We start from the raw sequence: 107,457 nt of genomic DNA, 5'->3' as shown, positions 1-107,457 counted from the left end.
TAGTAATTTTCATTACCTTAGACTCTTAGCTTTGCGACCTATCCTTTCGAACAGTGTGCCCATTTATTTTTTCTTTTTGAGACAATAAAAAATCTGGTTGCCTCTTCGATTTTCATACATACAACTATGTGTAAAAATCCAAACTGCAACCAGACTATCATAGTAATTTTCATTACCTTAGACTCTTAGCTTTGCGACCTATCCTTTCGAATAGTGTGCCCATTTATTTTTTCTTTTTAAGACAATAAAAAATCCGGTTGCCTCTTCGATTTTCATACATACAACTATGTGTGAAAATCCAAACTGCAACCAGACTATCATAGTAATTTTCATTACTTTAGACTCTTAGCTTTGCGACCTATCCTTTCGAATAGTGTGCCAAAAATAGGTATTTATTTATCGTGTTTTGAATATACCATTAAAACCCAAAAAAGAAAATAGTTTTTTTAGAAAAAAACAATTAATTTTTATAGTCTAAATTTTTTACTGGAAAATCCATAATAAAAACTAAAAAAAACATTTTGATCTTAGAAATACATCATACATTCTTTATCGATAAAATGAGATTTTTACTATCCACAAATAGCAAGATAAAATAGAAAAACATCACTTATTTGGAAGTGATGTTTTTTCTATTTAATGCAGTGGTAACATAACCTCAACCGTCGTTCCAACCCCAACTTCACTTTCAAAACTCATTTTACCGTTGTGGTCTTTAATAATTTTTTCTGTAACTACTAAACCTAGACCAGTTCCTGTTTCTTTCGTTGTATAAAAGGCTTCATTTAACTTTGGAATTTTATCTTTCGGAATGCCGCATCCCTCATCTTTCACTTGAATGATGATTCCATCTTTTACAGTAACTTTAATCGTAATTGTTCCGCCAACTGACATTGCTTCAATTGCATTTTTAATTAAATTAAAAAAGACCTGTTTTAATCGTTTTTCATCACATGTAATTGATGGTAAGTCTTTACTGTAAATACCTTGTATGTAGACTCCTTGTTTTAAAGCAGGCTTTTCCATAACTCGAATAACATAAGAGATAATTTCTTGTATGTTATGAGTTTCTGATTCTAGTGATTTAGATTTCTCAAATCCACTAAGTTCTGTAGCAATTATATGAATCCGATCTACTTCTTGTTTCATAATATCACTATAAATTTTATCCTCTGGATGCTTGTCTGCTTGTTTATTCACAAGTTTTTTTAAGTTTGCTAAAGGTCTTCTAATCTTATAACCAATAACCGTTGCCATCTTTCCAACAGCTGCTAGTTTTTCTGTCTGTTTTATTTCTTTGTCCATCATCTCAAGCGTCCGAACATAAGACTGAACCCTCAAAAATATAATCCAACATATGATAGTAAATACGCTATATAATGCCATTGGGATTAAAACGAGAGAAGATTGAATAATGATTCCTGTAAGAGCATACTTTCCGACAAGTATCGCTGGAATTAACCAGAAATATCTTTTATTCACAAAGATTGGTGCAAACAAAATAAAAAATCCTTCTACTATATTTCCACCGTCAAATTCTGCATCGCTACCATAATAAATCATAATGTTATGGATAAAATCTAATACATTATAGCCAATTAGAATAATATACTTTACCGCAAAAGCATTCTTCCATTTCATAAAGTATATCCCAACGCAAAACAATACCACCATCAAAAAGTAAAGCCATAAACCTAAACCATCTTCAAACTCACCTACACCTTCTTGCTCTCCACCGATTAACGGTACGATAAATTCATAAGCAAGATCATATACAAAAAATATAATGAAAAATAAACTTAAAAATGCTTTCAGCGCCTTTATTTCTTCGTTTTTAAATATATAGCCTTTATTCATATGGTAACTCCTAGCTTTTCTTCCACTTGGATTTCAGTATTTCCACACTTCTTTGGGAGAATGATGTCTATTCTCGTTCCAGTATCTCTTTCACTTGAAATATGCAGCTCACCAAGGTGCTCGGCGACAATTCGATTCGCTACCGTAAGTCCCAGACCAATTTTATCTTGTTTCGTTGTATAAAAGGCCTCTGTAACACGAATTAAGTTTTCTTGCTTAATACCATGACCATTATCAATCACGCTGATCATTACATACTCTTTCCCTTTATTTTCTAATCTTACATGTAATATGCCATCTTGTTCCATTGCCTCTAAAGCATTTTTTATCGTATATAAAAAGACTCCTCTTATTTTTCGTTCATCACATTCAACTTCTATTATTTTTTCTTCCACATTAGAAATAAACTGTACGTTTAATTCATTCATTTTTTCGCGAAGACTTGTTATTACTTGTAATACAATTTTTCCTACATCATGTTTCTTATAAATAGAAGGTTTGCATGTAGCAACTTCCATTAACTCACTTATCATATTATTCATATTTTCTATTTCAAAAATCATACGTTTATAAATAGGATCCTCTTCATGCTTCTCTCGTTGTAATTGCGTAAATCCTTTTAATGAAGCGAGTGGATTTTTAATTTCATGTCCAACCGTCGCTGCCATTTTTCCGATTACTGCTAATTTCTGTGATTCGCTAGCAATCGCAATACTTTCCTTTACAGCTGAAAGATATTGTAAAAATCGGTTTAAAATGATATACGCCGCAATTAGCATAAGTGTATACATAATAAGATACATAAATGCTTTTACTTCCTCTAATACAAATAAATAAATTAAATATTTTCCTACAATAGAAGAAAGTAAAATCACATAAAATTTTTTATTTAAAAATATGGGTACAAAGAAAATGAGAATAATTTCTATTATATTTGTCGCATCAAACGCCGCCTTATTATAAAAAATATATGAAAGTATATTAGCGATTTCTATCCCTATGTATGCAAATATCCATGCATATTTAACAAGGTTTGCCTTCTCTTTTTTCATTAAATATATATTCACGCACAGTATCGCTACTCCGCAAATAACTTGCCATACTATGTTGTATCCCTTATCCATTATTGATTTATCGTCTAATACGATTGCATAGAAAATTTGATATACAATAACAATGGCATATAACACCCATAAAAGGATTTTTGCATTCTTTTCTTCTTCTTTATATGATAGAAAACTTTCTTTCACTTCAACACCCCTTCAAAATAATATCTCGAAGAATACCATTTATTATAATAAATGATTTTCATAGACAAACAAAGATAAATCGAACATTTGAGGAAAATCATCCCAACGACGCAACATCTTCATGCTATATACAAGCATAAAAAACACAAAAAATAATACGTATATTATGGGAGGTGTTTTTTATGGACGGCAAAAAAAATAAAAAGACAGAACAACTCCAATCTTTCACGCGTGAAAATGAAGGAAAGGAGATGACAACAAATACAGGTGTTAAAATTTCAAATGATGAAAACTCTTTAACTGCCAGTGATCGTGGCCCTACCCTTCTAGAAGATTTCCTTATGCGAGAAAAACTTTCTCACTTTGACCGTGAACGAATTCCAGAACGAGTCGTTCACGCACGAGGATACGGAGCACATGGCATTTTTGAGTTATATGAATCTTTAGAAGAGCTAACAATGGCCCACTTTCTACAAGACCCTTCAAAAAAAACACCGCTTTTTATTCGTTTCTCTGAAGTAGCTGGATCAAAAGGAGCAAATGAAACGAATCGAGATGTAAGAGGATTCGCCGTTAAATTTTATACAGAAGAAGGAAATTTTGATTTAGTAGGAAATAATATTCCCATTTTCTTTATTCAAGATGGCATTAAATTTCCTGATCTTATTCACGCCCTTAAACCAGAGCCACATAATGAAATTCCACAGGGTCAAACAGCACATGATACTTTTTGGGACTTCATCGCCAACAATCAAGAATCAGCTGCAATGATGATGTGGATTATGTCCGATCGTGCAATTCCAAGAAGCTTTCGAATGATGCAAGGATTTGGCGTTCATACATTTCGTCTAGTTAATAAAAATGGAAAGTCACGATTCGTGAAATTCCACTGGAAGCCAAAGCTTGGCGTTCATTCGTTAATTTGGGATGAAGCACAAAAACTAGGTGGTGCTGACCCAGATTACCATCGCCGTGATTTGTGGGAAAATATTAATGCTGGAAACTATCCTGAGTACGAACTTGGCATTCAAATTTTAGAAGAAGAGGACGAATTTAAATACGACTTCGATATATTAGATGCAACGAAAATTTGGCCTGAAGAAGATTTTCCCGTTAAAATCATTGGGAAAATGACCTTAAATCGCAATGTAGATAATGTATTTGCTGAAACTGAACAAGTGGCACTACACCCTGGAAGTATCGTCCGTGGTATTGACTTTACCAATGACCCTCTCTTACAAGGTAGACTCTTTTCTTATACAGACACACAATTAGCACGCGTTGGTACAAATTATCAAGAACTACCGATTAACCGTCCAATATGCCCATTTCATAACAACCAAAGAGATGGTGCGTCTAAATATATAATCGACAAAGGAAAAGTTGCCTACCATAACAATTCCTTAGCAAAGAATTCTCCTTATACTGTACCTGGAACAAAGGGGGGATTCGTTACATATCCTTCTACTGTATCTGGTCATAAAACAAGGGAAACTACTGCTAGCTTCAAAGACCACTTCTCTCAAGCTCGTTTATTTTGGAATAGTATGAGTCACTTCGAAAAAATCCATATTATGCAGGCTTTCTCCTTTGAATTAGGAAAAGTCAAAAGTAAATCTGTCCGCCAACAAGTCGTGGATATGATTGGACATATTAGTACAGAATTGGCTACTTTAGTTGCAGAAGCTCTCGGAGCAAAAGTCCCAAATGTGCAAGAATCCAACGTTACAAAATCATCTCCAGCACTAAGTATGGCAAATACAACCTTTAGTCCTAATACATTACGAGTAGGTGTCATTGTTGCAAAGGGATATGATGGACCAAGCGCACAATATATAATAAATCAGTTCAAACAAGTAGGTCTTCAACCAGTGATCGTTTCCGAACGATTAGGCATAGTGCAGGGAACGCCAAATGGACAGTGGGAAGTAAATGATACTTTCTTAACAGGCTCACCACTCCTTTATGATGGATTACTTCTTATTGGCGGAAAGATGGATGATCATTTTCTTAACAAAGCAAGTTCATTTGTCGTAGAATCATATAATCACTTTAAGCCGATTGGCTCCTTCCAAAACGGCTCTTCTATTATTCAATCTTTAAATATCGAAGGAAAGCCTGGTGTTTTAATAGAACAAGACCCTACGCGACTAGCAAATGAATTTATTAAAGCTATGACAAAACAACGCTTTTGGGATAGAGCATATTCATAAAATAGGGGGAAATTTATGTTTGTTACTGTCGAGAAAGATGTGCATATTTTTGTGCAAGACGTTAATCCTGGTCCAGGTAGTAAGACTGTTTTCTTCGTTCACGGATGGCCTTTAAATCATCAAATGTATCAATATCAACTCAATGTTTTACCAGAGCATGGCTTTCGCTGTATCGCCATGGATATACGAGGGAATGGACAATCTGATAAGCCATGGACTGGTTACACGTATGATCGATTAGCCGATGATATCGCAATTGTTCTAGAAGCACTCCAAGTAGAGAACGCTACATTAGTCGGTTTCTCAGTTGGTGGTGCTCTTTCTATTCGCTATATGTCTCGCTATAATGGGCGCCGCATTTCTAAGCTCGCATTAATTGACGCTGTCTCTCCCTCTTTCGTTAAAAATCAAGAGTCCCCTTACGGTGTACCGAAAGAACAAGCAGATGCTCTCATTAATCAAATGTATGCTAATTTACCAAAATTTTTAAATGATGTATCTTTATCCTTTTTCAATAGAAACTTAGGAGCTGCAACCCTTGAATGGTTTTCTTATCTCGGTATGCAGTCCGCTTCTTATGCCCTTATCAAAATTTTACAAGCAGCTGCAAATGAAGATGTAACGAAAGATTTAAATAAAATTAACGTCCCAACAAAAATCTTCCACGGCGTTCACGACCAACTAATTCCTTACAAAAGTGCTGAACTTACGCAACAACGAATTAAAAATTCTCAGTTACATGCTCTTACAAATAGTGGTCATGGTTCACCAATCGATCAAGCGGATGAATTAAATAAAGAACTGATAAAATTTTTACAGACATAACAACTGCAATACAAGAACGAAAGTTAATATAATCGTTTTTATAAAACATAAAATTCACACATTTCTCACAAACACACAAATAAAACGATTATATTTTCATATATACTAAATGTACAAGTAATACTCCCTAAACCCAGCTTGTCTGGTTACCCCGTTAAATACTATGAAAAAAGAACTTGTATCGTTATACAAGTTCTTTTTGTTTCTTTTATTTAAAGAGGATATCTTTACTATATTGATTTCCAACGAGTAAATCATATTGAAGCATTTTATATTGCTCTAACATTTCTTTTTGTTTCTTTGTTAAATCATTGATTACTTCTCCATTTTTATCAACTTTTAATTCATCTCTAAGCACTGGTATTTCCTTGTAAAGTTCCGATAAAAATTGATAAAATAAGGATTTATTTAATCCTGCATAATCAAAAATAAGATTAGAAAAATGAATTGGGCTTACTAAACCTAAATTATCATTTGGCATATCAAAGTTTGCATACATTAATAACGGAGTTTGCGCCATCGCTAAACGTTCGCTCGGTGTTTTTTCATTCGTTATATACCCATTTTCTTTATAAAAAGATTTATTTGTTCCTAATGATGGAAGATGATCTCCAAAGAATACTAATAATGTAGGTCTATCTAACTTATCTAGTTGCTCTATTAAATATTGAAGAGCCTCATCTGAACGTCTTAATCCCTCTGTATACGTCTCTAATTCTCCCTTTGATTCTTCATTTTCTAGACCGGTAATTTCTATTAGGTTTTCACCAAATCGGCCCTCTGTAAATGGAAAATGATTTTGCATCGTAACTGCATGAATAAATGTAGGTTGTTTTTGTTTCTCTAACTCAGCAATTATCTCTTTACTCATCGCTAAATCACTAATATAATCTCCATCAATATCCACATTTTTCATCGTGTCATCTGCATTAAACTTATCAAACCCTAACACCTTATATACATCGTCACGTTTAAAGAATGTGCGACCAAATGAATGAATTGCACTTGTGTAATAACCTTCTTTCTTCAACGCCGTAGGGATTGATGGAATTTCTTTCTTATTTGTAATGACCTGCTGATATGGTATAGAACCTGGCTTTAACAAACTCATCGAATAACTCGTTAATGCCTCAAATTCAACGTTCGCCGTATTTCCCCCAAATGTAGGAGAAATAGTTTGTCCACCAGGAAAGTTTTCTATATAATGATGTAAATTTGGTACAGGATCTTCACTAAAAGAAAGGTTAGTTACTTTCGTCGGATCCCAAAACGATTCACTCATTACAAAAATAATATTCGGTTTCTCTTTTTTCTTTTCATTCCCTATATTTCCACTATATTGTTTTTTTATATCGTTTGCTATTTGAAGCATATTTTCTTTAGAATAATTTTTTGGTTTTTCCATAACTGTTGTATCTAAATTGCTAATAAACCCTAGTACAAAACCATTTGAAGCATAGTTCTCATTTTGATTCCACAAAACAAAATCTACACCTGATTTTTGAAATACTTTATTCATAAATGTATTCGCAAAATTACCGTACGCATATAAAACAAAAATAGATCCTACTACTAATAAGGCTCTAATTCCTAGATGAATCTTTACATTTTGAATATAGCTTCTCATATATATCCCTGCAACAATACAAGCTACGATACTTAAGATAATGACAAAAATATAGCTCCAGCTAAAATAGTCCATCACCATCGGTATAACAGATTGCATATGCGTAATTTGTGTGAAATCAGAAGGATATAACGGATCGCCTCTGAAAATAAGCTTTAAATAATTCACAATACCTAAAATGACTAACGTACAGCTCGTTAAAACCATACTTAGAAAAACCTTACCTATTAAATTATATACAAGAATATATATTGCATAAATTACTACAAAACTTAATATAAACTGCATATTATAAAAGTAAATCCAATTCATTGCCTCTATGAAAATCATATTAACTTGCATGACAATATAAAATAACGCTACTGTATGAGCTAGTAAAAGTAATATAAAATGCACTCGCAGGGATGCTCTAAGTATAGACATCTCTTTTTTATTGAAATGCGTAATATAAAACGTTATGCCCCATATGAAAATCATCATAACACTTAAAACAAGCTTTTGATTTAAATGATCTTTCATCATATCTAAATTAAAAACCTTTAAAATCATAAACAGCATAGTTATTACTAATAAAGTCACCATACTACTTATAATGCTAGAAATTAATATATTTCTTTTTGGAAGATGAAAAAGTGTAGAACCATACTTCAATTCATTCCCTCGTTTCTATGTCTTAATTTCCCTCGCATCGAAAGAACTATTTCTATTAAAATAACATATATTACATATTTCGTCTGCATACTTGTTTCTATCATAAATGTATTGTCTTAATATTCCCTTAATCAACAGTTAAATTGTGGCATACAAATTACTCATTCTTGAAAAACTTAATTTCAGCATTCCACTTTATGATACAATAACTATTTTTTAGAAGTCCTGCTATTAAAGATTTAACATGAAAATACGAAAGAATTAATAAAAAGGCGTTGCACGTTTTTAACAACTATTACTATAACGAAAAGAACCTGCCACAAGACAGGTTCTTTTCGTTATTTTATGATAAAAGAGAAAATGATTAGTATGTGTATTATATAAAGGGAAGCAGCCATATTTTCCATACGATACATACGAGTACTATAATTACAAAATCAAAAAAATCTAATCTCGGACCTTTTTTCATATTCATATGTAGCCACATATGAAACCACTTTATTTTTGTATATTTATGGATGTTTTTCTTTGCAAATCGGTAAATAAGCATTTGCATGATAAAAAATCCGGCCACAAAAATAAATAATAAGATGAGAAATCCAATCACAAAATTCCTCCTATTTTTGTAGCGTTTTTTCTACTATCCGATTTTTCAACACCCACTCTTCAAACTGGGCACTTCCAAATTCCCAGCTAAGATCGCGAGCATGTACAGAAAAAACGTAATGACCAGCATATTCGTCCATAAATCTCCCTAACTCTACATCGTCTTTCTGAATACCGTATACTCCAAAATTAAAATACACATCCCATACGTCTTCATTCTTTCTCTTATAAGCAATCGATTCCATATCACATTCTGTCCCGAAATAATCAAGATGTAAATGTACGCTATCATCGTATTCGTACTCCATTTTATCACCCCTTATATTTGTACTTCTTTACCACCAAAAAAATTCCTGCTATCTACACTCACATATGGGCGATTACCTACATATCATGCTTGTAGAGTGACTTCTAGGAGGTGTTATATAGTGAAAAAATTAATCGCGATTTTTTGCATCATGTTACTAGCTGTTTTTACTTTTGCTGCTTGTAGTAGTAAAAAAGAAGGTACGAAAGAACAAACTCAAAACATTCGCGTCGGCGAAGTTACCCATTCTCTCTTCTATGCCCCATTATATGTTGGGATTGAAAAAGGATTTTTTAAAGATGAAGGACTAAATATTGACCTACAAACAACAGCTGGTGGCGATAAAACGATGACCGCCCTATTATCTGGCGGAATTGATATTGCTCTCGTCGGTTCTGAAACGTCTATTTACGTTCATCAACAAGGAGCGAAAGACCCTGTCATTAACTTTGCACAGCTTACACAAACAGATGGGACATTTTTAGTTTCACGTAAAAAACTAGACTCTTTTAATTGGAATGACGTAAAAGGTGTTACATTTTTAGGACAGCGTAAAGGCGGCATGCCGCAAATGGTTGGAGAATACGTTTTAAAGAAAAATGGCATTGACCCTCATAAAGATACAAACTTAATTCAAAATATCGAGTTTGCTAATATTGCAAATGCCTTCGCATCTGGTACTGGAGAGTTTGTACAGCTCTTTGAACCGACTGCAAGTATACTTGAGAAAGAAGGTAAAGGTTATATCGTCGCTTCATTCGGAAATGAATCTGGTACTGTTCCTTATACAACGTTCATGGCAAAAGAAAGTTTCTTAAAGAAAGATAAAGCTGCAGCTGAAAAGTTCACACGTGCTCTCTATAAAGCACAGCAATGGGTTGATACACATAGTCCAGAAGAAATTGCTGATGCCGTTTCTCCGCTATTTAAAGACACTTCAAAAGACATAACAGTAAAAGTAATTGAGCGGTACAAAAAGCAACATTCTTATGCGACAAATCCACTATTAGATGCAGAAGAATGGAAACAGCTCCAAACTATTATGAAAGACGCTGGTGAATTACAAAAAGAAGTCCCACATGAAGCGCTCGTCAATACAAAAATTGCCGAAAGCGTTATTAAGAAATAGAGGCGAAGTGTATGAGTTTTTTGCAAATACGTAACGTTTCTCACTGTTTTTTTGCAAAAGAGAATGCCAAACTTATTCTCGAAGATATGAGCTTACAAGTGGAAGAAGGCGAATTTATTTCTATACTCGGTCCAAGTGGTTGCGGTAAAACAACGCTCCTCTCAATCATTGCTGGATTACTTGATCCAATTGACGGTATCGTCTTTTTAGATGGTGAACCGATTACAACGAAAACATCATCTATGGGATATATGTTGCAACAAGATTACTTATTCCCTTGGAAAACGATTGAAGAAAATATTATGCTTGGACTTCATATTCGAAAGATTTATGATGAGCAGATGAAAGAACATACTTTAAATCTTTTAAAACAAGTCGGTCTTCATGGTGTAGAAGAACAATATCCTCGTGAACTATCCGGCGGTATGCGTCAACGTGCCGCTCTCGTTCGAACATTAGCGACTGATCCGAAAATTTTATTACTAGATGAACCATTCTCCGCACTCGATTATCAAACGAAATTAAAACTAGAAGAACTCGTTTTCGACTTACTAAATAAATATAAGAAAACATCACTACTTGTTACTCATGATATTGAAGAAGCGATCGCGATGAGTGATCGTATTTATTTACTGCAAGCGAATCCCGGAAAAATCGCAAAAACCTTTATCGTCCCGGAAAGTATCCGTTCTTTATCACCGTTAGAAGCACGCCATCACTACGATTTCCCAGCCCTCTTTCAAGATATATGGAAGGAGCTGGAACGACTTGGATAATATAAAACAACTACATGAACAATTTCGAAAGAACGAACGCAGACGCGCTTGGATTGCTCGCTCGCTACAACTTTTACTACTTATTCTTTTCTTTGCACTATGGGAAATAGCTAGTAAAAAAGAATGGATTGATCCTTTACTCTTTAGCTCTCCTTCGAGTATTTGGGATCTCTTCTTAACGAAATGGATCGACGGTTCACTTTGGGCCCACATATGGACGACATTACTGGAAACAGGAGTAGGCTTCATTCTCGGAACAGTACTTGGTGCTATTATTGCCACGTTCCTTTGGTGGATGCCACTTCTAGCCCGCGTACTTGATCCTTATCTCGTCGTCCTAAATGCAATGCCAAAAGTTGCACTCGGTCCAATCATCATCGTTATTTTCGGTCCAAACATTTCATCTTCTATCGCAATGGGAGTAATCATTTCCATCATCATTACCATTCTCGTTATTTACAGTGCATTTCAAGAAGTCGATTCTAACTATATAAAAGTGATGGACACATTTGGTGCAAATAAATGGCAATGTTATAAGCAAGTCGTTCTCCCTGCATCCTTTCCAGCAATTATCTCAACGTTAAAAGTAAACGTTGGTTTATCCTGGGTCGGTGTTATTTTCGGAGAACTTCTCGTTTCCAAACAAGGACTTGGCTACTTAATTAGCTACGGATTCCAAGTCTTTAACTTCACACTCGTCTTACTTAGCGTACTACTCACATGTGTTCTTGCAACTCTTATGTATGTATTTGTTGAGGCATTTGAAAAAATTCTAATTGGAAAAAGAAAAAGAAGCTGACTCAAAACAGTACGCTATAGTCAGCTTCTTTCTTTTACCTTTTATCACACATTTTCGTTTCATTTGTAATGTTTCCATCCGCAACCGTAACTGTATGGAAACAGTCTTTCACACGTACTGTAACGACATTATCTTTTCGATCTATCACATGATAATCATTAAACTTTTCATTCAAAGCACTACGAATTTGCTCCCCTTCAAAAATCGGAAAACCGTGAGACATTACCCAAATGAGACCAGCAACAGCAAGAATCGTTTTCATACGTTTCATTACCTCCTCGAGAGTAAACTTATAGTCCCTACAACACGCGCATTATAATTGTGTCTAAATTGTGACATTTTTATACTAATTCTATTTTATACCTCCAGTTCCTTCTTCTTTTAAAGAAAAATACAGAATTTTCAATTTTATCAACATAAAAAAACGCAAAGAATTAAAAATTCTTCACGCTTTACTTTAACGAAACTATATCGAACACATAACTTACATTAGTCTCCACTTTGTTGTTCTATCGTTTTCGAAACATCATATAATCCTGACAGCACTTCCGCTCTCATTTTTACAAGCTCAGGGAACTGATAGAAGAAAGCAATTTTCTTATATTTTAACTCTGTTCCTTCTTTCACTTTTTTTGAATCTTGTAAAATGAACGCTGTAAATGTATCTGCGATATCTTCTGCTACATTTGTCGTTCCATACTGTGAGACAAACTCATCTTGCTTTTCTTTAAAAAACTCAATTTGAGTTTCTTCACTTTCTTCTACTTTCTTTTCTGTCCACTCTTGCTCAATAGGCTTCCAGAAAGAGTTATAAAATTGATTAATATAAGATTTTCCCTTCGCACATCCCTCTTGTAAGAAAAGATTTCCACATTTATTTCGGTACGTTGAAATATCTTTATCTTCTTCAAAAGCCTTTACATAGTTTTCATCTACTGGTATTTGCTTATGCCCGAGCGTCAACACGTGAGCCGTCTCATGAATTAATGTTTTCATCACTTCATCGATATTTACCGCAGAATCAAGCGTATCTAGGCTAAGAGTCCAGTCTTTCGGATTCTCCATACTCGGCATAACATGGGCAACAACACCGTCATAACCATCTGTTATTAAATCAAATTCTGTTATATTCCCACGATATTTAGCTGGAATGAGTGTACGATACATATCCCATAAGTCTTCATGATACCCTCTATCTTGACGTTGTTGTAGCACCTCTTCTTTCGCTTCTTTATCTTCAGCGAATACTTTATTTAAACGTTTCCGTTCTATTTTTTCAAAATAAGGATCTACAATTTCATCACCATCGATATAATAAGAAGCTAAAAAGAAATAACTTTCATCATCATCCTCATCATCTTTTTTCTGCTCTGCCTCTTTCATATCCGCACTTTCATGCTCTTCTATTTCATAATCTTCTACTGCTTCAAGCTCAGATAATCCATCTATTTTTTCATATACTTTTTGAAGTTTCTTATCTCCTATTTCCACACATTCTTCGTCTGTTTTACACACTTCTTTTTCTTTCACACTCTTCATAGAACTTTCGCATCCTGCTAGTAAGCCGATTGCAACGATAACCCCTACTAACTTGCCATACAGTCTCTTCATACAGTCCTCCATCAATACATTCTACAAAAATATAATAATCATTTTTTAACGAATATGCGATAATTAATTATAAAAACTGCAAGGAGGCTTCTCATGATTCGTGCAATCTTATTCGACTTAGATGGAACACTATTAGATCGGCGCCAATCTTTAGAACAATTTATTTGTGAGCAATATAATCGCTTCTCCTCACATTTGATGAGTATAGAGAAATCAGAGTATTGTTCTCGATTTCTTGAACTCGATAATAATGGCTATACGTGGAAGGATAAAGTATATGCTACTCTCCTTTCCGAATACAACATTACTACTTTAACGCAAGAGCAACTGCTACACGACTATATTACAAACTTCCAACATCATTGTATTCCTTTCAAAAACACGCATGAACTACTTCAACAGTTAAAACAGCGAAACATTAAAATTGGTATTATCACAAATGGTTTTACTGAATTTCAGATGAGCAACCTTCGAGCACTACATATACATACGTATACAAACACCATTCTCGTTTCAGAAGCTGAAGGAATTAAAAAACCTCACCCTGAAATTTTCGAACGTGCTTTGCAAAGACTAGATGTTAAGGCAGAAGAATGTCTTTATGTTGGAGATCATCCAGAAAACGATGTGCTTGGTTCTGAACAAGTAGGAATTCTTGGTGTTTGGAAAAAAGATTCGTTTTGGGGTGATTTTAAGCATTCACGTATCGTAGATGATTTGTTGGAGGTGCTTTCGTTTTTAGAGGTGGAGATAAAAACACAATAATAGTAATTAAATTATATCAATAATTTTCACAATATATTGATTCACCGACAAAAAATAATAAGAGGAAGCAGTTGTTCAAAAACGCCTCCCCTTCCTTTATTATTCATATACTGTAAACTGCGGTTTACTCGGATGATCTTTTACTAGCGCATCATCTGGAAACTTTGAAACTTTTTGATATAAGGCAATGTCACCGATACAACCTGCTGTTAGTAGAATTCCTAAAAATGAGAGTGGCTCCAGATTCATAGCTACTCCCAATACAATTGGCAAAATTCCAGTTGGTAAAAACGGAAGCATTAACACTTTCTTCATTTGCTTTACTGTAACCGCCTGTTTAGAATGAGCATATGCAACACCTAATTTCCAATTAACGCCCCATTTTAGTTCACTCCATGGAACACCTCCGATATAGCGAAAGCCAATTAAATGTATTGCCTCATGAATACAAACGAGAACAATCATTGCGATAATAAAAAGAAACACAGTTGGTAACGTAATTTCAACTTGAACCCCGCCTGAAAGAAGTGCATGTAAAAAACTAATTCCAAATGCCAAAACAAATATTATAAGAAATGCATAGACATTTAATTTAACCATAGACACAGTAACAGTCGTTTCTTTTCTTTTATCCATCTTCCCCCTCCTAAAATGTAAATATATCTTTACAAAATTGTATAATATACCCAAAATAATGTAAAGATATATTTACATTTATTCTTACATACAAAAAAAGAAACCGGCTACTTTACTTCGTAAAACAGCCGATTTCTTCTATATGTTTCATCGTACGCGCTAATACGTCATCGCGCATTATAAAGCTAAATTTTCTATTCGTTTTAATGTTGTCAGGAATGTCTTTTAATAAAACAGACCCTTTCGTTTCTTCGTAATGCGTATGTTCTTCTACCGCACTAATTGTTGCAAAATAAATGTTTTTAATGATTATTTTGTCTTTTCCAGATACTTTGTATTGTCCTAAGTAAGTTAAATCAGAAACTATGCCGCCGGTTTCTTCATGAACCTCTCGAACTGCCGCTTCTTCCGGTGTTTCCCCTATTTCTACTTTACCACCTGGAAATTCAAGACCGCGACGTAAATGATGTGTTAATAACCATTGATCCCCGTACCGGCATACAACCCAAACATGCTTTGGCTCAGGAGAAAATGGATAACGTTCAAACGATAATTGTACAGTGTTGTGGTAATAATCTTTAAATTTGTACATGCCATTACTCCCCTATTGATGGTTACAAGTTTTTCCTACCACAAATTGTAGCATATTCTCGCTTTTCTGCATAATATTATCCAATTACAATCCATTGATTATTCCCATTTGCGCGACTAATTCTTTCGTCTCATGATTTCCTAAATCGTAAATCATTTTATATGCTTTTTGTAGTTGTTCATCATATCGGTCATTATTTGAATCGTGATGATACTCAACAAATGGAACGTGGGAGCGTACAAATGACCCTAAATCTTCTACATATGCTTGATCAAAGTGCTCTCTTAATTCCGTAATTTCCTCATCATTTGCGGAAATCTCAAAATTATACGTATCCGCCGTCTTCACTTGTGAAATTTGACCATTTCCTATTGATATATAATATGTTTTTTTCGTCTCCATGTAACACCCTTCTTTCATCCTTTTATTTTCTATTGTTTTCATCAATTACAAAATTATGTAAAATAAAGAAAAGGAGGGATTTTATGTTCAAAATATTAATTATCGGTATTATCATCGTCCTAATCATCCTCGTACTCTCCATCATGACAATTAATAAAGGCTATGCTTATAAACATTCCGTCGATAAACTAGAAGACAATCCTTATACAAAAAAGAATAAGGAGAATTCCTAATATGCTTCGTATACTTCGCATCATAGTAGCACTCACTGTGATCGTTATGTCGGCAATTGGATTATATACAGGTCAAAATAATTTTTTACCTCTTTCACAATTTCTATTAGGGGCTTTAATGTTTCTCATCGCATTTGAACAAATAAAGAAAAAGGAGGCAGCAACTGGATTTATTTGTATTATTGCCGGTGCTTTCATTTGGATTGTTCTCATCATTAGTTATATCAAATAAAAGGAGGTACATGCATGCTAAAAGGAGTACGGATTACTTTATCACTTATTGCTTTATCTATAGCAATCTATGGATTTTTTACTAGTAATAGAGAAATAATGCCGTATATGTTTATCTCTTTAGGAGTTATGGCCCTCACCATAAGTTTAGAGGAAATATTAAAACAGCAAACAGGAGGTAGTGTGCTCGCTCTACTAGCAGGAGCCGCTGCTTTATTTATTGGTTTCACAGAAATATTCCGATAAATGGTCTAAAGGAGGCTATACAATGCTAACTCTAACTATATTACGGAGTTTTTTAGCATTTCTCATGCTTCTCTTGCTCATTCTAAGCACTTATATCCATGTTACCGATAATTTTTCACTTCTCCCATACGTACAATTTATTCTCAGTTGTTTCTTTATTCTTCTAGGAATTAATGAATTGAAATCCGGACGAAAATCAATGAGTATCCCGTATTTTTTCGTTTCCAGTCTCATATTCTTCTTTTTAATATCAAACTACTTTCGCTATATGTAGAATGAAATTTTGGCCAATTTAGCATTTATAATTATTTTCTCTCAGTAACTATTTCTTTCTACTTAAGGGGGATTCCATGTTAAAAAACATTCAAATTATAATCGCCACTATCGCTCTTTCTCTCGCCCTATTTAGCTTCTTTGCAAACTTCACTATTCTTTTACCTTACGTGTTTATCCTTTTAAGTATTATGTGTATCCTTTTTGGAATCGATGAAATAAAGAAGCAGCAAAAAATGAAAGCATTTGTTTATTTTCTCTGTTCTGCCTTTGTTTTATATGTTGGAGTATGTAATATATTTTCATAAAAAAGAAGAGTATGGTTGCTCTTAGCACAATAAAAAAACTGCCCTTTCACAGGCAGTTTTTCTTCTTATCCAAACACTTTCTCAAGTTCATCTTTATCTTGGCTTAACCAGAAGTTCATTAAGCGTTGTGCTCCTTCTAAGTCGTGAAGCTTCGCTTGACCACACTGTGTTTCATTTGCAGCTGGAATTTCTGTAATTTGAACCGCATCTTTTAATGTTAATTCTAATAAATCAATGATTTCTCGTACTGTCGGTGTTCCGCTTACTACAAGATAATATCCTGTTTGGCAGCCCATCGGTGAAATATCGATAATATCAAAATGCGGATAACGATCAATATATTTACGTAAATTAAATGCTAATAAATGTTCTAACGTATGAATAACATCTGGTTTCATTGCTTGTTTATTCGGTTGGCAAAAACGAATATCAAATTTATTTACAATACCGTCACTACCTACATTGTGAACTCCGCAATGTCTTACATAAGGTGCCTTTACAATCGTATGATCTAATTCAAAGCTTTCTACTGATGGCATACAACATCTCTCCCGCTTTTAATTTAATTCCGTTATATCCAATATGATATAACGGAAATGCACATTAGTAAAGTATTATGTACCGTCGTGCTATAATACTTTAAGACTATGCTGAAAAGGAGACCATTATGAAACAGATTTTTATTGGGATTATACGCTTTTATCAAAAGTTCATTTCTCCGATGACACCACCAACTTGCCGCTTTTATCCGACTTGTTCTCATTACGGATTAGAGGCGTTTCAAAAACATGGTGCACTCAAAGGTTTTTGGCTTACTTGTAAGCGTATATTAAAATGTCACCCTTTCCACCCGGGAGGATTTGATCCTGTCCCAGATAAAAAGGATGACAAAGTAAATTCTTAATTGTCGTAACCATTCACAACTAAATCTAATTTTCCTGTATCAGGATCTATAACAAGACCGTGAACAGGTACTTCTTCTGGAAGTAATGGATGGTTGCGAAGTATCGATACGCTATGTTCTACACTTTCTTCTACACTAGAGAACCCTTGTAGGAATCTTTCTAAATCGATTCCAGAATAACGGAGTGTATCTAATTTCTCATTTGTTATACCCCGCTCTTTCATCTTCTCAATTGTACTGCTTGCTTGAATTTTTGCCATACCGCAATCGTGGTGACCAACTAAACAAACTTCATCAGCACCAAGTTCATATACAGCAACTAAAATACTACGCATAATACTTCCGAATGGATGTGAGATAACAGCTCCTGCTACTTTAATAATTTTCACATCACCGTTACGCATATTCATTGCTTTTGGTAATAATTCAACAAGACGAGTATCCATACAAGAGATAATTACCATTTTTTTATTCGGGAATTTTCCCGTTTCATACTCTTCGTATCTTTTCTCTTCAACAAATTTTTCATTGTATTGTAAAATCTCTTCTAATGACTTCATAGTAAAAAAACCTCTTTTCTCTCATTTACATTACTTATATAGTGTACCAAAATATGAAAAACTCAAAAAGGATATCGCTTTATAGTAAAAATAAGATATTTTCAGATAATCGACATAATTCTTTCAAAATATACACACAGCTTTGTAACAAGTCTCACATACTTTAAACGTATTTTCACTATAAACTGATTGTAGATAATGTAAAAAAGGAGTGAATATTTATTATGTCCGACGTTCTGTTACTGAGTCGTTTTCAATTTGCAATTACTATTTTTTATCACTTTTTATTTGTACCTTTGACAATCGGACTTGTCATTTTAGTAGCATGTATGGAAACTCAATACGCCCGCACATTGAATCCAACATACCGTAAAATGGCAAATTTCTGGGGTAAATTATTTACAATTAACTTCGTAATGGGGATTATAACTGGGATTACGATGGAATTCCAATTTGGAACGAACTGGTCTGAGTACTCCAAATATATGGGAGACATTTTCGGATCACCTCTCGCAATCGAAGCACTCGTTGCCTTCTTCTTAGAATCTACTTTCATGGGAATATGGTTATTCGGTAAAGACAAAATTTCACCAAAGTTCCGTGCCTTCTGTATGTGGATGGTTGCACTTGGAACAAACATTTCCGCACTTTGGATTATTACAGCAAACGGATTTATGCAAAACCCTGTTGGCTACGTAGTACGTAATGGCCGCGCTGAATTAAATGATTTCTGGGCACTCGTTACAAATCCATATGCTTGGAATATGTTCTTCCATACTGTCATTGGTTGTTATATCGTAGGTGCTTTCTTCGTTATGGCAATTAGTGCCTATCACTTATTACGTAAAAATGAAGTGGAATTCTTCAAAAAATCATTTAAGTTTGGTTTAATGTTAGGCTTATTCGCCGCAACAATTACACCGTTTATGGGACATCAATCTGGTGTATCAGCAGCTAAATATCAACCAGCAAAAGGAGCTGCGATGGAAGCAGTTTGGGAAACTGGAAAAGGACAAGGCTTCTCAATTGTTCAAATTCCTGATGTAAAAAATGAGAAAAACTTTGAATTCCTTACGATTCCAAAACTAGGAAGCTTCTTCTATACAAACTCATTTGATGGCGAAATCGTTGGCTTAAAAGACATTCCAAAAGATGAACGTCCAAATGTTAACCTCGTGTATTATAGCTTCCGCTTAATGGTTGCACTTGGTATGTTCTTTATGGCATTAACTTGGTATGGCTTCTATTTAAACCGAAAAGGAAAACTAGAAAACTCAAAACGTTATTTAAAAATTACAATATGGTCTGTCTTACTTCCTTATATCGCGATTAACGCAGGATGGATTGTCGCTGAAGTAGGTCGCCAACCTTGGACAGTATATAAACTAATGCGTACAGCAGAATCTGTATCACCTATATCTGTCCCGCAAATTTGGTTCTCATTAATTAGTTTAATTTTGTTCTACACTTTACTTTTAATCGCAGACGTATACTTAATGCTGAAGTTCGCGAAAAAAGGACCTGCAGCATTAGAAGAACCTGCTACTGAGGGAGGTGTGGCCCATGTCTCATGATATGCTTGCAATCATCTGGTTCGGTTTATGGGGCGTGATTTGGACAGTTTACTTCATCCTTGACGGGTATGCACTTGGTAACGGAATGATCTTTCCTTTCGTTACGAAAGATCGACAAGAACGAAATCAATTACAAGAAGCAATTGGCCCATTCTGGGGCGGTAATGAAGTGTGGTTAATTACAGCTGGTGGCGCAACATTTGCTGCCTTCCCAGTCACATATGCAAATATGTTTAGTTATCTATATACACCGTTATTCTTAGTATTACTTGCACTGTTTGCGCGTGCCGCTGGACTGGAATTCATGCATAAAGATGATTCACCGATTTGGCAAAAAACTTGTAAATGGGCATTTGCAATTGGCAGTTTTTTAATTGCTTTCCTATTCGGTGTTACATTCGCTAACTTGTATTATGGACTACAAATCGGAAAAAATGGCTATGAAGGAAATTTACTTAGCTTACTAAACCATTACGGTATTTTAGGAGGGTTGTTCTTCACTGCTATATTTGTCGTATCCGGTGCCCTTTGGGTCATGATTAAAACGACTGGTGAAGTATCCGACCGTGCTTATAAAATCGCAAGACCATTTTCAATGGCAGCAGCTATTATTTTAGCTATCTTCTATGTAGCAACTGCTAATCGGACAAACTTATTCCAAAACTTTACGGAATATCCGGTACTATTCATTCTTCCAGTACTTGCAATGCTAATGAGTGTACTCGCACTTATTATGGTGTACAAACATAAAATCGGCCTTGCATTCACATTCGTTTGCCTAACAATCGCAATGTTTATGACAACTGGCTTTGCAGGTATGTTCCCAAGAATGTTACCATCCCGTATTAACGATGCATACAGTACAACGTTATACAACGCAGCCGGTAGTCAATTAAACTTAAAAATTATGTTCTTCGTAGCAATGGTCATGGTACCAATCGTTATTGGATATCAGCTTTGGAGCTACAGTATTTTTAAAAATAAAATTCATAAAGACTCTGCTAAAGGATATCACTAAAATAAAAAAGACACTTCGTTTGAAGTGTCTTTTTTTGTACGTATGATTTTCGATAAGATGTTATATTTCTAATCTAACAACTACACTATAGAAGAATCATTAACAGCTCACAGCTAGATTGTATCATAGGGCAACTTCATCATTTTATGCAATTTTACATACTGTACTATAAGGTAAACTGTATCCCCTGATCATTCGCATCATTATCCCATACATCAGCTGTACTAATCCCGCTAAACGTTTGTACTTTCATTCCTGTATTTGATGATCCCGATCCATTATAAGCCTTCGTCTTTTCAATCGGCTGTACGTTATATTTGTCACCTACATTAATTGTTCCATTGCAGTTTTCAATAATAACACCTTCCACAACTGCCGGCATTTTGTCACCCACTTTCATTTCTTTACTTTTATTTTATGAAAATCGCCTAGAAAAATAGCATGTTTCAATAAGAAAAAGCACTCAAATTGAGTGCTTTTTCTTTAAGCATAAAGACAAGTTTGGAGACAGTTGACTTCTTCAAAATTTTATTAGGGGTAATATTTTGAAAAAGAAAGCCTTTCATATGTAGGTTAACACCACTGGAATATATAGTAAATTGATAATATTTATACGGAAGATTGCTAATGTTTAGTATAGATAGTTTACACTATGCTAACAGTGAAAACTATCTATACTAATAAAAAAAAGGTGCCTTCAAAGAAGCCACCTTACTAAAACAGACACTATAAAACAGAATTATTTATTGTTATACGATTGTTAGATACAAAAAGTAGAGGGAAATGTTTGTATGAAATTCTGCTTTATAAAGTCTGTCTACAACTTATATTGTAATCCTCTTCATTTGAAAAAAAATATAATATGCACAATTGCATACAAAAAGAAAAAGCACTCTACTGAGTGCCTTTTCAACCATTTTACTTTTAATATATCGCTTTGAATATATTGTAACATACGTATCTATATATTTTATTGAGAAAATTCAAAATCATTTTTTCTTTCATTTTTACTTATAAAATCATGTAATATAAAAGGTATGTCAAATTCTTATACAAATTGAGGTGTACTATATTTATGATGTATTTCGGAATTATTCCTCTTATACTATTTATTATTTTTCTTATTTCCTATTTAAAAGATCCGCGAAAAATAATAAACGGCTTTTTATTTAATGCCTTTATCTGTTTTTTCCTTCTTTTTTGTGTGATTGTATCATTGAACTCAGATAGTGATGTCCTACGCTACATTATATTTTTACCTTTTTTAGCACTTCTCATTATGCTTCCTTTCGGTATTGTTGCTTTAATGTTTGGGCTATTTCTTAATGCTAGAATTTTAATGAAGCGAGAAGGACGACGGTTCACTAACTGTTTAACACTCCTTGCTGCTTTAGGGATGTTATTCTTTATGTTACTCCCTATTATAAATCCAGCAAGTTTGGTTTCATCGCATTTAGAGCCTATTTTTGCAGCTATTTCTCTTATAAGCATATATTTCTTTATACACTTATCTAACTTCTTAAGTGCATATTTTTTATACCAATTCAACAGACCAAGACGTAATCAAGATTTCATCATCGTTCTTGGTAGCGGCTTAATTAATGATAAAGTACCACCTTTACTTGCAAGCCGCATTAATAAAGCGATTGACTTCTATTGGAAACAAGCCGCTGTTAATACACCACCAACAATTATTTTTTCTGGTGGACAAGGTCCAGATGAAGGTCTTCCAGAAGCGGAAGCGATGCAAAGTTACGCTGTTGAAAAAGGAATTCCTCTTGAACATACAGTCCAGGAAAATCGCTCTGTAAACACATATCAAAATATGCTGTTCTCTAAAGAAATTATGGATTCTTTAAAACCAGAAGGTAAATATAAAAGTATTTTTACAACGAATAATTTCCACCTTTTCCGTGCTGGTATATATGCAAGACAAGCCGGTCTTAATAGCCAAGGTATTGGATCAAAAACTGCATTTTATTACTGGCCTAACGCAATGATCCGTGAATATGTTGCGATTGTCGTAATGGGACGTAAGCGTCATATGAAAATATGTGGAACTATTTTAGGTTTCGCTTTATTCGTATCAGTACTTAGTTTTATATTTTCTTAATAGCATCCCATCCTTTGAAAGGATGGGATTTCTTATACTGATTTCAAAAATATTTTAAAGATAATATGGTCATAATATTCCCTGCATACATCCATTAAAGGAGAAATTTTTCAAATTAAATGTTAAAATGGAATTTAGGTGTGAATTACGTAACAAATAAGAAACTAGTTTGAAACGAGGAAATTACATGGAGAAAATTATCAAAAACAAGCCCAATAAGCTAAAAATTGCTTCGAAAGCTTTGATGATTATTATTGGGGCATTTATCACAGCGTACGGATTAGAAGCAGTATTAATTCCAAATAACGTATCAGACGGTGGTGTGACTGGTTTAAGTATCGTTAGTTCAAGATTATTTGGATTGCCATTAGGAGCTCTAATCGCAGTTATTAACATTCCTTTCGTTTGGTTAGGGTATAAGCAAATCGGTAAAAGCTTTGCGATTTATTCCATTATCGGGATTGCTTCATTAGCAATAGGTACCGTTGTCATGCACGGAATACCAGCTATTATTGAAGGCGATACATTATTAGTTACAGTTGTTGGTGGTATTATCATCGGTTTTGGTATGGGACTAGCATTACGTAACGGTGGGGCATTAGATGGAATCGATATGCTTGCTGTATTGCTTTCTCGTAAGTTACCATTTGGAACGAGTGACCTTATTTTATTCTTAAACATGTTCGTATTTATTTTCGTATCAACCGTATTCGGTCTTCAAGGAGCTATCCTTTCGGCAATTGCTTACTTTATCGCTTCGAAAGTGATTCATATCGTTGAAGTTGGTTTAAGTGGTTCGAAAGCATTTAAAATCATTACAAAAGAGCCTGAATTGATGGTAGAAACAATTCGTGATCGTTTAGGCCGAAGTGCAACATATAACGAAGTATACGGTGGTTATTCAAGAGAGAAATTCAAAGAAATTTCTTGCGTAATTAACCGTTTAGAAGAAAGTAAAATGAAAGAACTTATTAATGAAATCGATCCTAATGCCTTTATTACCGTTTATGATGTAGCAGAAGTAAAAGGCGGTAATTTCAAGAAACGTGATATTCATTAATCATTATGAAAAAAGAGGGTGTGCTAACATTTTGGCACACCCTCTTCTTATTATTAAGTTGCTATCGTTGTCAGTTTTTGTCGGTAAGTCGATATATTTCAATAATCGCTGATATATTTTGAGTTGTGGTCGATATATTCTAATAATCGCTGATATATTTTTACTCTCCCCTCTTACGCCTAAATTGCACCACCCGAAAGGAATTAGTTCCTATAACAAGAAAAAAGACCAAAAAGCAACTTACACTTTTCGGTCTCTCTACTATCTTCTCTTCGTAATTTTCCCTGAACCACCGACCCTCGTTTTCGGAGGAGATGTATTTCTTGGCGGCGTTTTAATAGATGATTTCGGCTTCACATCTGATCCACTTGAACCACCTGGTGTTTTTGTAATTTTACCCTTGCTTCCAGTAGAAGGTGGGGGCGTCGTATTACTTCCTTTTTCAGTAATACTTCCCTTATCACCTACTGATGGTTTCGAATCTACATTATCGCCTCGCTTAATGATAGACCCTTTCCCTTCCTTCGTAATTGGAGGTGGGGTTTTCTTTTCTTCTTTCGTAGGTGGTCTCTCTGGAATAACTGGTTTATGATTTTGTCTGTCATTATATCCTCGATAATCACCATATGATGATTTTCGTGAACCGAATATATCGTTTAATATGCTACCCATAATATATCCTTGCAAGAAGGACGGTTGGTAGTTTTGACGGACAAATTCTTCATTACTTACTTCAATTAACGTATCAGATGGTTTCTCTTTATCCTTTTGAAGGTTATACATTTTATCCGAATAAACGAGAAACATTTGATTTTCGTCTTCTTTAGATGCTTGTTTCGGTTTCCTTTCGGCTATAAGTTCCTTCGCGACTTCAGGAACTGACCGATTGGCGGCCCTATACACGTAAGATTCTTGTTTACCTTCCTTTGCGACAGACTCAAGCGGATAACGGTCTTGAATCGACTTTGTCTGCCCGCCTTGACAACCTGATAAGGCATAACCAGCAACAACAAGTAATGTAACGATAGCAAGTATAGGGATCACAAACGATTTAATCATGGTAAACAATCGGTTTGACATGATTACGCCCCCTTACGTTGCTCTTATAATTTGTACATCAGCAGGAATGATTGCTTCTCCCTCATACATCATTGTACGACCATTTTGCCATTCAATACGCAATAATTTTCGATTATCTGATTGGAATTCCCAGACGTACTGTTCCTCTGAAGCTGAGAATGGTGTTTTCCCCATCACAACAACACGTCCGTTATATTGTTCTTCCATATGGTACTCTGTATCATCCATTTCAATTGTCGTCGGAATTTCCTCAATTGAATCTAAGCGACCATCAATTGGTGTATATAATTTGTAATACGTATTTTCACGATCTTCAATTTTTAAATAACGAATGTCTTTCCCGTCTTGCAGTGTTAAAACAATTTCCTTGCGAGAATGCATACTCGTTTTCCCAGTTAATTCGTACATGACTAATGAAACTTCAATCATATCACCAGGAGCTAACGTTAAAAGACTCTTTTCCGGCTTCGGTGGCTCTGGGCTTTTCATTATATTTTTAATTCGTTTAAATAAACTCATGATCTACCCCTCCTTTTCTCTTTATAAACAAGCACCTAAAATAAGTGCACCAACAATATGTAATGATCCGGCTAACATCGCATGTGCAACGCTACCTTCTTTCGTACCTTCTTCTAAATCAAGACCAGACATTTTCTTTAATACGAATTCGATAAACATTTCTACCACTAATAAAATAACGAAAGAAACTGCTGATGCAAGAAGTGCTTGCCATAAATCATTTGCTTTCGTTATCGATTGAGATAAAATGTACCCTTGTGCAAATAATTTCATAATAAAACGAGTTGTTACAGCTGTATTTCCATTTTTGATTTCTTTTAAATCATTGTATTTTGTAAAAATCGAATCAACCCACATAATTGCAAATAAAAGTACTGCACTCGCTCCAGTCCATACAAGCATGGCAACTACATTCATCCATGTCATTGCAAAACCTCCTCAAAAATATAATAGAAAACCGACATGAATTTGTTTAGACATGTCGGTTCATTTGTCTCTATTCTATATTATTTCTCATACTGCTTCATAATACGAGCTAATTCATCGTCAACAGCAGAATTTTTGTTTAAGCTTGCGAATTCATCATCTAATGACTTTTCTTTCTTATAAACTTCACCGCTTGCTTCCGCTTCAGCCTCTAATTGAAGAGCTTTCTCCTCCATACGGCTTAAACCAGCCTTTGCTGAATTTGAATCAAATCCAGACATCGCCTGATTAATATTCTTCTGTGCTTTCGCTGCATTTACACGTGCTACAAGTGTTTCACGTTTATTTTTCAGCTCTGTTAATTGCTTGCGCATTTCTTCTAACTTAAGACGAAGATTATCAGCAGCAGCTTTATTTTGCTCGTAGCTTGCTTTATACTCATTCATCTTTTGCTCTGCATTTTGTTTTTCTTCTAATGCACGACGCGCAAGATCTAAGTTATTAGCTTGAACAGCCATATGAGCTTGCTCTTCACGTTTTTTCACAAGTGCTTCTTGCTCTTCAAATAATATTTTGAATTTCTTCTCAAGTGCGATTTGAGCTGCTACACTTTTCTCAGCTTCTTGTACATCCGCTTGCATATCGCGTAAATATTGATCCGTCATCTTAACTGGATCTTCCGCTTTTTCAATTAACGAGTACACATTCGACATTGTTAAATCTCTTAATCGTTTAAATACAGACATCTAAATTCCTCCTATGATATACCTCATATTTCAAATTCACTACTTGGAAAACTGAAAAATCTCCCTTTACAGTAAAGAATATTCATTTTTACAGCCTATGTGTTTATTATAACAAAACTAATATGTCCTTACATGTTATTTCCAAAATACATCCAATATAATATGACATTCTATATACAATATTGTATTTCTAATATATTCTCATTATTTCTCTTTGAAATTAACTTACTTTTGCGCACTTTCACTAAATTACATAAGTGTAATGTTACTGTAAGCTAACTCGATAGTTACGTTTCCATATTTCTTATACACTAATACCAGAAGCAACAAACAAGCTTCTTCACATGTAAGCACTAATACAAAAATTGTATTTACTATAAAACATATAAAAGGAGAAATCATCATGAAAAAATTAGTAGGAATCGGATTAGCAGCAGCAATTTCATTTGGAGCATTATCAGGTTGTTCTTTATTAGGAGAGAAAGCGAACGGTTTTGTACTGTACGGCTCAGAAGAACAAGTTCAACAAATTACAGATAAAAACAAAAAAGAAGTGAAAGAAAAAGACTTCTATAAAATGAAAATGACAACATTAGATGGTAAAAAAGTTCTTGTAATGGATAAGAAAACTGGTGAAGAACTAGTGAAAAAAGAGTTACTTAGCAAAGTTGATGAAAAAGACAACACGAAACCACTTGATAAATTACCAGCTGTAACAACAGAACAAGGTGTATTATTCGCAAAAGAGAAAGTAGAAAATGCTACACTTGATGGAGCGAAATTAAAATATGAAGGCAACACAATTATCGGAAGTGGCCGTGCATATACAGATATGTATGCGATTGTTGATGACGCAACTTACAGCAATGTAAAAGGTGATGAAAAATCTGTAGGTGTATTAAAATTTGATAAAGACCCGAGTAAAGAATTCCCTGGTTACAAAGGCGTAGAAGCTTCTCAACTTGTAAAAATTAAAAAGTAAAACAAAAAAGCTTTGCGAAATTGAAGTGCACCCCAATTGTTAGACACATAATTAACAATTGGAGGTGCATTTTTTATAGCTAAATTTTCTTCAAAAGATAAAATACAAGCAGTAAAACGATATCTAGAAGGTACTGAAGGTGGTTTTTTACTTACTAACTATATGACTGTCGTTGACATTGATCCGCTGAATAAATCTATAATTTGTACGGATGCATTTTATAATAATATGACTTTGAAGTTTATTGATATTATTGATGCAAAATAAAAAACCGCTCACAATCGTGGCTCTAATTGTTACTTTACATACACATAAGCTTTATTTACAATTAAGCAGGTTTCATTTCACATCAATATTATTATACTAATCTAAAGTTTCTGTATTTGCATTTTTTTCTTTTTATCTCATAATTTTAATTGGGGAAAGGGAGGAAAGAAATGGTTCAAATCAAAGTAACACCTGAAATGCTAGAAGAAGTTGCTAATCGTGCAAATAATACCAGAATCGCATTAGAATCTATACATAATAATCTATGTAATGAAATAGATCATTTATGTTTTCAATGGATTGGTGCCTCTAACCAACAGTTCATTCAAATGTTCAATGATGCAAGACCAAGAGCTTTTACATCTATCAATTCGATTATAAAAGTGGAAGAGGATTTGAAACGAATTGCCGAAAAATTCCGTACCGCAGATGCTTCATATGATGGAAATCTTGAAGAAGGAGCAATGTGTGGTAAGTTAAATAGTGAGAAAAATGATGGATCTTTACGTGACAAGGTTTGGCATGGTCTCAAGGAAACTTATGAGGATTTTAGTAAAGTAAAAAATTCCGATGAGTCTTTATATGATAAATTTAAACATGGTATCGATGCAGCGTATAAAGATGTGAATAAAATAAAAGACACTATAGATGATGAAATCGCATCTGCTTTTGAAAAATCTGGATCAGGTGTCCCCTATCACTAAAAAAAAGGAATGAGCGACGCTATAGGTGATGAATTATTAGGACTTGCAGATGCAGTTATCCATCCAATTGACACATTTAATAACACGATTGAAGCCGTTTCTCACCCAGTCGAGACGTTCAATACGATAAAACAAACAATTTCTGATTCTTGGAATCGTGATGTTACCAATGGTGACTCGTATAGTGGTGCAGAATGGTATGGAAGCGCGGCTGGTCATACTATATTGGCTGTTGGACAACTATTCGTAGGAACAAAAGGCGTGGATAAAATTGCAATGTTGAATCCTGGCACAAAATTAGCTGAGATTTCACGAACTGCTAATCAAAACTTGCAAGACGCTGCATCCTTATTCAATCGTAATCGCAATGAGTTTGCTTTAAGCTGGTGGAAATAATATACGCTCTGTATTTGATACACCTGATTTTAGAGCAACTGAGGAAAAGCTATCGACCCATCAGTTTGCTAGGGGGGAAGGAGCTTCCAGTGGGAACACGCCATATAAATTTGACTCATCACTTATGGAGCATGTTTTTCATGGTGAAGTAAGACAAAAATGGTGGGGATTAAAAGCTGTTGGTTATCATCACGAGAATATGATGGGGGGAGAGATAATTCGCGTTACTAGGCCACCAAATCCTGCAGGAGTATATGTTGCAGAGGTAAAGATTGATGGTATTGTAAAACAAGCTAAATCTTCATTTTTCCCTAAGGATTGGAATAGAGTCCAGGTAGTTGATTCTATTAAAGAAGCATATATCAATCGTGTTCAAATCGCTCCAAATAAATACGTAGGGCAAACTTCTTCTGGATTTAAGGTTGAGATGATTATTGAAAATAGAGAAATTACCACTTCTTATCCAAAATATACGAGAAGATAGTGAGGTTGTATTAATGAATTATTCACATGAATTTTGGCGTGACCCATTTGGTGGACTAAGAATTCGTTTACCAAAAGAAATTGCTATTGTATCTGACTTTATAGAAAACCTAGATGAAGATGAAGCGGATGAATACATAGAAGTTTTAGACCATGTCGTAGAGGGAAAGTACCCTAGTTATGAACTAGAATACAATGCTGCTGCTGTATTTATTGAACCTAAATATACAAGCGCGATTAATTATTACATTAGCCCACCAAATAATCAATGTAAATTAGAAACTTCAGAATTTAGGAGATTACTTTTGCTTTGGAGAAATAAAGTGATGACAGAAGGCCGAGATATTGAAGTAGATTAAAAAGACTGCCTGTAATGAAGTGCACTCCAATTGTTAGACACATAATTAACAATTGGAGGTGCATTTTTTAGGGCTAAATTTTCTTCAAAAGATAAAATACAAGCCGTAAATGGAACAATTTAAGGAAGAACTAGAAATTTATATTGATTACTACAATCACAAAAGAATTAAAACAAAACTAAAAGGATTGCCCCCTGTGCAATACAGAGTTCAATCCTTATTAGCTGCTTAATATATTTGTCTAACTTTTTGGATTCAATTCAAATTCGAAAAGCTTTTTTCTATTTATGAGCAATTTGCTCCATATCCGGGCTACAAGTTTGCGACTGACATGACTTATTTAAAGAACATGCCGCGCATTTTCCTTTTTTACTTCTCTTTACAAAATTAACTAACGTATATGCTGCATAACCAAAAATGATAGCTCCAATTATAATATTGACCATCATCACAATACATCTCCTTCTAGAATCCGAGTAAGGATCCAACTTGGTATATAATGAGCGTTAATACATAAGCAACTACGAGTGGATAAACGACTGAAAAAATCGTCCATTTCGCTGATCCTGTTTCACGTTTAATAACAGCTACGGTCGCTAAACACGGAACATATAATAAAATAAAGAACATAAATGCATAAGCTGATAATGCTGTATAATGTGCTCCCATTACATTTCCAAGCACATCTTCTTTAACCGCATAAATAATTGCCATTGTAGAAACGACAACTTCTTTCGCTAAAAATCCTGTTAAAAGGGATGCCGCAGCTTGCCACGTTCCGAAGCCGAGCGGTGCAAATAATGGTGCGATAAATCCACCAATCATCGCTAAGTAGCTATCTCCCATATCAACGCCAAATCCTGATGGACCTGCATAGTTTAATAACCAAATAACAACCGAACCACCAAAGATGAATGTACCAGCTTTACGAACAAATCCCTTTCCTTTCTCCCACGTGCTCAGCCATAACGTTTTCGCTTGTGGCACACGATAAGGCGGTAATTCAATTACGAAAATAGATTTTTCTGCTTTCAAAATCGTAAGAGACATAATTTTTGTAACTAATAACGCAAGAACAATCCCTGCAACATATAAAGAAAATACAACAGTCGCCTGACTATTAGGGAAGAATACGCCCGCAAATAATGCATATACAGGTAATCGTGCTGAACAAGACATAAACGGTGTTACTAAAATTGTAAGTAAGCGCTCTTTCTCCTGTTCAATCGTTCTCGCTGCCATAATACCTGGAACGTTACATCCAAAACCGATAATCATCGGAATAAAAGCTTTACCGTTTAAGCCGAAAAACTCCATAATTCTATCCATAACAACTGCAATTCGCGCCATATATCCTGAGTCTTCTAATAATGAAATGAAAAAGAATAGTGCAAAGATTTGTGGTACGAATACTAATACAGCACCAACACCGGCAATAATACCTTCTGTAACGAGTGCTTGAATAAAATCAGAAGCTCCAATACTTGTAAGTCCAGCCGTCACCCAATCCGTAAGCTGACCACCAAAAAACTCATCTAACATATCCGATAAAGGTGTACCAATCCACGTAAACGTAACCTGAAAAATAAAAAACATAACTGCTAAAAAGATTGGAAGTCCTAAAATTTTATGTGTAATTAATCTATCAATTTTTTCTGAAAAAGGAATTTTTCCTTCTTTCTCATGCTTCATAACATTTGTTTTTAACTTTTCAATATACGCTTCACGAGTTTTGTAAATGTGCTCTTCTAACGTACAATCAAGTTTTCCTTCTAAGCGAGATCGAATGGCTATGAGTTCCTTATAAATTGGTAATGCTTTCATTTCTTTTTCTACTACTTCGTTATTGCTTAAAAATTGAAGTGCTAACCATCTCGGATGCTCATAATTCGCTGTCTCTAAAAGAGCAATTACTTCTCCAATTCCTTCATCCATTTGTACACCATATGAAATAAGGAATGGCTTTTTCTCCTTTTTGTCATTTTCTTTAAGAGTCGCAAGTAGTTCTTCACAACCTTTTCCACTTCTTGCAACGACAGGAACGACTGTTACACCTAATAGTTCTGATAATCGTTTTACATCAATGACAATTCCTCTTTGCTTCGCCACATCAACCATATTTAAACCAATTGAGACCGGCTTACCAAATTCAAGTAATTGCAACGTTAAATGCATATTTCTCTCAAATTGCGAAGAATCTACGATATTTAACATATGATTAAATTCTTCTGTTAATAGAAAGTTTGTTACAACACCTTCATCACGTGAAACTGGATTTAAATCATACACACCTGGTAAATCAATTAATGTTCCTTGTCTATCTTTTAATTTACCAACCTTTTTTTCTACTGTTACACCGCTCCAGTTTCCTACGTATTCATAAGAACCAGTAAGTGCATTAAATAATGATGTCTTCCCTGTATTCGGATTCCCTAGCAAAGCTACCTTATTCACGCTAATTCCACCTTTATCATTTTCGCGTCACAATGACGAATACTAATTAACTGTCCACGACACTCCAATGTACAAGGACCTTTGAACATCGCTTTCTGTTTCAAGCGAAGTTCGCTTCCTTCCGCAAGACCGAAAGCAGCTAGTCTACGCTTTAATAGCTGATCTAAAGACTGAATACTTTTTACTAACACTTTCTCTCCAATTTTAATATCTACTAAGCTCATAACCTTCCCCCTCAGAAGAGAATGATAATTATTTTCAAAAAAATTATACCACACCCAATTTCTCTTGTACTATACCCTTTTACTTCATATTTATTAACATTTCGCTACAATTCTATTTCAATTATTGTCATACAGCATTTGTTTGCCATTCTCATCCATTTCGCTTACAATAAACAATAGCAAATAAAGAATCTCGTTATCACTGGGGGAGCCATGCTGCTGAGAGGGAACACTTCGTTCCGACCCTTCGAACCTGTTAGTTAATGCTAACGCAGGGATTGTGCAAACGTCCGAAATACATACCTCATTTTTATTTACGTATTTCGTATCCTCCTATGATATCTATTCTTTTTTGTACAACTTGGATTTAGGGGGATACAACATGCGTAACACCAATTTACAAGCGATGATCGAATCTGCTATTCTTGCAGCCTTCGCCTTGGTCATCGACATTTTACCACTTTCAATCAAAATATCAGCAACAGGCGGTTCCATTTCATTTGCTATGATTCCTATTTTTATTATCGCATACCGCTGGGGCTTCAAAATGGCTTTCTTAGGAGGCTTAATTTGGGGATTATTACAAATTGTCGTAGGCGATGCCATTATCGTCACACCAATTCAAGTATTAATTGAATACTTTGTTGCTTTCGCATTCATTGGATTTGCTGGTTTATTCTACCGTCCAATTCAAAAGGCGCTTTTAGCGTCAAATGAAAATAGCGAAGAACAATCAAATTTAGGTAGCCGTAAAGACAAACCTTCATCAAAACCAAACCAAGGAAAGAAAGTAATTGGATACATTATCGTCGCTACTTTTATCGGTAGTCTAGCTCGTTACTTCTGTCACTTTATCGCTGGTATCATTTTCTGGGGACAATATGCACCAAAAGGCCAATCGGCTTTCCTATATTCTTTAATATTTAACGGTAGTACAATGATTGGTTCCTATATTCTATGTACCGTTTTACTTATATTTTTATTTATCACTTCACCACGCTTATTCAAAAGCATCAGTGCTTATCAAATGAATACACAAAAAAAGGGCGCTTAATGAGCGCTCTTTTTTCATATCGTAATATTAATTAAAAATACAATAAATGCGCAAAAGAAAATAAATACCATTATACTTAGCCAATTGCTATGCACGGTTCATCGACTCCTTACATAACCTCATATTCTAAACAAATTATACTGATTAAAAATAAAGATTAGGTAAAGATAATATGAAAATAATTTAAAAAAACGTAGATTATATTTTCTACGCTTTTTTCGGTAAATAGAAATAAAATAACACACCATCTTCTGTATTTCCTGCCCCATATTCAGTATCATGTAGTTCTAAAATATTCTTTGAAATGGCAAGCCCAAGCCCCGTCCCACCTTGTGAACGCTGACGAGCTGTATCCACTCGATAAAAACGATCCCAAATTTTATCTAATTGTTCTTCTTCAATGTGAGTACCTTTATTTTCAATGCACACTTTTATATGATCCTTCTCATCTATTGTAGAAATAATAATATCTTCTTTATTTGGTGTATAACGTATGGCATTCGTAATGAAATTCACGATGACTTGTTCAATCCGGCCTTGATTTGCAATCACTTCAAATGAACATATATTTTTATGAACACGAAGCTCTTTTTTCTCTATTTCCACAGATAGATGTTCACATATGTCTTCAATTACTGTATCAATATAAAACGAATCCTTTTTCATTTTATATGTACCAGATTCAAATTTAGCTAACTCAAGCATATCCAAAATTAACGTATCCATCTTGTCTACTTCTCTCTCCATCGCCTGAAAATAATAATCCTTTTTATGCTCAGCTACCCCGTCTTTTAAAATAGAAATACAGCTTTTCATAATACTTAGCGGTGTTTTTAATTCATGTGAAACACCAGAAATGAATTCTTTTCGCGTCTTTTCTAACTTTCTTTCCTTTTCAATATCTTCTTCTAACTGCCCAATATGCGAATGGAGTTTATTTGATAGCACATTAATATTTTTCGATAAATCTCCAATTTCATCTTTTGAAGTAATCGGTATTTTTTCTGTAAAATCTAATTGTGCTATTTTCTTCGTCGTATCATTTATTTTTAATAACGGTTTTGCAATTTGTTTTGAATAATAAAACGAAGCTAAAAAAATAAGAACGACTACAAATGCAATGATATAGATGTAATAATCTTGCACCATTTGTACAGCTTCATCTACGGGCTGTAAAGAAGCCATCGCATAAATATATGTTACTGATCCATCTTTTTCTTTTATTGGTTTCATTAATAATTTATATTTTATATCATTCTTTCCATAGTCCATTGTCTTTGTTGAATACTCTATTTGATTACTCTCTTTTAGTAATACATCCGTTTGAAATTCTTTTATACTATCCAAAAATAAAGTATTTTTATAAATTGGATTTACGGGGCCTTTTACATCTGGAAACTGTACTTTTGTAACACGCCCTCCTATGTAAACATCTGGTTCTTGGGCAGCTTGCTCCTGAACGGCTGGCCTCTTCTCCTTAACAACTTGTTCCCCGGTTGCTTTCTTTTTCTCCTCATATAATTTTCTCATTTTCTCATTAAATGCTTTTTCTAGCGGTTTATTAGATCCGCTTAAATTCTGTTTAGATAAAGAAAAAGAGAATGGAATAAAACTATCTTCTTTTCTCACTCCAGAAAAATAAATTTCTTGCCCTAAAAAATGCTCTGATAATTTATTATCAATCTCCTCTATATTGACGAGATTACCTAAGGGAATTTTGAATATTTGTTGTCCAAAGCTCTTTTGTTGCCTACGATCTATCGTTACTTCAAAATAAAAATCATCTGCATGTTTTAAATTCCCGTTCTTATCTAATGTCGTAATCCACGTATTATTTTCTCTTAAAAAGTCTTGCTCTAGTTTCTGAATTTCTTCTGCATTTCCTGCATGATTTAAATAGTTCTTCCCAAAGGAATTTAAATTCACTTTAATATCTTCCACTTTTCGATTCGCATAATATTGTTTAAAAAATATCGTTTGTCCAATAAATATCGTCGCTAAAATCAACATGCACAATGCTGTTGTAAGAGTAAATAATTTTAGTACAATTCCATTCCTCATACATTGCCCTCAAATTTATAACCTGTGCGTACTACAGTTGTAATGTACTTTGCTTTCTCTCCTAATTTATTTCTTAAATTACGAATATGACTATTAACCGTTCGATCATCACCAGCAAATTCATATCCCCAAATTCTTGAAATGAGTTGCTCTCGCGTTAAAACGATTCCTTGATTTTTCATGAAATACGCTAATATTTCAAATTCTGTATGCGTTAAATTAATATCAGTTCGATTTACCGTAACAGTGCGTGACGGAAAATGAACGTGAATATCGTGGATTGATAATGTATCATCTTCATTCTCTAAAAGTTGCTTTGTCACTTTTCTGCTTTCTAACAACCTTTTCGCTCTTGCTAATAAAATTGGCGGACTATACGGCTTCGTCACATAGTCATTTGCCCCAAGTTCAAAACCAAGTAGCGTATCGTCTTCATCTACGCGTGCCGTTAGCATAATAATAGGCACCTCGGACGTCTTTCGAATCCTTCGGCAAACAGACCATCCATCAAGTTCTGGCAACATAATATCTAAAATAACTAAATCAACCTCTTCTTCTTCAAATACAACTAAAGCCTCTTTCCCGTCCCTCGCTTCAAACACTACATATTGCTCACTTAAAAAATAATCTTTTAATATTTCACGTAATATGTCTTCATCTTCAACAATTAAAATGTTTTTTGACATAACTGATATATCCCCCTCCCGTTTTCAGAAACTATAATTTCACTTTGAATAACTGCCAGTTAACGTCGCCTCGATAATATATCTATCTGGTGCATCCCCTATATAATCAAATGGGTAACAAGTTGTCAGTGTTAATATCGGTTCTTCTTTTTTTATAATAACAGTACGATCATCCGCATGAGTAATCCATGTCTTTTGAATTTCATATGTGTACGTTTTATTATCATACTCTAAAACAAGAGTATCCTTTTCTTTCAACTCTCCTAAATCTGTAAATACAGTATCTCGGTGTCCACTCAGTACAGTATGTCCTCCTCCAGATGGGGTTGTCGTTAAATTACTAACAAACATACCAACTCCTTTTTTCAAAGTCGTATCATCCGCTCCCCAATATATAGAAAACTTCTTCTTTATTTTCGGTATGTTTAACATCGCTACCTTTTCACCTTCTTTATGTTCTTTTTGAGAAGAAGGCACTTGAGAAGTTACAGGTGTTTCATGAGAAAGTTGAGTATCTTGTATATTTTTAAGGCTCTTTATTTCTTCTTTCGTTAATTCTTGAGCAGAGCTTTTTCCTTTATACCATTCCACAGCGTAATAGGATCCCATGAATAGCCCAATAGCCATCAATATGATACCGATATAATTGAGTAACTTCATTCTTCATCCCTCCATGCAAAAAATGGTAGGAGTAACCTACCATTTTTAATATATGAAATTATTCCATTCTTTATAGGAAAATATTTTATTTACACTTTAATCTTATTGCGACGATTCAAACCAAATAATGTACCTATCGCTACAAGACATGCACTTAATCCCATCATTGCTACATTATTTGATGCTGTATTTGGTAATTTTTCACCTTGTACAACTGGCTTTACTACTTCTTTTTTAGCTACTTCATTCTTTTGCTCGACTTTTATCGCTGCTTCTTTTTTTGCCATATCATTTTTTAACTGTTCTTGCGCTATTCTCTTTTTCTCTTCTTCACTCTTTTTCTCAGCTTTTATTGCTTCCTCTTTTTTAGCCATATCATTTTTTTCTTGTACTTGGGCCGCTTGTTTTTTCTCTACTTCATTTTTTTGCTGTTCCTTAATTGCTTCTTCTTTTTTAGCTTTATCTTGTTGCACTTGCGCTTCTTCTTCCTTTGTTACTGTTCCAGTATCCGCACTCGCTACTGAAGAATATCCTACTGTTAAAAGTGCCATTGCACAAATTGGTAATAGTCTCTTTTTCATCTTCATTCTCTCCTTATATTTTATTCACATCAACTCGCACCGGATGTATTACTAGAATAAGCAAGAGATATAAATATAAGATGCAGATGAAATATATTTCATTTAAAGATTTCATTGTAGAAAAAGAAAAAAACATCGTAATATGTACGATGTTTTTTCGGGTGTGTGTCTCAATATTTACATGTTACTTTCGCGTGATTTGGAAGTAGAACGGGCCGGAGCGATAACTAATTGTCTCGGCTCAGTTTTCTTGAAGTGATTTTTGACGTTACACTTACGACGTTGAACAACCCACGCTTTAATAGGGTTTGTTAAAATAATCTTTTGCTCTTCGTTAGGGGCCTCTTCTTCAAACCTACAACTTTCGCTCCATTTATTCCATTTCATTGTAAATTTAGAAGAAGAATGATCATCTTCACGATCAAACAAGTGCAAAAAATCCATTTTTCCATCTAGCATTACGGTGTTACTAATCGCTAAAAAAGAAAAGGTCGTCCAACGTTTCTCCATGCCCTCCTACTCCTTTTTCACATATAGAGTGCCTAAAACTTAATTTACCTAAAATATGCTTGCCTTTTACCTTACACCCATAGTTTATCCAAAATGCTATTATGCAACTATCGATTTGCCTTACAACTACCTTACATTTTTGTAAGAAACAAAAAAACCTTCACTCTATATAATGAAGGTTTCTTACTTGTTATCTATATGATCTCTCATATCATCAAGTCCAGCTTCTTTTAGCTGCGACATCATACCGTGCGAAATTGCTCCTAACACTAAAGTCATTCCAATTAATGAAATACGAATCGCAGGTACATCAATTACGTAAGCCAACAGGCCAAGAACAATTGTTAAAAGTAATGCTTTTATAAATGTTACACTTGTGTACTGTTTCTTCTTCATCATATTCACCCTTTATGGAAGCGTTTTCTTAATATACTTAGTATATCATATCATCAGATGATTTTGTCGTTGTCTTTGTAAAAAATTACTATCTTCTTTGACTTTTTCTATTCTATCCTTTACAGTCGAAATGTTCGCAAGTTTTACACTGTAGGAGGATTACAATGAATATTGAAATAAAAGACACTTTAATTTCTGAAGAACAATTACAAGCAAAAGTGAAAGAATTAGCACTTCAAATCGAACGTGACTTTGAAGGAGAAGAAATCGTAGTTATCGCCGTATTAAAAGGTTCATTCGTATTTGCTGCTGATTTAATTCGTCACATTAAAAACGATGTAACAATTGACTTCATTTCTGCATCTAGTTATGGAAATCAAACAGAAACGACAGGAAAAGTGAAACTACTAAAAGATATCGACGTAAACATTACTGGAAAAAACGTAATTGTTGTAGAAGATATTATCGATTCTGGTTTAACACTTCATTTCTTAAAAGACCACTTCTTTATGCATAAACCAAAGGCACTCAAGTTCTGTACATTACTTGATAAACCAGAACGCCGTAAAGTGGACTTAAAAGCTGAATATGTTGGCTTCCAAATTCCAGACGAATTTATCGTTGGCTACGGTATCGACTGTGCTGAGAAATATCGTAACTTACCATTTATCGCTTCAGTTGTAACGGAGTAATATAATAAAATAAGCTTCCATCAATTACTGATGGAAGTTTATTTTCTATCACGATTCGTAAAAGACAAAGGGAGAGAATAAAAATGACAAAGACAAAATTTGAAAAAGTACTCCTCATCGTAAATCCGAAAGCTGGTCAAGGTGACTTACATACAAATTTAACAAAAATCGTACCACCTCTTTCCGCAGCTTTTCCTGATCTACATATCCTTCATACGAAAAAACAAGGTGATGCAACAAAATATTGCCAAGAGTTTGCTAGTAAAGTAGATTTAATTATCGTCTTTGGTGGGGATGGAACAGTATTTGAATGCACAAATGGCTTAGCACCTCTCGAAACTAGACCTACACTTGCAATTATTCCAGGTGGAACTTGCAACGACTTCTCTCGCACACTTGGTGTTCCGCAAAACATTGCAGAAGCGGCAAAACTTATTACAAAAGAACATATAAAACCAGTTGACGTTGCAAAAGCAAATGGACAACATTTCTTAAACTTCTGGGGGATTGGTCTCGTATCTGAAGTATCAAACAATATCGATGCAGAAGAAAAAGCAAAGCTTGGTAAAATCGGTTACTATTTAAGCACAATTCGAACTGTAAAAAATGCTGAAACATTCCCAGTAAAAATTACTTATGACGGACAAGTATATGAAGACGAAGCTGTCCTTGTCATGGTTGGAAATGGTGAATATCTTGGTGGTATTCCATCCTTTATTCCGAACGTAAAATGTGATGACGGAACACTTGATATTTTCGTAGTCAAATCAACAGGTATTCAAGCATTTAAAGATTACATCGGAAAGAAACTATTCGAGGATTCAAATGAAAATGACATCTTCCACGTAAAAGCAAAATCCATTCATATTGAAACGAAAGAAGAAAAAGAAGTAGATACAGATGGAGAAAGTTCGCTTCATACACCTTGTCACATTGAATTATTACCAGGACACTTTACGATGATTTATAATCCTGCGGTTGTGTAAAGAAAAAAACGAGTGCTAGCACTCGTTTTTTCTCTTCTAATCTAGCTATGTCGTTGAATCATTTCTTGTATTTCTTTAACTCTCTCTAAAGTAATTCCATTTCTTTGTTCGATTGCTAAAGGATGCTCGGTTGGCTCTAATTCAACATACGGTGCCATTCCAAATTCTCTTATATGTACATTTGTTTTTAAATTTAATGTTTCTGGATAAACTGGTATTTCTACAGATAACCACCCAAAATAAGGATCACTATTTTCTCGGCCTCTCTCATCCCACTTTTCTAATACTTCATCATAACTTTCTTTACTAAGTGATACCCAAACAGTCCATATGAAGTTTTCGTGGTAGTCAATGATAGGAATCTCTAAACAACCTCTAATAAAGTAATGCTCATCGTCCATTACGCAAAGTTCTGATGTTAAATGGAAGCGTCCCTCTCTTTCATGAGGCGCTACCTCGTAATAATAATATGGTGCTTCACTTCCGTAGCATAGAGGTAGTGCAAAACGATTCATTTTTACTTTTTCCCCGGATTTTCTTCTTCTTTTCATTTATTATTCTTTCTCCTATCCTTTTCAGTCACAATCAAACTCTACCCAATTTCTCCAATGCGTATTAGAATCCTTCTTCATAATAACACTTGGATCTTTCTTCTCTATTGCAGCGGCTACTGATTGGAAGAATTCATTTTCACTTACTTTTTCGTCTTCAACATGTTTCCATTCTTCCGTTTCATACGCTAGTTCCCAATTACCTTCTAAACCGAACTCTTCTAAAATCTCTTCTTTACTCCACCATAATAATGTTCTAACTTCTTCATTAGTAGCAAGCATACGCATAAAGTATGTTGGATAATGCTCTGTCGTTTGTACTTCTATTCCATTATTTATATAATCCTCTTCTGTAAATTCATATTCAAAATGATGCTCACGAATTTTTAGACTGCCGTTATAAATATTCGGCATAAATTCACCTTCATCATCAAACAACTCATAATTGCCATCATTTAATTGTAAAATGCAATCATCACCCATTGAATGAGTAATTCTATCTCCATATACTTGAATATCATTACATACACCTAATGAACCTACACCAACAAGTTGAAACACCATTAACCAATCCTTAGTATCTTTAAAGAAAAGAGAGAATTTCACTTGCGAAATATCCATATATTCATTATCAAATGCAGGAAATTCATAGTTACTTTGCTTTTTATCTAATAGTTTTAAAATATCTTTTTGCATATGTAGCATCTTCACCTCGATATAAACAAAAATATTTTTTTAATTTCACTAGAGTATAACATAACCATACTTAACTGTGACATTCTAATAACACTACTAAAAAATAGAAGAATGGCTTGTTTGCATACTCTAGTTCTTTTTATGTACAATGAAGGAAAGAAGCATCTTCATATAAGGGAGAGGACAAACTTTGTTCAACCAACAGTTAGTTAATTTACGCATTGATTTTGCATTTAAACAATTGTTTGGTACGAATGGTAGCGAAGATATTCTAATTGCATTTTTAAATGCTATGTTACAAGAGTCTTTAGAGTCGCCCATTGCTTCTCTACAACTAGAAGATCCACATTTACACAGGGAATATGAAGAGGATAAGTTATCTATTTTAGACATTTCAGCGACATTAGACACAGGAACAAAAGTCAATGTAGAAATACAACTCAATAATAATCACGATATGGTTAAACGCAGTTTATATTATTGGGGAAGACTATACACATCTCAACTACAAAAAGGGATGCCCTACAGTGCACTTCACAAAACCATCACCATAAACTTACTAAACTTCGTAATGTTTTCGGAACACCCAGCCTTCCATACAACGAGCATATTATGGAATACACAACAAAAAAAGCTCCTAAGTGACGACATAGAAATCCACATTATAGAAATTCCAAAGTTAACTGAACAATGGCATGAAGAAAAAGTAAATCCGTGGAAAGATCCATTTGTTCGTTGGCTTTTATTGCTTTCAGCAAATGAGGATGAGCACTTAACTAAACTATTGGAGGATATTGCTATGAACGAAGATCCTATTTTACAAAAAGCGATAAATAAATGGGAACGTATGAGTCAAGATTCTTCTTTCCGGCAAGCCTATGACGCAAGGGAGAAAGTTTTAATGGATGAAGCAGCAAAATTCGCCCATGCAGAGACAGAAGGAATAAAAAGAGGAATGGAACAAGGAATTAAAAAAGGGCTTGAAAAAGGCATTGAACAGGGCATTGAACAAGGCATTGAACAAGGCATTGAACAAGGCATTGAACAAGGCATTGAACAAGGCATTGAACAAGGTCGAAAAGAAGGAGTTCAACAGGGGAAAATTCAAATGATTAAAAATATGTATGATCTTGGTATACCACTTGAAACGATTGCTAAGGCAAGTAAATTAAGTTTGCATGAGATTGAGCATATTTTAGGACATAAATAGTGATAAAAAAAGAGCTTGAATAGTTTCAAGCTCTTTTTTATCAACTCTCCTCAATATCATCCAATTGAGTTTTATAACATTCATCACACTCTGGCCTCGTAGGAAGGATCCCTCTTTCATCAGGTAATAAAACCCTCAAAACTTCTCGATCCATCTCTACGAAAGACTTCATAATAATGGGATATCCTTCAATAATATTCGTATACTCAATCCCTTGTTCAAACTTTTTTCCGCTCTTTATTTCTTCTATTATGGTACAAAAAACACTATGCGCGACTTCAGGATCCATATTTAATGCTATTTGTAAATCTTGATGATTAAAGTTATCTCTTAGACCATGCGTATGATAATTAGCATGGATGCCATCAATATCTTCTGCTAATATGCTATGCATGTACCATCCATACTCTTGTAGCATATTTTCTTCCCATTCATCTGCATCCTCTTCTAAATCTTCATCAAACAAATTCGGATCATACCACACGTCCTCGTAATCTCCAGCAATTAAAAATCTCCAACCAGGTGGTAACCCTAAATACTTCTTTATTTCAGGTGCCCATTCATCAATATGTTGAACGTGTAAAGGAAGAAAGAAATCTTCTTCTGTCCCCATTTCTTCACCAGCCCAAATGTACCAACCTGTCGTTCCATTTTCTATAGGCATTCGTAACCCATTAATCGGAGCGATACCATCTTTCACATTTTGCGCTATTCCTAATTTCAAGTCATTCGGAGATTCTACATACTCCGCTTTATATTTATCACATATACCCCTCTGTTCTTTTATGTATTTTTCCATCCTTTTAGCACACTCCCCAATTTTTGAAAGATAGATTTCTTTGCCGAAGCACTCTCTAACTTCCATACCCCACACTGGTTATAAAATGGATCCTCTTGTTCATAACGATTATCTATATAATGAGATAAAAGATACACTGGAGCATCTTCTGTGAAACTAATTGTATCTCCATCTTTCAAATTAGGTTTTTCCAATATATTATGTAGGTTAAAATCATTTAATAAATCTACAGCTACTTCCGGATCTATCCCTCCGTCTAAAACAACGTCTGGTAGATTAAATGCTTGCATTCCACATGAATAGTAACCGTCCTCTTCATCTCCAACTAAAGTTACAAGGTGCGAATACATCGGGAATATTTCCTTATTCTCTGCAAGCTCTTGCCATTCTTCTTTCGAATAAGCCACACCTGCTGTTTCAACTTTTAAAGCAAGTCCACCTGCATTTAAAAGTTCCATTCCTACATCAATTACTTCTTGTAATCTCTCTGTATCGTCAACTTTTGCAATAACATACACTGTATAAGTATGCTTCTCCAACTCCTGAAGCAATTCTTCATCAAAACGCTCACCACCTGCATAGAAGAAAGCCTCTCTCAAAGAAGGGTCTTGTTCATATATATCAATTTCAAAGCCAATCTCTTTCTCCTTATGGTGCATAACATTTCCCGCTAATATATAGTTACTTTTACTCACAACTTCTTGTATTAATTCTGTTCTATCTTTCCATAAACCAGGTACTCCAATAACGATTTGTGTCTCCATCATATGCACTCCACTTCTCATCTATTTTCAATCAATTCTTTCAATCTTCCAAACTAAATTAGCTGGGATATCTTTCTCTAAAAAGGTTAACATCCATACAGTTTTTCCTTTATCGTTCATCAGTAGCACTTTATGGTTTAACTTCCAAGCCACTTCACTAACATGATGAAACATCTTATACATATCTTCTTCTCTAATAAGCTTTTCCTTTTTGATTAACCGCCTCGTTCTATACTCTCTTATTTCTAAGTACACGTCAGCATAAGCCACTTCATGCTGACATGTTATACTACATACGTATTTTTTATTCGGACTACTCTTTTTTATATATACGAACTCGTTTCTATAATTCAATTCTAGTATCTTATTCTTCACTTTTTCTAACTCTTCTATATCCCAATCATATTTCACAGCTAAACGCTTCATTTCAACATGAACGATTTGAAGGGCTAATTCTTTTTTCTCTCTATCTGATAAATATGGAAAATCCTTCACACTCTCATACTCCACAAAAACATTCATATATTCAGGGAAAATTCTATATTTCTTCTCCCACTCATCGAGTAATGAAATATCATCCACACAATGAATCAAAATCCCTTTCTCATAATCCATTCTTAACTTTGGCATATGTCGACAATATAAAGAAGTAATACTGCTCGTCTCTTTACCAAAAGAGATGTCTTCATCGTAGTTGCTTGTAGATGTTAACTGTAATGCCTCTATGTTTCTGGTATGCTCTTTTACTTTTAGAAAACTCAATTGTATATCTCTTATAACCGGCATTTGTTCTCTCCTCTTCGCAATACAACTATGAAATATCTTTGTTAATACGCCTTAATCAATTTCAAGCCAGTCCATTCCCATAGAAAGAAATAACAGTCCGATTACCAAAAAGAGACCCCCAGTTAAAAAATAGAATGGCGCTCCGTGCAATGGATCACTAAATAACTCTATCAAATTTCCAGCTACTACTTTCCATTTCTCTCTCTTTGAATTTTTTTCTTTTAATTCTTTTACAAATCGATAAATACTGAAACTGATTAAAGTGATACCAATTAATAAACATCCTGCTATGATAAGAATTTCCAAATGTAACACTCCATTTAAATACCATCTTCATTTACACCTCATTTTAACTAAAAAAAGCGAAAGAGAACATAATTTTCACTATGCTCTCTTTCGCTTTTTCAAAAACTGTATACCTTATTTTCATTTACTAACAATCCTGAAATAAGAACGAACTGTTAAGTAATAATAACCAATATAAATAACACTATACACACCGATGCTAATTAGTAACGGAACTGCAATTTCATACGGAATCACTGTCGCTAATCCTTTTAGCGCGAATAAAGTGTGTAATATACCAACTACTAAAGGAATGAAGAAGATAAATCTCATTTGTTTTGCGATTGCTTTTTTCATTTCTTTTTTCGTGACACCTAGTTTTCGAAGAACGATGTAACGCTCACGATCTGCATGTGCTTCTGTTAATTGTTTGAAGTAAATGATAGATCCTGTTGCAAGTAAAAATACAAGTCCTAAGAATATACCACTAAACATCATTAACCCTGACGTTTCAATACCGCTGCGGAATATTGTATAGAAGTCACTGAATTGCCCTCTTCCTTCTGCATCTTCTTCCGGTATCACTTTCTTTAATTTCTCCGTTAACACTTTACTGTTTCTTTCGTCTTTTACATCAATATTTTTCACAGTATGAGAACCAATTGTCTTCTTCGCCTGCTCATATACTTCGTCTGGAACGACAACTAGAAGTTCATATAGGTTTGTAATATTTCGCGCTTGTACTTCTTTCACTTGTACTGGTGCTACCTCTCCAATGGGGAACATAGCTTTTTTCCCTTTATATACACCACTATCTCTGTTCCCTTCGCTATACATGCCATCAAATGCATACAATTCGTTCTTCTTTAAATCTATAGTTTTTTCATTTAAATACTTTGCAATTTTATTAAAAGATGACTTTGCGATAATTTCAGTTGTTCTTGCATGTAAACTATCTTTATTTGAAATATTATCACCGTATTCTCCTACTACTTTTACCGTCTCTAACTCATATTGATGAATGACTTCATTCTTTTCTTCTTTTAAAATCTCATCCACTTTACGATCTAATTCCATATCTTTCTTTTCATATGAATAACTAACTGGATGATACTTCTTCGCCTGCATATATGTGTTGTAATACATCGTAACAGACGTTCCAACTGCCGTTAACGTTACTGCGCTTAATAATGCAATTGTTGCTAGCGATTTTGCATTTCCTTTAATGCGGTATAGTAACTGAGATGTCGTAACCATTTTCATTCCGTTATAGAATGAAGATTTTTTGTTTCGCACTCTCTTTAATACAAAAACAGTAAAGAACATAAATAATAAATACGTTCCAAGTGCTGTCGCTAATACAATGTAAAGTGCAAGTGGCATAAAGTTATCGCTGCTTGCATTTTTAATAGCCGTTACTGATAAAAAATAACCTGATCCGATTAATAATAAAGAAATGATAGCCATTATTTTCGAACCTTTTGGCATGACTTCGCCTTCGTTATCTGCACGGAATAGCTCGATTAACTTAAATTGATAAATAACACGGTATCCTTTAAATGATGTATAGAAAATAATGAAACAAAAAATAACTGCTGTATCTATAATCGCTCCAATTGGCACTTCAAAATGAACATTTACATGTAGCTCTAACATATTTAAAAGTAGCTTTAGGAATCCTTTTGAGAGTAAACTACCAATTACAATTCCGATTACTAACGATGATAAACCCATTAACATATTTTCATAAAAAAGCATTTTACCAATTTCTTTTTTTCGAATACCGAGTAAAGAATAAAGACCTATTTCTTTCTTACGCTTTCGTGTAAAGAAACCATTCGAATATATAATAAATATTGCAACGAAAATAATAAGCATTACACTCGCAAGCTGGAATCCTCGTCCAATGTTATCTCCAGCTTTACTTATTTGTGAATTGTATTGCAACGCCTTAAACGTAAAATAAATGACGATGCTAAAAATCATGGAAGCAAAGTATATAAAATAATCTTTGAAATTCCGTTTTATATTCCGAAGCGCGATGCTAGATAAGCTCATTTGTAGCACCTCCAGAGATTGAAGACATCATATCAATAATTTGTTGGAAGAACTGTTTACGTGTCATCTCTTTGCGATGTAATTCTTTATACAACTTTCCGTCTTTAATAAATACAACTCGTTTACAATAACTTGCTGCAAATGCATCATGCGTTACCATTAAAATCGTTACACGATCTTTTTCATTTAATGTCTTCATACTTTCTAATAAATCTGTCGCTGACTTCGAATCAAGCGCCCCCGTTGGCTCATCTCCAAAAATCATACTTGGATTTGTTACAATCGCTCTTGATGCTGCACATCGTTGTTTTTGCCCACCTGACGCTTCATACGGATATTGATTTAAAATATGATTTATTCCAAACTTCTTCGCAATCTCCTCAACGCGAGCTTCTACTTCTTTCGCCTTCACCTTGGATAAGGCTAGCGGCAAAGCGATATTTTCTCGTACTGTTAACGTATCTAATAAGTTATAATCTTGAAAAATAAACCCTAAATGATTACGTCGGAATAACGCCAATTCATCATCATTCATCTTCACAATATCTTTTCCATCAATTAAAATCTCGCCCTTTGAAGCTGTATCAATGGTAGAAAGTACATTCAAAAGTGTCGTCTTACCAGAACCAGACGGTCCCATAATGCCAACAAATTCTCCCTCTTTCACCTGTAAATGAATATCCTTCAACGCTTCAAACGTATTACCACCCGTATCATATATTTTCGAAATCCCTTTCGCCTCTAACATTATTTTCATCTATCCGTACCTCCTGTTATGATTCTTGATGTTCTCTTTAAGCAACAGAATTCAGTATAGATACATTTTCTTAACAAATAGTGACGGGGTTTCTTAATATTTTCTTAAAAAGAAAAATCCAAAATCATAAGAATTGATTTTGGATTTAATATAGTTAAAATATTAAATTACATTTCGAACAAAAAGGAGCCGAATTCCCTTTTCTAATTTTCGCATCACATTTTGGGCAATATACATATCGCTCTTCTATCATTTGTCGCTCTATCATATGTAAGGATACTATTCTCATACTGCACATAATCCCAATTAATATAAGGCTAACAATGAGTAGCATACCTCTCGCCCTCCCCCTTTATTATTTTACCATAAAATAACAAAACCGATTCTCTCATCTAGAACCGGGTTTATACTTACAATCCTAACTTCACCTTCGCGCCATCAGGAATTATTTCTTCTTCTATTTGTACCTTATCGTGCACAGACTTTCCTCTCGTAATTACATGCCAGTAGGAACCTTTTTGCAATGTATCCACTCCATCAATTGTTATTTCTTTTTCGTTTCCATCCTTATCATATGTGTTCACTGTGTATGCACGGCCTTTATTTCCACCTAAATCTTTTCCATCGTTATCAATTACCGCATAACGATATTCTAATTTAAGAAACGGATTCATGGAATCTACTGTAGCACTCCCATTTAACAAATATGCCACTCCTGCTATGATGACAAGTAATGATCCTAAAATAAATCTTTTCATCTATATTCCGCCTTTCATTATGTTTTTCTATAAGACCTTTCTAAGTATAGAGAGCATTTCTTAATAAAAACTCGTGCGGTTTCTTAACTTTTTCTTAATGTAACAGGGCTTTGCATCAGCACTTCGATAAATAAAGCCATATTAATAATAAAAGGAGGCTGCCGCCTCCTTTATTTACTCATCACTGTATTTCTTTTTTGTCTGTATAAATAAAACACACTCACAATCAATGCAATACTTCCGCCAAAATACAAACCATACTCTATCGCAACTGCTACAATTCTTTCAATATGTTGTCCAAATAAAGAACCTAGTACGAAATAAACGAGTGTCCAAACAAATCCTGTCGTATAAGAATACAAAGCATACGTCTTAAATGACATATTATTCATTCCAACTAAATACGGCACGATATGTCTTACAACTGGTATGAAATAGCTTGTCACTAACGCGTACTTTCCGTATTTATCAACCATTTCTTGTGATTTTATTAAATACTTCGCTTTTTTCTTTTTCATCAATTTATGGAGTACCTTCGTGCCAAATACCTTCCCTAATATATATCCTAAAGAAAGCCCTGATACAACACCTAAATATGTTAATACAAATGAAGGAACAACACTTAATATACCTACTGAAGATACGAAACCACCACTCATAACAATCATTTCATCTGGAATTGGCATACCGATAATACCTAACCATAAACAGAAAAATAATGCCCAATAACCGTATTGCTCGATATAGGATAATAATTCATGTAATTCCATTATGCATACGCTCTCCTTAGTTCTTTTTTGCAACTAAAGACGTAGGCTGGCGGGAAATTGAGCCATACTTTTTCTAGTGTAATTTCAGGGAAGAAATGCTGTATAAACCCTTTTTTCACAAGTGAATATTGAAATGTAATGAATTCACCATTCTCATGTATCGCTTCCATCGCATTATTTAAAATGCGCTTTGAAACTTCTTCTGGTAAAGAAGTGAAAGGCAACCCTGATAAAACGTAATCAATGCATTCTATATTGAGCTCCTCCATATACTTCTTTATATTTTCAGCTGAACCGTGTACAACAATGACATTCTGCTCATCTTTAAACTTTCTTTTTAATTCTTTGAAAAATACTTCATTAATTTCAATAAGAAGAAATATTGTTTCCTTCTTTTTTCTCTTCATAATCTCTTTCGTAAAAACCCCTGTGCCAGGCCCTAACTCTACAATACATTTCGCTTTATTAAAATCAATTACATCGACCATTTTCTTTGCTAATATTTTTGAACTTGGCGCAATTGCACCAGTATGTTTTGGATGCTTTATAAATTCATGTAAAAATGTAATGAGCTGCATGTAAACCTCTCCTCATTCGTTCGATAGTTTTTAACTTGTGTCTAAGTATAACTATCGTTTCTTAATAAAAATTGAGGAAGTTTCTTAAGATTTTATGAAGAATAAAAAAACAGCTATCGCGTGTAGCGATAGCTGCCCCTTATTACTTCGCACTCACGATCTTATAATAAGAACGAACCGTTAAGAAGTAATATCCAATATAGATGACACCGTATACTCCAATACTAATGAGAAGCGGAATCATAATTTCAAATGGTAATATATTTGATAAACCTTTTAGTGCAAATAAGCTGTGTAAAATACCGATTACTAACGGAATAGCGAAGATAAAGCTTACTTGTTTTGCGATAGCTTTCTTCATTTCTTGCTTCGTTACACCAACTTTATGAAGGACAATGTAACGATCACGGTCAGCACTTGCTTCTGTTAATTGTTTAAAGTAAATAATTGAGCCTGTTGCTAATAGGAATACTAATCCTAAGAATAACCCAATAAACATCATTAAGCCTGTCGTTTCAAGCCCCATTTGGAATCCTGTATAGAAATCGTTAAATGGTTTTAAAACTTCTGATTCTCCAGCTGGCATAATGCTTGCTAATTTTGCTGTTAACTCTTTACTATTTCGCTCACCTTTTACATCAATATTTTTTACAGTACGCGTTTCGTTTACTTGTTTCACTTGCTCATATGTTTTATCAGGAACGATTACAAATAGTTCATTTAAATTTGTAAGGCTTCTATTATTTACACCTTTAATTTTTAATTCTTTTGACTCATTTCCAACAGGGAATACAGCTGTATTTCCTGTATAAAGAGGACCAAAATCAAGTTTCTCAATATATAAGCTATCATATACGAAAGCTTCATTCGCACTTAAATTTACAGGTTCTACATCTAAATGTTTCACATGTTTATTAAAGCTTGATTGAGAAATAAGCTGGTACTGATTCGTAACATTATAGTGTGTGTTCAGAACTTGATCAGCTCTTTCACCTTTAAATGTTCCTTTCACAGGAATCATTTCAACTTCTGATTCATATGTGACTGGGTGATTATTCTTCTCTCCAGCAAGTATTTCATTTACTTTTTTATCTAATGCTGCATCTTTTTTCTCATAGGAATAACTATACGGCGCAGCAACTTTTGATTGCGTAAATGTGTTGTAATACATCGTAACTGACGTACCAACCGCTGTTAATGTAACTGCACTTAAAATAGCGATTGTCGCCAATGATTTCGCATTTCCTTTAATACGATATAGTAACTGCGATGTCGTTACCATATTCATACCATTATAAAATGCTGACTTATTATTTCTTGCACGTTTCAATACAAATACTGTGAAGAACATGAACAGTAAATAAGTCCCTGCTACTGTCGCTAATAAAATATATAATGCAACGACCATAAAGTCTGCATACATAACTGCTTTCATGTACATTAGCGCTAAAAAATAACCTGAACCGATTAAGAAAACTGAAATTAATGCCATGATGACAGATCCTTTTGGCATTGCTTCTCCTTCACGTTCTGCACGGAAAAGTTCAATTAACTTAAAGCGATAAATTAAACGATATCCTTGAAGTGATGTATATAAAATAATCACAAAGAAAATAATTGCTGTATCAATAATGGCAGCCATCGGTACTTCAAAATGAACGTTTAAATTTAATCCCATCATATTTACTAATAACTCAAGGAATAATTTCGAAAGGACACTACCGATCGCAATCCCGATTACTAATGACATTAATCCCATTAACATATTTTCATAAAAGAGCATTTTACCAATTTGTCTTTTACGGATACCTAATAACGAATATAAGCCAACTTCTTTTTTACGTTTACGTGTAAAGAATCCGTTCGAATATATAATGAACACTGCTACGAAAATGATAAGCATCACACTGGAAACTTGGAACGCTCCGCTAATTTTTTTTGAAGCTTCTGCTGCTTTTTCCATTTGTGAATTATATTGCAGTGCTTTAAATGTAAAATAAATAACAATACTAAAAATCATAGATGCGAAATATACAAAGTAGTCTTTAAAGTTCCGCTGTATGTTGCGGAGGGCAATGCTAGATAAGGTCATCAGCCATACCTCCAGAAATAGAAGACATTACGTCAACGACTTTTTGGAAGAACTGTTTACGCGTTGATTCACCACGGTGCAATTCTTTATATAGTTCACCATCTTTAATGAAAATAACTCGTTTACAATAACTTGCTGCAAATGCATCATGCGTTACCATTAAAATTGTTGAGTTATCATATTCATTTAATGACTTCATACTTTCAAGTAAATCTGTTGCAGATTTAGAATCAAGCGCTCCAGTTGGCTCGTCTCCGAAAATCATACTTGGGTTCGTAACGATTGCACGTGATGCTGCGCAGCGCTGCTTCTGTCCACCAGATACTTGATATGGGAACTGACTTAAAATATGATCAATGCCAAATTTCTTTGAGATTTCAAGAACGCGGCGATCAATCTCACTCGCTTTCACCTTTGATAACGCAAGTGGTAAAGCGATATTCTCTTTCACTGTTAACGTATCTAATAAGTTATAATCTTGGAAAATGAAACCTAAATGATCGCGGCGGAATAACGCTAACTTATCATCATTCATTTTCACAATATCTTTTCCATCAATTAAAATTTCACCGTTCGTCGCATTATCAATTGTAGAAAGAACATTTAGTAAAGTTGTCTTACCAGAACCAGAAGGTCCCATAATTCCAACGAACTCACCTTCTTTTACTTGTAAGTTAATACCTTTTAACGCTGCAAATTTATTACCACCCGTGTCATATACTTTTTCAATATTTTTTGCTTCTAATACTGTTTTCATCTCGACATCCCTCATTTCTTCTATTCTCTATTTTCAACTATATACACTCTCTACTCTTGCCACTATCGATGTTTCTTACACAAACATGACAGTTATGTAAGGCACATAAGTAAAGAAATCAAAAAGTTAACGTAATGAATTAAAGTACTTTGTTACTATAACATTGGGATATCATACCATCCATTCATTCTCCTTACAGGAACATTACAATTTTGTAAGGTAAAAAATGCACCTACAAAGTTGTGCACGAAATGTCGGATGGAGCTATTTCGTTCCTGCTATTCTATGTACAGAGGAGGTCATAATATGGATTCACTAAAAAATATGAATGCTGCAATGCAGTATATCGAAAACAACCTTACACATGAAATTGATTTTAAAGAAGTCGCAAAAATAGCTTACTGCTCCGAATATCATTTCAAGAGAATGTTTTCTTTTTTAGCTGGCATATCACTATCAGAATATATTCGCTGTAGACGTCTTACTCTCGCTGCCTTTGAACTAAAAAACAACAATGTAAAAGTCATTGATATCGCTATAAAATATGGATACAACTCACCAGATTCATTCGCTCGTGCATTTCAAAACTTGCACGGTATAACACCTTCAGAGGCCCGAAATAGTAGCCATTCTTTGAAGGCTTATTCACCAATGACCTTCCAATTATCCATTCAAGGAGGAAATGAAATGAACTATCGAATTGAAGAAAAAGAGCCCTTTCGAATTATAGGTATTACAAAACGAGTACCAATCGTTTTTAACGGTGTAAATGAAGAAATTGCTTCTATGTGGAAAAGTTTAAACCCAGAGTCTATTCAAACATTAAAGTCCCTTTCAAACATTGAACCTACTGGAATTATTAGTGCTTCTACTAATTTTTCTGAAGGAAGAATGGAGGAAAAAGGAGAACTTGATCACTATATTGGAGTAGCCACAACAAAGGATTGTCCAGAGCAATTCGCGCAACTTGAAGTCGCAGCTTCAACATGGGCTATATTCGAAGCTGTCGGTCCATTTCCTGATGCACTACAAAATGTATGGGGGCGTATTTATTCTGAATGGTTCCCTTCTTCGAACTATGAACTAGCGGAAGGACCGGAAGTATTGTGGAATGAACAGAAAGACATATCTTCTCCAAACTTTAAAAGTGAAATTTGGATACCGGTTTTGAAGAAGTGATAAAAAAACAAAGCTGCTTTTCCTTTTAAGGAAAAGCAGCTTTATTTACATTTTCAACTCTTCTTTATAAATACTATATGACTTTATTGTTGATACGATAATACATATTAATATGATTCCAATCCCCATAAAAATATTAAATGGATCTGGAAGCAAAGCCCCGGCATATATACAAAGTGAACCTATTACAAATACCCTCGAAGCAAATCTATGTGTTTTTCTCCAAACTACAGGATTTTCTAATGTCCAGTCCATTCGAATGCCTACTAACCCGTTCGGCTTCGTTTGTTGCATGTAATTACCTAGTACAAGAAACAATGTTCCAAGTCCAAAATTAAATGCAATTGAGCCCGATGCAATATAATTAGACGCTGCTAATAGTGCAAATATGTTACATCCAAATCCGATAAAGAGAATGGCATAATTAATCGCTGAAAGAACTTTGGATTGCTGTGTAGACTTATCTTTTATGAATCCAAAAACTAGCCATATCATATAGAGCACTACCATACTACCTATCGAGAATGAACTTGCTTCTATTTTAGAAAAATATCCATCTACTACTCCTGCTGCATTATAATGGCGTGGAATTTGTTCTGGTAAATATGGCCATACAATATACCATCCAATTGCAATGCCAATAATTAAACTCCATGGTAATACGTGTCTTTTCATCCTCTCTCCCCCATAATTTTTTATTAGGCCCCTATTTCTTTTTTATAAGCAATATATGAATATCCCATCGTTAATCCTACTGCACCAATAATAATTCCAACCATTACGAAAGATTTCCACGTTACTGGTGCAAAAACACTTAAAATCATAATGATCCCCAATGCAACAAACACCTTTCCGCTAAAACGGTGTGTCTTTCTCCATACTTCTTCGCTACTTAACGTCCACGGCGTTTTTATACCTACAAAATAATTTGGTTTACATTGTGGTAAAAAGTTTCCGATGACTATAAATAAAATACCCACTAATAATTCCGGCACGCGATTAATGAATAAATTGTATCCTAATCCACTTGTAATAATATCTATATTCCCTACAAATAGTAGCAGTAATATCCCGTTATTCATCATCATAAAAGCTTTAGAAAACTTCTCGTAGTTCGCTTTCTTTGGATCAATCTTTGGTAACACGTTTAGAAAAATATATAAAACAATCATAATTCCAATCATAGAAAGCATTCCATACAATTTAGAAGAATATCCATCTACTTTACCGCCGCTCCAATGCGTTGCAATTGTATCCGGTAAATGTGGCCAAGCAAACGCCCAAGCTAAACAAGTTATAACAATTAATAAGATTGCAAAAAGATGCTTTTTCATTTCCCCTCTTCCCCCTTATTCGTAAATGTAAACACCCAAGTCAACAAATCTTGAAAGACCGTTGTGTTTAAAGAGTACAAAATGAATTGCCCTTTCTTTTCATCTTGAATAAGTTCAGCATTTTTAAGTGCGCTTAAGTGGTGTGAAATACTTGGTTTTGTCATATTGAAATGTTCAGCAATCTCACCAGCGGTTAGATCACCTTCTTTTAATAAGTCTAAAATTTTTCGCCTTGTTGGATCTGCTAATGCTTTGAATGCTTGATTCAATGTCTTTCTTCCTTTCGATAATTAGACATTTAGATATTTATCTAAATGTTAAACCGATTACCGTTATTTGTCAATTCCATCCAGCGTCCTTTTTACTTTTCTTACTTTTAACCTATACTGTTTACTAGCTTATCTTTCAACATAATGAAAAGACTTGAAACACATGATACACTATAGCTACAATTGTTTTTTTGAGGAGGAATATACATATGTATAAAATTTTAATCGTTGAAGACGATCCAAATATTTCATCATTACTGCAATCTCACATTCAGAAGTACGGTTATGAGGCTGTGGTAGCGGAGAATTTCGATGATATTATGGAATCGTTTAACGCTGTGAAACCACATCTTGTTTTACTTGATGTAAACTTACCGAAATTCGATGGTTTCTACTGGTGCCGTCAAATTCGTCATGAATCTACTTGTCCAATTATTTTCATTTCAGCTCGTGCTGGTGAGATGGAACAAATTATGGCAATTGAAAGCGGTGCGGATGATTACATTACAAAACCGTTCCACTACGATGTTGTAATGGCGAAAATTAAAGGACAATTACGTCGTATTTACGGTGATTATGCACCGAATATTTCTGAACGTATCGTTGAAGTAGAAGGTTTAAAACTATTCCCAGAACGTCCTGAAATTCACTTCGGATCTGAACAAGTTCTTTTAACGAAGAAAGAAGCTATTTTAGCTGAAATGTTATTATCTAAATTCCCTCGTACAGCGAGCCGTGAAGATTTATTAGCTGCGCTTTGGGATGACGAGAGCTTCGTTGAAGAAAATACATTAAACGTAAACATTACGCGTCTTCGTAAAAAGTTTAATGAGCTTGGCATTGAGAACTCTATTGAAACAGTACGTGGACTTGGATATCGCTTTAACGCAACTTGGAGTGAATAAGCATGAAGCTATTTTTACGTGATCATTTTGCATTTTTCCTACTGTACGTATTAAACTTCGGTATCATTTTCGTTCTTTATGATGCAGTAGATGGATTTCAAAACAATAAATTTTACTTCGTCGTTTTAAGTTTATATTTATTCATTTGTTTCCTCGCTTATCGTTACGTTCGCAATCGTAGAATGTACCATAGATTAAGTGAGCAACCAGAAAAAATGGAAGATGCGTTTATTGAAAGAGCGACTGCTCCGATGCCTCACGGTGTCAATGAACTCGTGCGTACGCAGTACCGCCTCTTCCAAAAAGAACTACAATCGTATGAAGTAAAACAACAAGAACATCAACTATTCATTAACCATTGGGTACATCAAATGAAAACACCTGTTTCTGTTATGCAGCTTATGGTGCTAGAAATGGAAGACGAGCATTTAATTCCAAAGTTTAAAAAAGAATTAGAGCGTCTAAACCAAGGGCTTGATATGGCCTTATACATGGCTAGGTTAAATAACTTCCATGAAGATTTCCATGTCGAGACGATTTCATTAAAAGATACGGTAACAAAAAATATTAATGGATTAAAAGAACTATTCATTCGTAATGGTGTCTTCCCTGTTTTAGAAGTCCATTCTGATTTAAAAGTTGCTTCTGATGCGAAATGGCTAAAATTTATCATCTATCAATTAATGACAAACGCTGTTCGTTACTCCGGTGAGCGCGGAAAGAAAGTTTTCTTATCTGCTTACCGAAACGGAAAAGATATTATTTTAGAAGTTCGTGATGAAGGTGTTGGTATTCCACAAGAAGATATTCGAAGAGTATTTGAACCGTTTTACACTGGGAAAAACGGTCGCGCCTTCGGAGAATCTACTGGTATGGGACTTTATATTGTAAGTAAAATTTGTGATTATTTAGGTCACTCTGTCAAACTAGATTCTGAAGTTGGTAAAGGAACGACCATTAAAATCATCTTCCACAATGCTGCAAATAATCAAGCAGAACATACGGAGAAGGTGACCGAAGTATGATCGTAACATATGCAAGCAAAATGTATGAGAACTCACTCTCATACATTTTTTGCAATACAACTACTTCTATATCTTCTAGCCGGAGGTATAATCTATGACATTTTGGCAATTTGCATTTAAAAACGTCACGCGCAACTCGAGAGCTTATTTTGCTTACTTTGTAAGTAGTTCCTTTTCCATTGCTGTGTTCTTTTCGTTTGCTGTTTACTTATTCCATCCAAAATTACAAAACTTTGACATGACCTCTGAAATTTCAGCATTAATGATATTTTCAGAAGTAGTAATTGTATTTTTCTCTTTCTTCTTTTTACTATATTCCATTGGTACTTTTTTAAAAGTTAGAAAAAAACAATTTGGTATTTTGACCATTTTAGGAATATCGAGAAAACAATTACATCGTCTTATTTTTATGGAGAATATGTTAATCGGGATTTTATCTATCTTTTTCGGCATGCAGTTTGGGGTTGTTTTTTCTCAATTTTTCTTATTAGTAACAGCCAAACTTACCCATGTTCCAGGAATATATTTATACGGGCCTACTAACGCGTTTATTTTAACAACCATTGTTTTCCTTAGTCTTTTTATCATTGTATCTGCATTCACACCAATGCTTATTCGTACAAAAAAAGCAGTACACCTTTTAAAAACAAATGGTGGAAAACAAAAAGAAAGAAAACCATCCATACTTGTTTCATTATTTGGTGCGATTTGTTTATTTGGTGGTTATGCGTTAGCTGGAAATCCTAAATATTTCGTATCAGTAAGCCCGCAAATCGGTGTTATATATATGGTTTCAAGTATTTTCGTTATCCCAACGCTTGTTACAATTGGAACATATTTCTTCTTTTCACAAATTAGTTTCTTACTTATTTATATTTTAAAGAAAAGAAGGAAGTTTTATATGAAACGGATTAATATGCTTTGGATTTCGGATTTAGTAAGCCGTATTCGAACGAATATTAATATGCTGTTTATTGTAGCGATGCTATCTACAATTGCTTTCACAATGATTACGTTTCTATATGGATTCGGGAAATTTATTAAGCTAGAGGTGAATAGAGCTTCTCCTTTTCCAATTTCTTATTTTTCTTATGATGCGAACCCTTTTGTTACAGAGCATTTAAATTGGCTTGAGCAACAATTACAAAAAGAGCATTTCCCTTATCAAAAAATAAAAGCTGATATATATGAAACACCACTAAAAGAAGATAAAGATATAGCTATTTATAATGACGTATACGCAATTAAGCAAAGTGACTATAACAAACTTGCAGATTCTTTACGAATGAAACAACTATTTATGGATGATAACGAAGCATATGTGCTAACAGGGACATCTTATATCACCATATTCAACGAATTTGAGCAAAGCTACAAAAGAGATTACATTACACTCTCTAGTACAAATACGAAATTACGAGTAAAAGGCTATGAGCATGTAAACGCAATCCCATCTGACTTTTCATATCAAACGATAGTGTTGCCTGATATTATCGTAAATAACTTACCTAACACCGTAAAGCATATATCAGCATACAATTACAAAATTCAAAACTGGGAACAGACATATGAAATTGCTGATAATTTTATAGAAAAAGTGCAAAAAGATCGAAATAAATTCCAGTATGAAGGACCTCTTATTCGTTCCTTTGAATCAGCAGGATCGTTATACAAAATAACATCAGGCAGTGCTGCATTTTTCCTAATTGGGACATTTTTAGGAGTTATTTTCTTCATTGGAGCTGGTAGCGTTCTTTACTTTAGAATGTATACGGATTTGACGAACGAACAAGAGAAATATATAACGATTTCTAAAATCGGTGTAACAGATACAGAGATGAAACGATCTGCAACCATTCAACTTAGTATTTTATTTTTCATTCCGTACATTATGGCATCCATTCATACAATGTTCGCAACAAAAATGCTACAAGATGTAATTGGTTTATCTCTGTTCAAAGAGGTTTCAGCCGTTCTTATTATTTTTGGATTCGTTGAAATCGTATTTTTCGTATTCATTCGTTCACTTTATATGCAAAAATTATCACAATACACGAGTGGACAAAATATTTAAAACAAACTTGATGAAAAGAGTATTTCTTATGCTCTTCTCATCTTCACCCTATCAGGAGGTTCAGGTGAATGACATTTTGGCAGTTTGCATTTAAAAACGTGACGCGGAACGCCAGAGCTTATTTCGCCTATTTTGTAAGCAGTGCGTTCTCCATCGCAATCTTTTTCTCATTTGCAGTTTATTTATTTCATCCTAAATTGCATATGACAGACGTGAATTATTCTCTGAACATATTAATGACAATTTCAGAAGTTGTCATTGTGTTCTTTTCATTTTTCTTTTTACTGTATTCAATCGGGACGTTTTTAAAAGTACGAAAAAAACAGTTCGGGATTTTAACAGTACTTGGCATATCTCAAAAACAATTAAAGCGACTCATATTTATAGAAAATATGTTAATTGGTGCTCTTTCTATATTTTTTGGCATTCAACTTGGAGTTGTCTTTTCACAGTTCTTTTTATTAGTTACCGCCAAAATTACACACGTACCTGGTTTATATTTATATCCGCCTACAAGTGCTATCGTTTTAACTATCATCATCTTTCTCGGGCTCTTTATTCTCGTATCATCTTTTACACCGATGCTCATTCGCACGAGAAAAGCCGTACGTCTTTTAAAAGAAGGAAAACAACAAAAAGAAAGAAAAGCATCCGTGCTCATCTCTCTATTTGGTGCGGCATGTTTAATAACTGGATATGTATTAGAATCCAATCCATTATATTTTATGTCGTTAGGCGATACCATTGGGCTTTTATATGCCGTCTCTAGTATATTTGTTATTCCATCGCTTATTGCAGCTGGAACATACTTTTTCTTTTCACAAATTAGTTTTTTACTTATTCGTATTTTAAAAATGCGAAGAACGTTTTATATGAAACGAATTAATATGCTTTGGATTTCGGATTTAGCAGCGCGCATTCGGACAAACATTAACATGCTCTTTATTGTAGCGATGCTATCAACACTCGCTTTTACAATGATTACATTCTTATACGGTTTTGGGAAATTTACAAAGTTTGATGCAATTAGACAAAACCCTTTCCCGTTTACGTATTTATCACATACTGAAAATACATTAGCTGATGAACATTTAAACTGGTTAGAGCAGAAATTTAATGAAGAGCATTTTACTTATACGAAATTTAAAACGGATATATATGAAGTATCTTCAGCTGAAGATAACACGCAGCTCTATTACGCAATTAAACAAAGTGACTATAATGTACTTGCTAAAGCATTAAATTGGGAAAAACTCACGGTAAATAAGAATGAATCTTATATTCTTATGAAAGACTTAGATGATCAAGTTATTGGAACACTTCACAATGAAGAAAAGAAAAATACTCTTACACTTACTCAAAACAATTTACAACTACAAGTGAAAGAATATAAAAGTTATAGCCCATTCCCAAACAGCTTAATATACCAATTACTCATACTATCTGATGAAACTGTAGAATCCTTATCCACAGTTTCCAAACAAATGAGTGTATATAACTTCAAAGTTACAGATTGGGAAAAAGCACATAATATCGGTTCATCGTTTATCACAAAAATCAATAACGACAATGCAGCAATTCAAGCAGAGCATCCACCGTTCCATGCAAGTGAAGCGAGCGATTCTCTATACACAACAAAACTAAATGTCGCTTCGTTCTTCTTAATTGGTACTTTCTTAGGTGTTATTTTCTTTATCGGTGCTGGTAGTGTTCTTTACTTCCGAATGTATACAGATTTAACAAATGAGCAAGAAAAATATATAACGATTACGAAAATTGGCTTAACTGAAACTGAAATGAAACGTTCAGCGACAATTCAGCTTGCGATTCTTTTCTTCGTGCCTTACATTATGGCATCAATCCATACGATGTTTGCGACAAAGATGCTACAAGAAGTTTTACATCTCTCGTTCTTCGCTGAGATTACAGTCGTACTGTTGATTTTTGGAACAGTTGAAATTTTATTTTTCCTTTTAATTCGTTCCTTTTATATGCAAAAATTATCACAACATATTAAGTTTTAAAAGTAGAAAGGTGATTACTATGGAAGAAGTATTACACATAAAAAACGTCTCAAAAGTATATGAGGGAAAAGTCCCTCATACTGCTTTAAAAAATATAAATTTACACGTAGATAAAGGGGAATTCGTTGCCATTATGGGGCCATCTGGTAGCGGGAAATCTACATTTTTAAACGTTATTTCTACAATTGATTCTCCTACTTCTGGTGACGTCGTTATTAACGGAAAAAAACCACACACATTTCGTAGAGAGAAGTTAGCTATTTTCCGCCGCCAAGAGTTAGGATTTGTTTTCCAAAACTTTAACCTACTAGATACACTAACAATCGGTGAAAATATCGTACTACCTTTAACATTAGATAATGTTCCATTAAAAGAAATGGATGAAAAGCTTGATAACATTTCAAAAAAGCTTGGAATTGATCATATTTTGGACAAACGTATTTTTGAAGTTTCTGGAGGACAAGCACAGCGTACTGCAGTAGCACGCGCTGTTATTCATCACCCTTCTCTCTTACTAGCCGATGAACCGACAGGGAACCTGGATTCAAAAGCCGCTATTGATGTAATGGAGTTATTTACGAAATTAAACAAAGAAGAAGATGCAACGATTTTAATGGTTACGCACGATCCGTTTGCAGCAAGTTATTGTAACCGTGTTATTTTCATTAAAGATGGAGAGCTTTACAATGAACTGCACCGCGGATTATATCGCGAGAAGTTTTATCAAGAAATATTAGATGTTCTAGCCTTATTAGGAGGAAGACGTGGATGACGTTTTGGCAATTCGCATTTAAAAATGTCTCACGTAATTCAAAAGCATATTTCGCCTACTTTGTAAGTAGTGCGTTTTCTATCATGGTTTTCTTTTCATTTACTGTATACGCGTATCATCCACGCTTACAGAGTGTACAAAGCTTTCAAGATCGGGATCCTCTAATGAATTTAGCTAGTACAGCGCAGTTTGTTATCGTTATGTTCTCGTTCTTCTTTCTCTTATATTCAATCGGTACATTTTTAAATGTACGGAAGCAACAATTCGGGATACTTACGATTCTCGGTATCTCACAGAGACAATTAAAAAAATTGTTATTTACTGAAAACATGATAATCGGGATATTATCTATCTTTATCGGGATACAAGGTGGCCTTGTATTTTCTAACTTTTTCTTATTAGTCACTTCGAAATTAACCAGTTCGAAAGGTCTATATTTATATTGGCCAACAGAAGCGATTATCGTTACAACCGTAACATTTATCATTTTATTTTTAATCGTTTCTACATTCACACCGATGTTTATTCGTACTCGAAAAACAACGAAGCTTATTAAGGCCGTTAACAAAGAGAAGAGCGAAAAAAAACCATCTATACTCATTTCACTATTTGCTTTAACTTGTTTAGGACTATGTTATTATATTGCCGGTTATCCGCAAGGCTACATAACGGAAAAAAATGCACAAAATGGATCTGTATTCTTAATTATGCTATCTATTTTACCGCTTGTAGTGATTGGGACGTATTTATTTTTTTCACAAACATTTCTTCTCTTTATCTATATTTTAAAGAAACGAAGAAAGTTTTACTTAAAACAAATAAATATGTTATGGATTTCAGATTTAGTTTCTCGTACACGCAGTAATATTAATGTACTCTTTATTGTTTCTATGCTATCTGCACTTGCATTTACAATTATTATCGGGTTATTTGCTGCAAACAATAATACGAAAGCACCCATACTAGAACGATATCCAATACCATTCACCTATACATCAGAAGGTGTTAATGCATTTGAACAAAAGCATATTACTACGATTGAAACTGAACTTACAAATGCTAATTTTCAATATGACAAATATAAGTTTACCGTTTTAAAAGATACAGCTTTAAAAGAATCAATTGCCATTATGAAAATGAGTGATTATAACGCAATAGCACAGCAATTAAACAGACCAAAAATCACTCTCGATTCTTCACAAGTTTATAATATTTCTCGCTATTCACCAGCGTTATTAAATCTCGTGTCTAACCCATTTGCGAAGCAGAACACAATTACACTTGGCTCTAATAAAAAGGAATTTCAAATTAAAGGTTTTATTAATAGAGGAATTGAGCCTCCCTTTGCATTACCTCACTTAATTGTGATGCAAGATGAAGTAATTGAAAATATGATTCCTCATATTGAAACAATTACAGTCTATAACTACTTCGTGGAAAATTGGGAAAATGCAATTGTCCCAACAAAAAATATATTAAAAAGCTTAGATCACGATGCAGAAACCTTGTATGAAGCACATAAAAATGAAGAAGATTTCATTAAACCATTTTATATTTATACAGCTACGGATGAACTCGTTCATAGTAAAGGAAATGCAGTCGCTCAATTCTTTATTTGGGCATTTCTCGGCTTTATTTTCTTTATCGGAGCAGCTAGTGTTTTATATTTCCGTATGTATAATGACTTAACAACTGAAAGACAAAAGTATATTACGATTACAAAGCTTGGCTTAACTGAATCAGAAATGTTTCGCTCTGCAACGATTCAATTAGGAATTTTATTTTTCGTTCCTTACATCGTTGCTGGTGTTCACACATTATTTGCGGTTAAGTTTTTACAAAGTATGTTTTCTTTCTCCTTACTAAAAGAGACATGTATCGTACTCACCTTTTTCGGGATTATCGAGATTATTTTCTTCTTCTTAATCCGTTCTCTGTACATTAATAAATTATCACAGCATATAAAAATATGAATAAAATAGCCTTGTGCAATATGCACAAGGCTATTTTCAATAGTTTTTAATAATTAGCAGCAATATCCACCGTAGCCGCCTGCGTAACCGCCGTAACCACCATAGCCACAACCGCCGCCTCCGCCGAAGCAGCTAGCACCGATGATAATTAATAAAATAAACAATACAATTAGAAGCGCAAAACCGCCTCCGCAACCATGTCTGCGGTTACAATCATCATGTCTGTGTTCACACTTTTCGCTCATTACCCTATTCCTCCTTTAGTATCATTCATAACAAGTTCACCTTGCTCTAAATGAGGGGATTCCATTTATATTATGTTTTCAGGGCGAATAGGAAGCTTGGCTTACCTAAAAACGGGCTTGTTTTAGGAATTGGGCTTTATTAAAAAGCGAATGAGCCTTATCCAGATGTAAGCATAAAACATTTGACATACTCTTAATTTCTTACTAATATTTAATTGAACAGCCAATCAATTTTTTGATTATACATTCAAATCATATAAATTAGGAGTTGAATAGCTTGACTGATTCTTTTATTGCAGAGGCTAGGCGTGAACAAATTATTCTTGCATGTATTGATACATTAGAAGAGGTTGGATATAACAACTTAAGCTTAACGAAGGTAGCAAAAAAAGCTAAGATTAGCACCGGACTTATTTCTTATCATTTTAACGATAAGCTTTACCTTATGAATCGCACATTACAATTTTTAGTTGCCAAACAACATGAATTTATTAGTAATCGAGTACTATTAGCTCAATCTGAAATAAATAAACTAGAGGCTTTTATTGAAGCACACTTGGCTTATCAAGAAACTCATTACAAAAATAATATTGCCTTAATTGAGATTGTCTTTAATGCAAGAAATGAAGAGAACGTTCCTTATTACAGAATCGAAGACGACGAAGAGGAGGATGCTCTTAGAACGATGTTATTAGATATTTTGAAGACTGGTCAACAAAATGGCGTGTTTTCCGATTCTTTCCAAACCGACACATTAGCTTCATTTATTTTAGGAGCAATCGAAGAAAGAATGCTGAAGGCAAATTCATCTATATCCATAGAAAATTACTCAGATGAGCTCATAAAAATGGTGAAGAAACTCACTGTTTAAATATGCCTTGATTAAAAAAATATATATGAAAGGATGAATTACACATGAAAAAGGCATCTGTCATTGGATTAGGTTTTTTAGAAAAATTACTTGCTATATTAAGCCCAATCCTTTTAGGCATTATTGGATATTTTTCACCTAAATTAATAGAGATTATAAAAAGGATTCCTCTCTTTTCTGATTCAAAAATTATAGAACTTTTAAATTTTATTAACCCCTTCTGGCTTCCTATTATCCTCATGCTAATTGGTGTTATTGCAGGAATTTTATTTTCTTTAATTGTTTATAGTGACGCTTTAAAGATGAACATTACTTCGGAAAGCATTCACGTGAATAAGGACGATCAAAAGAAACAAATCACCAGATCAAATGTAAAAGCCGTTTTTGTAGATAAGCGTCAAGTGGTTATCATTGATCAAGAAGACCGAGAATGGTTACGTGAAACATCTGACATTAACCCAAGCAAAATTAAAGATACTTTCTTAATGCACGGCTTCCCCTGGGTGGAACAAGATCCTTATAAACATGAGTATAGCTTATGGAAATTAGAGGATGAGCGATTTAATAAAAGCATAAATACTATTTTGTATGAAAGACGAAATGCCCTTCGAGAAGGAAACTCGAAAAAAAAGAAGCATTTACGCAAAGATTTGAATGAGCTAGGAGTCTTTGTCAAAGACGATGGAGAAGATCAGTATGTCCGTTCCATTAAGTAATAGAAAGCACAAAAAACGAATAAAACCTACAGAGAAATTACATTTCCTCTGTAGGTTTTATTCGTTTAAATCTGATCTCCTCTCCTAAAGAAACATATTCAACAAAAGAGCAAAACCAAATGCAATAAATGATAACAATGTTTCCAGCACCGTCCAAGTTTTAAATGTTTCCTTCACCGTCAAACCTAAATACTCTTTTACAAGCCAGAACCCTGCATCATTTACGTGAGAAAACATTAATGATCCTGCACCGGTCGCAATAACGAGAAGCTCTAAATTCACACCAGACATGTGCTGAATAACTGGTGAAACAATCCCTGCTGCTGTCGTTAATGCTACTGTAGCTGAACCTGTTGCAATTCGAATTAAACCAGCTACCATGAAAGCTAATACGATTGGTGATAACGAAATATGTTCTGCCATTTGTGCAATAGCTGTTCCAACGCCGCTTTCAATTAATATTTGTTTAAATCCACCGCCTGCACCAATTATTAAAATAATAGAACCGACAGGCAATAAACTTTCATCTGTTAATTTTTTAATCATCTTTTTATTAATACCTTGTTTGATACCAAGTAAATAAAATGCTGCGAAACATGAAATAAGTAAGGCGATTACTGGACTTCCTATAAACACGAAAAATTCAGTCAATTTTTCCGGTAATGAAATATATGGTGCAACTACTGATAAAATCATCAATACAACTGGTAATAAAATAATAAAGAATGAAACTTTACGACTTGGCAAATCAGTTGATACTGTCGTAACTCGAACAAGCTCCGGTTCATTTTCAGGTATAACCCTCTTATGTACCCACTTTGCAAATATTGGGCCTGCTATAATAGCCGTCGGTAACGCGATAATTAATGAATATAAAAGTACCTTTCCTAAGTTCGCGTTATAAATACCGATTGCAGTCATGGCACCTGGATGCGGAGGTACTAGCCCATGTACGATAGATAATCCCGCAATAACAGGTAAAGCAATTAATAATATGTTTTGCTTCGTCGTTTTTCGAATTGAAATTACAAGTGGTAATAAAATAACAATCCCTACTTCAAAAAAGACGGGAATCCCTATAACAAAACCTGCAAATAACATAGCCCAAGGTAATTTTTTTACGCCGAAAAATCGAATAAAGAAATCTGCAACTTGCATGCCTGCTCCTGAATCAGACATCATTTTCCCGAGTATAGTTCCAAGTGCCAAAATACCAACTAAATGCCCTAGTACACTACCAACACCAGTTTCATAGGCAGTCACTATTTTCATTAAGTTCAGTCCAGACATAATAGCTAAAAACAAACTCGCAACTGTTAAACTAATAAATGCATGCCATTTCCACCATGATACCCCTAAAATAACAATTGTGATCGCAAGTAACGTGACGATTAATAAGTATATATCCATCTCTCATTCCCCTTACTTTTACCCCTATTGGTGATCAGTGGGTGATGCCCTCCTCCACTGATTAAAGTTTCACTTTATAAAAAAAGAGGGAACATCCCCTCTTTTTTATACGTCATAATTAACTACATAATGCTGCATTTCTGTATTGTAGTAGCCTTCGCTATATTCAATTACTTCGCCAACTTCATCGTAAGAATAGCGCATGCGTTTTAATAGCGCTGTTCCCTCTTTTTCACCTAGCGCTTCTGCAACGAAATTAGGCGCAAGTCCAACTGCGAATTCATCTCTGAAGTTTTCTAAATGTATACCTCGGTCCTCAACTAAATCGTAAAGCGATTGTAAATCAAAGTCCGATAAATCTGTACTTGCCATTTGAGCTGAGAAATAGTGCGTATAATGAATGTACGGCGTATCATTTAACATATATAGGCGCTCGATACGAAAACTCTCTTTACCGAATAATCGAAACGGCACTGTTCCTTCCTCATTATGAACGATTTCTGCTTTTAATAATTTCTTTTGTACTTTATATCCTTCTTCCACTAACACTTCTGTAAATTTCTTACCCTTTGACAGTTTTGTCGCAGAAGTATTACGAATCACTTTCGTTCCTTTGCCGCTCTTCTTTTCCAAATATCCTTCTTGAGCGAGTTCTTTAATCGCATTACGCACTGTAATCTTACTAACATTGAACTCTTCTTCTAATTGCGGTTCTGAAGGAATATTCGTATGAATCGCATATACACCATGCAATATTCGATCACGAATAATATTTTTTATTTGCAAATATAATGGTCCTTTTTTTCTCGTTACGTTCACTGTTACACCCACTACCTTTCTACATCACCTACTGATGCCGTCATCGCCCGAAGTATATCCTTCTCTGATGACATTGGCGTATCACCGACGATTGTATGTGCTAGCATTCCAGCTGCTGACGCAAATGAAACAGCTTTCTCTGATGCGAACTCTTTTATCTCGCCATGAATAATTCCGCTCGTATAAGCATCTCCAGCACCTATTCTATCATATACAGAAAACGTAAGTGTTTTTGCAAAAGTGAACGTTCCATCTTTACATATAAACCCGCGAAGCGAATGTGTATTATCACTGTTAATAGAGCGATGAGTACCAGCAATTGTAGCGATATGATACGTTTCAGCTACCTTTGGAATAAGATCAACAAGTTGCGCCTCTCGCTCTGTCTCTTCTGTTTTCATTCCAAGAACAAACATTGCATCTTTTTCATTCATCATAACGATATCAGCAAGTCCTAGCATTTCTTCATAATGCGGTTTTGCCTGTTCATATCCGTCTTCTCCCCAAAGTGATGGACGATAATTACAATCAAAAACGACGGTTCCTCCGTTTTCTTTAACTGCTCTCGCTAAAGATTTCATATGATGACGCACCGTATCATTCATCGCAAGTGTAATACCGCAAAAATGAACGATATCAATTTCCTTTGCGATTTCTTCAAATTGATACATTTCTTCACATGCCGTATTGAAGCTACTTTCTAATCGATTCGAATATGTAACGCGGCTTGCACGTGCACCGAATCCATTTTCTAAAAAATACATACCTACATATTTACCGCCTCTTGAAACAAGAGAAGTTTGAATCCCTAACTTTTGAATGTAAGATACAGCTGCATCTCCAACCGAATTTTCCGGTAAAGTTGAAATAAGAAGCCCTTCATGCCCTAAGTGAGAAAGTGCCGCTGCAACATTCACACCTGTACCTGAAAATGAGTAATTTAACGTGTTAGCTTGCGACAACAATTCATATCCAGGTACTTGCAGGCGCATCATTACTTCGCCGAACGCTGCAATTTTCTTACGCATATTGATCAACTAGCTTTTTCACGACTGCTAATAATTCACGAACATCTTCTACTTTCGTATTACCAGTTTCTTTATCAATAATAGAAGAGTATACGTGCGGGATAACTTGCTCTACATTTGCCTCAAGCGCAATACGTACAATTGTTTCAAAGTTTTCTTTATCAATTCCACCTGTTGGCTCTAATGCGAATCCTTCTTCTGCACAAGCTTTCGCAACTGCGCGATATTCTTCTTCGTGAGCTAGCCCTTTCATTGGGAAGTATTTCAATGAATTTCCGCCCATATCACGTACAAGTGCGATTGCTGTTTTAATTGGAACAATTGCTTTTTCTTCTCCAGCCGCACTAATTGGGCCAGTAGAAATATTTACGTACCCTACTTTTCCTGTTGGTGATACTAAACTATTAATCCAGCTATCTTTTCCGCCAAGATTTGCACGTGTCGCTCCAACTGAAGGGAATACTTGGTTAATATGACTACCAGGATAATGCTTCGCAATTTCAGCTACAACTGCTGCTTGACGATTATCTCCTGCTCCTAGCCCGATTGATACAGCGTCATCAATTTCTTTTCCGTATGCTTTCATAGCTGTAACAGCTTCTTCTACTGTTGGGTAGTCTTTTGATAACACTCCCACTACTACATAACCTTCTGCTGCTTCAAAAATATCTTTCGCATTTTGGATATTGTTCGCTAATACATTTAATGCTACGCGTCCTTTATAAAAACGTTTTTGAATGTTTGTCATTTTAGTTTCCCCCTACAATTTCTCTCATTTTTTCTTCAATCACATGTATGTCATCACCTTGAAGTGGACGTGGATCGATATCAAAGAATCCTTGTCTTACTCCATAATCACGTGTATAAATTGCGATTTCCCCTTCGCGTAATGCAGTCACAACGTCTTTGGCTGATTTGTTTAACTCTTTCTCGTTAATATGAATACGAGCTCTAAAGATTGCTCTTCCAGCCTCATCTTGAACGATCGTTATATTTACACCATTTAATTCTTTTAGCGGCATAAGTACTTGTAGCACTTCTTTTTCTTGCTCGCTCTTATCTTCTTTTACTCCATACTCATCAAGCGCTTGAAGTAAGCCAAAAGTCGTCTCTTTCCCGACTTTCATACTTCTTCCGATGCAATGTAATTGCACTTTCAGCCATTCGATATATTTTCGTTTCCCGCCAACAATACCAGAAGTAGGTCCTTCAATTGCCTTTGAACCACTATAAATGGCAAGGTCTGAATACTTCACATATTTTTGAATGTCTTCTTCAGCTGCCGCATCAACGATAAGTGGTACGTTATTTCGCTGCGCTACTTCCCATGCTTCTTCAACAGAAATCATATTTTTTTGCACTGCATGATGTGATTTCACATAAAGAATTGCTGCTGTATTTTCGCCAATCGCATCTTCAATATGTTCTGCTTTCCCTTCATTTGCGTAGCCAACTTCAACGAGTTTTCCTCCACCTAAGTAAATCATCGTTTCAACAGGAGCACCGTATTGAACGTTATGACCTTTTAACATAATCACTTCGTTTTTCGCGATTACTTCTTGATGAAGTCTTTCACTTTTACGGCGATTTCCTTCTGTAACGATACCAGCGATAGAAAGCGCAATTCCGCTCGATGCTGAATTCACAACGACCGCTGCCTCTGAATCTAGAATTCTCGCAATATGGTCTCCTGCTTTATCTACTAAATCAGCAATTTCTACATAATTTTGTCCACCATGTTTCATCGCATCCATTACCGTATCTGTAGGAGCAGATACACCTAAAATACTCATTCTACCGCTCGCATTAATTACTCTTTTTAATCCGTACTTAGCATTCAATGAATGACCCATTAATTACAACCCCTTTCGTATCAATTCTTTTTTCAGCAATGCGCTGATCCCCTTCTGAATCAATTAACGTAACCTTCTCATCTTTAACCGTAAATAAAGTTAAGTTTGCAATATCTCCTTCTTGAATACGGCCAAGCTCTGGTTTCTTAAGCCACTCTGCCGCATTTTTCGTAACCGCATCAATCACTTCTTCTAGCGGATAACCTAAGTAAAGGAATTTCGAAAGAACGTGAGCCATACTATACACTGGACCATGTATACGATTCTTCCGGTAAATATCCGTACTAATTGTATTAAAGGCAATATCGTGACACTTCGCCGCTTCTGCTACTTTAAAAGAAAAGCTAGCATTACCGTGACCAACATCTAAATGCACGCCGCGATTCACCGCATCTAACAACACAGGTAGCGGTTTCCCTTCTTCATCAAATAAATTATTTTCTTTCCCGTTTAAATAATGTGTAATCACATCATCTTTTTCTAAAAGAGGTACAACTTCCTCTATACGGGGAGGCGCTGAACCGATATGTACCATAATCGGTAATGATGTTTCATGGGATAAAGCGCGCGCTACATGCAGCGGTTCAATTCCACTATCACAAACGACACTTTTACTCATTCTCGCCTTTAATCCAACGATTACATCTTTATACTTTTCTACTGCTTCTATCGCTTTCTCTTTATCTATCCATTCCATATTGGATAATTCATCAATTCGTTTCAAACCGATGCGAGAAATATTTAAAAAGGCAAATAAATTTGTCTTTGCCTGCTCTCTACTTTTTACTAAATCTACAATACGATCAGCACCGCAACTACCCGCATCAACAATTGTCGTTACCCCTTGCTTAACGCCAATTTCATCTACCTCATCGCCATACGGATCAAACTCTGGAAAAGCGTGAACGTGCAAATCAATCCAGCCACTCGATACGTAAGTACCAGAGTAATCAAGAACCTTTCCACCCTCGCCAGCACCAGCTTTTGTCACCTGTGCGATTTTATTATTTTCAATTACAATGTCAATCTCTTCCCCGTTCACACGTTTCACATTACGTAGTACGAATCGTTCTGTCATTGTATTTCCACCCTTTTCTATAAGAAGCCATAAGAATACGCTTACATTTAAGTTTCATTTTATATCTCTTTCACATATTTAGAGTAACATGAAAAAAACGAAAAGTAAATATAACGTTATAATGTTTAAAAATATATAAAAAGATGCTCCTCCAAAATGCTAATAGTATAGGAAATTATATCAACGATTTTTTGAATATATCTATCATAACTTACAATATATCAACGATTTTTCAATTATATCTATCATAACTTATAATATATTAACGATTCGACAAAGAATATCGATTTACCGACAAAAAACGTCACTTCCTTTCTTATATAAGAAAAGGCTGTCCCAAATGGCACAGCCTTTTTCTCTATTCCTGAATCGTCACAATAACCCCATCCATATTGTTCCCGGAAATTTCATACTGCTTGTTTGCTGGAACGTTCACTTTCGTATTCTCAGAAACTTTATAATAAGAAACAGTATATTTCTTACCTTCTACTTCAGTTGAAACCTCTTTTTCCTCTTTTAAAAACTCTAAATATTCCTCTAGTGTAAAATTCTTTTTTTGCATAATTGCGCTATGAGGTAGGCCGACATAACGGATATGCCATGGCTCATATTGAATTCCAGTAATGTTACTTTTATTTTTCGGATAACGTAATACAAAGCCATGCTTCCATACGTTCTCTTCAATCCATTTTCCTTCAGGCGCTTTCTCCATTTTCTTTTGAGTAGACCCAATGTCCAGTGATAATCCTAAATTATGTTCACTGTATCCTGCTGGAAGTGCATAATCAGATCCCATTTTTTCATATAGCTGTTTTTGCTCTTGGAAATCTCTATAACCACTACTAATCAAAAAATGGTTAACACTTTCTTTTCCAGCCGCATCGACAACGTTCAAAAACTTTTTCACAACATCCTTTGATAAACGAAGATTTCTATCAAATATTACATAACCTCTTACTAATTCACTATTATGATTTACATTTATAATATCAGACCTAATACTATCTTTTTTTACTGGATAATCCCTGTTAACTAATAATAAATCGCCCTTATAAATTTGTTCCTTCGTAATCTCTTTCCCCTCGGTGTTTGCCGCCTTTACTAGCTCATCTTTCCCGACAATTTTAACATCGATTTCCTTTTGAAATAACGGTGATATATAAACGCCTACACATACTGTGAATGCTATAAAAAAAGAAATAAATACCCACTTTTTCATTTCTAGTTCCTCCTTAACGTAACTTACGTATAGAATAGAAAAAACTATTAAAATAAAAAGTGGGGTAAAGTTTAAATTTTTATTAAATTGTTACATTCTCGTCTTTTGGCAATCGTACTTCAAATAGCGTTCTAACTACATTGCTCTCAGCAGAAATCGTACCGTTATGTTGCTCGACAATATTTTTCGCAATAAATAGTCCAAGGCCTGTCCCGCCACGGTTCTCAGTTCTTGCTTTATCACCTGTATAGAACATATCAAAAAGATACGGTAAATCTTCTTCCGGAATGCTATCTCCGTAATTCATAATTTGTACGACAACTTCTCCATTATCAACATATCCATTCATATCAACAAATTGCCCATCATACCCGTAACGAACGGCATTTGTTAATAAGTTTTCAAATACTCTAGCTAACAATTTTCCATCACCGTGCATCGGTAAATGAGGAGCCACGTTCAATCTAGCTTCTAAATGATGTTTTTCTAATAACGGATACAATTCCTCCTCTAACTGTATAAGCAACTCACTTATATCAATCGGCTTTTTATCCAGCTTTAGCATGCCATAATTCATACGTGTAATTTCAAATAGCTCATCAATTAAACTTTCCAGTCTTTGCGATTTTGTATATGCAATTGTGGAGAAATGTTTAATTTGTTCTTTTGTTAAATTTTCATCTTTAAGAATTAAATCTAAATATCCTAACACGGATGTTAACGGCGTTCTTAAATCATGAGCTAAATTCACAACGAGCTGATCTTTACTACTTTCTGCAAAATCTCCTCTTTCAACAGCTTCTTTTAACTTTTCACTTGCAACATTTATTTCACGCGCGATATTTCCAAACTCATCATTTGATGAAACTTGAACTTTATTCGTAAAGTTACCGTTCGCAAGATGATGAATCCCATTAGAAATTTCATCAAAGTATTTTAAATACGGTTTTGTCAAAAAGAAGAAAAAGATAATAGATAACGGAATAAAGAAAATTAAAAAGAAGTTAATGTCTCCAAATTCCCTTACCATTGACCTAAATTGTGCTAAAGGCTCTTCGTAGCGAACCATCGTTTTATAATACAACTGCAATCCTTTATAAATTATATAAGTTACAGTTGCTGCAAGCACCATACTTAACGCAAATAAGGCAATCATTTTAAATCGAAAACTTTTCATCATATTAGCCATTGAAAGTATAACCTACTCCCCACACTGTTTTTATTAATTTATCCTTTCTTTTATCTTCTCCAAGTTTCTTCCGCAAAGTACGAATATGTACCATTACTGTATTTCCACCTTCATAATAATCATCCGCCCATACGTGCTGAAAAATATTTTCCACATTGTATACTTTCTTCGGATGACTCGCTAATAAATATAAAATATCGAACTCTTTCGGCGTTAATTCAATTTGCTCACCATACACATCAACCGTCCTGCGCTCAGGATTAATTACGACTCCGCCTATTTCTAAAGCAGATTTACTCTCCGCTACTTTCGGTTGATTTAACGTAAAAAACCTACGCAGTTGTGCATTTACACGTGCAACTAATTCTATCGGTGTGAAAGGCTTCGTCATATAATCATCCGCACCTAGTACAAGACCTGTCACCTTATCAAAGTCCGAAGTTTTCGCGCTTAAAAAAATAATTGGCATATGATGTTTCGCGCGAATTTGACGCGTCACCTCATAACCATCCATTTTCGGCATCATAATATCTAAAACTACCAAGTCGATTGGCTGCGTTTCAATAATATGAACCGCCTCTTCCCCATCCGCTGCTTTCACAACATGGTACCCTTCTTTTTCTAAATGTATCTCAATTAAGTCAGCAATTTCTGCCTCATCATCAGCTATTAAAATTGAAATGCGCTTCATTTTACTCCCCCTTTTCCATTCCATTTTTATACGCTCGATTGTAAACTAGTCTATCCAATTTGTACAATACGAAAAGGCTACTCGTTAAAGTAACCTTGGTAAATAAAATTATATCAGCGATTTTCCAATTATATTGACTTACCGACAATGAACGACAAAATCCTCTCGCTACTTGCGGGCATCCTAACGCAACTTCCATTTACCGTTCAAAAACAATCCGCTGCTTCGTGATTTCCGCCAGCCTTCCGCGGTCTACTTCATACTCAGTATCAACGCTTTGTGGTACAATCACTTTCCCGCTCTCAAGCATCACTTCCGGCGAAATAATATCCTTCTCCCAATGTCTGCTAGAAGCGGATATATCGCCTGGAATCGTAAAGTTCGGCAATGAAGCAAGAGCAACATTTTGCGCTCGTGAAATCCCCATCTCCACCATACCACCGCACCAAACGGGTATGTTATGTTCCATACAATAATTATGAATTTGAACCGACTCTGTTAATCCGCCCACTCGCCCTGGCTTAATGTTAACGATGCGGCAACTACCAAGCGTAATCGCAACGCGTGCGTCTTCTAAACCATGAATACTTTCATCTAAACAAATCGGCGTTTCAATTTTCTTTTGCAACTCCGCGTGATCAAGAAAATCGTAATCCGCTAACGGTTGTTCAATCATCATTAATTGGAATTCATCTAGTCGTTTCAGCCTCTCTGTATCCGCTAATGTATATGCTGAATTTGCATCAGCCATTAGCGGGATATGCGGAAACTCTTTTCGAATTTCTTTTAATAACTCATAATCATGCTCTGGCTTTATTTTCACTTTAAAACGCTCGTATCCTTCTTCCGCGTACTTCTCGATTTGTTTTAACATAACTGGAATCGTATTAAGGCCAATTACAACGCCGACTTCAATTTCATGACTAGTTCCGCCAAGTACTGTCGCTAGCGATTTCTTTTGACGCTTCGCATATAAACCCCAAACAGCCCCCTCTATTCCGGCTTTTGCCATTCGGTTTCTTTTTATATGTTGAAATAGACCCGGTACCTCATTCGGATGAGAAATTTCAGCCTTTAATAAATCAGGTATTAAAAAGTCTTGCAGTACATGCAGCGCTGTCTTCACCGTTTCTTCCGTATACCACGGTTCAGAGAATGCAACGACTTCCCCAAATCCGATGTACCCGTCCGTATCCTCTAATTCAATAACGATACTCTCACGCTTTTCGTAAGTCCCGTAGCTTGCAGCAAACGGGATGACGAGTGGCATTTCCGTTATATGAAGTGTCGCTTTTTTTATCTCCACCTACATCTCCTCCACTAATTGTCTTAACTCTCGTCTTAACAATTTTTTCGAAGCGTTACGTGGTAATTCCTCTAAGAAACATGCTTTCTTCGGCACTTTATATTTCGCTAATTTCTCCTCGCAAAAATGAAGAATTTCTTCTTCTGTTACCGCCCCACTTTTCACAACAAAAGCAGCTGGTACTTGTCCCCATTTATCGTCAGCCATGCCGACAACACCAGCTTCCGCTACTGCCGGATGAGAAAGCAACACTTCTTCAATTTGAGCTGGATATATATTCTCTCCGCCAGAAATAATTAAATCACTGCGGCGATCTAATACGTATAAAAACCCTTCTTCGTCTAAATAACCGAGGTCGCCAGTATGAAGCCATCCGTTTTGAATAGTCTCTCGCGTCGCATCTTCACGGTTAAAGTAACCGCCTGTTACGTTCGGTCCTTTTACTACAATCTCACCTTCCGCAAATGGTGGCACTACTACGCCATCTTTTTCAATACGAAGTTGGCACTGAAATAGTGGTTTTCCAGCTGATCCTACTTTCGTTAACATGTAATCTGCGGATAACGTACAAATTTGCGAAGATGTTTCTGTCATACCGTACGTTTGATACACTGGGATTCCTTTTTCCACACATGTTTCTAATAACGGTTTCGGCGCTGGTCCTCCGCCAAGTAACATGCATCGTAAAGAAGATGGATATGTCCCTTCTCCAAGTCGCTCTAATAAATCAGTTAACATTTTAGAAACGACAGAAATAATTGTTACTCCTCTCGTTTGAAGTGCTTTATGAATAAAATCAGCATCATATTTCGGAACAAGTAAAATACGCATGCCGTACATAATGTTTTTCATTAAAAGAGATAGCCCGCCAACATGGAACATCGGCATGCAGGCTAACCAACAATCATCATCACGAAGTCCTAAATTAAGCGACGAACCGACTGCGCTTGCCCAATGATTGCCGTACGTTAAAATAACGCCTTTCGGTTTGCCTGTCGTCCCAGACGTATAAATAATTGTCATCGCTTCTTCTAAAGAAAACTCTTCTTGTATAGAGGCTTCCTCTTTTGGTCCATTCATCACTTCGGCGAATGAATAAACAGGAACATCTTTAGCATCAAAATCTTGATCCGTTACTAAACAAACAACTTCAGCATCATCCATTTGCCAAAGTAGCTCTTCTCTTGAAAGACGCGTATTTAAAAGCACAGCTACTGCACCTACATAAGATAGGGCGTGAATAACTGTAATCATCTCCATACCATTTTTCATCAGAACAGCCACCTTTTGCCCTCGCTCCACTCCAACATACGTGAGGTGTTCACAAACAGATACTACTTTTTCATGTAGCTCCATAAAAGTAACTTTCTCTTCCTCTATTTCAATTGCAGTGCGATCTGGTGTTAAAAATGCACGTTGCATTAACCAATTTGGCATCGTCTCCATCATTCATTCTCCTTTCATGAAAGAAAGAGACTTGATATGATATCAAGTCTCTTAGTTGTTTTGTTTCCGGTTTAATCTCATCTAGCTACAGCGGCTAGAATGTTCGGTGGCTTCACTTCTTCCTACGAGGCAAAAAGCGCCTCGTAGGAAGAAGCTCCATCCCCCTCACATTCTAAGCGAGCCGCTTCCGCTTTTGATCAAGGGAAACGAGGGAATTGACCGAAGTCCGGACTGCGTTTTTCTTTGAATGCGTCGCGACCTTCTTTTGCTTCGTCAGTTGTGTAGTACAATAACGTTGCATCTCCAGCTAGTTGTTGAATACCAGCTAGACCGTCTGTGTCTGCGTTGAATGCAGCTTTTAGGAAACGAAGTGCCATTGGGCTGTTTGCTAAAATTTCTTGTGCCCATTGTACTGTTTCTGCTTCAAGCTCTTCTAATGGTACTACTGTGTTTACTAAGCCCATATCAAGCGCTTCTTGTGCATTATATTGACGGCATAGGTACCAAATTTCGCGAGCTTTCTTGTGGCCTACCATACGAGCTAAGTAACCAGCTCCGTATCCACCGTCAAAGCTTCCTACTTTAGGACCTGTTTGTCCGAATACAGCGTTGTCTGCAGCGATTGTTAAGTCACATACGATATGAAGTACGTGTCCACCGCCGATTGCATAACCTGCTACCATTGCGATAACTGGTTTAGGAATTGCGCGAATTAGACGTTGTAAGTCTAATACGTTTAGACGTGGGATTTGGTCGTCACCTACATATCCACCATGACCGCGAACTTTTTGGTCGCCGCCAGAACAGAATGCACGTCCACCTTCTCCTGTTAAAATGATAACGCCAACATTTGCATCATCACGAGCGTGTGCAAATGCATTGATTAACTCCATTACCGTTTTTGGACGGAATGCGTTATGTACTTCAGGGCGGTTAATCGAAATCTTTGCGATACCATTGTATGTTGAATAAATAATATCTTCGTAATTGCCTTCTGTTACCCATTCAATAGCCATTACAACTACCTCCTTGTATATTTCTGATCTCCTCTATAAGTGTGACTTCCTTCTTACTGAAAAAAGCATCACTGCATAGTTTTTAGAAATCCCTTTACTATTGTATCAAACTTTTCCGGTTGTTCCACATGAATTGCATGGCCAGCACCATCAATTTTGACAATTTTCGCATCAGAAACGTATTTTTCGATGTTTTTTAATATGCGAAAGAACTTTTCATCATATTCTCCGTTCATTAAAAGAACAGGCATTTTCAAGTTGTGTAGCTCATCCCACCATGAAGGCTGAGCCCCTGTTCCCATGCCGCGCAAGCTATTTGCAAGTCCTTTTGGATTGTTAGCAAGCCGTTCTTTTCGCACCGCTTCTTGTACGTTTTCTGCTAAACGTTTTTGCGTTTCAAAAAGCGGAATATTTTCCCACATAGAAACAAAACTTTGAACGCCTTCTCGCTCAATTTTATCGGCAAGTCGATCATCTTTTTCACGACGTTCTTTTCTATCCTCTTCGTTTTCGAGCCCAGCTGTACAGTTTTCTAATAAAAGAGAGTGTACATAATCTGGATATAGACATGCCATCGTAATCGCCAATCTACCGCCCATTGAATAGCCAAGTATATGTACTTTTTCAATATGAAGGTAATCTAATAGTTCTTTCATTTGCAATGCCACATTTCGGATGTCATAATGCGTCACATCTTCAGGGCTTTCCGTTTTTCCGTGCCCAACAATATCTACTAAAATGACTTGAAACTGCTCGCTCCAAGAAGGAACGAAAGAACGCCACGTTTCCATACTTCCCGTAAAACCATGAAGAAGTAGAAGTGGTTCTCCGCTTCCAACTACTTCATATTCATACGATACACCTTGCAGTGTTACGTTCATTTTGCTTCACCTTGCAACGATGTAGTAATTACGTCTTGTGTTTTTGCCCATAACGTACGGTGCAATGTTAAGTTTTCATCACGGTTCGTACAAATTTCCACAACGTGTAAACCTTTTGTCGTTGCTCCCTTTTGTACTTCTTCACGGAATTGCTCCCAACCATTTACACGGCTAAATGAACCACCGTACATTTTGACAACGTGCTCATAATCAAGTCCAATTGGTGTTCCAAATAATGATTCAAAATGTTCCTTTTTCTCATATTGTGGTAAGAATGAGAAAATACCCCCGCCATCATTATTTACAACGACAATTGTTATGTTTAATTCATGTAATTTCGCTGCTAATAGCCCATTTAAATCGTGATAAAATGATAAATCACCAATCACTAATACAAGTGGATCGCAAATAATGCTCGCTCCTAAAGCTGTCGAAATGATTCCATCAATACCATTTACGCCACGGTTTGCCATCACATGGATGTTTTTATCCGATGTGAAGAAGAATGAGTCTGTATCACGAATTGGCATACTATTGCTCGCAAATAACGTTGCGTCTTCTGGTAATACGCGCACAATATCTGTAATAACCTTTCCTTCAAATGCAGTTTCATATGTTTCCATTTCACGAAGCGTTTCCTTCGTTTTTTCGTTTATATGTTGCCACATTACGAACCAATCATTCTTCTTCATAACTGGCATTTTTTCTATTACTGCCTTGCAGAATTCAATGTCACTTGCTTGCACAACTTCTGTCGCAACAAGAGCTGGATCTCTCCATTGTCCTGATTCATCGACAACGATATGAACTGCTTTCGTTTGTTTTTTTATGAACTGCGTTAATGATTTAGAAACAGGCATACCACCAAAGCGAATTAACACGTCCGGTTTCCATTTTTCTTTTAACTGCTCATTTCGTAAAAATGTATCATAACAGTCAATTACCATCGTTTTATCGTGGTGTCCGCTACGAATATTAGAAAGTGGGTCTGCTAATATAGGATAGCCAGTTTTTTCAGCTAGTTGCGTTGCAAACATTGCAATTTCTGAATGACTATCATCTCCACAAATAATAAGCCCCTTTTCCATATGTGAAAGGCGCCCTACAAGAGAATCTACATATTCACTCGGCATCGTCACGTTTCCTTGCTGAACTACTCTTGTATATTCACTACGTCCTTTATCCCATAAGCTTTCTAGTGAGAAATCAGGGATAAGTGGCTCGCGAACTGGAAAATTAAGATGAACAGGACCCTGCGGCGCTAAACAAGCATTTGCTACTATGCGCTGCGTCGTCATACGAGCGTAATGATACATCGCTTCACTCGCTTCTGGCAGTGCCATCTCTGTAAATTGTTTCACAAAAGTACCGTATAAATTAAATTGATTCATTGCTTGTGGTGCACCCACATCTCTTAATTCATGCGGTCTATCCGCTGTTAAGACGATAAGCGGTACCCTTGAATGAAAAGCTTCACATACAGCTGGATAGTAATTAGCTGCTGCTGTTCCTGACGTACATAATAATGCTACTGGGCGTTTTTTCGCTTTCGCAATACCGAGCGCGAAAAATCCAGCTGATCTTTCATCTACATGTAAATATGTGTTCATTCCTTCGTGTTGTTCCATTAGTAAAGCAATCGGCGTTGACCGTGAGCCTGGACTAATGACAACATCACATACATCTAGACGCGTTAGTTCATCCACGAACGCGCCTAAATAATATGATAATGCTTCTATATGATTGTTCATTTCATTAATTCCTCCAAAGCACCAAGCATCGGTCTAAACTTCAAACTTGTTTCTTCATATTCAAGCTGCGGGATTGAATCAATTACAATACCACAACCGGCAAATAAGGATGCTTTCTCGCCGTTTAATAATCCGCAGCGCAGCGCAACCGCAAATTCACCATTTCCTTCATCATCTATCCAGCCAATCGGTGCACCATACAACCCTCTGTCTAACAATTCAACATCACGGATCAGTTTCATCGCTTCCAAACGAGGTGTCCCGCCAAGAGCTGGTGTTGGATGTAATTCTTCTACCATTGTTAAAAGACTCGCATCGCCTTTTGCTTCTACAGGCGTATATAAGTGAATTAAGTTTTTCGTTGTTAATAAACCTGGGCTTTCCGGAATATTAACGTATTCGCAATGTTCATTTAGTACCGAGCGGATCATGTTAACGACATAACCATGTTCAGCTAAATTCTTTTCATCATGAAGAAGCGCATTACTATTTCGTTCACTTTCTTCTATAGAATGACCATGACCGATTGAACCAGCAAGACACATCGATGTAAATTTCTCATCTTCTTTGCGAATTAATCTCTCAGGCGTCGCTCCTAAGAAGCATGCTCCTTTATAATCAAAAGAAAATACGTAACAATCCGGTTGACCAATGCGAAGTGCTTCTAAAACAAGAGCAGAATCAATCGAATGGTTCATCTCTACTTTTAGTTCCCTCGCCAATACAACCTTCTGCACGTTACCCTGCTTCATCTCATCTTGTACTTTTTCAATTGCTTTCATCCAGCCTTTCGGATCCACTTCTACTTTAGAAATAACAGTTAATTTCGATCCGTTTAGCGCACATTTACTCTCCTCAAAAATTTTCTCTTCTAAAGAAATCATTTCATTATAAACAGTTTCTGCACAATCTGTTGCTGCAACAAATGTATTCATCGTTAACCATGCTTTTTCATTTTTTACAGTTAATAAAAATGCTGGTAGTGAAAATGTCGTATCTTTAAATTCTTTCCATAGGTCCGTTTTCTCTTTTTCTGGATCAAATGAAAAACCACCAAATAAAAGCGGACCCGTTCCAAATTCATATTCATCTCTTTGGACAAATGCATTCTCTTTTACTTTCTCCCACTCGTCACGAGCGGTTTGAAAGCGCTTATGAGAAGAATTTGCTATAGTGAAAACAGAGCCAATTCCTGCAAATATTACATGCTGAGCCGGGTCTGCAAAATAACATCTATTTTCGAATGAAATCCTTTTTCCTGCTGCATAGAACAGAAGCGGATCCACCCAGTCTATTTGTTTTACAAAACTAACCAATGTTTTTTCGTTAGTTGCACGCTTGATAGCTGCAATAAGAACTTCTTGCAAGCCTTTTTGTTTCGTTTGAATCACAATTGTCTCCCCCCTATGGGCGAAAAATAGTCATAATTACGCTTGATTTTAAGATACACCTCAAACGAAAGGCCTGTCAACGTTTAGCATTTCTGAGAAATTCACCTTCTCTTCCTAGAAAATAAACGTTGACACTAAATGATGCTTTTTCTACACTTAGTTGTGTACAATATGTGACCAAAGGAGGATTCAACATGGAAATGAACGTCAAAACGAATTCCTCTCCTACGGCGCCAAAGCCAAGTAAGCAAACAGGCTGGCGCATCTGGTGGAGTTTACTACGTCCCCATACATTAACAGCCGCTTTCGTACCTGTTTTCATCGGAACAGCATATTCGATGCAGGTCGGAGGTATAAATCAAATACATCTTCCTCTTTTCCTTATGATGCTTCTTGCTTGTCTTCTCATTCAAGCAGCAACAAACATGTTTAATGAATACTTTGATTATAAAAGAGGACTTGATCACGAAGGTTCAGTTGGTATCGGCGGCGCTATCGTTCGCGATGGCATTCAGCCAAAAACAGTGCTTAACTTAGCATTTGGATTTTTCGGCATCGCAATACTATTAGGTGTTTATATTTGTATAAATTCTAGTTGGTGGCTTGCTGCAATCGGTCTTGTTTGTATGGCCGTTGCTTACCTTTATACAGGTGGCCCACTTCCAATTGCATATACACCATTTGGAGAGTTGACAGCCGGATTATTTATGGGTGTCATTATTATTGGGATTTCATTCTTTATTCAAACTGGCACTGTAACATCAGAAGTCATTTTACTATCTATTCCAAGCTCCATTTTAATTGGTGCCATTTTACTAGCTAATAATATTCGTGACTTGGATGGCGATAAAGAAAACGGTCGTAAAACGTTAGCAATTCTCGTTGGACGCGAGCGAGCGGTTGGTGTACTTGCTTCGATGTTCATCGTTTCCTACATTTGGACAATTGCTTTAATTATCGTAGGCATCGTATCACCATGGATGCTTATCGTATTTTTAAGTGCACCGAAAGCATTTAAAGCGACGAAAGGCTTTATCGGCAAAAGCATTCCAATGGAAATGGTACCTGCGATGATTGCAACAGCAAAAACAAATACAATCTTCGGTTTCCTAATGGGAATCGGATTATTACTTGGATACTTTCTATAAAAGGAGCTGCTTATGCGGCTCCTTTTTCATATCTGAAATTCATCTCATAATTCCTACTCTCAACGCTCATACTATGTAAAGAAACTGAATTGTAGGAAGGTGGACGACTATGTTAACTCCACAACAAGTAGGTCAATTTAAATCCATTTTAGAAAAACAAAAACAAGAACTGGAACAAACGATACAAACTCATGAAAATACAGATCGTGCTTCTGAACGCGATTCAGTAGGAGAACTGTCTAGCTATGACAACCATCCAGGTGATATGGCTACAGAGCTATATGAACGGGAAAAAGACTTCGGGCTTATTGAACTTTGGCATAAACAGCTTGAGGAGACGAAACATGCCCTACAAAAAATAGAAGCGGGTACGTACGGCATTTGTGAAGTGTCTGGCGAAGAAATTCCATTTGAAAGATTGGAAGCAATGCCGACTGCTACAACATGCATACAGCACGCGACAAATAAGTTAAATATGAATACACGGCCAGTTGAAGAAGAAGTGTTGTCTCCTTCTTTCCACAAGCATGATGAGGATCATTCTGTTGAGTACGATGCGGAAGATGCGTGGCAAGATGTCGCAAATTACGGAACATCTGAAACGCCGTCTGATTTAGAAAGACAAGATTCAAAAAACTATAATGGCATGTATGTAAATAGTGAAGAAAACGTAGGCTACGTGGAGGATTTTGAAAACTTTATCGGTACGGATATGTACGGGAAAAACCCACAAGTTTTCGCTACAGAAGAGCATGAAGAATATGAACAAATGCTTGATGACTTTGAAGAGCGTACCTTTAAGGGCGAATTATCTTCAAATGAATCTAGTTCCAAAGAATAAAAAAAAGCATTCCGAAAATCGGAATGCTTTTTATCGCTAGCTAATTAGTTTTTTGTAACGTTAGCTGCTTGTGGTCCGCGGTTTCCTTCAACGATTTCGAAAGAAACTTCTTGACCTTCTTCTAAAGTTTTGAAGCCGTCGCCTTGGATAGCTGAGAAATGTACGAATACGTCTTCTCCGCCTTCAACTTCGATGAAGCCAAAACCTTTTTCGCCGTTAAACCATTTAACTTTACCTGTTTGCATGTCATGTACCTCCTAAATAAAAATGAAACTATGAATCCACATGAAAAGGTGGATATAAAGGACATGAATGTATAACAAGCTTACAGCCTTTAATACAACGTGCTTTATTTCCGTACCACATTATGTAGCTCAATAGTGCTTTCACTATATCATGCTATATCGAAAACGTCAAATGAGAACACTTTCATTCCATCATTTTTTATAATCCTAGTATAACCTTAAATTTTTATTCTATTTTTATTCAAAAATTAACAAAAATACAGTACTCTAATTCTTTTAACTTCTGTACAATATAATTACTACATATTTATGAGGTGAAAAAATGCAAGCACATGAAATCGAGTATAAGCTATATGGCGATGATATGCAGTTTGTTGAAATTGAATTAGATCCAAAAGAAAGCGTTATCGCAGAAGCTGGCGCAATGATGATGATGGAAGATTACATTGAAATGGAAACAATCTTTGGTGACGGTTCTGGCCCATCTAACGGTTTATTCGGCAAATTAATGGGCGCTGGTAAACGTCTCGTTACAGGCGAAAGTATGTTTATGACTGTATTTACAAATACAGGTCACGGCAAACGCCACGTCTCATTTGCTGCTCCTTATCCTGGTAAAATTATTCCTGTAGATTTAACAGAATATCAAGGAAAAGTAGTTTGTCAAAAAGATGCCTTTCTTTGTGCCGCAAAAGGTGTTTCTATCGGAATTGAATTTACGAAAAAAATAGGAACTGGTTTCTTCGGTGGTGAAGGGTTTATCATGCAGAAACTTGAAGGTGACGGCCTTGCTTTCATGCACGCAGGTGGAACTGTATATAAACGTGAATTAAAACCTGGTGAGAAACTTCGCATTGATACAGGTTGTCTCGTTGCCATGACAAAAGATATTAACTATGATATCGAATTCGTTGGTAAAGTAAAAACAGCTCTATTTGGCGGCGAGGGTTTATTCTTCGCAACATTAGAAGGTCCTGGAACAGTTTGGATTCAGTCCTTAACACTTAGCCGATTAGCAGCACGCCTTACAAGCCCAGCAGCGCAAAGTACTGGTGAAGGTAGTGTATTAGGTGGCCTTGGTCGTTTATTGGATGGGAAAGAGTAAAAAGGGCCCTTATGCAGGCTTGTCCATCGACTAATATAATACTAAAATTAAACACCCTTGCTTGCAGTAATGCAGTGAAAGGGTGTTTTAATTTACGTCTACAAACGAGAAAAAGCAGATGAAATAAAGTAATAAGGTTTACTTCAGTAAAATAAGGTATATTATATTTGTTGAATAGATTCTCTTTCAAGACAAGAAAAGTAGGTGAACAAAGTGGGAAAATATCAATTGGATTCCAAAAGTCAGGTAGCTGTGGCAAAGTTTCATGAAAAACAGAAGCCTGCCAAATTTGATAAAAAGCAAAAACTTGAACAATTACGTGCGGAGTATTTGAAAAAAAAGCAAAAACAAACAGATAAATAATATGTTTTGTTTCCCGAAATTTTCAGTATATAGTGCGAACAAACACAAGTAAATAGGTAATCATCGTTCAAATATATACAGGCTATTTTTTCAAACCTCTTACAAGACCAGCATTATAAAGTACTGGTGAAAGTAGTATATTAGGTGGCCTTGTTCACCTTTTAGATGGAAAAGAGTAAAAAATGCCTCCAATGTAAAAAAACATCGGAGGCATTTCTCTAAAGTTTATGACTATGGCACTTTATTTTTACTGCGGAGGGCTATACATACCATTTCGAATCATATAATACTCCATCGCTTCATTAAGCCATGCCTCTTCTTCTTCTTTGTAAGGAGATGGCATCATATTATTATATTGTTCTTCTACATTCTCTAATTTACCTAAAGAATACATTGCCTCTTCACCAACATACTTAAGAGTCGCCTTCATATGTTCATCAACCAATTTTTGCACTTCTAAATCCTCAATTTGTCTTCCAAATAACCTTTTCACTTCTTTTGCTAAACGCACAAACTCTTTATCAAGTGCTATGCCCTCTTCTTCCGACTTATTATATAATCCATCAGCCAAGTCTTTTGATACATATCCTTCAAGCCATAAACGTTGTTCGTTTTCTTTTTGAATGCTGTTAATTAGACTCATTAATATGTCACTATCCAACTCTTCATCTTCCTCAAGACATACCATTGTTCGTTCAAGCGCCTTTATCGAAACTTCAATGTGTCTTCTCTTTTCTTCAAAGGCTTTTCTTTGTTGTTCCAACGTTTCTTTTAAATTTACATTCAAACTTGGCATTTTCAGCATAACGCGTATTTCTTCTAAACTATATCCTAATACTTTAAGACTCACTATTTTCTGTAGTTCTAATATATCTTTTCCTTTGTACACACGGTGACCAGAGCTAACATTCTTTCCAGGTTTAAGTAGTCCAATTTCATCGTAATATTGTAGTGTCCGTATTGATGTGCCTGTCCTCTTTGCAAACTCACCAATTGAACAGCCTTCCCTTTTGCTCATCTTACACTCCTCCTAACAATATGTTTACAAAAATCATACTCCCTCACGTAACTGTAGGTTCAAGTCTTTTTTCCAAAAGCATGAATCAAGTTCCTCACCGCATATATTAAACTATACCTTTTCTTAAGGAGGGCTTCCTTAATGCGTACTCCTTTATCCTTTGATAAAGATACTGCCATACTGTTAGCTTCTTGTTGTGAGTTAACGTATGAACAATATAAACAAAATGGTATTTTCGAAATACCAGATGGTTTTCAATATGTACAAGGGTTTCAAGGAAAAGCCATTCAAACAACAGAATGGTTCGGGTTTATATTAGAATCTGAGGATACAATTATCGTTGCCTTCAGGGGCACTCAAACAGACCCTGATTGGATTATTGACTCTCTCGTCAATCAAAAACCTTATCCTTATGCTTTAAATAGCGGAAATGTCCATAACGGCTTTCTCTCTATTTATGAGTCTTGTCGTGATTCTATTATGGATATGCTCGTATCATTGCCAGCACATAAAAAACTGCTAGCTACTGGGCATAGTCTAGGTGGTGCGCTTGCCACATTACACATATTAGATGCACGTATAAATACTGCCTTCGCACAGTATGGACTTTATACATTCGCTTCTCCAAAAGTAGGAGATATCGCTTTTCGAAATTATTATAAACTACAAGTAGCTAGTAGCTTTCGTTTCGTCAACTTGTTCGATGTCGTTCCACTTCTCCCTCCCCGAAACATAAATTTTAATGATCATGATTGGGAGTATGCACACGTCCATCACAATATGACATTTACAAAAAATACAAAATCCATTACAAATAATCATTCCATTACAACATACAAAACATGTCTGACTTCTCATTTTTAACCAGTAAACAATTGGAAATAAAATATTCGTATACTATAATACTCTATGAAGTTATTTTTGGATGAGGGGACCTTACATGTTAAAATTTATCTTCACACTTTTTCTTATTGTAATTTTTACGGTCACAGGTTTCTTTACATTTTCATACTTTGCGACAGGAGAGTATGATGGGGCAGGTATCATATATACCACTGTTCCATTTCTTTCTTAAGCAAAATAAATAAAACGAGCTTAATTTTATTAAGCCCGTTTTATTTATTAATATCCATTTTTGTTGGTAAATCGATAATATATCTCCCAATATAGCAACTTCTTTAAAACTGTTTAACTGCATTACCAATACCCCAAATTTCATTGCTGTACTGCAAAATCGTTCGATCACTCGCAAAATGACCAGACTGTGCAATATTTAAAATCGACATTTCTAGCCACTTTGTTCGGTTCTCATAAGCTCTACCGACAGCTTCTTGTTTTTCAGCATATGGGCCAAAATCTCGCAGAACGAAATATTCATCATTTTGAATAACGAGAGAATCATAAATCGCTTCAAATTCTGCTCCCGATTGTGCAAAGAAACCATTTGTTAATTGATCAACTACTTTTTTAATGTGCCTATTGTGGTGATAATAATCACTTGCACGATATCCACCATTTTGATAGTAATGAAGAACCTCTTCCGCTGTTAAGCCGAAAATGAAACAGTTATCATCACCAACCCGGTCTTTTATTTCAATGTTAGCTCCGTCTAACGTTCCGAGTGTAATCGCACCATTCATCATAAATTTCATATTACCTGTTCCCGATGCTTCTTTACTCGCCGTTGAAATTTGTTCACTTACATCCGCCGCTGGGAATATATCTTCCGCTAAAGAAACTCGATAGTTTTCTAGAAAGATAACTTTCATATATTGACTGACATACGGGTCATTATTTACTTTTCTTGCGAGTTCATTTATTAATTTAATAATTTTTTTCGCATAATAATATCCAGGTGATGCTTTCGCTCCAAAAATAAAAGTACGCGGATAAAATGTAAAACTAGCATCCTCTTTCAAACGGTTATACAAATATAAAATATGAAGAACATTTAATAATTGTCGTTTGTAAGCATGTAATCTTTTCACTTGCACATCAAAAATAGAATTTGGATCAATCGTAATCCCCATTGTATGATGAATGCGCTCTGCTAAAATCTCTTTACGTTCTTGTTTTACTTCTGCAAATTTCTCTTGGAAACTAGCATCATATTGAACTGTTTGCAACGATTGAAGCTTAATTGGTTCTTTCTTCCACTCTGTTCCAATCGCCTCTGAAATGAGATTTGTTAGCTGTGGATTTGCTTTCATAAGCCAGCGCCTATGAGCAATTCCATTCGTCTTATTATTAAACTTATCTGGATAAAATTCATAAAACAATCGCATTTCCCGCTGCTTTAATATTTCCGTATGAATTTTTGCTACACCGTTTACGCTATGGCTACCGACAATTGCTAAATGAGCCATTTTCACAAGATCATGCGCAATAATTGCCATGTCTTCAATGCGATGCCATTCATAAGGATAACGTTCCCAAAGTTCATGACAGAAACGTTCATTAATCTCTTCAATAATCATATAAATTCTCGGTAATAACGGTTTAAAAATGTGAATTGGCCACTTTTCGAGCGCTTCTGATAACGTCGTATGATTCGTATAAGAAATCGTCTGCGTCGTTATGTGCCAAGCTTCTTCCCATGTTAACTTTTCTTCGTCTAGTAAAATACGCATCAGTTCTGGAATTGCTAAAACCGGATGTGTATCGTTAATATGAATCGCAATTTTTTCATGTAGTTGACGAAGGTCACCATATCTTTCTCTATGCATTCGAACAATATTTTGTAAACTTGCTGATACGAGGAAATACTGTTGTTTTAAACGAAGTATTTTCCCCTCATCATGCGTATCATCTGGATATAAAAACTCCGATACAGCCTCTGTTTCGCGCTTATATTTCAAAATATCTTTACAGTTTTGCGGGAAAGGAACTGGTTCAGCATTCCAAAGTCTAAGTGTGTTTACAGTACTCGTCTCATAGCCTACTACCGGCACATCATATGGCACTGCCATAATGACTTCTGCATTTGTATGCCTAAATTCTAAACGCCCGTCAATTTCTAGCGGTTCAACACTGCCGAAATAACTTACTTCCACAGCTTGATCATGCCTTCTTACTTCCCATACATTTTCATGAAGAAGCCACTGTTCTGGAAATTCAACTTGATAACCATCAACAATTTTCTGATCAAACAAACCATGTTTATAACGAATTCCACAGCCGTGTCCTGGCAAGTTTAAAGATGCAAGTGAATCGAGAAAACAGGCTGCTAAGCGTCCAAGCCCACCATTACCAAGGCCTGCATCTGCTTCCACTTCTTCTAACTCTTGCAACGAAATCCCTAGTTCAGATAACCCCTGCTCGCATACATCTCTAATACCTAAATTCAAGATGTTACTTCCAAGCAAACGTCCAAGCAAAAATTCAATAGACAAGTAATACATTTGCTTTTGCTCTCCGGATCGATAACTCTCATTCGTTGCAATCCATTGACTATTCATATACTCACGTACCATATGGCCGAGCGTATTATATTGATCACGAGTTGTAGAATCTTTGAAACTTTTCCCATACATCGTCTCTAACTTTTCTAGAAAAGTTGATTTAAAACTTTCAACATGAGTAAACATTTTTTCACCACCTACATGTTATTCCATGAGACTTTTATACAATTCCTTATAAGCAAGAGCCGATTGCTCCCAGCTATAATCTTCAGTCATTGCTTGTTTTACAAGCTGCTCCCACACTGGTTTATCGTGATAAAATTCAATTGCACGATGAATCGTATGCAGCATGTCATGTGCATTAAAATTCGTGAAACTGAAACCATTTCCTTCTCCAGTTTCTTCATCATAAGAATGTACCGTATCGTTTAATCCACCTGTTTCTCTTACAATTGGAATCGTACCGTACGCTAATGCGATAAGTTGTCCAAGTCCACACGGTTCAAACAGCGATGGCATTAAAAACAAATCGCTTCCCGCATACACTTGGTGCGCTAATTCTTCATTAAATCCGATATAAACTTTTACCTTCTCCGGATACTCATATGCCATCCACTCAAAGAATTGCTCATATTCCGAATCACCTGAACCTAAAATAATACATTGTACATCTTCTTCCATTATTTCGCGGAATACAGTGCGTACTAAATCAAGACCTTTTTGCTTCGTTAATCTCGTTACCATTGAAATAATTGGTGTATCCTCTTTTTCTGGCAAACCAAAATAACGCTGCAAGGCGCGTTTATTTTCACTCTTTTCATATAATGACTCTGCATCATACTGAGCCTTAATATACGAATCCGTTTCTGGATTATATACGCTCGTATCAATACCATTTACAATGCCGCTAAGCTTATCATTATATTTTCGCAGTAATCCATCTAGCTTCTCACCGAAAAATTCATATTGAATTTCTTCTTTATACGTCGGGCTCACCGCTGTAATTTGATCCGAAGCGATAATACCGCCTTTCATAAAGTTTATGTTTCCATAAAACTCTAGCTGCTCACTATGAAAATATTCATCACCAAGCTCTAACAAGTCGTACATCACTTCAGGAGGAAATACTCCTTGGAACTGCAAGTTGTGAATCGTATATACCGTTTTAATACGCTCATATAACGGGTTATCTTGATACTTTTCACGAAATAAGAAATTAACCATAGCCGTATGCCAATCGTGGCTATGAAGAACATCCACTTCAAAGTCAAGGTGTGGAATACACTCTAACACTGCTTTTGAGAAATAAGAAAAACGCTCCCCATCATCATAATGACCATACAGAGAATCTCTCTTAAAATAATATTCATTATCTATTAAGTAATACGTAATTCCGTCTTGCTCACCTTTTAAAATTCCACAATATTGATTTCTCCACCCGAGCGGGACGTTAATTACTTTATGTAACGTACACCCATCTCTTAACTTTTTCGGAATGAGGCTATAATTCGGAAGTATAATACGAACGTCCACTCCTAATTTTTTCAGCTCTTTTGGGAGCGCACCCGCTACATCAGCTAATCCTCCCGATTTCACAAACGGTACACATTCTGATACTGCAAATAAAATATTCACTTGTTGTCCCACTGCGCGAAAAGTTTTTATTACTCCTCTTGCAGCTTCCTCCCTTCGAGTTTTCATTTAAATTAAAACTTTAATCAGTGGAGGAAAAAGCCCCCACTGATTCTTTAGGAATAACTATTAATCGTACTGTTTTGTACGCTTCCTTTTTCTACAACATACGGCTCATCGATATTTCCTTTTAATACGACACCGTCGCCAATTTTCACGTCTTTATCAATAATAACACCGTCTATTATACAGTTATCTCCAATTTGGCTCTTTTGCATAATAATACTGTTACGAATAATTGATCCTTTTCCAATTTTAACTGAACGGGAAACAACACTGTTTTCTACTTCCCCTTCAATAATACTGCCATTTGCAATCATTGTATTTTTCACAACTGCACCCTTTAGATAACGAGTTGGTGGCTCATCTTTTACTTTCGTAAAAATCGGTGCTTCTTTCTTAAATAATTGCTTCCAAATAGCAGGTTGCAAAATTTCTAAGCTATGTTTATAGTAACTTTCGATCGAGTCAATAATTGCTACATATCCAGTATGTTCATATGTAGCAATGTGTAATGATTTCCCGCGTTTCTCTCTCACTACATCAAATAAACTGTATTGCTCCACATCTTTATATGTCTCAAATAAATCTAATAATAATTGTTTCTTTAACACGTATGTTTGAAGCGAAACCCCTTCATGGCAAACTTCCGTAATATCAGCTGCCGTATGTATATGTCGCTCTAACACCGCTTGAAAATTTAATGCTGTTACGAGATGGCTATTCGTAATAACAACGTACTCTTCTCTGCTTCTTAGAAAATAATCAATATGTCTTCTAAAGTGTGCAAAAGACCCAAACTCATCTTGGTCACATTGGCAGTTTGGCGGGAATAAAAATAGTCCGTCTCGTTTTCTATCTAAATCCCACTGTTTTCCTGAACCAACATGGTCCATTAACGAACGGTTTTTATGGCTTGTAAAAACTGCCACACTATGAATACTAGAATTCACCATATTTGAAAGCATGAAATCAATGAGTCGATAACGGCCCCCAAACGGTAACGCCGCTAGTGAACGATGCCCTGTTACTTTCTTTAAGGAAGGAAAACTTCCCGTTGCATTAATAATTCCTAACATTTTTTCTCCCATTCATTTCATCCCCCTTTTCTATTTCCCTTCAGCAATTAATACTACATCGTCAACATTCTTTTCTGGACGAATGATTGTTCCATCTTCGATAACCATTTCTGATCCAACAATCGCTCTTTCAATCACAACATTTTTACCAATCTTAGCCCCTGGCATAACGACAGAATCAATCACCATACTACCTTCTTCCACCGTCACTCCTTGGAATAACACAGAATGCTTCACGTCCCCTTCAATGACGCACCCTTCGTTAATAAGCGATTCTTCTACTTTCGCCTTTTCAGCAATATATTGAGGCGGTTCGTTTGGATTGACAGAGTAAATACGCCAATTACGATCGTTTAAATTCAGTGATGTTTCATCGCGAAGCAAATCCATATTCGCTTCCCATAAGCTCTTCACCGTTCCAACATCTTTCCAATATCCTTCAAACGGGTACGCCATTAGCTTCTTCCCTTCATCTAATAAAAGCGGAAGGACGTCTTTTCCAAAATCATTACTAGATTCAGGATTTCTTGCATCCATCTCTAAATACTCTTTCAAAATTGACCAATTAAAAATATAGATTCCCATCGATGCAAGATTACTTCTTGGAAATTGTGGTTTCTCCTCAAACTCAACAATCTCCATCTCTTCATTTGTATTCATAATGCCAAAGCGACTCGCTTCATCCCAAGGTACTTCAATAACAGAAATGGATACATCCGATTCTTTCTCAATATGGTAATCTAGCATCTTACTGTAATCCATTTTATAAATATGGTCGCCTGATAAAATAAGAACATACTCCGGTTCATACTGACTTAAATAGTTTAAATTTTGATAAATGGCACTTGCCGTACCTGTATACCACTTAACCCCTGAAGACTCCGCATAAGGAGGTAATACTGTGACCCCACCGTTTACTCGGTCTAAATCCCACGCATTTCCTATTCCGATATAATTATGAAGTTCAAGTGGTTGATATTGTGTTAAAATCCCAACCGTTTCAATACCAGAATTCGCACAGTTACTTAGCGTAAAATCAATAATGCGATATTTACCACCAAATGGAACAGCTGGCTTGGCTAAATTTTTTGTTAATGCACTTAAACGACTACCTTTTCCCCCTGCTAGTAACATTGCTACGCACTTTTGTTTTTGAGCCATCTTGTTTTTTGCTCCCCTTTCTCGTCTTCACTGGTCGTAATATGGATACGCCGAATGGTGGAATTGTAATCTCTACATGTGCCGCTTGATTATGGTACGGTTCTAGAATTGTCTTAAGACGTTTCTTATTCACTTGCCCCGAACCGCCATATTGCTGTGCATCACTGTTTAAAATCTCGTTATAATACTCGAAATCTGGTACACCTACTTTATAGTTATCATATGTAGCTTTCGTAAAATTACATACGACAACTAACGCATCTTCTTGTTTATCCCCTTGGCGAATAAAAGAGAAAATACTTTGCTCATTATTATTAGCATCAATCCACTGAAAACCTTCAGGTGAATGGTCAAGTTGCCAAAGTGGTTTTGAGCGCTTATACAATGCTATGAGCTCATTAAAGTAATCATGCATATAACGATGCATTTCAAAATCATGTAAATTCCAATCTAAATCTTCGAGGTCTTTCCACTCATCAAACTGTCCGAATTCTCCTCCCATGAAAAGTAACTTCTTTCCTGGGTGAGTAAAGAAATATCCATATAATAAACGAAGTTGAGCAAACTTATCCCAGTAATCACCTGGCATTTTATTTAATAACGACTTTTTCCCATGAACGACTTCATCATGAGAAAGCGGTAATATGAAGTTTTCAGAGTACGCATATAGTAAAGAAAACGTCATTTTCTCATGAATGTGTTTCCTATATTCAGGCGCACACTCCATATATTTCAGCACGTCATTCATCCAGCCCATGTTCCATTTGTAATTGAATCCAAGCCCACCTTCATACGTTGGAGTTGTTACAAGTGGCCAAGCTGTTGAATCTTCTGCCGTCATAAGAAAATCTTCATCCTCTGCAAACACTGCTTCATTTAACTCCCTTAAAAATGAAACAGCATGCTCATTACTTTGCTCTTGTCCTTCTTTATTCCAGTACAACATGTTCGCAACTGCATCAACTCTGAAACCATCAATATGGAAATATCTCATCCAAAATAACGCATTTGAAATTAAGAAATTACGTACCTCTCTCTTTCCTAAATCAAAATTGACAGTTCCCCATACTGGATTTTCTTGTACATCTTTATCTTTATATTCATAGGTCGGTGTACCATCAAACAAATATAAACCGTGAGCATCTTTACAAAAATGCCCCGGCACCCAATCTAAAATGACACCGATTCCATATTTATGACATTCGTCGACAAAATGCATTAAATCATGCGGCGTACCAAATCTACTCGTCGCTGCATAATATCCCGTTCCTTGGTATCCCCAAGAACGATCATATGGATGCTCAACAAGCGGCATAATTTCAATATGTGTAAATTGATGTTCCACCACATACGGGATGAGCTCTTCAACCATTTCCCTGTAAGAGTACAGCGTTCCATCTTCTTTCTTTTTCCAAGAACCAAAATGTAATTCATAAACTGTCATCGCTTCTTTATAAATCGATTTTTTCTTTTTCTTACGATTCCAGTTTTTATCATTCCATTCATATCCTTTTATATCAAAAACTACAGATGCCGTATTCGGTCTTACTTCTGCATATACAGCATACGGATCTGCCTTTAAAATGACGTCACCAGCCAACGTTTCGATCGCATATTTATATATTTCTCCTTCTTCAATATGCGGTATAAATAAGGACCAAATGCCTTCTTCTGTCACTTGTAGCATCTTATGTTGCTCATAATCCCACTCATTAAAATCCCCAACAACACTCATTGCTTTCGCATGAGGAGCCCACACTGTAAATCGTACCCCTTGAATCTCATCTTCCGTCACAACATGCGCGCCAAAGATATTATAACTTTCATAGTACTTTTCTGTATGAAACTCATCTCGTTTCACTTCTTCACAATTTATTACACTCAATATGCTCACCTCACTTAGATGACAGAATTTTTTATACTTTAACTATTTCTGCGAAAAACTGCAATATCCTTGTTAATTTATAAAAAACATTCGTTTTTTTCTTAAAAATGTTAGTTTTTCTTCACATTTCTGTGTAAAATATCGAATTTTGACGAATATTCATTGTAAACGCTTCATTCTACTTCTATATTTACGCCTATTATTTTTTTCTCAACCTTTATTTTATTAGGTTTATACTATTTTTCATGCTATTTTCCACTCAAAATCAAAACAAAATAATCTGTAATAAAAAAATGTTTCTCAACATTTTTTGTCATATTTTTATTGAAACGTGAAATTCATAAGCATATACTTGTTCTCAATAAAGAACTATGATCTTTCGTAACTATAATTCATAGCGGACTACTATGTTTACTTATTTATCCTTGTTGCGAACGATTGCTATAAAAATTTAACTAGGGGGCTTTCTTATGTCATTAAAACAAAAAGTAGGAATGGGAGTTGTCACCGCTTCACTTGGTTTATCCCTTACATTCGGAGGTGTATTCGCCTATTTCAGTGATTCAGAAACATCGAGTAACTCATTTCAAGCTGGAACACTAGATCTTTCTATTAATCCAAGTGTAATCGTTAATGTGAAAGATTTAAAACCAGGTGATTTTATTGAAAGGAACTTCAAGCTTGAAAATAAAGGTACATTGGATATTGCAAAAGTAGCACTTGAAACATCATATGAAGTTACAGATGCAACGCAAAATAATGTCGGTGAAGATTTAGGTGATCACATTATCGTCAAGTTTCTAGTGAATGATGGACAGCCATCTAATCCAAACGATGATCATGAGATTTTGTGGGAAACAAAACTATCACAATTAAAAACTATGAAACCTGAAGATGTCGCTACGTCTCTAGAACGTCATAACTTAATAGATGGTATTAAATCTGGTGAAACAGATTACTTACATGTCCTCTTCTCATTTGAAGATAACGACCAAGATCAAAATAAATTTCAAGGTGATTCCCTGCAGCTAAACTGGACATTCCATGCTGAGCAAACAGCAGGTGTGGAGAAATAATTTTTAAAAATATATATTACCGGAGGCCTATAAATGAAAAAGAAAAACCGTTTTGTTACTGGAATTGTAACGGCTGGCGTTCTGTTTTCAACTGCCATTCCGTTCAATGTACTTGCTGAAAGTCCTATTAACCAAATTGAATCTTCAAATGCTCATTCTATATTATCGAAGCTTTCTAAAGAACAACGCCTAGCATTACAAACGGTAGATGCCAACCCTGGTTTTACAATTTCACCAGATATTAATACGAGTAGTTCTGAGCCTGTAAATATCATTGTAGAATTTCAAACTGCTCCAGTAAAGATTAATGAATTAAAACAAAAAGAAAAAGGATTACAAGCTGCTCCAGAAAATATAAAAGCACGTATTGATCAAGAACATGAAGAATTCGAAAAAGGACTAAAACGTCTTTATCAATTCAGCCCATCAGTAAAATCAGGAAACTTCCAATCTGTACAAATTAAACGTTCTTATAAGCATGCGATAAATGGTGTTGCGATGACATTACCAGCAAATACAGTTGAAGAGTTGTTACGAATTGGTGTTGTAAAACGTATTTGGAAAGATTACGAAGTGAAATTAAATTTACCAAAACAAGCTGAGCAAAAAGCACCTCAAAAACTAACAGATAGCATCCCGCAAATTGGAGTAGATAAGTTACATAGTGAGGGCATTACTGGAAAAGGAATTAAAGTTGGCGTATTAGATACAGGTATTGATTACAATCATCCTGACTTAAAAGACGTATATAAAGGCTATCGCGCAAAACCTGGCGAGGACTCTAGCAAAGTAGATCCAAATTCAGTAAAGGGTTGGGACTTTATTAATAATGATGCAGATCCAATGGAAACTACTTATTCAGAATGGCAACAATCTGGTGCTCCTGAATTTGATAACCGTGGTTCTGCCTTCTACACAGCCCACGGCACTCACGTAGCAGGTATCGTTTCTGCTCAAAAGAAGAACCAATCTGATTCAGCAGTAAAAGGTGTTGCACCTGACATTGAACTGTATAACTATCGTGTACTCGGTCCATACGGAAGTGGAGATAGTTCAGGTATTATCGCTGCAATTGATAAATCTATTTCTGACGGTATGAACGTTATTAACTTATCGTTAGGTGATGATAGCAACAATCCTCTTGATCCAACATCTATCGCTGTTAATAACGCGATGCTTTCAGGCGTTGTTACAGTCGTTGCTGCTGGTAACTCTGGACCGACTCCATCAACACTCGGATCACCAGGTGCTTCGCCATTTGCTATTACGGTTGGAGCCAGTGATAGCTCTATTTCCTTACCGAAACTATCAGGTCATGCTGGACAATTACAATTCCCTAACCTAATTTTGTTCGGCAAAAACTTCACTGATAAAATAGAAGATTTCAAGGGACAAACTTTACCTATTGAATCTGTAGGAATCGGTACGCCTGACGAGTTTAGTAAAAAAGATGTGAAAGGAAAAATCGCTCTCGTTGCACGTGGTACAACCTCATTTGATGAAAAAATTGCTAACGCAAAACAAGCAGGTGCAAAGGCCGTTATTATTTATAACAACGTGGATGGAGAAATTCCTTTCTACGTTGGTGAAAGCACAAAATACATTCCAACATTCCGCCTAACGAAAGAAGACGGTGAAAAACTAAAAACTCAAATTGAACAAGGTAGCACATCCTTAACTTTCGATGAAATTAATTACATTCAAACAGAAGGCGATCATCTTGCAGACTTTAGCTCACGCGGTCCTGTTACAGCAAATGATGATATTAAGCCTGATATTACAGCGCCTGGTGTCGCTGTCCTTTCAACAGTTCCTGAATATATTAACGACCCGCAAGAGGGTGAAAACTACGCTGTTTCCTATGAGCGTATGCAAGGAACATCTATGGCTTCCCCTCATATTGCTGGCGTTGCTGCTCTAATTTTACAAGAACACCCAGACTACTCTCCGTTCGATGTAAAAGCGTCTCTTATGAACACAGCTGATGATTTAAAAGAAAAATATTCGGTGTATGAAGTTGGAGCTGGGCGAGTAGATGCTTACAACGCCGTTCGTACAGAAACAAGCTTTAAAGTATTAGATACGACACAAACTGTTGTAAATGATGAAGTAATTGAAGTGCCCGAAGAAACTGGATCTATTGCATTCGGTAAGTTTTATCAAAAAGACGGTGAAGCTCTTGAACAAAAACGAAATATAAAAGTAACTAATCATAATAAACAAGAGAAAAAAGAATTTAAAACAGAAATTTCTTATACACCAGCTTCGTCTACTATTAACGATGCTGTCGCAAACGGTGTAAAAATCTCTGCTCCAGAAACAATTACTCTTGATGCTGGCAAAGCAGGTGAAATTGAAGCAAAAATTAATGTTCCAGCCGGTGTAAAACAAGGCCGATATGAAGGATATATTCATATTACGAACACGAAAAATAAAGAAGAAACATATCAAATCCCATTCTCTATTCGTGTATCAGAGCCTGGTATTGAAAATGCAATACTATCAAGAAAAGCAATTTCAACTGATACATCTAAATTTAATCCATACGGTGAATCGTATGTTCACGGGGCATTCCAATTAAACAGCGAACTTGAAACGTTAGATCTTATCGTAAAAGATTCCAAAACAGATAAAGCTCTGGGCTTCATTGGGACATTAAACACAAGTGGACTAAAAACTGATGTGTATTACTACTTAGACTCATTCTTTAATGGAAAAGTGTATCCTTTTACAAATGATCCTGCAAAACCAATTGGTGATGAGAAAATCAACTTACCAGAAGGAGACTACACAATTGAGTTTGTCGGTTATGATAAGGCTGGGAAAGCACGTGTAAAAGGTGATTATGTTGTAATTGATAATACCCCACCAGAAGTGAAACTAACTGGATTAAAACCTGGTATTTACGAGTTAAATGAAGAAAATTATACAGTAGAAGATGGCAAAAAAGCACTATGGATTAAAGGAAATGTATACGATTCAAACGTTGACTACTTAAAAGGAAAAGGATTAAACATTACGCAAGAAGCGAATGGCGTTATGTACTATGACTATTCTCCATACTTGCATAAGTTTTTACCGATTAATGCAAATGGCGACTTTAAAGTTGGCATTACACCTGACTCCTTCAGAACGGAAGGTCCAATGAACACAGGCGTATATATTTTCGATTATGCAACTGCAGGAGCTGACTATCCAAGCGGTGTAAATAACTACTGGTTTATCCCACAAGGTGCTCAATATGCGAAAGCTAGTTACGATAAAAAAGAATTATATAAAAATGACGAGTTCACAGTAACACTAAACGCAAAACACGTAAAACAATTTGTTGCTGGGCAATTTAATGTAAACTTCCTAGAGAAGAACTTCAAATTTGCAAATGCAAAATTTAATCCTGCTTTTGAAAAGCTACTTTCCGAAAAAGGAGTAACCGCAAAAGTAAATGAACCGAAACTAGAGGCAGGTTCGGTTACAGTTGGCGGCACTATCGATGACAAAAACTTTGCTGGATTAGATGGTGATTTCCCGTTCATTGATGTAACTTTCAAAGTAGAAAATGATGAATTTTATGAAGCAAACGCTCAATTAGAGTCACCAATTTTTGTTTACTGGAAACAAGGTGAATCAGAACCAAATAGAATGCGTGTACTTCAAGATCAAACATTCTCAGTTATGTCCTTAAATTCACTAGTAGAAGGAAATATTAAACCTGGTGCATTCTTAAATGAACGTGGATATTTAGATGAAAAGTTTGATTATGCAAAGCTTGGCGTAAAAGTATACGCAACTGATTCTTACCGTCATAAGTTTGAAGGTTCACTAGATAAATATGGGTACTTCAAACTAAATGGACTTCCAGTTAATAAACGCGACTATAACCTATATGTAGAAGTGCCAGGACATTTAACAAGCCGCCTAACAACGAAACTTGGTACTGAAAAAGACGGTAAGCTGCTTGGCCAATATTATTATGCAAGACCTGACGAAAACCTTGCCGGCGATGTAAATGCTGATAAAGTAATCGATATTAAAGATGCTGAAATTATCGCTAGCAACTATGGTAAAAAAGGACTAACTGTAAAAGACGGAGACCTTAATAAAGATGGGATTGTCGACGAAAAAGATATTCGCTTCGTTGAAAAGAACTTCTTGAAAAAAGGGCCAGATGCATCTAAATCACAAACACCTGTAGAAAAATCAAAAAGCGGTACACTGACAGATATTTTAAAGAAATTGGGATTAACGCCTAAAAAATGATAAAGTGAAACTTTAATCAGTGGGGGGTGTTCATCCCCTACTGATTATCAGCCCTCACCAATCGGGCTTTTACGGGCAGTTGATCACCAAACTAACTTCTTTGCTTTCGCTGCATTTTGAGGTGGGGATCTTACTGCCCGTTAATGCGGGATAATAAAGAGCACTCTACGTAAAGTAGAGTGCTCTTTTCTATAAACGACCCTTATCCAGCAAAAGGGGTATATTGGGGATATACAAGGGAAACCGGAAAAGGAATTTATATTAAATTATATAAGTTCAGAGGTAAGAAGCAGTTTCCCACCTCTGAATTATTTAGCAATTATTATAGTACTGGTGCCATTGTTTCTTTTAATACTTTTACAGAATGAGCGAATTTCGCTTTTTCATCTTCATTTAGCTCAAGTTCTACGATTTCACGTACACCTTCGCGGTTAATTACAGCTGGAACACCTACGTAAGCATCTTTCTCTCCGTATTGACCTTCAAGGTATGCAGATACAGTTAATACGCTGTTCTCGTTGTTTAAGATTGCTTTAGTTACACGAAGTAGTGACATACCGATTCCGTAGTAAGTTGCACCTTTACGCTCGATAATATGGTAAGCTGCATCACGTACGTTTTCGAAGATTTTATCTAAGTCTTCTTGATTGTACTGTTCGTTGTTAGCTAAGATTGTTTCTAGTTTTTGTACACCGATAGTAGCGTGGCTCCATACTGGAAGTTCAGTGTCACCGTGTTCACCAACGATGTAAGCATGAACGTTACGTGGATCTACATCTAAGTAGTCACCTAACATGTAACGGAAACGAGCAGAGTCTAAAGTAGTACCAGAACCGATTACGCGCTCTTTTGGTAAACCAGATTCTTTCCAAGTTACGTAAGTTAAAATGTCAACTGGGTTAGTTGCGATTAAGAAGATTCCATCGAATCCACTATCCATAATACCGCGAACGATTTGTTTAAAGATCTTTGTATTTTTCTCAACTAAGTCTAAACGAGTTTCACCTGGCTTTTGTGGTAATCCAGCAGTGATAACTACTAAATCTGCATCTTTACAATCTGCATAGCTACCGCTCCAAACTTTTGTTGGTGATGGAGAGAATGGTACCGCATGGCTTAAGTCCATTGCTTCCCCTTCTGCTTTTGCTTCATTAACATCTACTAATACGAACTCTTCAGCTACACCTTGGTTGATCATTGAGTAAGCGTAACTACAACCTACAGCTCCTGTTCCTACTAATACTACACGATTGATACCTTTTTTCATGGTAATTTCCCCTCTCTATTGTTCACATCTATTTTTTATGATTGTTTAAGTAATTAATTAAAATACTAATTTAATGTTGTTTAACTTCTTTACATTCATATTGTAGCACGTATTATTGTGAAAAAGTTCACAAATTATGACCTATTTGTGAACTTTTTCACATAGAGTGTAAAGTTATTAGAATAGGTGTGGAATCAATTTCAATGGAGGCGTTTTCTTTAGATTGTGAATAAAAAGAATGTGATTTGATTATTCCCTATAACTAAATTCAATTTCTATAATCAAACTAACACATTATCTCCTTATACGCTGGACGTCAGTTGGCCTATATAGACTACGGTGACATAAATGAATTAGCATATACTTTACCACCTCCCTTTTAACTATTACCGTATATTAATAAAAAGATATTATTCAAAATCATGCATTCTTTTCTAATAATAAACCATTCAATATAAGTGATAGGCTATGCAAAGCTTTAGACAAATGTGCTTCTGCATCTTCAGAATTCGCAATCCAACAAGCAAGGTCCACTAGTCCACCATTTATGAATCTTGCTAAAGCTTCGCAGTCCGTCTTTTCAATAATACAGTCTTTCATTAATTGCTGAAGCATCTCCGCCATCGTCGTTAAACATTGCGAATGCGATGATTGATAATAACTATTTCCTAATACTGCTGGTGCATCACGAAATACAATTCGCTGAATTTCTGGATTAAGTGCCATCGTTAAATACGCACGACAACGTCCAACAAACCCTTCCCATTTTCCTTCCGCTTCATCTGATACTTTCCCTAATTTATTATCCATTTCGATATCAATTTCTTTTACAACTGCTTCTAACAATCCTTTTTTATCACCAAAATGATGATAAATTGCACCACGTGTTAAACCGACAGATGCTGTAAAATCATCCATAGACGTATTTACATATCCAACTGTACCAAAGGCCTCTCTTGCTGCACTCAGCAATTTAGCACGTGTTTCAGTAATCATTTCTGCTCTCGTTTTTTTAATCATCTTTTCCTCCTACTTCTATTCATTCTCTTTATTCAAAATGAATTGCACTATAGTATCGTTCTCTATATAAAAGAATAACTCCTTTAAACATCGGCTCTCTATCCAGAGATAAAACATTTCAATTGACATACGCACCGTATGTCAATATGATATTTACATACGGTGCGTATGTAAATTATTTCTAGCTTACAAGATAATATAACTTCTTACCTATATCCTACATTGACTCAATGTCCCTTTTTATAGAAGGTATTAATGAAACAGAGGAGGATTTAAAAGAATGAAGAATGTATATGCAAACGTCAAATACTTTGGTGATTATTATGTTTAATTCCTACCGTGAGATTTTCAGTGCTCCTGGTACAAAAGGATTCTCTTTAGCAGGGTTTATAGCTCGGATGCCCATATCAATGATGGGCATTGGTATTGTTACAATGTTATCTCAGTTACGTGGTGACTATTGGCTTGCTGGAGCTGTTGCAGCCACCTTTACATTATCATCTGCTTTACTAGCTCCTCATATTTCTCGGATGGCCGATCAATTAGGGCAATCTCGCATACTTCTTCCGACTACAGGTATCAGTGTTTTCTTTACGATCCTCTTACTTCTATGTACGAAATATGAAGCTCCTTATTGGACGCTATTTCTATCCGCCTTATGTGCAGGTTGTATGCCAAATATGTCAGCTATGGTACGTGCACGTTGGACTAAACTATACCGTGGATCCCATAAATTGCATACAGCATTTTCCTTTGAATCGGTCGTCGACGAAATTTGCTTCATAATTGGTCCTGTATTATCTGTCAGTTTAAGTGTTATGTTCTTCCCAGAAGCAGGGCCACTTTTATCATCTGTTTTTCTTACAATTGGGGTATGCCTATTCATCCTACAAAAAAGCACAGAACCACCTGTACACCCTGGCGACATTACAAACAAAGGAACAGTATTTAAAATTGGTTCTTTGCGAGTACTAGTATTCACACTCATTGCTATAGGTACTATCTTTGGCACAATAGATGTCGTTAGTGTAGCTTTTGCTGAACATCAAGGAAACGCAGTAGCTGCTAGCTTTGTACTTTCTGTCTATGCAATCGGTTCATGCCTGGCAGGCCTTATTTTCGGTACTCTTAAACTCAATGCTCCACCCTATAATCAATTTCTAATAGCAGTCACACTTTCCATGATAACAATGCTGCCACTATTTTTCGTAAATACTATTGCTTGGCTAATAGTTATTGTCTTCTTTGCAGGACTATCTGTCGCTCCTACTATGATTATTACTATGGGGCTTGTGGAAAGAATCGTACCTGAATCAAAAATAACAGAAGGAATGACTTGGGCAATTACAGGACTTGGAATTGGAGTCTCCCTAGGATCAGCGATAGCTGGTTTAGTTATTGATAATTTTGGAGCTCGAGCAGGATTTAGTGTGGCTATTATAGCAGGAGGCCTTGCCTTCACTATTGCACTTTTAGGATACAAAACTCTTCACTTCGCATATAATCATGCTGTTATTAAACAAGATGGACATTCAATAGAGAGTTAAAACATGTTCAAAAAATAGGATTATCTCTTCTTATGCATGAGAAAAGGTAATCCTATTTTAAACTTATTATTTATAATCTGTCATAGCTTCTTCTATGTCTATACACAACAAAAAAGAGATAGCAGTTTATGCTATCTCTTTTAGTATGACCCGTACGGGATTCGAACCCGTGTTACCGCCGTGAAAGGGCGGTG

General features: G+C 35.4%; 108 protein-coding genes, 2 pseudogenes and 4 riboswitches. Of the genes and pseudogenes, 42 read left to right on the top strand and 68 right to left on the bottom strand.

Features of this window, described 5'->3' with window-relative positions:
• Positions 1 to 70: riboswitch (cyclic di-GMP riboswitch) on the bottom strand. This riboswitch is flagged as partial in the annotation.
• Positions 71 to 141: 71 nt separating this feature from the next.
• Positions 142 to 230: riboswitch (cyclic di-GMP riboswitch) on the bottom strand.
• 71 nt (positions 231 to 301) lie between these two features.
• A riboswitch (cyclic di-GMP riboswitch) is annotated at positions 302 to 390 on the bottom strand.
• A gap of 246 nt (positions 391 to 636) precedes the next feature.
• Both IBT51_RS23320 and IBT51_RS23315 read right to left on the bottom strand, forming a co-directional pair.
• On the bottom strand, positions 637 to 1,857 hold the full coding sequence (locus IBT51_RS23320) for an ATP-binding protein (RefSeq protein WP_053563505.1): 1,221 nt from the start codon (positions 1,855 to 1,857) through the stop codon (positions 637 to 639).
• Positions 1,854 to 3,107, bottom strand: a complete 1,254-nt coding sequence (locus tag IBT51_RS23315) for an ATP-binding protein (RefSeq protein ID WP_098678577.1) — start codon at positions 3,105 to 3,107, stop codon at positions 1,854 to 1,856. The genes IBT51_RS23320 and IBT51_RS23315 overlap by 4 nt, the downstream gene beginning before the upstream one ends.
• A 182-nt stretch (positions 3,108 to 3,289) precedes the next feature.
• Here IBT51_RS23315 and IBT51_RS23310 point away from each other — a divergent pair, with 182 nt between their 5' ends.
• Entirely contained in the window at positions 3,290 to 5,320 is a 2,031-nt protein-coding gene (locus IBT51_RS23310; RefSeq protein ID WP_200458603.1) for a catalase, read from the top strand.
• Between the two features lie 15 nt (positions 5,321 to 5,335).
• Positions 5,336 to 6,145 carry an alpha/beta fold hydrolase gene (locus IBT51_RS23305; RefSeq protein ID WP_000498279.1) on the top strand — a complete coding sequence of 270 codons (810 nt, stop codon included), beginning with the start codon at positions 5,336 to 5,338 and terminating at the stop codon, positions 6,143 to 6,145.
• Positions 6,146 to 6,353: 208 nt separating this feature from the next.
• Here the strand turns inward: IBT51_RS23305 and IBT51_RS23300 are convergent, their stop codons facing one another.
• From IBT51_RS23300 to IBT51_RS23290, 3 genes are all read right to left on the bottom strand, one after another.
• Positions 6,354 to 8,423, bottom strand: a complete 2,070-nt coding sequence (locus tag IBT51_RS23300; RefSeq protein ID WP_200458604.1) for an LTA synthase family protein — start codon at positions 8,421 to 8,423, stop codon at positions 6,354 to 6,356.
• 376 nt (positions 8,424 to 8,799) lie between these two features.
• The gene (locus IBT51_RS23295) at positions 8,800 to 9,030 is read right to left on the bottom strand and encodes a hypothetical protein (RefSeq protein ID WP_000578980.1); all 231 of its coding nucleotides are present in this window, start codon (positions 9,028 to 9,030) and stop codon (positions 8,800 to 8,802) included.
• Positions 9,031 to 9,040: 10 nt separating this feature from the next.
• Positions 9,041 to 9,337 carry a DUF3986 family protein gene (locus IBT51_RS23290; protein WP_000455579.1) on the bottom strand — a complete coding sequence of 99 codons (297 nt, stop codon included), beginning with the start codon at positions 9,335 to 9,337 and terminating at the stop codon, positions 9,041 to 9,043.
• Positions 9,338 to 9,457: 120 nt separating this feature from the next.
• On the opposite strand from IBT51_RS23290, the gene IBT51_RS23285 reads away from it, so the two are divergent.
• The 3 genes from IBT51_RS23285 to IBT51_RS23275 are packed head-to-tail and all read left to right on the top strand — an operon-like array spanning position 9,458 to position 12,040.
• The gene (locus tag IBT51_RS23285; protein WP_000733140.1) at positions 9,458 to 10,465 is read left to right on the top strand and encodes an ABC transporter substrate-binding protein; all 1,008 of its coding nucleotides are present in this window, start codon (positions 9,458 to 9,460) and stop codon (positions 10,463 to 10,465) included.
• 11 nt (positions 10,466 to 10,476) lie between these two features.
• Positions 10,477 to 11,241 carry an ABC transporter ATP-binding protein gene (locus tag IBT51_RS23280; protein ID WP_088024706.1) on the top strand — a complete coding sequence of 255 codons (765 nt, stop codon included), beginning with the start codon at positions 10,477 to 10,479 and terminating at the stop codon, positions 11,239 to 11,241.
• Positions 11,234 to 12,040, top strand: coding sequence for an ABC transporter permease (locus tag IBT51_RS23275; protein ID WP_088024708.1), 807 nt, complete (start codon positions 11,234 to 11,236; stop codon positions 12,038 to 12,040). The genes IBT51_RS23280 and IBT51_RS23275 overlap by 8 nt, the downstream gene beginning before the upstream one ends.
• 34 nt (positions 12,041 to 12,074) lie before the next feature.
• Here IBT51_RS23275 and IBT51_RS23270 read toward each other — a convergent pair whose 3' ends face one another.
• Both IBT51_RS23270 and IBT51_RS23265 read right to left on the bottom strand, forming a co-directional pair.
• Complete coding sequence (locus IBT51_RS23270) at positions 12,075 to 12,302, bottom strand: hypothetical protein (protein WP_000849112.1); 228 nt, start codon at positions 12,300 to 12,302, stop codon at positions 12,075 to 12,077.
• Positions 12,303 to 12,529: 227 nt separating this feature from the next.
• The gene (locus IBT51_RS23265; RefSeq protein ID WP_063548865.1) at positions 12,530 to 13,651 is read right to left on the bottom strand and encodes a hypothetical protein; all 1,122 of its coding nucleotides are present in this window, start codon (positions 13,649 to 13,651) and stop codon (positions 12,530 to 12,532) included.
• Positions 13,652 to 13,744: 93 nt separating this feature from the next.
• On the opposite strand from IBT51_RS23265, the gene IBT51_RS23260 reads away from it, so the two are divergent.
• A complete protein-coding gene (locus IBT51_RS23260) occupies positions 13,745 to 14,416 on the top strand; it encodes an HAD family hydrolase (protein ID WP_088024712.1) in 672 nt (223 codons plus the stop codon).
• A 99-nt stretch (positions 14,417 to 14,515) separates the two neighbouring features.
• On the opposite strand, the gene IBT51_RS23255 is transcribed toward IBT51_RS23260, so the two are convergent.
• The 3 genes from IBT51_RS23255 to IBT51_RS23245 all read right to left on the bottom strand — a co-directional run bounded on the left by IBT51_RS23255 (position 14,516) and on the right by IBT51_RS23245 (position 16,046).
• Positions 14,516 to 15,052 carry a DUF3267 domain-containing protein gene (locus IBT51_RS23255; RefSeq protein WP_098390751.1) on the bottom strand — a complete coding sequence of 179 codons (537 nt, stop codon included), beginning with the start codon at positions 15,050 to 15,052 and terminating at the stop codon, positions 14,516 to 14,518.
• A gap of 112 nt (positions 15,053 to 15,164) precedes the next feature.
• Positions 15,165 to 15,644 (bottom strand): antimutator 8-oxo-(dGTP/GTP)ase, encoded by a 480-nt coding sequence (gene mutTA, locus IBT51_RS23250; RefSeq protein WP_000276382.1) that lies wholly within the window; start codon positions 15,642 to 15,644, stop codon positions 15,165 to 15,167.
• Positions 15,645 to 15,728: 84 nt separating this feature from the next.
• The gene (locus IBT51_RS23245; RefSeq protein WP_000448409.1) at positions 15,729 to 16,046 is read right to left on the bottom strand and encodes a hypothetical protein; all 318 of its coding nucleotides are present in this window, start codon (positions 16,044 to 16,046) and stop codon (positions 15,729 to 15,731) included.
• Positions 16,047 to 16,129: 83 nt separating this feature from the next.
• Here IBT51_RS23245 and ytzI point away from each other — a divergent pair, with 83 nt between their 5' ends.
• From ytzI to IBT51_RS23225, 4 genes are all read left to right on the top strand, one after another.
• The gene (ytzI, locus tag IBT51_RS23240; RefSeq protein ID WP_000472791.1) at positions 16,130 to 16,279 is read left to right on the top strand and encodes a YtzI protein; all 150 of its coding nucleotides are present in this window, start codon (positions 16,130 to 16,132) and stop codon (positions 16,277 to 16,279) included.
• 1 nt (position 16,280) lies between these two features.
• The gene (locus IBT51_RS23235) at positions 16,281 to 16,511 is read left to right on the top strand and encodes a DUF3953 domain-containing protein (protein WP_000944455.1); all 231 of its coding nucleotides are present in this window, start codon (positions 16,281 to 16,283) and stop codon (positions 16,509 to 16,511) included.
• Positions 16,512 to 16,525: 14 nt separating this feature from the next.
• The gene (locus IBT51_RS23230) at positions 16,526 to 16,756 is read left to right on the top strand and encodes a DUF3953 domain-containing protein (protein WP_074047382.1); all 231 of its coding nucleotides are present in this window, start codon (positions 16,526 to 16,528) and stop codon (positions 16,754 to 16,756) included.
• Positions 16,757 to 17,106: 350 nt separating this feature from the next.
• Positions 17,107 to 17,337, top strand: a complete 231-nt coding sequence (locus IBT51_RS23225; protein WP_053563496.1) for a YczI family protein — start codon at positions 17,107 to 17,109, stop codon at positions 17,335 to 17,337.
• Positions 17,338 to 17,402: 65 nt separating this feature from the next.
• On the opposite strand, the gene luxS is transcribed toward IBT51_RS23225, so the two are convergent.
• Positions 17,403 to 17,876, bottom strand: a complete 474-nt coding sequence (gene luxS / locus IBT51_RS23220) for an S-ribosylhomocysteine lyase LuxS (RefSeq protein ID WP_001141371.1) — start codon at positions 17,874 to 17,876, stop codon at positions 17,403 to 17,405.
• A gap of 128 nt (positions 17,877 to 18,004) precedes the next feature.
• Between luxS and yidD the strand changes: the two genes are divergently transcribed.
• Positions 18,005 to 18,241, top strand: coding sequence for a membrane protein insertion efficiency factor YidD (yidD, locus tag IBT51_RS23215; protein ID WP_000809334.1), 237 nt, complete (start codon positions 18,005 to 18,007; stop codon positions 18,239 to 18,241).
• Here yidD and IBT51_RS23210 read toward each other — a convergent pair.
• Positions 18,238 to 18,801 carry a beta-class carbonic anhydrase gene (locus tag IBT51_RS23210; protein ID WP_200458605.1) on the bottom strand — a complete coding sequence of 188 codons (564 nt, stop codon included), beginning with the start codon at positions 18,799 to 18,801 and terminating at the stop codon, positions 18,238 to 18,240. The genes yidD and IBT51_RS23210 overlap by 4 nt on opposite strands.
• A 224-nt stretch (positions 18,802 to 19,025) precedes the next feature.
• Here IBT51_RS23210 and cydA point away from each other — a divergent pair, with 224 nt between their 5' ends.
• Entirely contained in the window at positions 19,026 to 20,375 is a 1,350-nt protein-coding gene (gene cydA / locus IBT51_RS23205; protein ID WP_001286166.1) for a cytochrome ubiquinol oxidase subunit I, read from the top strand.
• Positions 20,365 to 21,393, top strand: a complete 1,029-nt coding sequence (gene cydB, locus IBT51_RS23200) for a cytochrome d ubiquinol oxidase subunit II (RefSeq protein WP_000017662.1) — start codon at positions 20,365 to 20,367, stop codon at positions 21,391 to 21,393. Before cydA ends, cydB begins: the two co-directional genes overlap by 11 nt.
• 166 nt (positions 21,394 to 21,559) lie before the next feature.
• Here the strand turns inward: cydB and IBT51_RS23195 are convergent, their stop codons facing one another.
• Positions 21,560 to 21,793, bottom strand: a complete 234-nt coding sequence (locus IBT51_RS23195; protein ID WP_002001299.1) for a spore germination protein — start codon at positions 21,791 to 21,793, stop codon at positions 21,560 to 21,562.
• 675 nt (positions 21,794 to 22,468) lie between these two features.
• Between IBT51_RS23195 and IBT51_RS23190 the strand changes: the two genes are divergently transcribed.
• Together IBT51_RS23190 and IBT51_RS23185 are read left to right on the top strand one after the other, a co-directional pair.
• Positions 22,469 to 23,506: a YdcF family protein gene (locus IBT51_RS23190; protein ID WP_000990094.1), complete on the top strand. Its 1,038-nt coding sequence runs from the start codon at positions 22,469 to 22,471 to the stop codon at positions 23,504 to 23,506.
• Positions 23,507 to 23,693: 187 nt separating this feature from the next.
• On the top strand, positions 23,694 to 24,566 hold the full coding sequence (locus IBT51_RS23185; protein ID WP_000411241.1) for a YitT family protein: 873 nt from the start codon (positions 23,694 to 23,696) through the stop codon (positions 24,564 to 24,566).
• Positions 24,567 to 24,827: 261 nt separating this feature from the next.
• Here IBT51_RS23185 and IBT51_RS23180 read toward each other — a convergent pair whose 3' ends face one another.
• The 4 genes from IBT51_RS23180 to IBT51_RS23165 all read right to left on the bottom strand — a co-directional run bounded on the left by IBT51_RS23180 (position 24,828) and on the right by IBT51_RS23165 (position 27,337).
• Positions 24,828 to 25,646 carry a DUF4247 domain-containing protein gene (locus IBT51_RS23180; protein WP_065229475.1) on the bottom strand — a complete coding sequence of 273 codons (819 nt, stop codon included), beginning with the start codon at positions 25,644 to 25,646 and terminating at the stop codon, positions 24,828 to 24,830.
• Positions 25,647 to 25,658: 12 nt separating this feature from the next.
• Positions 25,659 to 26,165 (bottom strand): DUF4178 domain-containing protein, encoded by a 507-nt coding sequence (locus tag IBT51_RS23175; protein WP_000051755.1) that lies wholly within the window; start codon positions 26,163 to 26,165, stop codon positions 25,659 to 25,661.
• A 21-nt stretch (positions 26,166 to 26,186) separates the two neighbouring features.
• Positions 26,187 to 26,591: a DUF350 domain-containing protein gene (locus IBT51_RS23170; protein ID WP_000220087.1), complete on the bottom strand. Its 405-nt coding sequence runs from the start codon at positions 26,589 to 26,591 to the stop codon at positions 26,187 to 26,189.
• Between the two features lie 80 nt (positions 26,592 to 26,671).
• On the bottom strand, positions 26,672 to 27,337 hold the full coding sequence (locus tag IBT51_RS23165) for a PspA/IM30 family protein (protein ID WP_000110281.1): 666 nt from the start codon (positions 27,335 to 27,337) through the stop codon (positions 26,672 to 26,674).
• A 403-nt stretch (positions 27,338 to 27,740) separates the two neighbouring features.
• Between IBT51_RS23165 and IBT51_RS23160 the strand changes: the two genes are divergently transcribed.
• From IBT51_RS23160 to IBT51_RS23140, 5 genes and pseudogenes are all read left to right on the top strand, one after another.
• Positions 27,741 to 28,319: a lipoprotein BA_5634 family protein gene (locus tag IBT51_RS23160; RefSeq protein ID WP_048565089.1), complete on the top strand. Its 579-nt coding sequence runs from the start codon at positions 27,741 to 27,743 to the stop codon at positions 28,317 to 28,319.
• Positions 28,320 to 28,394: 75 nt separating this feature from the next.
• Positions 28,395 to 28,586 carry a YolD-like family protein gene (locus tag IBT51_RS23155; RefSeq protein WP_053563491.1) on the top strand — a complete coding sequence of 64 codons (192 nt, stop codon included), beginning with the start codon at positions 28,395 to 28,397 and terminating at the stop codon, positions 28,584 to 28,586.
• 170 nt (positions 28,587 to 28,756) lie between these two features.
• Positions 28,757 to 30,170: pseudogene (locus IBT51_RS23150) on the top strand (WXG100 family type VII secretion target).
• Positions 30,171 to 30,183: 13 nt separating this feature from the next.
• A complete protein-coding gene (locus IBT51_RS23145; protein WP_001109640.1) occupies positions 30,184 to 30,528 on the top strand; it encodes a hypothetical protein in 345 nt (114 codons plus the stop codon).
• 109 nt (positions 30,529 to 30,637) lie between these two features.
• Positions 30,638 to 30,760, top strand: a pseudogene (locus IBT51_RS23140) (IS3 family transposase); the annotation flags it as partial.
• A gap of 49 nt (positions 30,761 to 30,809) precedes the next feature.
• On the opposite strand, the gene IBT51_RS23135 reads toward IBT51_RS23140, so the two are convergent.
• Genes IBT51_RS23135 through IBT51_RS23125 form a run of 3 tightly spaced genes read right to left on the bottom strand, consistent with a single transcriptional unit; the run spans position 30,810 to position 33,206 of the window.
• Positions 30,810 to 30,977, bottom strand: coding sequence for a FeoB-associated Cys-rich membrane protein (locus IBT51_RS23135; RefSeq protein ID WP_000989597.1), 168 nt, complete (start codon positions 30,975 to 30,977; stop codon positions 30,810 to 30,812).
• Between the two features lie 16 nt (positions 30,978 to 30,993).
• A complete protein-coding gene (gene feoB, locus IBT51_RS23130; protein WP_053563489.1) occupies positions 30,994 to 32,982 on the bottom strand; it encodes a ferrous iron transport protein B in 1,989 nt (662 codons plus the stop codon).
• A complete protein-coding gene (locus tag IBT51_RS23125; protein WP_000060512.1) occupies positions 32,979 to 33,206 on the bottom strand; it encodes a FeoA family protein in 228 nt (75 codons plus the stop codon). The genes feoB and IBT51_RS23125 overlap by 4 nt, the downstream gene beginning before the upstream one ends.
• 194 nt (positions 33,207 to 33,400) lie before the next feature.
• A riboswitch (TPP riboswitch) is annotated at positions 33,401 to 33,502 on the top strand.
• 86 nt (positions 33,503 to 33,588) lie between these two features.
• On the opposite strand from IBT51_RS23125, the gene IBT51_RS23120 reads away from it, so the two are divergent.
• A complete protein-coding gene (locus tag IBT51_RS23120; RefSeq protein ID WP_001246567.1) occupies positions 33,589 to 34,260 on the top strand; it encodes an energy-coupled thiamine transporter ThiT in 672 nt (223 codons plus the stop codon).
• A 207-nt stretch (positions 34,261 to 34,467) separates the two neighbouring features.
• On the opposite strand, the gene IBT51_RS23115 is transcribed toward IBT51_RS23120, so the two are convergent.
• From IBT51_RS23115 to IBT51_RS23090, 6 genes are all read right to left on the bottom strand, one after another.
• Positions 34,468 to 36,321 (bottom strand): sensor histidine kinase, encoded by a 1,854-nt coding sequence (locus IBT51_RS23115; protein ID WP_200458606.1) that lies wholly within the window; start codon positions 36,319 to 36,321, stop codon positions 34,468 to 34,470.
• Complete coding sequence (locus IBT51_RS23110) at positions 36,318 to 37,007, bottom strand: response regulator transcription factor (protein WP_016079950.1); 690 nt, start codon at positions 37,005 to 37,007, stop codon at positions 36,318 to 36,320. The genes IBT51_RS23115 and IBT51_RS23110 overlap by 4 nt, the downstream gene beginning before the upstream one ends.
• A gap of 39 nt (positions 37,008 to 37,046) precedes the next feature.
• On the bottom strand, positions 37,047 to 37,667 hold the full coding sequence (locus IBT51_RS23105) for a class D sortase (protein ID WP_200458607.1): 621 nt from the start codon (positions 37,665 to 37,667) through the stop codon (positions 37,047 to 37,049).
• 89 nt (positions 37,668 to 37,756) lie between these two features.
• Complete coding sequence (locus IBT51_RS23100) at positions 37,757 to 38,248, bottom strand: LPXTG cell wall anchor domain-containing protein (protein ID WP_069356357.1); 492 nt, start codon at positions 38,246 to 38,248, stop codon at positions 37,757 to 37,759.
• 177 nt (positions 38,249 to 38,425) lie between these two features.
• Positions 38,426 to 38,758 (bottom strand): hypothetical protein, encoded by a 333-nt coding sequence (locus IBT51_RS23095; RefSeq protein WP_086403938.1) that lies wholly within the window; start codon positions 38,756 to 38,758, stop codon positions 38,426 to 38,428.
• 183 nt (positions 38,759 to 38,941) lie between these two features.
• Positions 38,942 to 39,157 (bottom strand): hypothetical protein, encoded by a 216-nt coding sequence (locus tag IBT51_RS23090; RefSeq protein WP_002041936.1) that lies wholly within the window; start codon positions 39,155 to 39,157, stop codon positions 38,942 to 38,944.
• A gap of 161 nt (positions 39,158 to 39,318) precedes the next feature.
• On the opposite strand from IBT51_RS23090, the gene hpt reads away from it, so the two are divergent.
• Positions 39,319 to 39,846, top strand: a complete 528-nt coding sequence (gene hpt / locus IBT51_RS23085; RefSeq protein ID WP_001019294.1) for a hypoxanthine phosphoribosyltransferase — start codon at positions 39,319 to 39,321, stop codon at positions 39,844 to 39,846.
• Positions 39,847 to 39,929: 83 nt separating this feature from the next.
• Positions 39,930 to 40,832, top strand: coding sequence for a diacylglycerol/lipid kinase family protein (locus IBT51_RS23080; RefSeq protein ID WP_200458608.1), 903 nt, complete (start codon positions 39,930 to 39,932; stop codon positions 40,830 to 40,832).
• Between the two features lie 41 nt (positions 40,833 to 40,873).
• Here IBT51_RS23080 and IBT51_RS23075 read toward each other — a convergent pair whose 3' ends face one another.
• Positions 40,874 to 41,383 (bottom strand): DUF2199 domain-containing protein, encoded by a 510-nt coding sequence (locus IBT51_RS23075; RefSeq protein WP_200458609.1) that lies wholly within the window; start codon positions 41,381 to 41,383, stop codon positions 40,874 to 40,876.
• A gap of 24 nt (positions 41,384 to 41,407) precedes the next feature.
• Positions 41,408 to 42,079 (bottom strand): DUF7003 family protein, encoded by a 672-nt coding sequence (locus tag IBT51_RS23070; RefSeq protein ID WP_200458610.1) that lies wholly within the window; start codon positions 42,077 to 42,079, stop codon positions 41,408 to 41,410.
• Positions 42,080 to 42,269: 190 nt separating this feature from the next.
• Between IBT51_RS23070 and IBT51_RS23065 the strand changes: the two genes are divergently transcribed.
• On the top strand, positions 42,270 to 43,289 hold the full coding sequence (locus tag IBT51_RS23065; RefSeq protein ID WP_098289596.1) for an Rpn family recombination-promoting nuclease/putative transposase: 1,020 nt from the start codon (positions 42,270 to 42,272) through the stop codon (positions 43,287 to 43,289).
• Positions 43,290 to 43,329: 40 nt separating this feature from the next.
• Here IBT51_RS23065 and IBT51_RS23060 read toward each other — a convergent pair whose 3' ends face one another.
• The 12 genes from IBT51_RS23060 to IBT51_RS23005 all read right to left on the bottom strand — a co-directional run bounded on the left by IBT51_RS23060 (position 43,330) and on the right by IBT51_RS23005 (position 53,693).
• Positions 43,330 to 44,088 carry a DUF4262 domain-containing protein gene (locus tag IBT51_RS23060; RefSeq protein WP_088024164.1) on the bottom strand — a complete coding sequence of 253 codons (759 nt, stop codon included), beginning with the start codon at positions 44,086 to 44,088 and terminating at the stop codon, positions 43,330 to 43,332.
• A complete protein-coding gene (locus IBT51_RS23055; RefSeq protein ID WP_142245194.1) occupies positions 44,073 to 44,852 on the bottom strand; it encodes a DUF4261 domain-containing protein in 780 nt (259 codons plus the stop codon). Before IBT51_RS23055 ends, IBT51_RS23060 begins: the two co-directional genes overlap by 16 nt.
• Positions 44,853 to 44,879: 27 nt before the next feature.
• Complete coding sequence (locus IBT51_RS23050; protein ID WP_006929192.1) at positions 44,880 to 45,638, bottom strand: hypothetical protein; 759 nt, start codon at positions 45,636 to 45,638, stop codon at positions 44,880 to 44,882.
• A gap of 51 nt (positions 45,639 to 45,689) precedes the next feature.
• Positions 45,690 to 45,944: a hypothetical protein gene (locus tag IBT51_RS23045; protein WP_088024169.1), complete on the bottom strand. Its 255-nt coding sequence runs from the start codon at positions 45,942 to 45,944 to the stop codon at positions 45,690 to 45,692.
• 120 nt (positions 45,945 to 46,064) lie between these two features.
• Complete coding sequence (locus IBT51_RS23040) at positions 46,065 to 47,981, bottom strand: ABC transporter permease (protein WP_200458611.1); 1,917 nt, start codon at positions 47,979 to 47,981, stop codon at positions 46,065 to 46,067.
• A complete protein-coding gene (locus IBT51_RS23035; RefSeq protein WP_088024175.1) occupies positions 47,968 to 48,738 on the bottom strand; it encodes an ABC transporter ATP-binding protein in 771 nt (256 codons plus the stop codon). Before IBT51_RS23035 ends, IBT51_RS23040 begins: the two co-directional genes overlap by 14 nt.
• 154 nt (positions 48,739 to 48,892) lie before the next feature.
• Positions 48,893 to 49,072 carry a hypothetical protein gene (locus IBT51_RS23030; protein WP_000924676.1) on the bottom strand — a complete coding sequence of 60 codons (180 nt, stop codon included), beginning with the start codon at positions 49,070 to 49,072 and terminating at the stop codon, positions 48,893 to 48,895.
• Positions 49,073 to 49,148: 76 nt separating this feature from the next.
• Positions 49,149 to 49,496 carry a YxeA family protein gene (locus IBT51_RS23025; RefSeq protein ID WP_078401137.1) on the bottom strand — a complete coding sequence of 116 codons (348 nt, stop codon included), beginning with the start codon at positions 49,494 to 49,496 and terminating at the stop codon, positions 49,149 to 49,151.
• Positions 49,497 to 49,666: 170 nt separating this feature from the next.
• Complete coding sequence (locus tag IBT51_RS23020) at positions 49,667 to 50,266, bottom strand: DedA family protein (protein ID WP_098250696.1); 600 nt, start codon at positions 50,264 to 50,266, stop codon at positions 49,667 to 49,669.
• On the bottom strand, positions 50,266 to 50,844 hold the full coding sequence (locus IBT51_RS23015; protein WP_001176064.1) for a class I SAM-dependent methyltransferase: 579 nt from the start codon (positions 50,842 to 50,844) through the stop codon (positions 50,266 to 50,268). Before IBT51_RS23015 ends, IBT51_RS23020 begins: the two co-directional genes overlap by 1 nt.
• Positions 50,845 to 50,986: 142 nt before the next feature.
• Positions 50,987 to 52,936, bottom strand: coding sequence for an ABC transporter permease (locus IBT51_RS23010; protein WP_000176150.1), 1,950 nt, complete (start codon positions 52,934 to 52,936; stop codon positions 50,987 to 50,989).
• Entirely contained in the window at positions 52,923 to 53,693 is a 771-nt protein-coding gene (locus IBT51_RS23005) for an ABC transporter ATP-binding protein (RefSeq protein WP_000859656.1), read from the bottom strand. The genes IBT51_RS23010 and IBT51_RS23005 overlap by 14 nt, the downstream gene beginning before the upstream one ends.
• A gap of 306 nt (positions 53,694 to 53,999) precedes the next feature.
• On the opposite strand from IBT51_RS23005, the gene IBT51_RS23000 reads away from it, so the two are divergent.
• Positions 54,000 to 54,872 carry an AraC family transcriptional regulator gene (locus tag IBT51_RS23000; RefSeq protein ID WP_053563479.1) on the top strand — a complete coding sequence of 291 codons (873 nt, stop codon included), beginning with the start codon at positions 54,000 to 54,002 and terminating at the stop codon, positions 54,870 to 54,872.
• 45 nt (positions 54,873 to 54,917) lie between these two features.
• Here IBT51_RS23000 and IBT51_RS22995 read toward each other — a convergent pair whose 3' ends face one another.
• From IBT51_RS22995 to IBT51_RS22985, 3 genes are read right to left on the bottom strand one after another with little or no spacing between them, the layout of a single operon-like run.
• The gene (locus IBT51_RS22995; RefSeq protein WP_000820672.1) at positions 54,918 to 55,547 is read right to left on the bottom strand and encodes an SdpI family protein; all 630 of its coding nucleotides are present in this window, start codon (positions 55,545 to 55,547) and stop codon (positions 54,918 to 54,920) included.
• A gap of 23 nt (positions 55,548 to 55,570) precedes the next feature.
• Entirely contained in the window at positions 55,571 to 56,206 is a 636-nt protein-coding gene (locus IBT51_RS22990) for an SdpI family protein (protein ID WP_200458612.1), read from the bottom strand.
• Positions 56,203 to 56,475, bottom strand: a complete 273-nt coding sequence (locus IBT51_RS22985) for an autorepressor SdpR family transcription factor (protein ID WP_157417419.1) — start codon at positions 56,473 to 56,475, stop codon at positions 56,203 to 56,205. Before IBT51_RS22985 ends, IBT51_RS22990 begins: the two co-directional genes overlap by 4 nt.
• Before the next feature lie 209 nt (positions 56,476 to 56,684).
• Between IBT51_RS22985 and IBT51_RS22980 the strand changes: the two genes are divergently transcribed.
• From IBT51_RS22980 to IBT51_RS22955, 6 genes are all read left to right on the top strand, one after another.
• Entirely contained in the window at positions 56,685 to 57,380 is a 696-nt protein-coding gene (locus IBT51_RS22980) for a response regulator transcription factor (protein WP_000276738.1), read from the top strand.
• Positions 57,381 to 57,382: 2 nt separating this feature from the next.
• Complete coding sequence (locus tag IBT51_RS22975; RefSeq protein WP_000765342.1) at positions 57,383 to 58,405, top strand: sensor histidine kinase; 1,023 nt, start codon at positions 57,383 to 57,385, stop codon at positions 58,403 to 58,405.
• A 94-nt stretch (positions 58,406 to 58,499) separates the two neighbouring features.
• Complete coding sequence (locus tag IBT51_RS22970) at positions 58,500 to 60,479, top strand: FtsX-like permease family protein (protein WP_078401131.1); 1,980 nt, start codon at positions 58,500 to 58,502, stop codon at positions 60,477 to 60,479.
• Between the two features lie 68 nt (positions 60,480 to 60,547).
• A complete protein-coding gene (locus IBT51_RS22965; RefSeq protein ID WP_088024195.1) occupies positions 60,548 to 62,503 on the top strand; it encodes an ABC transporter permease in 1,956 nt (651 codons plus the stop codon).
• Between the two features lie 19 nt (positions 62,504 to 62,522).
• Positions 62,523 to 63,275 (top strand): ABC transporter ATP-binding protein, encoded by a 753-nt coding sequence (locus tag IBT51_RS22960; RefSeq protein WP_000393250.1) that lies wholly within the window; start codon positions 62,523 to 62,525, stop codon positions 63,273 to 63,275.
• Complete coding sequence (locus IBT51_RS22955; RefSeq protein ID WP_197235661.1) at positions 63,272 to 65,248, top strand: ABC transporter permease; 1,977 nt, start codon at positions 63,272 to 63,274, stop codon at positions 65,246 to 65,248. The genes IBT51_RS22960 and IBT51_RS22955 overlap by 4 nt, the downstream gene beginning before the upstream one ends.
• A 53-nt stretch (positions 65,249 to 65,301) precedes the next feature.
• Here IBT51_RS22955 and IBT51_RS22950 read toward each other — a convergent pair whose 3' ends face one another.
• On the bottom strand, positions 65,302 to 65,493 hold the full coding sequence (locus tag IBT51_RS22950; protein WP_001290392.1) for a YjcZ family sporulation protein: 192 nt from the start codon (positions 65,491 to 65,493) through the stop codon (positions 65,302 to 65,304).
• Between the two features lie 277 nt (positions 65,494 to 65,770).
• Between IBT51_RS22950 and IBT51_RS22945 the strand changes: the two genes are divergently transcribed.
• Positions 65,771 to 66,364 carry a TetR/AcrR family transcriptional regulator gene (locus IBT51_RS22945; protein WP_000132248.1) on the top strand — a complete coding sequence of 198 codons (594 nt, stop codon included), beginning with the start codon at positions 65,771 to 65,773 and terminating at the stop codon, positions 66,362 to 66,364.
• A 44-nt stretch (positions 66,365 to 66,408) separates the two neighbouring features.
• Complete coding sequence (locus IBT51_RS22940) at positions 66,409 to 67,080, top strand: YqeB family protein (RefSeq protein WP_197235662.1); 672 nt, start codon at positions 66,409 to 66,411, stop codon at positions 67,078 to 67,080.
• A gap of 84 nt (positions 67,081 to 67,164) precedes the next feature.
• Here IBT51_RS22940 and gntP read toward each other — a convergent pair whose 3' ends face one another.
• The 15 genes from gntP to IBT51_RS22865 form a co-directional block, all read right to left on the bottom strand.
• Positions 67,165 to 68,490 carry a gluconate permease GntP gene (gene gntP, locus IBT51_RS22935; protein ID WP_197235663.1) on the bottom strand — a complete coding sequence of 442 codons (1,326 nt, stop codon included), beginning with the start codon at positions 68,488 to 68,490 and terminating at the stop codon, positions 67,165 to 67,167.
• Positions 68,491 to 68,595: 105 nt separating this feature from the next.
• Positions 68,596 to 69,321 carry a GntR family transcriptional regulator gene (locus tag IBT51_RS22930; RefSeq protein WP_197235664.1) on the bottom strand — a complete coding sequence of 242 codons (726 nt, stop codon included), beginning with the start codon at positions 69,319 to 69,321 and terminating at the stop codon, positions 68,596 to 68,598.
• On the bottom strand, positions 69,321 to 70,337 hold the full coding sequence (locus IBT51_RS22925) for a sugar kinase (protein WP_078401183.1): 1,017 nt from the start codon (positions 70,335 to 70,337) through the stop codon (positions 69,321 to 69,323). The genes IBT51_RS22930 and IBT51_RS22925 overlap by 1 nt, the downstream gene beginning before the upstream one ends.
• Complete coding sequence (gene dagF, locus IBT51_RS22920; RefSeq protein WP_053563472.1) at positions 70,330 to 71,085, bottom strand: 2-dehydro-3-deoxy-phosphogluconate aldolase; 756 nt, start codon at positions 71,083 to 71,085, stop codon at positions 70,330 to 70,332. The genes IBT51_RS22925 and dagF overlap by 8 nt, the downstream gene beginning before the upstream one ends.
• 1 nt (position 71,086) lies before the next feature.
• A complete protein-coding gene (locus tag IBT51_RS22915; RefSeq protein WP_197235666.1) occupies positions 71,087 to 72,190 on the bottom strand; it encodes a DgaE family pyridoxal phosphate-dependent ammonia lyase in 1,104 nt (367 codons plus the stop codon).
• Complete coding sequence (locus IBT51_RS22910; protein ID WP_197235667.1) at positions 72,168 to 73,268, bottom strand: amidohydrolase/deacetylase family metallohydrolase; 1,101 nt, start codon at positions 73,266 to 73,268, stop codon at positions 72,168 to 72,170. Before IBT51_RS22910 ends, IBT51_RS22915 begins: the two co-directional genes overlap by 23 nt.
• A 358-nt stretch (positions 73,269 to 73,626) precedes the next feature.
• Positions 73,627 to 74,487 carry a M15 family metallopeptidase gene (locus IBT51_RS22905; RefSeq protein WP_098851928.1) on the bottom strand — a complete coding sequence of 287 codons (861 nt, stop codon included), beginning with the start codon at positions 74,485 to 74,487 and terminating at the stop codon, positions 73,627 to 73,629.
• Positions 74,488 to 74,569: 82 nt separating this feature from the next.
• A complete protein-coding gene (locus IBT51_RS22900) occupies positions 74,570 to 75,676 on the bottom strand; it encodes a sensor histidine kinase (protein WP_000002599.1) in 1,107 nt (368 codons plus the stop codon).
• Positions 75,669 to 76,367: a response regulator transcription factor gene (locus tag IBT51_RS22895; protein ID WP_000822510.1), complete on the bottom strand. Its 699-nt coding sequence runs from the start codon at positions 76,365 to 76,367 to the stop codon at positions 75,669 to 75,671. Before IBT51_RS22895 ends, IBT51_RS22900 begins: the two co-directional genes overlap by 8 nt.
• A gap of 199 nt (positions 76,368 to 76,566) precedes the next feature.
• Entirely contained in the window at positions 76,567 to 77,673 is a 1,107-nt protein-coding gene (gene menC, locus IBT51_RS22890; RefSeq protein ID WP_197242913.1) for an o-succinylbenzoate synthase, read from the bottom strand.
• The gene (locus IBT51_RS22885) at positions 77,674 to 79,119 is read right to left on the bottom strand and encodes an o-succinylbenzoate--CoA ligase (RefSeq protein ID WP_200458613.1); all 1,446 of its coding nucleotides are present in this window, start codon (positions 79,117 to 79,119) and stop codon (positions 77,674 to 77,676) included.
• A 197-nt stretch (positions 79,120 to 79,316) separates the two neighbouring features.
• Complete coding sequence (gene menB, locus IBT51_RS22880) at positions 79,317 to 80,135, bottom strand: 1,4-dihydroxy-2-naphthoyl-CoA synthase (RefSeq protein ID WP_000963892.1); 819 nt, start codon at positions 80,133 to 80,135, stop codon at positions 79,317 to 79,319.
• A gap of 68 nt (positions 80,136 to 80,203) precedes the next feature.
• On the bottom strand, positions 80,204 to 81,016 hold the full coding sequence (gene menH / locus IBT51_RS22875; protein WP_200458614.1) for a 2-succinyl-6-hydroxy-2,4-cyclohexadiene-1-carboxylate synthase: 813 nt from the start codon (positions 81,014 to 81,016) through the stop codon (positions 80,204 to 80,206).
• Positions 81,013 to 82,767: a 2-succinyl-5-enolpyruvyl-6-hydroxy-3-cyclohexene-1-carboxylic-acid synthase gene (menD, locus tag IBT51_RS22870; RefSeq protein WP_088024221.1), complete on the bottom strand. Its 1,755-nt coding sequence runs from the start codon at positions 82,765 to 82,767 to the stop codon at positions 81,013 to 81,015. Before menD ends, menH begins: the two co-directional genes overlap by 4 nt.
• Positions 82,764 to 84,158 (bottom strand): isochorismate synthase, encoded by a 1,395-nt coding sequence (locus IBT51_RS22865; protein ID WP_098250691.1) that lies wholly within the window; start codon positions 84,156 to 84,158, stop codon positions 82,764 to 82,766. The genes menD and IBT51_RS22865 overlap by 4 nt, the downstream gene beginning before the upstream one ends.
• Positions 84,159 to 84,352: 194 nt before the next feature.
• Here IBT51_RS22865 and IBT51_RS22860 point away from each other — a divergent pair, with 194 nt between their 5' ends.
• On the top strand, positions 84,353 to 85,306 hold the full coding sequence (locus IBT51_RS22860) for a 1,4-dihydroxy-2-naphthoate polyprenyltransferase (RefSeq protein WP_000425766.1): 954 nt from the start codon (positions 84,353 to 84,355) through the stop codon (positions 85,304 to 85,306).
• A gap of 109 nt (positions 85,307 to 85,415) precedes the next feature.
• Complete coding sequence (locus tag IBT51_RS22855; protein ID WP_000957398.1) at positions 85,416 to 86,147, top strand: yteA family sporulation protein; 732 nt, start codon at positions 85,416 to 85,418, stop codon at positions 86,145 to 86,147.
• Positions 86,148 to 86,191: 44 nt separating this feature from the next.
• On the opposite strand, the gene cspD is transcribed toward IBT51_RS22855, so the two are convergent.
• On the bottom strand, positions 86,192 to 86,392 hold the full coding sequence (cspD, locus tag IBT51_RS22850; protein ID WP_001193052.1) for a cold-shock protein CspD: 201 nt from the start codon (positions 86,390 to 86,392) through the stop codon (positions 86,192 to 86,194).
• A 322-nt stretch (positions 86,393 to 86,714) separates the two neighbouring features.
• On the opposite strand from cspD, the gene IBT51_RS22845 reads away from it, so the two are divergent.
• The gene (locus IBT51_RS22845) at positions 86,715 to 87,497 is read left to right on the top strand and encodes a TIGR00266 family protein (RefSeq protein ID WP_001147841.1); all 783 of its coding nucleotides are present in this window, start codon (positions 86,715 to 86,717) and stop codon (positions 87,495 to 87,497) included.
• A gap of 213 nt (positions 87,498 to 87,710) precedes the next feature.
• On the top strand, positions 87,711 to 87,860 hold the full coding sequence (locus IBT51_RS22840; RefSeq protein ID WP_000521637.1) for a hypothetical protein: 150 nt from the start codon (positions 87,711 to 87,713) through the stop codon (positions 87,858 to 87,860).
• Positions 87,861 to 88,107: 247 nt separating this feature from the next.
• Here IBT51_RS22840 and IBT51_RS22835 read toward each other — a convergent pair whose 3' ends face one another.
• On the bottom strand, positions 88,108 to 88,878 hold the full coding sequence (locus IBT51_RS22835) for a MerR family transcriptional regulator (RefSeq protein WP_200458615.1): 771 nt from the start codon (positions 88,876 to 88,878) through the stop codon (positions 88,108 to 88,110).
• A 141-nt stretch (positions 88,879 to 89,019) separates the two neighbouring features.
• Between IBT51_RS22835 and IBT51_RS22830 the strand changes: the two genes are divergently transcribed.
• Together IBT51_RS22830 and IBT51_RS27260 are read left to right on the top strand one after the other, a co-directional pair.
• Positions 89,020 to 89,742 (top strand): lipase family protein, encoded by a 723-nt coding sequence (locus IBT51_RS22830; protein WP_001260112.1) that lies wholly within the window; start codon positions 89,020 to 89,022, stop codon positions 89,740 to 89,742.
• 76 nt (positions 89,743 to 89,818) lie between these two features.
• Entirely contained in the window at positions 89,819 to 89,953 is a 135-nt protein-coding gene (locus tag IBT51_RS27260) for a hypothetical protein (RefSeq protein WP_016079902.1), read from the top strand.
• A 103-nt stretch (positions 89,954 to 90,056) separates the two neighbouring features.
• Here IBT51_RS27260 and glgP read toward each other — a convergent pair whose 3' ends face one another.
• The 5 genes from glgP to glgB all read right to left on the bottom strand — a co-directional run bounded on the left by glgP (position 90,057) and on the right by glgB (position 98,096).
• Positions 90,057 to 92,465 (bottom strand): glycogen phosphorylase, encoded by a 2,409-nt coding sequence (glgP, locus tag IBT51_RS22825; protein WP_200458616.1) that lies wholly within the window; start codon positions 92,463 to 92,465, stop codon positions 90,057 to 90,059.
• Between the two features lie 18 nt (positions 92,466 to 92,483).
• Positions 92,484 to 93,914, bottom strand: a complete 1,431-nt coding sequence (glgA, locus tag IBT51_RS22820) for a glycogen synthase GlgA (RefSeq protein WP_197235678.1) — start codon at positions 93,912 to 93,914, stop codon at positions 92,484 to 92,486.
• Positions 93,915 to 94,027: 113 nt separating this feature from the next.
• Entirely contained in the window at positions 94,028 to 95,062 is a 1,035-nt protein-coding gene (gene glgD, locus IBT51_RS22815; RefSeq protein ID WP_069356391.1) for a glucose-1-phosphate adenylyltransferase subunit GlgD, read from the bottom strand.
• Positions 95,063 to 95,080: 18 nt separating this feature from the next.
• The gene (glgC, locus tag IBT51_RS22810) at positions 95,081 to 96,211 is read right to left on the bottom strand and encodes a glucose-1-phosphate adenylyltransferase (protein ID WP_000057604.1); all 1,131 of its coding nucleotides are present in this window, start codon (positions 96,209 to 96,211) and stop codon (positions 95,081 to 95,083) included.
• Positions 96,159 to 98,096: a 1,4-alpha-glucan branching protein GlgB gene (glgB, locus tag IBT51_RS22805; RefSeq protein ID WP_053563457.1), complete on the bottom strand. Its 1,938-nt coding sequence runs from the start codon at positions 98,094 to 98,096 to the stop codon at positions 96,159 to 96,161. Before glgB ends, glgC begins: the two co-directional genes overlap by 53 nt.
• Positions 98,097 to 98,566: 470 nt before the next feature.
• Between glgB and IBT51_RS22800 the strand changes: the two genes are divergently transcribed.
• Together IBT51_RS22800 and IBT51_RS22795 are read left to right on the top strand one after the other, a co-directional pair.
• Positions 98,567 to 99,172 carry a CalY family protein gene (locus IBT51_RS22800; RefSeq protein ID WP_053563456.1) on the top strand — a complete coding sequence of 202 codons (606 nt, stop codon included), beginning with the start codon at positions 98,567 to 98,569 and terminating at the stop codon, positions 99,170 to 99,172.
• Between the two features lie 33 nt (positions 99,173 to 99,205).
• Complete coding sequence (locus tag IBT51_RS22795) at positions 99,206 to 103,429, top strand: S8 family serine peptidase (protein ID WP_098851921.1); 4,224 nt, start codon at positions 99,206 to 99,208, stop codon at positions 103,427 to 103,429.
• Between the two features lie 322 nt (positions 103,430 to 103,751).
• On the opposite strand, the gene IBT51_RS22790 is transcribed toward IBT51_RS22795, so the two are convergent.
• On the bottom strand, positions 103,752 to 104,696 hold the full coding sequence (locus IBT51_RS22790; RefSeq protein WP_000715346.1) for an L-lactate dehydrogenase: 945 nt from the start codon (positions 104,694 to 104,696) through the stop codon (positions 103,752 to 103,754).
• Positions 104,697 to 105,116: 420 nt separating this feature from the next.
• A complete protein-coding gene (locus tag IBT51_RS22785) occupies positions 105,117 to 105,716 on the bottom strand; it encodes a TetR/AcrR family transcriptional regulator (RefSeq protein WP_098678744.1) in 600 nt (199 codons plus the stop codon).
• 323 nt (positions 105,717 to 106,039) lie between these two features.
• Here IBT51_RS22785 and IBT51_RS22780 point away from each other — a divergent pair, with 323 nt between their 5' ends.
• Complete coding sequence (locus tag IBT51_RS22780) at positions 106,040 to 107,263, top strand: MFS transporter (protein ID WP_095691521.1); 1,224 nt, start codon at positions 106,040 to 106,042, stop codon at positions 107,261 to 107,263.
• The last annotated feature ends 194 nt before the right edge of the window (positions 107,264 to 107,457 follow it).

Origin of the sequence: Bacillus sp. S71, from assembly GCF_016625265.1 — a bacterium.
In the GTDB taxonomy this organism is placed as follows: Bacteria; Bacillota; Bacilli; order Bacillales; family Bacillaceae_G; genus Bacillus_A; species Bacillus_A cereus.
This window is presented reverse-complemented; position numbering and strand designations above follow the sequence as displayed.

Coding starts and splice junctions, on each gene's coding strand:
- IBT51_RS23195 (WP_002001299.1), bottom strand. CDS start 21,793: ATGAAAGTGGGTGACAAAATGCCGGCAGTTGTGGAAGGTGTTATTATT.
- IBT51_RS22785 (WP_098678744.1), bottom strand. CDS start 105,716: ATGATTAAAAAAACGAGAGCAGAAATGATTACTGAAACACGTGCTAAA.
- IBT51_RS23095 (WP_086403938.1), bottom strand. CDS start 38,758: ATGGAGAAACGTTGGACGACCTTTTCTTTTTTAGCGATTAGTAACACC.
- IBT51_RS23035 (WP_088024175.1), bottom strand. CDS start 48,738: ATGAAAATAATGTTAGAGGCGAAAGGGATTTCGAAAATATATGATACG.
- IBT51_RS23115 (WP_200458606.1), bottom strand. CDS start 36,321: ATGAGGAATGGAATTGTACTAAAATTATTTACTCTTACAACAGCATTG.
- IBT51_RS23185 (WP_000411241.1), top strand. CDS start 23,694: ATGGAGAAAATTATCAAAAACAAGCCCAATAAGCTAAAAATTGCTTCG.
- gntP (WP_197235663.1), bottom strand. CDS start 68,490: ATGGATATATACTTATTAATCGTCACGTTACTTGCGATCACAATTGTT.
- yidD (WP_000809334.1), top strand. CDS start 18,005: ATGAAACAGATTTTTATTGGGATTATACGCTTTTATCAAAAGTTCATT.
- IBT51_RS22915 (WP_197235666.1), bottom strand. CDS start 72,190: ATGGGTCATTCATTGAATGCTAAGTACGGATTAAAAAGAGTAATTAAT.
- IBT51_RS23210 (WP_200458605.1), bottom strand. CDS start 18,801: ATGAAGTCATTAGAAGAGATTTTACAATACAATGAAAAATTTGTTGAA.
- IBT51_RS22845 (WP_001147841.1), top strand. CDS start 86,715: ATGCAAGCACATGAAATCGAGTATAAGCTATATGGCGATGATATGCAG.
- IBT51_RS23060 (WP_088024164.1), bottom strand. CDS start 44,088: ATGGAAAAATACATAAAAGAACAGAGGGGTATATGTGATAAATATAAA.
- IBT51_RS23145 (WP_001109640.1), top strand. CDS start 30,184: ATGAATTATTCACATGAATTTTGGCGTGACCCATTTGGTGGACTAAGA.
- IBT51_RS22910 (WP_197235667.1), bottom strand. CDS start 73,268: ATGACAGAACGATTCGTACTACGTAATGTGAAACGTGTGAACGGGGAA.
- IBT51_RS23075 (WP_200458609.1), bottom strand. CDS start 41,383: ATGAAAAGAAGAAGAAAATCCGGGGAAAAAGTAAAAATGAATCGTTTT.
- IBT51_RS22975 (WP_000765342.1), top strand. CDS start 57,383: ATGAAGCTATTTTTACGTGATCATTTTGCATTTTTCCTACTGTACGTA.
- IBT51_RS23320 (WP_053563505.1), bottom strand. CDS start 1,857: ATGAATAAAGGCTATATATTTAAAAACGAAGAAATAAAGGCGCTGAAA.
- IBT51_RS23005 (WP_000859656.1), bottom strand. CDS start 53,693: ATGAAAACAGTATTAGAAGCAAAAAATATTGAAAAAGTATATGACACG.
- glgC (WP_000057604.1), bottom strand. CDS start 96,211: ATGGCTCAAAAACAAAAGTGCGTAGCAATGTTACTAGCAGGGGGAAAA.
- IBT51_RS23190 (WP_000990094.1), top strand. CDS start 22,469: ATGATGTATTTCGGAATTATTCCTCTTATACTATTTATTATTTTTCTT.
- IBT51_RS23255 (WP_098390751.1), bottom strand. CDS start 15,052: ATGGATAAAAGAAAAGAAACGACTGTTACTGTGTCTATGGTTAAATTA.
- IBT51_RS22795 (WP_098851921.1), top strand. CDS start 99,206: ATGAAAAAGAAAAACCGTTTTGTTACTGGAATTGTAACGGCTGGCGTT.
- menD (WP_088024221.1), bottom strand. CDS start 82,767: ATGAACAATCATATAGAAGCATTATCATATTATTTAGGCGCGTTCGTG.
- IBT51_RS22980 (WP_000276738.1), top strand. CDS start 56,685: ATGTATAAAATTTTAATCGTTGAAGACGATCCAAATATTTCATCATTA.
- IBT51_RS23125 (WP_000060512.1), bottom strand. CDS start 33,206: ATGAGCTTAGTAGATATTAAAATTGGAGAGAAAGTGTTAGTAAAAAGT.
- IBT51_RS23050 (WP_006929192.1), bottom strand. CDS start 45,638: ATGCCGGTTATAAGAGATATACAATTGAGTTTTCTAAAAGTAAAAGAG.
- IBT51_RS23180 (WP_065229475.1), bottom strand. CDS start 25,646: ATGTCAAACCGATTGTTTACCATGATTAAATCGTTTGTGATCCCTATA.
- IBT51_RS23235 (WP_000944455.1), top strand. CDS start 16,281: ATGCTTCGTATACTTCGCATCATAGTAGCACTCACTGTGATCGTTATG.
- IBT51_RS23040 (WP_200458611.1), bottom strand. CDS start 47,981: ATGAGCTTATCTAGCATCGCGCTTCGGAATATAAAACGGAATTTCAAA.
- IBT51_RS23165 (WP_000110281.1), bottom strand. CDS start 27,337: ATGTCTGTATTTAAACGATTAAGAGATTTAACAATGTCGAATGTGTAC.
- IBT51_RS22905 (WP_098851928.1), bottom strand. CDS start 74,487: ATGAAAAAGTGGGTATTTATTTCTTTTTTTATAGCATTCACAGTATGT.
- cspD (WP_001193052.1), bottom strand. CDS start 86,392: ATGCAAACAGGTAAAGTTAAATGGTTTAACGGCGAAAAAGGTTTTGGC.
- IBT51_RS22835 (WP_200458615.1), bottom strand. CDS start 88,878: ATGAGCAAAAGGGAAGGCTGTTCAATTGGTGAGTTTGCAAAGAGGACA.
- IBT51_RS23280 (WP_088024706.1), top strand. CDS start 10,477: ATGAGTTTTTTGCAAATACGTAACGTTTCTCACTGTTTTTTTGCAAAA.
- IBT51_RS23010 (WP_000176150.1), bottom strand. CDS start 52,936: ATGACCTTATCTAGCATTGCCCTCCGCAACATACAGCGGAACTTTAAA.
- IBT51_RS23245 (WP_000448409.1), bottom strand. CDS start 16,046: ATGGAGACGAAAAAAACATATTATATATCAATAGGAAATGGTCAAATT.
- IBT51_RS22940 (WP_197235662.1), top strand. CDS start 66,409: ATGAAAAAGGCATCTGTCATTGGATTAGGTTTTTTAGAAAAATTACTT.
- IBT51_RS23090 (WP_002041936.1), bottom strand. CDS start 39,157: ATGATGAAGAAGAAACAGTACACAAGTGTAACATTTATAAAAGCATTA.
- IBT51_RS23100 (WP_069356357.1), bottom strand. CDS start 38,248: ATGAAAAAGAGACTATTACCAATTTGTGCAATGGCACTTTTAACAGTA.
- IBT51_RS23015 (WP_001176064.1), bottom strand. CDS start 50,844: ATGCAGCTCATTACATTTTTACATGAATTTATAAAGCATCCAAAACAT.
- IBT51_RS22970 (WP_078401131.1), top strand. CDS start 58,500: ATGACATTTTGGCAATTTGCATTTAAAAACGTCACGCGCAACTCGAGA.
- IBT51_RS23070 (WP_200458610.1), bottom strand. CDS start 42,079: ATGCAAAAAGATATTTTAAAACTATTAGATAAAAAGCAAAGTAACTAT.
- glgD (WP_069356391.1), bottom strand. CDS start 95,062: ATGGGAGAAAAAATGTTAGGAATTATTAATGCAACGGGAAGTTTTCCT.
- IBT51_RS23055 (WP_142245194.1), bottom strand. CDS start 44,852: ATGGAGACACAAATCGTTATTGGAGTACCTGGTTTATGGAAAGATAGA.
- IBT51_RS22955 (WP_197235661.1), top strand. CDS start 63,272: ATGACGTTTTGGCAATTCGCATTTAAAAATGTCTCACGTAATTCAAAA.
- mutTA (WP_000276382.1), bottom strand. CDS start 15,644: ATGTACAAATTTAAAGATTATTACCACAACACTGTACAATTATCGTTT.
- IBT51_RS22895 (WP_000822510.1), bottom strand. CDS start 76,367: ATGAAGCGCATTTCAATTTTAATAGCTGATGATGAGGCAGAAATTGCT.
- IBT51_RS22860 (WP_000425766.1), top strand. CDS start 84,353: ATGGAAATGAACGTCAAAACGAATTCCTCTCCTACGGCGCCAAAGCCA.
- cydB (WP_000017662.1), top strand. CDS start 20,365: ATGTCTCATGATATGCTTGCAATCATCTGGTTCGGTTTATGGGGCGTG.
- IBT51_RS22830 (WP_001260112.1), top strand. CDS start 89,020: ATGCGTACTCCTTTATCCTTTGATAAAGATACTGCCATACTGTTAGCT.
- IBT51_RS23110 (WP_016079950.1), bottom strand. CDS start 37,007: ATGTCAAAAAACATTTTAATTGTTGAAGATGAAGACATATTACGTGAA.
- IBT51_RS22965 (WP_088024195.1), top strand. CDS start 60,548: ATGACATTTTGGCAGTTTGCATTTAAAAACGTGACGCGGAACGCCAGA.
- IBT51_RS23080 (WP_200458608.1), top strand. CDS start 39,930: ATGACAAAGACAAAATTTGAAAAAGTACTCCTCATCGTAAATCCGAAA.
- IBT51_RS23260 (WP_088024712.1), top strand. CDS start 13,745: ATGATTCGTGCAATCTTATTCGACTTAGATGGAACACTATTAGATCGG.
- glgP (WP_200458616.1), bottom strand. CDS start 92,465: ATGTTTACTCATGTTGAAAGTTTTAAATCAACTTTTCTAGAAAAGTTA.
- dagF (WP_053563472.1), bottom strand. CDS start 71,085: ATGACAAACATTCAAAAACGTTTTTATAAAGGACGCGTAGCATTAAAT.
- cydA (WP_001286166.1), top strand. CDS start 19,026: ATGTCCGACGTTCTGTTACTGAGTCGTTTTCAATTTGCAATTACTATT.
- IBT51_RS23270 (WP_000849112.1), bottom strand. CDS start 12,302: ATGAAAACGATTCTTGCTGTTGCTGGTCTCATTTGGGTAATGTCTCAC.
- IBT51_RS23020 (WP_098250696.1), bottom strand. CDS start 50,266: ATGGAATTACATGAATTATTATCCTATATCGAGCAATACGGTTATTGG.
- IBT51_RS23170 (WP_000220087.1), bottom strand. CDS start 26,591: ATGACATGGATGAATGTAGTTGCCATGCTTGTATGGACTGGAGCGAGT.
- IBT51_RS23310 (WP_200458603.1), top strand. CDS start 3,290: ATGGACGGCAAAAAAAATAAAAAGACAGAACAACTCCAATCTTTCACG.
- IBT51_RS23265 (WP_063548865.1), bottom strand. CDS start 13,651: ATGAAGAGACTGTATGGCAAGTTAGTAGGGGTTATCGTTGCAATCGGC.
- IBT51_RS23135 (WP_000989597.1), bottom strand. CDS start 30,977: ATGATGGTCAATATTATAATTGGAGCTATCATTTTTGGTTATGCAGCA.
- IBT51_RS23305 (WP_000498279.1), top strand. CDS start 5,336: ATGTTTGTTACTGTCGAGAAAGATGTGCATATTTTTGTGCAAGACGTT.
- IBT51_RS23225 (WP_053563496.1), top strand. CDS start 17,107: ATGTTAAAAAACATTCAAATTATAATCGCCACTATCGCTCTTTCTCTC.
- IBT51_RS27260 (WP_016079902.1), top strand. CDS start 89,819: ATGTTAAAATTTATCTTCACACTTTTTCTTATTGTAATTTTTACGGTC.
- IBT51_RS23030 (WP_000924676.1), bottom strand. CDS start 49,072: ATGCTACTCATTGTTAGCCTTATATTAATTGGGATTATGTGCAGTATG.
- IBT51_RS22780 (WP_095691521.1), top strand. CDS start 106,040: ATGTTTAATTCCTACCGTGAGATTTTCAGTGCTCCTGGTACAAAAGGA.
- IBT51_RS22995 (WP_000820672.1), bottom strand. CDS start 55,547: ATGAAAAGACACGTATTACCATGGAGTTTAATTATTGGCATTGCAATT.
- IBT51_RS22960 (WP_000393250.1), top strand. CDS start 62,523: ATGGAAGAAGTATTACACATAAAAAACGTCTCAAAAGTATATGAGGGA.
- luxS (WP_001141371.1), bottom strand. CDS start 17,876: ATGCCATCAGTAGAAAGCTTTGAATTAGATCATACGATTGTAAAGGCA.
- IBT51_RS22790 (WP_000715346.1), bottom strand. CDS start 104,696: ATGAAAAAAGGTATCAATCGTGTAGTATTAGTAGGAACAGGAGCTGTA.
- IBT51_RS23105 (WP_200458607.1), bottom strand. CDS start 37,667: ATGAAGTTACTCAATTATATCGGTATCATATTGATGGCTATTGGGCTA.
- IBT51_RS22855 (WP_000957398.1), top strand. CDS start 85,416: ATGTTAACTCCACAACAAGTAGGTCAATTTAAATCCATTTTAGAAAAA.
- IBT51_RS22950 (WP_001290392.1), bottom strand. CDS start 65,493: ATGAGCGAAAAGTGTGAACACAGACATGATGATTGTAACCGCAGACAT.
- IBT51_RS23025 (WP_078401137.1), bottom strand. CDS start 49,496: ATGAAAAGATTTATTTTAGGATCATTACTTGTCATCATAGCAGGAGTG.
- menH (WP_200458614.1), bottom strand. CDS start 81,016: ATGAACGTAACACTGCAAGGTGTATCGTATGAATATGAAGTAGTTGGA.
- IBT51_RS23230 (WP_074047382.1), top strand. CDS start 16,526: ATGCTAAAAGGAGTACGGATTACTTTATCACTTATTGCTTTATCTATA.
- IBT51_RS22990 (WP_200458612.1), bottom strand. CDS start 56,206: ATGAAAAAGCATCTTTTTGCAATCTTATTAATTGTTATAACTTGTTTA.
- hpt (WP_001019294.1), top strand. CDS start 39,319: ATGAATATTGAAATAAAAGACACTTTAATTTCTGAAGAACAATTACAA.
- IBT51_RS22900 (WP_000002599.1), bottom strand. CDS start 75,676: ATGGCTAATATGATGAAAAGTTTTCGATTTAAAATGATTGCCTTATTT.
- IBT51_RS22885 (WP_200458613.1), bottom strand. CDS start 79,119: ATGGAGACGATGCCAAATTGGTTAATGCAACGTGCATTTTTAACACCA.
- IBT51_RS23120 (WP_001246567.1), top strand. CDS start 33,589: ATGCGTAACACCAATTTACAAGCGATGATCGAATCTGCTATTCTTGCA.
- IBT51_RS23000 (WP_053563479.1), top strand. CDS start 54,000: ATGGATTCACTAAAAAATATGAATGCTGCAATGCAGTATATCGAAAAC.
- IBT51_RS23175 (WP_000051755.1), bottom strand. CDS start 26,165: ATGAGTTTATTTAAACGAATTAAAAATATAATGAAAAGCCCAGAGCCA.
- ytzI (WP_000472791.1), top strand. CDS start 16,130: ATGTTCAAAATATTAATTATCGGTATTATCATCGTCCTAATCATCCTC.
- IBT51_RS22800 (WP_053563456.1), top strand. CDS start 98,567: ATGTCATTAAAACAAAAAGTAGGAATGGGAGTTGTCACCGCTTCACTT.
- IBT51_RS23160 (WP_048565089.1), top strand. CDS start 27,741: ATGAAAAAATTAGTAGGAATCGGATTAGCAGCAGCAATTTCATTTGGA.
- IBT51_RS22925 (WP_078401183.1), bottom strand. CDS start 70,337: ATGCGTAAGAAAATTGCAGCGTTCGGCGAAGTAATGATGCGCCTGCAA.
- menB (WP_000963892.1), bottom strand. CDS start 80,135: ATGGCTATTGAATGGGTAACAGAAGGCAATTACGAAGATATTATTTAT.
- IBT51_RS23290 (WP_000455579.1), bottom strand. CDS start 9,337: ATGGAGTACGAATACGATGATAGCGTACATTTACATCTTGATTATTTC.